Below are 113869 nucleotides of genomic sequence, written 5' to 3' on the forward strand. Positions count from 1 at the left end.
TTATTTACATATTTATACAACACATGCTGGACATACCAAGCTCCGACGCCAGCGTGATCCCCGCCCGACGCCGCTTCGCCGCGGATATATTTCTGCCAATCACGATTCACCTTTCCTGCGTCATGAAGAAGGCCGATAAGAATACAGATAGATTCCAGCCCAAGAGACTTACCTATACGAGCCATATACTCAGCCGTATTCCTCACATGGTCTTTGATATACTGCCCTTTCTTCAGTTCTGCATCCCAATGCGCCAGCAGCAAATCCCATTCAATATCCATAGCGTCCCAATCCTAAAAAATAATTAGCTATACCTATATATTCCGTTTCACTTCTATATGATTGATTATACCATACCTTCAAGATAGATACCTAATAAAAAATATCTACATATAATATTTTGATTTATTATATATAATATTTTGCTAGCCTTGAACTGACAAAACTGACAATACATCTAATGCTGTCATATGATTTCAATCCACACCCTCACGTGGAGGGTGACCCCTGCTGGTCGTCATCGGGCTGCTGATGTGGGAATTTCAATCCACACCCTCACGCAGAGGGTGACCGAGAAAGAAGCGTTGCGGCTTGTTCTCGTCAACATTTCAATCCACACCCTCACGTAGAGGGTGACGACACGGAGCCGTATCGGGTGCTGCTCGACCAAAAATTTCAATCCACACCCTCACGCAGAGGGTGCCAAACTACAGCATCGTCATGACCCCGCAATATGCAATTTCAATCCACACCCTCACGCAGAGGGTGACTGTAGTCTCTCGTGATGGTTTGGGTAAATGGATTATTTCAATCCACACCCTCACGCAGAGGGTGACTTGAATTTGCGAACGAACAGGGCTATGAAGACGTATTTCAATCCACACCCTCACGCAGAGGGTGACATACTTTGCGGATCTTATCGGCCGTGCCCACAGGATTTCAATCCACACCCTCACGCAGAGGGTGACGTATTCTGTATGCGGTACAGACTATAATACGAGTGATTTCAATCCACACCCTCACGCAGAGGGTGACTGTTTGTTAACAGGTCAAGATGTAGTAGGTATTAAATTTCAATCCACACCCTCACGCAGAGGGTGACAGTTCGAGTGCCTGCTCAGCGGACATGCCGTTGGATTTCAATCCACACCCTCACGCAGAGGGTGACCGGGGAACCTCGTCTTTTCGTCCCAGTCATAGCCATTTCAATCCACACCCTCACGCAGAGGGTGACAGCGGACCGTCAACGGCCAGCCGAAACGGTACATCATTTCAATCCACACCCTCACGCAGAGGGTGACTACTGCCGGCCATCGTCTCCAAGGAGATGTGGGAATTTCAATCCACACCCTCACGCAGAGGGTGACGGTAAAGAAATCAATAGGCTGCCAAGTCTTAATAATTTCAATCCACACCCTCACGCAGAGGGTGACATGTAAGAAATACTATGAATTGAGGTGATAAATACATTTCAATCCACACCCTCACGCAGAGGGTGACCCCGCGACCCGCACTGGGACCCACAGCAGGAAAAATTTCAATCCACACCCTCACGCAGAGGGTGACTCACGAGCCCTGCGGCATATACCGCAGCGACGAAATTTCAATCCACACCCTCACGCAGAGGGTGACTAAATACGGAAGCGTAGAAAAGATACCGGTGAAAATTTCAATCCACACCCTCACGCAGAGGGTGACTTCGGAGTTCATGTTATCGATACCGCTGAGACCACGATTTCAATCCACACCCTCACGCAGAGGGTGACTCGGCCAGCCTGCGGGCGTTGCTAAAAGACACGTTATTTCAATCCACACCCTCACGCAGAGGGTGACTTATATCCGCCAAGCACTACCATCCTGGAAAGATATTTCAATCCACACCCTCACGCAGAGGGTGACTTCTCCAGTCGGCAACCAATACACTGACCGCATGATTTCAATCCACACCCTCACGCAGAGGGTGACACTATTTGACAAAGCAGCGCCAGCCTGCAAACCAATTTCAATCCACACCCTCACGCAGAGGGTGACAATATCGCTTAAACATAGAATGTAAAACTTTATCAATTTCAATCCACACCCTCACGCAGAGGGTGACAGCTACATTTGGTATCTCTTAATCCGAAACATAGCATATATAGAAGCTGATACAATTTAATCCAGCTGATTTGCTGAAAATCGCTGTCTATTTTGACAATATATTACTTGTTTGAGTGCGAATCTCCCTGGTATCTATCTGATGCTTTCCATTCGCACCTGTTCATCGTCTAGTACCATTCGTTAATGTAGCATTTTTCTGTCGGGAAAAACGTTCCTAAGGTTTGCAAGGCTTTGTCGCTGCCGGATAGTTTTTCATTGAATGCCAGATCCGCTGGATCCATTGCGCCGAAGACCAGCAGCGCTAGGGTACCGACAGGCATGACGGCGTCCGGCTTCTCCTGCTCCGTCCGTTCTACAGAGCCGCGTCCCTGCCGAACGGTCAGGCGGAACGTACCGGTATTCCAGTCGGCTAAGGGATCTTCTGTTTGGATGACAAGGCTCCCTTCAGCCTGTTCCGGATAGGAAACTTGCTCCAGTGCGCCCTTGACGTCGACAATGCGGCAAGTCATGAAGGGCATCGTTTCATGGCCCTGCTTGCCGTCGGGATAGAAGCGATAGGACTGGTCGTGAATTCCTTCGTTCCATTGAAATTCACTGCCTTGAGAGCGGTGATTGTAGACGTATTCTAATAAGCCCCGCTTCCCCTGCAGGGTGGCGTAGACAAATTCGCCGCTCGTAATCGTCCCCTCGCCGATTTGATAAAACATATAGGCAATCGGCGTATCATCATGAAATACGACGGCAATATATCCTTCGGCCAGCTGGGCCTCGATGTGGCTGCGCCACGATGCTTCATTGCGGACGGCGTAGCCTGACAGGTGTTTCGTATACGCCTCGTACACGGATGCCAAATAGGGCCACTGGTCGGCGCTGTTGACGAAGGCAAAACGGACTGTCCGATCCGTCAGGGGCCGCAGCGATTCCAGCGGCATCGTTTCCTTCCACTGATGGCAGTACAACTCATAGCCATAGGGCTGGTAAAATCCCGCCTTGGACGGCATGAGAATATGAATATAATGGCCGCGGCGCTTCATTTCCTTCAGGGCGGCCGTCAGCAGCAGCCGGCCTACGCCGCTTCGTCTGGCAGCCGGATGGGTCGCCAGGCCGACAATATACGACGTCGGTACGTCCCCTCCCCGCAGGCGCAGCGTATAGGGGTTTAAATGGGTAAGACAGGCCATTTCGCCGTCCTTAAATCCCATGAGCACGTTTTCCGGCTGATAAAACTTCGAAAAATACCACTGAAAAAAAGGATGTTCCCGCGGCTCGAAGCAATAGGCCCATAAGCTTTCAACCAGATCTCTGTCTTCTTCTTTCGCTAATCGGAAGTCCATTTTCCCGGCTCCTTCAAGGTAACTTCAAATTTTTCAATATACCGCACAGGATTATAGGATTCTTTGGACTGGCGCAGTCCCGGCAGGCCCATGTCTTCCTCCCGGTTGATATACGTCGTATGGCTCCAGGCGTGGACGACGAATTCATGGTTAATGGCCTGGTACAAGCCGCGAATCGTCGGGTCGCTCTTTTCGTAGTGAATGATAGCCGTATCGTCGTTCAGCATTTCACCGATAGAAAAGGCTACAATTTTGTTGTACATGCGGATAGCGCCGCCTGTCGGCTGGAGAATGCCCCAGTTGTTGAATACCGTTTCAATGGCCTGGCGTTCGCCCTGGAGTTCTTCGTCGTCTTCAAATCCTTCGTGCTTATCATACCAATTTTCTTCCGCCGCGAGGCATTCGTCGAAGATTTCTTCCGTAATGGGAACGTATTCCCAGTTGCCGATATACTGATTGCGGAAGTGGTTGAGGTTATTCTTTTTCTGCCGGTATTTTTTGCCAGACAGGTTGATGAGGTTCTGCGTCAAGTAGACGTATTCGTAATTGTCCCGGTCCGGCGTGAAGTTATAGCAGTCCGGACAAAGAGCGCGGATGCGTTCCGCCGCCTCCGGCGTGACGCCCTTCATGAGGAAGGGATAGCCGTGCTGGTCGAACCATTCGTGCATGCGCAGGATGCCCTTCGTAAAGCTGCCGTCATGACGGGTAAAGGGAGGCAGCCAGAACTGCTTCTTGCCGCGGCCGGAGCGGATGTACAATACGTTGTCTTCCTCTGCCCACTGGATTTCATACGGGTACTGCCAGGCAAACAGGTTCATAAAGGACGCGTCGGCCTGTTCGTATCTTTGTTGATGAAAATAGTCATCAATAATTTGCTTGTCTTCCAATCGGAATTCTCTGAACGAAATAATAGTAATTCCCCCTATCTATCTCTTATCGCATAGAAACGTATGGATTATCTTTTATATAAAAACGCCAGGGAAATTGTTTTCCCTTGACGGCGTAGTCGATGTTGATCCGCGTCGTGCGCACGACGGCAAACCGCGGCTGCTCTGCAGGACGGGCGATATACAGCTCGGAGCCGCACAAATCCAATCGGTTTTGAGCCAGCGTAATATCCATGGCCCGGCACAGCTTGCCCGGGCCGTTGCTGACTGCCGGCTTTACGGCCTGCATGCGGCGGTTTTCCAACATATGTTCTATACCGGCTACGGGCTCGACGGCCCGTATGAGGACGGCCTGTCCCGAGCCTTCCGGTCCGGTAACGATGTTCACGCAGTGATACATGCCGTAGATAAGATATACGTAAGAAACGCCGCCGGCGCAAAACATGGGCTCGGTCCGCTTTGTCAGCCCGCGGAAGCTGTGGGCCCCGTCGTCGGCCATGCGGCGGTACGAGCCGCCGTAGGCCTCCGTCTCCACGATGCGGCCGATATAGGTCGTCTCCGCCGTGCAGTGAATCAAATACTGGCCCAGCAGTTTCGGCGCTACGACGCTGGCCCGCTCCTGATATTCTGCTTTAGTCCAAATCGTATAGGCCGTCATTTTTTCCTGTATCCTAAGGAATAGGAAATTTCATAGGCATATTGGCTCATGGTAAAGAGCATTTTCTGCCGGATAGAATCGTAAAACCGCATCGTCGGCCCGGCAATAGTCAGCGAGGCGATGACCTGCTCTTCAAAATTGAAGATCGGCACCGACAAGGCAAAGAGGCCGTGCTCGCTTTCATCCTGCGTAATGGCGTAGCCGTTGTGCCGGATAGAGGCAAACTCCTCTTCCGATAAATGGCCGTACTGGACGATCATGCGGTTGCGCTCTTCCTTAGGAGCCCAGGCCAGCAGCACCTTGCCGGCAGCGCCTTTATACAGCGGCAGAGACTCGCCTATGGGAATAACCCGGCGCAGCGAGTGGGTGCTTTCCACGTGGTCCAGACAAATGCGGCTGTCCCCTTCGGCGATGTATACGCTGGCCGTTTCGTTGAACATCTGCTGGAGCCGCCGCAAATAGGGCTTAACCAGCGTCATGACATTTTCCGTCCAGTGGGAAGAATACCCCAGCGCCAACGCTCTCGGTCCCAGCCGGTACTGCTTCGATATGTCGTCGCGCGTCAAATACTGACGGCGTTCCAGCGTATTGACGATACGAAAGGCCGTGGACGTGTTCAGATTCGTTCGGGCGGCGATATCCTTCAAATTCATCCCTGTATTGCACTCGACAAAGATATCGAGGACGTCTAAACTTTTTTCGAGCGACTTCAATAAACTATTGTGTCGTTCCATTCCTTCTTCCTTCATTGCGCCTCACCTGTTCCCCCTTAGGCTTACGAATTCACTTTCATGCCGATTTCCAACGAATCGGGCGGATCGACGATGACCTTGTCCCCTTCCTTCAGTCCGTCTAAAATGACGACGCGGCCTTCTTCTTCGTCGCCGGTCAAAACAGACCGGGCGTCGGCCAGCCCGTTTTCATTGACGATATAGACGAAATCGCCGCTGTCCTTAGTCCGCACGGCCGTCTTCGGCACGGTAATCTGCGATACTTCCTGCGGCGTCGATATGCGGATATGATAAAATTCACCGGGCAAAAATAAATCCTTGTCGTTGTTAAAGGTTATTTTCGCCGTATACGCCCCTGTCGACGGGTCTTTCTCCGTCGCCAAATAGGTCAGCTCGCCGGCCTGCGATTCGCCCGACGGCGCGATGACCGATACTTGCAGCGTACCGGCCTGTTTAGCGGCCTGCAGGGCCTGCACGTACATCTCCGGCACGGCGAAGGTCGCCACCAGCGGCGTCATCTGCTGAATCGTAGCCAGCACGTTTCCGGCGACAGCCACAGACGGGTTTTCCGCTACAGCCGTAATGCGCCCGTTAATCGGCGAATAGATCGTAGCGTTGCTCAGCATATCGCGGGCAGCCTGCAGATTTTGCTGCAGCTGGGCGATGCGCCCGCTGTCTACGGAAGGAGCGCTGGCCTGAGGGGCCGCCGTCTGCGACATCATTTGATTGTATTCGACGCGGGATAAGGCTCCCATGTCGTACCAGGCTTTCAGTTCCACCCGGCGCTGGCTGTCGCCGGCCGAGGGCGTATAGGCCGGCGCCGCAGCCGCGGCAGACGTCGCCGCAATCAGCTCCGATTCGGCCGCGCTGACGCTCTGCTCATACGGGGCCGTATCGATTTGGACGACGATTTCTCCGGATTGTATTTCCTGCCCCTTTGTCAGCGGAGCCGATACGATTTTACCGGAAAGTTTAGGAACGATCGTCGTCATATGAAGGGCCGTAATATTCGCGTCCAGCGTCAGGGCGACGGGATGTTCCGTCTTGGAAACGGTCTCCGTTTCCGTTGAAACGCTGCTGCCGCAACCCGAAAGCACGGCGGCCGTCATGGCGGCGGCAAGGGCTATGGCGATCCATTTTTTTACATTCACTGCAGGCCATCTCCATTTATATTAAAACATTGTATAATACAGCGTTACCAGCACTACGCCGGGCAGTCCGAGAATGCCGATAATAATGCCGGTCACAATCGTAATAGGCACAGCTTCCAACCCAATCATATATCCGTAAGAATTAATGAGATATAAGGCAAGCAAGCCCACGGCAATATTGACGATGAGCTTGCGGAAGGGAGCCAAAATCAGCTTATTCAGCAAAAATAAGGCTGCGACGCCTATAGCAATCCACATAAGGTCCATCAGTTCCTACCTCACATTTCCTGACGGTTCGCCACGGCGCCGGCCAGGGTCGCCTCGTCGGCGTACTCGATGTCGCCGCCCATGGGAAGGCCTCTGGCGATGCGCGTCACCTTGATTCCCGCCGTCTTCAGGAGGCGGGCCAGGTACAAGGCAGTCGCTTCGCCTTCTACGTCGGGGTCCGTCGCGATGATGATTTCCTTGACGTCCGTATCGCTCAGGCGCTGCAGCAGCTCCTTAATGCGCAAATCGTCGACGCCGACGCCGTCCAGGGGCGACAGGGCGCCGTGGAGCACGTGATACAGCCCGCGGTAATCGCCGCTGCGCTCGATAGCCATGACGTCCTGCGGCGTTTCGACGACGCAGATCGTCGAGCGGTCCCGCGTTTCGTCGCTGCAAATCGGGCAGGGGTCCTGAGAAGCTAAATTAAAACAGACGGAGCAGAAGCACATGGTTTCCTTCGCGCTGCGGACAGCGCTGATAAAGGCGTCGACCTGCTCCTGCGGCTGCTGGACCATGTAATAGGCCAGCTTGCGCGCCGTCTTGATGCCGATGCCCGGCAGACGGCGAAATTGCTCTGTCAGCCGGTCTAAGGGCGTATCCATCAGAACATCCCCGGCAAGTGCATGCCGCCGGTAATCTTGCTCATTTCCTGAGCCATCATTTCGTCGACCTTCTTATTGGCTTCGTTGACAGCTGCTACGATGAGGTCTTCCAACATTTCCGAATCTTCCGGGTCGATAATGCTCGGGTCGATATGAACACTTTCGACGTTCTTTTCGCCGTTCATGACCAAGGTCAGCACGCCGCCGCCGACCGTCGCTTCTACAGTGCGTTTTTTCAAGTCGTCCTGAAGCTTCTTCATTTCCTTCTGCATCTTCTGTACTTTCTTCATCATGCCTTGCATATTTCCACCAAACATTTGTAATTCCTCCTGATTTTGAAATTATGGTTTATCTTCTATGTATATATTACAGTCTCCTACCGTTTTGAGCAACGGTTCCAGCAAAGCCCGGTCCGCGGCGGTCATCTCTTCCGGCAGTACCGGCCGCAGGGACGGCGGTTCTGCCGAAACAGGCGGCTGCGGACGGGAAGCCTCGTCGGAAACACTGGCAGCCGCCTCAGGCTGCGCCTCCTCTTTAGGACGAGGCTGTTCTTCTGCAGGACGACTGGTTATACCTGATTCAGCATTTTTTTTTTCGTATTCGGCCACGTCGGGCGAGCCTTCCAGGAAGCCCTTCATGTGGTAAGAGCCGCCGAGAACCATTTCCAGCGCCTCGTCGACAAACCGGAAATAATCTTCCCGATTGGCCCGCTTGACGAGGAAAGGCGTCTTATACGCTACGGCGGCCTCGCCGCCGCCGATATAGAGGACCCGGCCCGTCCGGACGCAGGACTGTACGCCGGGCTTTTTCAGCTTCTTGCCCAAGATATCGCACACCTGCTGCCAGATCCGCTGGTATTCCGCCGACGGCACGACGGAAGACGCACCGGAAGGAGAAGGCGCTGCCGGCTGTGCTGCCGCCGGCGCAGGGGGCTGCGGCCGTTCCTGCCGCCGTTCCGGCTCAATAACAACATCTCTGTCGGCCAGCTTAGGCGGCAAACTCTCCTGTATCGAAGGCGCAGCCGGTTCCTGCGGCGGCGCCGTATATTCGTCGTCGGGAAAGAGCACGGATTCTTCGTCCATGACGCCGGGCATGCCGTCTTCTTCCGGCAAGGGAATATATTCCTTTTTCTTCGCCGGCTCGCCCTTTCCAGGAATAGCGCCGCCGTGAAAGACGGCCTGCTCCAGCTTCAGCAAGCGGTCCAATATCCCGTCGGGGATAACAGCGCTCGGCCCCACTGGCGAAACGGCTCCCGCCGCAGGCATAGGCCGGCTGGCCATGAGCAGCCCCATTTCCACGGCGACCCGCGGCGCCGGCGAATTCTTCGCCGTCAGCATGGCCTGCTGCAGGACGTTCAATACGGCGAAGACCTGCTCCGCCGCCACGCTCCCGGCCTGCTTTGCCAGCTGGGGCAGCGAGTCGGCGTAGGCAGCCAGCGTATCCGTATGGGGATCGGCCTGGTACAGCATGATAGCCCGCAGGTGTTCCACCAGCTCCGTCAGGATGATCTGCGGCTCCTTGCCCATGCGGATCACATCGTCCACTGCTTTGATGACGACGCTTCCCCGCCCCTGAAACACGGCGTCAGACAGGGAAAACAGCCAGTCCCTGCCGATGAGTCCCAGCAAATCCCGAACGAGGCTCTCGTCGATCTGCCCGTCGGCGTTGCCAACGCACTGGTCCAGCATGCTCAAGGCGTCGCGCATGCCGCCGTCGGCCTGGACGGCCAAGATATGGGCGGCTCCCTTCGTCAGGCCGATATGCTCCTGCTCTGCCACGTACATCAGCCGGGCGGCGATGTCGGCGCTGGTAATACGGCGGAATTCATACCGCTGGCACCGCGACAATATCGTCATGGGAATCCGTTCCGGCTCCGTCGTCGCCAAAATGAATATGACGTGGGACGGCGGCTCTTCCAGCGTTTTCAGCAGGGCGTTGAAGGCTTCCGTCGTCAGCATGTGCACTTCGTCAATAATATATATCTTTTTATGGCCTTCGGCAGGCATAAATTTGATCGTTTCCCGCAGCGTCCGGATGTCCTCAATGCTGCGGTTGGACGCGGCGTCGATTTCCACGACGTCCATCGACTCGCCGCTCAGGATATGGCGGCATATTTCGCATTCGTTGCAGGGATGAGACGTCGGGCCGTGGACGCAGTTCATGGCCCGGGCGAAGATTTTAGCCGTACTGGTCTTGCCCGTCCCCCTGGGGCCGGAAAATAAGTAGGCATGCGCCACTTTATCCGTATCGATAGCTTTTTGCAGCGTTTCCGTAATATGGGACTGGCCGACGACGTCTTCAAAGCTTTTGGGCCGCCATTTACGGTATAATGCGATATATGCCATGTCTCGTCCTCTCCAGATATGAAAAAAAGCAGCTAACCGCTGCTTCTACCAACCAAAAAGTATTCGTGTATGATAACCCGCCAGGTTTCCTCGTGGCACATGAAAATGACTACTTATTGCTGCTTCCTCTCGGACCTGACAAGGTTCATAGGTTTCCATTGCACAAGCCCCGGCGGATTACCACGCACCAATACTTTTATTAAGTTAGCTATGTTATTATAGCGTAAAACAGGCCTTTTGGCAAGAGGAAAGGCCTGTTTTACCCTATATAAGCAAGAATAATTCGCAACTTTTTTCGCAGCGTTATGTCAGAAACGCAGTCCCTTTATTCCGCCGTTTTTCCTACGTATTCCACGATGGCATCCAAAATCGCCGGCAGTTCCTTCGACACGCTGCCGATGTGGACGCGTTCCGTCCGTTCGTGCAGGTCTTTTCCCCACGGTCCCAGGAGGATGAAGGGAATCTGCATTTCCGCCATGGCCGAGAAGTCGAAGCTGTAGGCCTTGCCCCACAGGAGCAGGTTGTCTTCCAGTATATATTCGTTCAAATCGGGGGCGACGCAGCAGTAGCTGCAGTCCGATATGCCGTTGAAATAGTGCTTGAAGGTAATATCCGTCATCCCGCCGATTTCCCGCAGCAAGCCGTCGAACCGTTCGTCCTGCAGCATGGTGCTGTCCGCCGCCGGATAATAAGGCGGCACGAAGGCGATGACTACGAGGGGCTCCGTCATGCCCGTAAAATTGATAGTTTCTTCGATAAGGCGTATCGTTTCCTGGGCGTAGGTGCTTTCCCCCTTCTGCAGGGCCACAAAGCAGTTGTTCTTGACGGTCTCATAGAATACGTCGAAGCCCGGATAGACCGAGGCCCGCTTGAGCAGCTCCGCCCCGCTGATGACTTCCATAGACTGAGCAGAATCGACGCGGCTCAGCATCTTTTCCACGGCGTGGCGGGCCGCGTTCATCAGCAGGTACATAACATCTTCCGGCGTCTTCTGGTAGGTCATGAAATTAGCGCAGGCTGCAGCCCGCTGAGGCAGCGACACGTCGTAATGCTCCTTGCGGTCGCGGAGGTAAATCCACGCCGGCGGCGGCGTCGATTCTTCGCCCCACGAATCGGCCAGGGACATGTCGCCCTCCGTTTCGGCGATGATCTGGGACATGACGCCGATGGGATTGACGCCTTGCTGGTAATTTCCAATATGGACCGATTTCCCCTGTACGACGACGACGGGCAGGAGCTTGCCTACGGAACCCGTATACGACACGAGCTTGCCGTCGGCCATTTCATTCGGCTCGCTGTTGACCAGTACCCGGTACGTCAAGCCGTAAGACGCGCGCAGCTCCTTCAGGACCGTGACGGCGGCCCGCATCCCCGCCGAATAGGATTCCTCGTCAGGCAGGGAAATGTACAGCAAGCTGGCGTCGCCCGGATGAGCCGCATAGGCTTCAAAGACGGCCAGCTGGGCCGCCGCGCCGCCCTTCATGTCGCAGGAGCCGCGGCCGACGAGCCATTGGCCGCTCTGCAAATCGCAAAGGACCTCTTCGTTCGTCTCGTATTTCAGCAAATCATCCAGCAGCACGTCGGGAGAAAAGGCCTCGTCGCGCAGGATGCCGTACGGGTCTACGCCGACGACGTCGTGATGATTTAAGAAGATCACCGTGTCCTTTTTGCGTCCCTGCACAAAGCCGTACACGACGGAGCGGTCGTGCACGTCGTCGGGAATGTGAATCATGCCGCTCGTCACGTGTTCCATCTCCGACAGGGTTTTCTGCAGGTATCGTTCCATATCCCGTTCCTTGTCCGTATCGGTCTCGCTGTCGATAGCGATCATCTGCCGCAGCAGTTCCATGACTCGTTCGTTTCGTTCCATAATCCCTCGCCCCTTTTTTATGAAAATATCCACTTCTTGCGCGATACGTAGTTCCACACCGTTACAATGGCGCTGGCCATGATTTTGGAAACCATGGGAGGCAGCCCCAGGAGAGACGGCGATGTAAACAGCCACATGAGCAGCAGGTTCCATCCCAGTCCAATGGCGCTGACCAAGAACACCAGGGAAATTTCCGCCCCTTTCTTGTAGCGGCTGCCGCTGTCAAAGACGAAGCGGTTGCATAATATATAATGATATAAAGTAGACAAGGCGAAGGCCGTCGCCGTCGCCGTCAGGACAGCCTGCGTCTGATAGGCAAATACGCTCAGTCCCCTCAGCGTCTGAAACAGCACGTAAAACATAGCCCATTCAAACAAGGCCGCCGAACCGCCGACGAGCAAGTACATGAACAGCTTCACGTACTCGTTGTCGGTATAATCGAATCCAAAAATCTTTTTTTGTCTCATAGTATATCCGCTTACAATCTCCTTTACCGCGGCAAGATGTATGTTGTCCTAATTATACGTCATCTTGGAAAGAAATGCTACAAATTTACAGGCCCGACAGCAAATGGGGATAATTTTTTACTCAGCCCTTTATAGTCTGATAATTTTTTCACAAATTCCCCATTTGTTATAGTAAGGAAGCATAAAATATGGTAAACTATACATTAGTTAGGAATACGAAATAAAACACAGAAAGGAAGCGTCACCGTGGAGTATGTGAACTGCATTAATTTTCTACTTACTGTAGCCCAGCATGAAGTATTTCTCACCTTTTCCGAAAGTTTGTCCAAATACGGCATCACTCCGGGGCAATACGGAGTATTGGCCTGTCTTTGGAAGGATGAAACCTTGTCGCCGAAGGAAATCGCTACGATCCTCCGCGTAGAAAACTCTACGATTTCCGGCGTATTGGACCGGATGCAGAAGCGCGGCCTCATCGACCGCGTCCTCAATCCCAATAACCGCCGCAGCATTACAGTCAAGGCAACAAAGGAAGGCATGGCTTTAAAAGAACCGGTGATGAAAACGATAGACGAACTGAACGATTTGGTCCTTCGTGATTTTTCGCCGCAGGAACGAGAGGAATTTATCGGCTATATCAAACGCATCATCCACCAGCACGACATGTAACACGTCATATCGAATACCGTTATCTCATGGACGATTCATGGATAGCGGTATTTTTTTATTATTAATATTTCGTATTACAAATTATTTTCTATGCAATTTAGTCAAATTTCTTGACCTTCTGTTTTTCCTGTGATATTATGTGACCATAATAATTCTTATTACGAATTATTTCCACAAAGTATAATTTAATTCATCTACCAAAGGAGTGACTCCATTATGACAAAGTTTTCGTTTGAACAAAAAAACACATGCAAACTCATCCGCAAATTTACTTCTAAGAGCCTGACTCCTGTCAACACAAAAGTAAGCAAAGAAACGGAGTATGAAAAATTCCTCAGCGGCATCTTAGCCAACCAAAATGTCGTCATCTAAAAAATCTCCGCAGTAAAAGCTCCCGAACCAGGGACATAACAAATCCGCTTATATTTTAATTTTAAATATATTACCGTTACCAGAAGGAGTGGACGCACTATGAATTTCAATTTGACAGAACAACAGCAGCAAATCGTCGATCAGGTTCGCGAATTTACGGCCCAGCGCTTAGCTCCCGGCGTACTCGAACGGGATGAACAGCAGGTATTCCCCGTAGAAGCCTTTAAGGAATTCGGCGCCATGGGAATGTTCGGTCTCTGCTATCCGAAAGAATTCGGCGGCACGGACGTAGGCTACCTCCCGTATATCTTAGCCGTCGAAGAAGTTTCCAAAGTCGATTCCTCCTTCGGTATCGGTTTCTCCGTCAATACGTCCTTATACGGCGGCAGCGTCATGTATTCCTCCGCTACGGACGAACAGAAAAAACGCTTCCTCTCTCCTATCGCCAGCGGCAAAGCCATCGGCTCCTTCGGCCTCACCGAAGCCTCGGCCGGCTCCGACGCGGCAGGACAGAAGACCATCGCCACCAAGGACGGCGACGACTACATCCTCAACGGCACGAAGATTTTCAATACCAACGGCCCTCTGGCTGACTACACCGTCATCTACGCCCTGACCGACCCGTCTGTCGGCACGAAGAGCATGTGCGCCTTCGTCGTCGAAAAGGGCATGGAAGGCTTCCACGTCGGCAAGGTAGAAAATAAGATGGGCATCCGTTCCGCCCAGGTTTCTGAAATGGTCCTCTCCAACGTCCGCGTATCGGCAGACCGCATGATCGCTAAACCAGGCGAAGGTTTTAAACTGGCCATGAAAACCCTTGACGGCGGCCGCATCGGCGTCGGCGCCCAGGCTCTCGGCATCGCCGAAGGAGCCTTTGACATCGCCGTCAAATACCTCCAGGAACGGGAACAGTTCGGCAAGCCCCTGTTCAAGCAGCAGTACCTGGCATTCAAAATGGCCGAGCTCTACGCCGACATCGAAAAAGCCAAGCTCGTCCTCTACAAGGCGGCCTGCCTGAAAGAAGAAGGCAAACCCTTCACGACAGCCGCAGCCGTAGCAAAGCTCACCTGCACCGACGTCGCCATGAAGGTCACGACGGAATGCGTACAGATGCTCGGCGGCAACGGCTACATGCACGAATATCATGTAGAACGCATGATGCGCGACGCAAAAATCACCCAAATTTACGAAGGTACAAACGAAATCCAGAAACTGGTCATTTCCGGAGGCTTGTTCCGTCGTAAATAATTGATAATCCATAAACTCTCCATCTAACATTATGACACGCGGCAATCCGGCAGATTCTTCCCTCTGCCGGATTGCCGCATTTTGCATGCTTTTGTAGCGCAGCACGACAAAAAAATCGGCTGAAAACGCTTCAGCCGATTGTCTTGCCTGTATGCTTATTTCAACTTGGCGGCGACGTCGTTCGTAATGTCCTGACCCTGACCGTCTACGACGGAGCCGTTCAATACGACGTAATCCAAGCCTTTTTCCTGCTTAACAGCCTTCGTCTTTTCCAGAATATCCTTTTCCAGCGGCGTGAACAGCTCGATGCGCTGCTTGTTCAGCTGAACGTTGAATTTCTGCGCCAATTCCTGCTGAGCCTTCGGGTCTTTTTCCTTCTTTACCTGATCCTGGAAATCCTTCTGGGCTTTTTCTACGTCGCTGCGCCACTGAGCCATGGCCTTCGGGTAGTTCGGATGCTTCTGCAGCAGGGCTGCCATGTCGATAGTGCCCAAGCCGGCAGCGAAGGACGCGCCTACTGTACCTACTGTCATCATAGCGGCCATAAGGGCCGTCGCGATTGCTTTTTTCATGATTCATTCCTCCTCATAACTCATTGTATAATTATTGTTTTATTATTCTCTTACGCCGGTCAGCGCGAAGCATTCGCTGCGCACCGAGTCCTCGCAGGAGCGCATAGCTAAAATCGTCTTTTCAAATAAATCGGGAAGCTCCCATCCCAGCAGTTCCGCGCCCATCTTGATGACGTCGCGGGAGCAGCCGGCAGCGAAGCTCTTGTCCTTGAATTTTTTCTTCAGGCTCTTGACTTCCATGTCCTGGGTACTCTTAGACGGCCGCATCTTGGCGGCGGCCCAAATGAGGCCGGTCAATTCGTCGGACGCGAACAATACCTTTTCCATTTCATGCTCCGGCACGTCGTCTACGCACAGGCCGCATCCGCCGTGACATACGACGGCGTGGATGAATCTGTCGTCGGCGTCGATTTCCTTCAAGAGCTCCGGCGCTTTTTTGCAGTGCTGCTCGGGATATTTTTCAAAATCAATATCGTGCAGCAAGCCGACTAAGCCCCAAAAATCTTCTTCGTCGCCGTAGCCGAGTTCCCTGGCATACCAGCGCATGACGCCTTCCACCGTCAGGGCATGCATAATATGAAACGGCTCGCCGTTATATTTGCGCAGCAGCTGCAGCGCTTCTTGTCTGTCCATGAACGAATACCCTCCTTCGTTTTTAAATAACATCCTTATTATACCATAAATATATTTTGAGGGGATATATTCGCAACAGAATTGTCACAAAGAATTTAAAAACGGCCTTTACCGCCCTATTAGGGACTCCAGGCGGTTCATGCGGAAGTCCTCGACGAGCTGCATGAAATCGCGGCGGTGGATGGGATTGTCGTGAAAGCCGAACAAATGAGACGGACAACTGCAGTCGGTGCAGCCGAAGTCCTGTATCTGCCAATGGGAAATCGCCCCGACGGCCGCGGCCAGCTTGTGCTCCAGGTCGTCGACTGTTCGGACAGGCAGGACGGCCGTCACGCCGGCGTATCGGCGCAGGTAGTCGATATGCCAATGCATTTTCTTGCGCTTTCTCGTATGGCGGGCCAGACGGGACGCCAGATTCTTTTTGGCCGAGCCGACGTACACGTAATACCCCTGAAGAAAGGAAATGGATCCCTTTGCGCCGACCTCGATGTCCCGGCCCTCAGGCAAGTACATGACGAGCATATAATCGCCGCAGTCGTGATTTTCCCGCCGCAGCACCTCTTCGGGATACGACAAGAGCCGGACCGGCTCCGGCTGGGAAAACTCCGCCGTCCACCGCAGGGAAAAGGCCTTCCAGTCCAGCTTCGGCGCGCATTCCATAAACGTGGCGGCAAAGTCCGTATCCGTATGGTAATCGGGCAGGAACCAGCGGGCCCGGTCCCAATGGACGAGGAACAGCACGCCCGTATGATAGCCGTCGTCGTGCATGGCCGCCAATTCTGCAATATGCTTCCGGCCCCGTTCCGTCACGGCATCGGGAAACATAGCTCCCGATTTTCCAAACAAGGTGCACGACTTGACCTCTAAATAAAACAGCTCCTTCCCCTTGTGAAGGAGCAGATCGAAACGGCTGTCGCCTACGGTCACTTCCCGCCGCAGCAGGCTCCACTCTTCCCAGCCGGGAATGCGATGCTCCTGGATGAGTTTTGCCGCGATGTCGTTGTTGTACTGCGTATCCAGCAAGATGGGCACGCCGTCCCGTTCGATTCCGACGACGTCGTACGCCGTCTTGCGCTCCGTCTTGCCGACATGGCGCACGTATACGGCGGCGCCGGGAAACAGCAGCTCCCACATGCGTCCGGGATTGGGCATATGGCAGACCTCTACGGTTCCGTTGATTTCTACATAGGCGATAAAGCGGTTCGGCCGCTTCACGAAATACCCGATTTGAATGTCCTGCGTAAATTTCATGTGATTCCATACCTTTGCTATAAAAATAACGTTTGTATTTTTATATTATACCACACGATTGCGCGCGTTTCGTCCGAATTTCAAAATGCTTCGCTTCGCGGCCGGATAAAACGCCGGCACGCTCTTGTCTTTTTCTATCATCCTCTTGTATACTGTATATAAATACTCTATATCGTTTTGAAAAGGAGGCAATGCCTATGAACACATCGGATATGACGCTGCGGGACGCGGCGAAACGTCTATGGGAACAAAAATTTTCTTTTGCCGGCCGCTCGTCGCGTAGCGAATACTGGCTGTCTATCGCCGTCTTATATATCGTCGCATACGCTGCATTCTTTCTGCTGGCAGCCGTTTCAGCGGTTGCGGCCGCTCTATCTTCTACGGCGACAGCCGAAACGATATCCGCCGCCATGTCCGGTACGTTCGTCATCGTCGCGTGCTTCTTGAGCATCGCTTTTTTCGTAGCCGCGCTTACGCTCAATGCCCGCCGGCTTCACGACATCGGAAAATCCGGCTGGTGGCAGCTGCTGTCCCTCATCCCCGTCATCGGCGGATTCATTCTCTTCTTCTGGTTCGTCCGCCCATCAGACCAAGACAATCAATATGGCCCAAAAGAAATATAAATAGGCCGACAAACGCCCCGCTGCTCTCCACTGTCGAGACCAGCGGGGCTTCTCGTTATGTTAGAAAAAAACTGCCGAATTTCATGCACAAAAAATCCGCCAGACTTTCAGCGGAGAAAATCTGACGGATGTCAAAAGGGGGATATGAGTTATGCTTCTATAGGAATGGGAAATGGATTACTGAATGTCGATCGTACGAACCGATTCGGCCGGCTGCGGCGTTTCCTTCGGCAAGGTGACGGTCAATACGCCGTCAGCAAAGGAAGCCTGGATGCCGTCCTTCCGAATGCCGCTGACAGGGAAGCTGCGGCAGAAGGAGCTGCTCGACCGTTCTTTATAGATATAGTTCTTCTGGTCGTCTTGTTCGTCCTTTGTTTCTTCATGACGGGCCGACAAGGTGAGCACGTCGTCGTCATAGGTCAGGGAAATATCTTCTTTGGCGACGCCGGGCAGATCCGTCGTCAATACGTATTCGTTGCCCTTGTCTTCAATATCGACTCTCGGAATATTGTACGAGCCTTCAAACGGTTTCATGAAATCGCTGAAGAAGCGGTCGGCAAAATTCATCGGAAATAATGCGTCGTTGTTCGTTACAATCGGAAATAAACTTTTCATCGTAAAACCCTTCTTTCATACGCCTCGTTGGATCTCGTTTGACTTACAAGCGCATCACGGGGTTAAACCATCGTATTACTGAATTTCAATCGTCTTGGCGGCTTCGATCTGCTTAGCCGTTTCCTTCGGCAAGGTGACGGTCAGCACGCCGTTGGCAAAGGATGCCTGAATATGGTCTTTCTGAACGCCGCTGACCTGGAACTGGCGGCAGAAGGACTGACTCGTCCGTTCTTTGCGGATATAGTTTTTCTTTTCGTCTTTTTCATCTTTCTTTTCTTCATGACGGGCCGAAATGGTCAGGATATCCTTATCGTAGGTCAGTTTGATATCTTCCTTGGCCATGCCCGGCAAGTCCGTCGTCAAGACGTATTCGTTTTCTTTGTCTTCTACGTCGACTTTCGGAACGCTGTAGGAACTGTCGAACGGCTTCATAAAATCGCCGAAGAAATGATTGACAAAATTATCAGGAAATACTAAATCGTTATTTGTTACAATCGGGAATAAGCTTCTCATCATAAAACCCTTCTTTCTAAAATACCTAATGAGATGCAATTACTTGATTGCTCTTTTGACTTTTATATGTCTGTCTGTAACCTCTTTCCGATTACAGCTATACTATATACCTGTTTTTCCCCCTTGTCAACACTTCATTTTGACTTTTTGACTTTTTTTTATAAAACACATCACGTCACGTCTATATAAACTAAGAACTAGATAGATAATATAAGACGTTACGCGTAACGCGACGGACCTGACTCGCCCGTAAAGGGCGTTCCTAAGCCGTTCTTTGTATGGTCACAGCGTGTTATCAGGCCGTAATAGCTCTGCATTACGGTGAAAACACAGCAATACAATGACGCCGATAAAAGGAAATTGACGCCGTCTGCCTTCTGCAATCCTAAGATATAGTCTTTTTAAATAAAATAAATTTATGCATTAATTATATTATTTTATCATATCTATAGTATTATTCTCTCTTATCCAGTATAATAAGCGATATAAATAATCCAGTATTATGCCCGCCGTTCTGGCATACCAAGGGAGGCCTATTCATGACCATATACAAGATGACTTTAAAAGACGCCGCTGTAATTCTCTGGAAACGGAAGTTTTCCTTTTCCGGCCGCTCGTCCCGCAAGGAGTTCTGGCTTGGCGTCGCTGCACTGTGGCTGAGTTACTACGCCGTCTTCAGCATACTCTACGCGATCTTTCTGTTCTTCATCGCCGGCGTTTCCCGCACGGCTCTGAACGGGGCCGTCCTGGCCGACGCCTTTCTCGTCCTGTACCTCGTCACCGGCCTGACCGTATTTTTTGTATCGGCCGCCTTAAACGCCCGCCGCCTCCACGACATCGGCAAATCGGGCTGGTGGCAGCTCATCAGCCTGATTCCCCTCCTCGGCGGCCTCGTCTTGTTTATCTGGCTCCTCCACCCTTCCGACGGCGACAACAAATATGGCCCTGAGGACTATTATTCTTCTTCTATCCTGAACGAGTAGACGAAAAACATAAAAAGACCTTGCCGGGGCAAGGCCTGAACAAAGGGAAGAAGATATATTAAGAAATGCGGCATTGAAGCTGCATGAGATGTTCTTGCAAAAATTCGACGTTGCGGTAAAATACGTCCAAACCGCCCTGCGGGTCATAGCCTTCCAAAACCATGGGAAGATGGTAAGAACGCAGCGCAGGAAGTAGTTCTGTGAAATCAAAATCCCCGTCGTACAGGGGCGTATGGTATAAGCCGCCGATACGGTTGCTGATGTGAAGCTTGGACACGGTGTCGACGCGCCGCAGGATATCCAGCCCTTCGTCAGGGCTTTCGCAGTGAGCGATGTCCAGGGTATAGGTGAAGAAAGAAAAGAGGTCGCCTGTAACTTCCTTCATGGATTCTATATCAGTTACAAATTCCTTCTTCGTCTTTTCCATGATTTCCAGCGAGACGGGCATGTTCAGCCGGTACGACGCGTCGGCGATTTTCTGCAGGGACTCGTGCATGAGCAGGGCGCTTTCCCGACGCCAGCAGGGCATCGTCATATGGCCGGGGTGAACCGTCACTTCCCTGGCTTCGACGCGCTTGGCAAATTCCATCGACGCGATGACTTCCTCTACAGACGCCTGCCGTACGGCCTGGTTCATGGACGACAGGTTCAAATCCCAGCTGCAGCTGTGAACGACGGTATGCAGGGGATATTTCTGCGACAGCCGCCGGTATTCGCCTTCGTCATACTGCTGGCAGTAAAAGTGCTGGGCCCACATTTCCAAGCCGCCCAAGCCGAGTTCATAGACCTGGCGGAACATGTCGCGCAGCGAAAGATTCCATAACAAGGTAGACGAAATTAAAATCTGTTTCATCAGGTCTCCTCCTCACTAGTACGGTATTATTATACCCACGTCATTGTAAAGCTTCGGCCTGTATTATGTAAAAAAGATGTGCAATATCAGGAATATCCTTCCTGTACTGCACATCTTTCTGCGTTTTTCCCTGTATTTCGTTCAGCGAGGCCTTTATCCCAGCCATTCACCCGTAAAGGTCACGGCAGCCGGGCCGGTCATGTATACGTTGCCGTCTTCTTCGCTGTATTCGATGTGAAGCGTGCCGAGGTACAGCTGCACGTCGACGCTCCGCCCCGTAAAGCCGTTGAGGTACGAGCCGACGGCGCAGGCGCAGGAGCCGGTGCCGCAGGCCAGGGTCGCGCCGGCGCCCCGTTCCCACGTATGGACTTTAATGGTATGGTTGTCGATGACTTGGACGAAGTTCATGTTGGTCTTCCGCGGGAAGGCCTTGTACGTTTCAAACTTCGGCCCCAGTTCATGAAGGGGAACGGCGTCTACGTCGCGGACGTAGGTCATCGTGTGGGGCACGCCCATGAGCAGGCTGGTGATCTTATAGGTCTTGCCGTCGATTTCAATCGGTTCGTCGACGACGGGGCCGGCCGGCCCTTCCATGGGGATCTGGGCCCGGTCCGTAAAGGGCTTGCCCATATTGATGGTAACCAGGCTGACCTTGCCGTCTTCGCCGACAGTGACCTTCGGCTTCATGATGCCGGCCAGGGTTTCGACGGAAAATTCGTCCTTCGTAATGATGCCGTTGTCGTAGACGTATTTTGCGAAGCAGCGGATGCCGTTGCCGCACATTTCTGCTTCGCTGCCGTCGGCATTGATAATGCGCATCCGCACGTCGGCCTTATCGCTGGGCACGATGACGATGATGCCGTCGGCTCCGACGCCCGTATGGCGGTCGCACAGTTTTACGGCCAATTCAGAAAAATCCTTGTTCGCGCCATCTTTATCTTCAAAAAATACGAAATCGTTTCCCAATCCATGCATTTTAACGAATTTCATCTGTATATCCTCCTTATAGGAAATCTATCATGCGTCTTACCATAGCTATTATACAATAACTGAAAATAGCAAGTATAGTAAAATCATGCTATACTTATTGCAAATCCTGCTGTAACGATAGGAGGCAACGCGTGTGTATGAAAAAACAGGCTACCTGACGGAGCCCCTGAAGCTGTTTTACGTATCGGACAAGAGGGACTGGGCTTGTCCCGTCCATTACCATGAATTCGACAAGGTCATGCTGTTCTTTCAGGGAGACGTGACCTATGAAATCGAAGGAAAATCGTACCGGCTCCAGCCCTACGACATCGTCGTCGTGCCGGCCGGGCAGATGCACCGCCCCGTCGTCGGCGGAACCCATACGTATGAGCGCATCATCGCCTATATTTCGCCGGCGTACATCGAGTCCTACAGGCAGCGCGGCTGCGACCTGTCGGCCCTGTTCCAGACGGCGTCGCCTATTTTGCGCCAGCCTCAGGAAGCAGGCAGCCTCTACGGCGCGTCGTGCCGCCTCCGCCAGGCCTGCTGCGCCGAATCCTGCGCCCATCATGCCGTGTTGAAGGAAACTCTGTTTCTGGAGTTTCTCATTTATTTGGCCCAATCTATTCAGGAGCGGCACATCGGCTACGTCAAGACGGGACGGCAAAACGAAAAGATACAGCGCCTTCTGACCTATATCAACGAGCACCTGCAGGACGAACTGTCCGTACCGGCTTTGGCCGAGCAGCTCTGCATCAGCCCGGACTACCTCATGCACCTCTTCAAGGAAGAAACGGGCTATTCCCTGGGGCAATACATTACCATCAAGCGCCTCCTCCTGGCCCGCTCCCTCATGCAGCAGGACCGCCCCCTGACGGAGGTATGCTACGACAGCGGCTTTAAGCAGTACTCTACCTTTTACCGGGCCTGGAAAAAATATTACGGCGCGTCGCCGGCCAAGGGCATACCGCCTCAGACGAGGCTCTTCCTTGAATAACGCAGCCTATCCCGTCCGTATTTGACAAACTAAAAAGAGTATATAAAATAAAACTATACAACTCATTGTATAGTTGGGAAAGGATACCTCATGAAAGACAAAAACTTCATCATCGAACGCCAAATCCTGCGCATCGGCAATAAAATCAGCAACGGCCGCGACAAGGATTTGATCCCCTTCGATCTGACGGCCAATCAATCGGAAGCGCTGCTTTATTTTGACAATTGCCCGGGCCGTTCCATCATCGATTTAAAAGAACACTTGCGCATTACCCATCAGGCGGCGCGGAATATCGTCGAACGGATGAAGCGAAAAGAATTGCTCTACGTCGTCATCTCGGAAGAAGACGGCCGCTTCAAGCAAGTTTACCTCACGGAAAAAGGCCGGACGACGTGCGATGACCTCAAGCATCTCGGCACGAACGTAGGATGCCAGCTTTTAAAGGGATTGTCGGAAGAGGAAAAAGACCAGCTCCTTTCCTTACTCCTGAAAATAAACGACAACGTATGACGTCGTTTTTTTATTCTAATATACAACTAGTTGTATAATAAACATCAAAGGAGCAAACGTTATGAATACTTCGGCCATCTGGACCAAAGATTTTATCCTGAACTGCCTCGTCTGTTTTGTCGTAAACCAATCGTATTATATGACGATGGTCGTTATTGCCGACTACGCGGCGACGGCGCTTCACGCCTCCCTGGCAGAAGCAGGATTTGCCTGCGGCATCTTTATCTTAGGAACCTTATTTGCCCGCCTGTTTCTAGGCAGATGTATCGAACGAATCGGCCTGAAACGCTCCTTATATATCGGCCTGTTCCTCTTTTTAGCGGCCTCTCTCCTGAACATAGGAATCCACAGCCTGTATCCTCTCTACGCAGCCCGTTTCGTCCAGGGCGTCGGCTTCGGCCTGTCGTCGTCTACGACGGGGACGGTTATGGCGCACCTCGTCCCGGCAGCCCGCCGCGGCGAAGGCACGAGCTACTATGCCATGTTTGTGACGCTGGGAACGGCGGTCGGCCCCTTTGCCGGCTTGTATTTTTACAGCGACGGCGTCATCCTGTATAACCTCGTCGCCGGCAGCGCCCTCCTGATACTGGCCTTCGCGGCGACAGCCCTGCTCCATGTACCGGCAGAGGACCATGATTCGTCTGTCTCCGCAAGGCCTCACTCCTATCTGTCCCTGCAAAACTTCATAGAGCCGACGGCTATTCCCGTCGCGTTTCTCACCTTGCTTGTCAACTTGGGATTCGCCGCTATCCTGGGATTTATGGCCTCCTTTGCCAAAGAAGCGGCGCTCCTCGCCAGCAGCAAATATTTTTTCCTTGTATATGCCCTGTTCACCCTATGCTCCCGTCCCTTTACAGGACGATGGTTTGACAGCCGCGGAGCTAATTTCGTCATGTACCCGGCATTTATATTCTTTGCCCTGAGCCTGTGCTTCATCAGACTGTCGACGTCCGGCTGGATGCTGCTGGGCGCCGCCGCGCTGATGGGGCTGGGATATGGGACGTATATGTCCTGTTCTCAAGCCATCATTATCGGCTTAGCCCCTCGCGGCCGCATGGGCCTGGCGACGTCGACGTTTTTCGTCTTCATGGATCTCAGCGTCGGCGCAGGCCCGCTGGTTTTAGGCGCGCTGCTCCCCTATGCCGGCTTTCGCGCCATGTACGCGGCGCTGGCCGTGCTGCTGGCGTGCTGCGCCGTACTGTATTATGTCCTTTACGGCCAGAACGCTGCAAAAAAGAAACTTGCAAGATAGTATATGACAAACATTCCCTGCCAGCCGACAGGGATTGTTGTTATAAAGAATTTGCGCTCATACGGCCGATATTATGCATCTCCCGCTTTTGTCTCATGAAAAGCATCGGCAGATGCCGGCTTCTTAGTTTCTTCTCCATCGCGAACGGCCGTTTTAAACTCCCGCAGGCTCTTGCCCAATGCGCCGCCGACAGACGGCAGCTTTCCCGGCCCAAATACGACCAGTCCGATCACTAAAATCAACGCCAATTCCGGAAAACCTAATCCTAACATAGACTGCGCCTCCTTTGGCCTTACTGTAACAAAGTTTCATGGCCCTTTCGTAAAATCGGCCTGTTCTTTTTGTAAAATTTCACCAGGCCTTCATTCCATACAATACCTTTACCGTATGTTCACAAAGTATATACAAAAGGAAACTATACTAACGGTAAATTGAAAAGGCCTTTAAGGAGGAATCACACTATGTCAACGCCGTCATCTGAACATACCGTATCGCGCCGCAGCTTTTTAAAGCTCGCCGGCGGAGCCGCATTGGGAGCGGCCATGTTTTCCATGCCGTCCTTTTCCTTTGCCCGGGAACTCGACAACCCGAAGCGGACGCTGAAGCCCGTCGCGTTTAAAAACATTCCCAAAAACGCCGTCGCAGCCGCCCAGGCTTCGCCGCTGGTACAAAAATCCTTCGACGACATCGTAAGATTGGCTAATACGATCGAAAACGGCACTCTCCGCCAAGCCGTCGTCCGGCTTCTGAACGACCCGACGCCGACCTTTATGCAGGAATATTCGTCCGCCGCCTCCCGCAGCCGTCTTTATTCCGCATTGGCCGCCCAAAACTTAATCGACACGTCGAAAATCGACGAAACGCACATACTGCCGCCCTTTAACGGCGCAATACAGGAATTTAAAACGGCTCCCGGCAGCGGCTACGGCAGCCATCATCCCTATCCGGGCGGCCTGGCTACCCATACGAGCTGCAACATGCATATTACAGATTACATTTGCCGAACCTATGAAGAAGTCTTTTACTACGCCGTAAACAAGGACATCGCTATCGCTGCCCAGGCCCTGCACGACATTTCCAAGCCCTTCGTCTTCCAGTGGAAGGCCGACGGATCGTCCCTGACGGAATATCCCATTGCCGGTCAGGGAGCGCACCACGCCCTGGCCCTGGCGGAAGTTATCTACCGCGGCTTCCCGGCGGAAGAAGTCGTCGCCCAGGCCTGCGCCCACGGCGCGCCGACGTCGAAAAAAGAAGAAGCCGACATAGCCGGCTGGCTGAAAGCCGCCGCCATCATCGCCGGCAAAGATCCCGTCGCCTACGGCCTCGTCGGCAAAGACGGCCAGACGATTCCCCACCCCCACCGTCAGGAAGGCTACATCGTCCACCTCGGCGACCACGACTGGGTTCTGTCGTCGCCGGCAGCCCAGAAAACGGTCCTGCTCCTCAAGAAAATCGCCTATCAGGAATACGGCATGAGCCAATCTGACCTGGAAGGCCCGGCATTCAATCACTTCCGCAACTACGTCGGCGCACAGCTGTCCTACATGTACCTCAACATGCTCGAAGCCGAGCCGAACGGTTACAAGCTGGCTGCCGAACAAGTCGCCAAAGTCATCGTAAAATAAATACATCCCCCTCTTTCTTAATTTATTGCTAAAGAGGGGGATGTATTTGTCATGTTTCTATTTCGACGCCGTATTATCTATGTTTCGGCTACGTTGCTCAAATCCGTATCCGTGTACCTTTTTCGTTAAAGCTGCCGTTTATCAATACTACGTTGCTCATCGGCACACGTCCTTACAACGCATCGGCTAAGGCCGCAGCTTTTGCACAGCCATCGGTCTTTTTGATATCGCCGGGGTTCAGTACGCCAGGAACCAGTACTTCGCCGACCATATGCCATTTCAACAAGGCTGCCGACCGTTCGATTGGAATACGCACGCCGTCCAGTACAGTCATATCCTCTTCTTCACAGCAAGCAATAACGGCGCAGCCTTTTCCTGCTATCTCCTTACCGGCAACGCAGAAAGAAAACATTTTATCGATAACGCCCTTGATTTGCGCCGGAATGGAGTACCAATATACAGGCATCGTAAAGACGACGACGTCCGCCGCTAAGACAGCCGGGGCGATGACGTTGAAATCGTCGTCAAAGGAACAGGCCTTATCCGTCTTATAGCACGCAGAACAAGCATGACAGCCGCCGACATCCATCATCGCCGCGTCAAACCGCATGACCGAATACCCCTTGGCTTCTGCCGCAGCAATAAAAGCATCCGTCATGGCAAAGCTGTTGCCATCCTTTCGCGGACTTCCCGTAATGACGACTACGTTTTTGCTCATATGTCATTTCTCCTTTTTTACTAAAAATAAGACGCCAACAATCAAAATCCGCCCAAAAACGCCTTTATCTAAGCGCCGTTACGCATTCATCATAACTAGAATACGTCGTTTATACAAGTACGCACATATATGTAAGATACTAACGGATACGTAAGATATGCGTCGTCATTCCACAATTGTACGTATATTAACTATAAAATAAAAATCCGTAGTATGCCGATAGAGCGCTGTAAGCAACATGTAAATTATTTTCAGGTTATAATAGATATTAGATAACAACAGAAGTCATATAGCTACTGCCTCATTTTTTGCAAAAAGGATGGATATACGACGTATCTCCTAGTACTATTAAAGCGATAAACCCCAATAGAAAGATGTCCTATGTCCCATTCTTAATTATAAAAAATTCTTTCTTTAAAAGAGATATTTTGATAAGGTTATAGTCATGAGGAAAACACTGTATGACTAACTGAAATTAGTCTGATATATCAACATAGAGGCGTTTCAATTGTTGCAAACATCTTTTACAAACTAGATTGAGGTCATTATAAACGCCTTGCTGCTTTATTGTTCCTATGTCCCAATGGATATACAGAAGAAATATCTTGTTACTGATATAACAAGATATTTCTTCTCACTAATAAAAATTTCTATTTATCAAGTATTTTTACAATTGTGAATTTAATCTATTAAAATAATCTATTGCATTTTTATCAAATTTAACTTTTATTGGGCCAGCTGAAAATGGGCCAATAGAATAAGTTGGATAAATAATAGACAATTCTCCATTTCCCATTAAAATATAGTTAGTACTTACTGTATCAACTTCCCATTCTTTTTGTCTAAAATAATATACATTATTCTTAAAATCACAATCGTATGCTGATAAAACTCCATCTATTAAATTAGACTGTATCTGTTTAGCATCTCTTATCTTAACAAAATTATATAATGGAATTCTTTCTCCACTATTCTTATTATAAACACGACCAATGTCTCCTACTGATCCATGCGCAGCACCACGATTCCAAACTATATGCGTTTTTATCAAAATTGATACTAAATCTTTATCTTCATAGGTAACTTCATAATGCATTTGTGCTAAATAATATTTACCTGTATCATATTTGCTTTTTATATCATATATAATTTTAGCCAAATCTTTATTTATTTTAGACTGGGCCTCATGATTTTCAACATATACCAGTGGATATACTAAGTTAAGATTTTGAGCACTAAAGGTCCCAGTCTGTACATTAGCAAATATACAACTATTAATTGAAAGTATAAATCCCAATATTAATGCTACCTTTTCTATCATAATCTCTTATCTCCTAATTAAACTCCAAAAACTTTATTTTTAACATAAATTACAGATTTTTATTGACTTTTTCAATCTTCATCTATCAATCAGGCTCATAGCAATATTGCTATGAGCCCGATTTTTACCTTAATTTTCTTTTTGCCGGTTGCGGTTGAAATTAATGAGACTGCCGGCTTTGACGATTTCTTTTTCCGAGTCGGTCATATCCGCGATGTACAGGGAAATTTTCTGAAGTTCCTCGCCGACGACGTAGGCCTTGATGTCCTCCATATCGCCGTCGAGGGCCGCCTTGACGTTGGGAATATAGATGTAATCGCCGACTTCAAAGGACGGTTCGTCCTTCATCTGGAAGGGCAGCATGCCCCAGTTGATGACGTTGGAGCGGTAGCGCTTCGTCGCGTATTCCCGGCAGATATTGGCCAGGCCGCCGAGGACGCGCTGGCAGCTGGCCGCCTGTTCGCGGGCCGAGCCGTCGCCGGGCTTGACGCAGTAAATCATGCTGCCGATTTCCGTCGCCGCCATATCGGCGTCGGCAAACGTCTCTTTCAGCTTGGCAAAGACGTCTTTCAGCTCCTTGTCGACAGAGGCCGGGCATTGTCCGGCTATGCGGGCTCGTTCTGCCGCGTCGACGGCCTTGGCCCGGCCGACGTATTCCGGATCGCGGCGAGACAAGGTGAATTCGGCTAATCCCAACGGATTGGAGCGGTACGACGACGTTTCGCCCGACGGAATCAGTTCGTCTGTCGTCGTCACGGGGTCCATGATCTTCGAGCAGACCTTGACCAGAATGTTATCGGCCAGGGCTTCCATGTCCGGCCAGTCTTTGATATTCGGCCCGTATACGAGAGCCGCTTCGTCGTCGGCCTGGCCGAAGCCCTGGTATACGCGCGACGCGTAGGACGAGTTATCGTAATCGTAGGGCTGTTCTGTATAATCATCCATGTAGCCTTCAGCCGACGTGAGAACGCCGCCGTTGGCCGCCGTCGCCGCAATGGAACGAGCGTCCATGAGGGCTACGGCAGAGAACTGGCCGCTGCCCGGCTTAGAGCCTTCGCGGTTCGGGAAGTTGCGCGTCGTATGGCGGATGCTGAAGGCGTTGTTTGCCGGCGTATCGCCTGCGCCGAAGCAAGGGCCGCAGAAGGCCGTCTTGAAAATCGCCCCGGCAGCCAAAAGGTCGGCTACGGCGCCCTTGCGGACCAAGTCCATGTACACGGGCTGGGACGACGGGTAGACGTCGAGGGTAAAGACGCCGTCGCCGCAGGAAGCTTTTTTCAAAATATGAGCGACAGCCATGACGTTGCCGTAGTTGCCGCCGGCGCAGCCGGCAATGACGCCCTGCTGGACGTGGAATTTGCCGTCGACGACCTTATCCATCAGGCTGTAATGGAGGTCGGGATTGCTCATGCGACCGTTGATGCTTTCTTCCGTTTCATGAAGGATATCAGCCAGATTAGCGTTGAGCTCGTCGATCGTAAAGGCGTTGCTCGGATGCATGGGCATGGCGATCATCGGTTTTATCTTGCTCAAATCGACGTAAATGACGCCGTCGTAGTAAGCGACATCGGCCGGATTGAGTTCCTTGTAGTCCTGAGGGCGGCCGTGCTGGGTCAGGTAGGCCTTCGTATCGTCGTCAGTGCGCCATACTGACGACAGGCACGTCGTTTCCGTCGTCATGACGTCGACGCTGTTGCGGTAATCCGTATTCATCGACGCCACGCCGGGGCCGACGAATTCCATGACCTTATTCTTCACATATCCATTCTTAAAGACAGCGCCGACGATGGCGATGGCGATGTCGTGCGGACCGACAGCCGGACTGGGCTTGCCCGTCAGGTATACGGCTACGACGCCCGGATAGGCGACGTCATACGTATCGCGCAGGAGCTGCTTGACCAGCTCGCCGCCGCCTTCGCCGACGGCCATCGTCCCCAGCGCGCCGTACCGCGTATGGCTGTCCGAGCCAATGATCATTTTGCCGCAGCCGGCCATCTTTTCCCGCATGTACTGATGGATGACGGCGATGTGAGGCGGCACGAAGATGCCGCCGTATTTCTTAGCCGCCGACAATCCGAATACGTGGTCGTCTTCATTGATCGTGCCGCCGACGGCACACAGCGAATTGTGGCAGTTCGTCAGCACGTAAGGCAGCGGAAACGTTTCCATGCCCGAAGCCTTCGCCGTCTGGATGATGCCGACAAAGGTGATGTCGTGGGACGCCATGGCGTCGAATTTTATCTTTAAATGTTCCATCGAGCCGGACGTATTATGAGCCTGCAAAATCGAATAGGCAATCGTTCCCTTGCGGGCTTCGTCCTTATCAGGCGCCTTGCCCGTAAGCTGTTCTACCCGCGCCGCTTCCCGTTCCGGCACGAGCTCCGAGCCGTGCACTAAGTACGCGCCGCCTTCATATAATTGAATCATGTCCAATCCCCCTCTTCATCTGTGCGATGCTGCATTACATTTCTCATGTCGAAATTTATGTAAATAAATTTCATAATATAAAATTTTATCTTCACATACACCATATTATATCATAATTATTCTGGCCCTGACTACCCTTACCCACTGGGTATCCGCGATTATTCGTATTTATTTTTTTCTGTAATCATGCTATAATAACTTATACTTTGCAAAAATGGCTGCGTCTATTTCTACAAAGCATTTTTATAAATATTCTGGAATAATTAGTAACGAAGCTATGCACAGTTCGTTTCCGGAAAGAGAGGAATCACATGGACAATAACATCTTTTTGGCCCAATTCTATGGAAAATCACAAAATTATACACAGATTCCCCGCGAATGGTTTTCCAAGTACGGCGTAAAGCGCGGCCTGCGCAACGAAGACCATACCGGCGTCCTCGTCGGCCTGACCCGCATTGCCGACGTCGTAGGCTATAAGCGCGACGCCGAAGGAAATAAGGTAGACTGCGACGGCATCCTCTATTACCGCGGCTTAGATATCCGCGATTTGGCGAAAAAGGAACGCTACAACGGCTATTTGTACGAAGAAGCCTGCTTCCTCCTCCTGTTCGGCTACTTGCCGACGCGGGAAGAGCTGGACGCCTTCTGCAACGTCCTCCAGGAAAATTACGACCTGCCCGACGACTTTTTGGAAATGAACCTCCTGCGGCTGCCGGGAAAAAACCTGATGAACAAGCTGCAGCACTCCCTCATCACTTTGTACAACTACGACGAAGACCCGGACAACACCGACGTATACCAGACCCTGCGCAAGGGCCTCAACATCATGAGCAAGCTGCCGTCCATCGCCGTCTACGCCTACATGTCCAAGGTGCACTATTACAACCGCCAGAGCCTGGTCATCCACTATCCGCGCAAGGATTACTCGACGGCGGAAAACATCTTGTCCATGCTCCGCCTCGACAGCGCCTTCACGCCGAAGGAAGCCCAGCTCCTCGACCTCCTGCTGTTCCTCCACGCCGACCACGGCGGCGGTACGAACTCGACCTTTACGAACGTCGTCGTCTCGTCGACGAATACGGACATCTATTCCAGCATGGCCAGCTCCATCGGCGCCCTGAAGGGCCCGCGCCACGGCGGGGCCAACGTCCGCGTGTCCCTCATGATGGAAAACATCATGGACGCCGTCGGCATCAAGGCCACGGACGCCCAGATCAAGGACGTCATCGAACGCATCCTCCGCGGCCAGTTCCGCCATCAGGATAAGCTGATATACGGCTTCGGCCATGCCGTATACACCCTGTCGGACCCCCGCGCCGAAATCATGCGCCACTACTGCGGCCAGTTAGCCAAAGAAAAGGGCATGGAAGATATCTTTAATTTCTACACGCGCTTCGAACGCATCGCCAAGAAGACCTTAAGCGAAGAAAAAGGCGCGAATATGTGCAGCAACGTCGACTACTACAGCGGCTTCGCCTATCACATGCTTGGCATTCCCCGCGATTTGTACACGCCCCTGTTCGTCATCAGCCGTATGGTCGGCTGGCTGGCCCACAACATCGAGCACAAGCTGTACGACAACCGCATCGTCCGTCCGGCAGCGAAGTATGTCGGCGATTTAATGGATTATATACCTATGGAGGACAGATAACATGAAAACCATCACCGTATTTAAAGGCGACGGCATCGGCCCGGAAATCACCGACGCCGTCCTGGACATCTTAAAAGCCGCCAAGGCTCCCCTGGAATATGAAATCTTCAACGTCGGCGCCGCCGAATACGAAAAGAACGGCGCTCTCATTCCCGACGCCGCCTTCGCCTCCTTTGAAAAGACGCGGGTTCTGCTGAAATCGCCTATTACGACGCCTGTCGGCAAGGGCTTCCGCTCCCTTAACGTCACGCTGCGCAACAAATACGATTTGTACGCCAACATCCGTCCGGCCAAGTCGAATGCCGCCGTGCCGACGCCATTCCCCAACGTCGACATCGTCACCTTCCGCGAAAACACGGAAGACCTGTACATCGGCGTCGAATACAAGATGAACGACGACACGGTCCAGGCCATCAAGCTCATTACGCGCAAGGCCAGCGAACGCATCATCCGCGCCGCCTTCGACTACGCCGTCGCCAACGGCCGCAAAAAAGTCACCTGCGTCCATAAGGCCAATATCCTCAAGATGAGCGACGGCATGTTCCTCGATATTTTCAGGGAAATCGCTAAGGAATACCAGCAGATCGAAAGCGACGACAAAATCGTCGACAACACGTGCATGCAGCTCGTCATGTATCCGGAAAACTTCGACGTCATGGTCATGCCCAATCTGTACGGCGACATCGTATCGGACCTGACCAGCGGCCTCATCGGCGGCCTCGGCCTCCTGCCGTCCATGAACGTCGGCGATGACTTCGCCATGTTTGAAGCCGTCCACGGCAGCGCCCCCGACATTGCCGGCAAGCATATCGCCAACCCGACAGCCTTCCTCTGGTCGGCCTGCATGATGCTGGAATACATCGGCGAAACGGACGTCGCCGCCAATATCCGCAGCGCCGTCGACGCCGTGCTGGCGGAAAACCAATGCCTCACGCCGGACCTCGGCGGCAAGGCCACGACGGAAGCATACCGCGACGCCGTCATCGCTCACTTAAAATAAACAACACACACGCTAAAGAACAGCCCCTTGGGAATCTCTCCGAGGGGCTGTTCTGTCATCTCGATTTCGACGAGGAAAAGGACGGTATGCGGCTGAGCACATACCGGCTAAAAAGCGTGCAGATGCAGAGGGACAAGACGCACATGACGGCATATTTGGTATAGACGCCGCCGTCCCAGGGCCGCAGCAGCCAGACGACGTGCATGACGACGACCTGATGGATGTAATACACGCCATATGACAGGGACGACAGCTGCCGTCCCCAAGGCCCGTACGAATCGGCAAACCGCTGGAACAAGGCCGTCAGAGCTATAACGGCCGTCAGGCAGAACAGGCTGTGCAGGACGGCAAAGATTTCGGAATAACAGGCTAATCCATGCCACTCATAGCCATAGTCGAAGCGAAAGGCCGTATATGCGACGGACAGGACGGCAAAAGCAGCGCCCCAGGCTGCCGGCGAAGCGAACAGCCCCTGGGAAAACCAGCGGCTGCGCCAGGCGTAGGCTCCCAGCCCGAATACGACGAGGTACAAGGGAGCCCGCGTCGGCTGAAAGCACAGGACGTACAGGGGATGAATCCACACGGCGTCGTCGTAACACTGCAGCATCGCCCCCATAGAGAGGGCGCACAGGGCGGCGCAGCCGAAAAAGACTGTCAGGGAAAACCGGCCCTGTATCGGCCGCAGCCACGCCGGATACAGACGCCGGCTCAGGTACAGCAGGCCGTACAAGGCCATTAAAAATCCCAGGTACCAATACTGGGCCTGCTGATAAAAAACGCCCCAAAACCATTCTGCATAAAACTGGTAAAACGTCATGGGCACAGCCCGGCTGAGCATGTACAGATAGGCGATATACGGGGCAATAAAGACCGAGCCGAACAGCCACGGCAGGCCGACGCGCTTCCATTTCGATTTCCAAAAGCTCCCCGTTCCGGCTAAGGACGCCGCGCCGAAATAACCGGAAATAAAAAACATGACCGGCATGATGAATACGTCGGCCCAGACGACAAATACCGTTGCCGCCAGGGATCGCTCGTCGTCCAGCACGTACCACCACTCCGGCGCGTAGGCCATATAGGACATGGCGCCGTGAAACACGACGACCAGGGCGATGACCAAGGTTTTCAAGTTGTCTAAGAAGATAATGCGACGCCCGCTCATACGATGCACCTCACAGTAGATTTACCCAAAGTATAGCACATGCTCCGGAAAAGGGGAAAGGGAGAAGAAAAAGCTTCCGCTTCGTCTTCTCCCTTCGATAGAGGAATCTATATGTATTAGATGAGGTATCAGTAACGAATCGCCCTTACGGTTCTACCTTGGTAACAAAGATCTGCTTGCCGTCCTTAAAGCTCAGGACAACTGCCGATTTGACGGGATCGTGGAACTCGTTAAAGCTGATCTTGCCGCTGACCGCGTTGAATCCGCTGATCTTTTCCAGCGCTGCCTTCACTGTATCTTTATCGGTGCTGTTGGCGTCCTTGATAGCCTGGGCCAAAATCATCATGCTGTCGTATGCCACAGCTGCCGGAGCGTCCGGCTTCTGGCCATAGGCCTTCTGATAATTGGAAACGAAATTCTGAACGACTTCGGACGTATCGTCAGACGAATAGTGGTTGCTGAAGTAGCAGTCGACCAGGTTCGCCGCGCCGGCAATTTCCGCCAGCTTCGTGCTGTCCCAGCCGTCGCCGCCGACAATCGGCTGCGTCATGCCCATTTCACGGGCCTGCTTGATGATCATGCCGACTTCCTGATAATATCCGGGAACGTAGATGACGTCGGGGTTGGCCGCTTTGATCTTCGTCAGGGCCGCCTTGAAGTCTGTATCCTTCTGCAAATACGCTTCCGTCGCTACGATAGAGCCGCCTTTTTTGCCGAATTCTTCTTCAAAGAATTTCTGCAGCCCCTTCGAGTAATCGCTGGAGTTGTCGACGTATACAGCCACTTTCTTCGCCTTCAGCGTATCGGCTACAAAATCAGCCATGGCCTTGCCCTGGAAGGTATCGATAAAGGCGGCGCGGAATACGTAAGGCCGTACGTTATGCGTCGCCGGATCGACCGTAATGTCCGGATTCGTGCCGAACGGCGAAATCATCGGTATTTTTTCCTGATCTGCCGTGGCGACGCAGGCCAGGGCGCCGCTCGACGTGTCCGGGCCGACGATGAAATCGACCTGGTCATCCAACAGCTTCTGCATGGCGTTGGCCGCTTCCGTCGCTTCGCTGCGGTTGTCGGCGTAGCTGACTTCGATTTTCTTTCCCAGCAGGCCGCCGGCGTCGTTGATTTCCTTGACGGCCATTTCGATGCCGTTCTTGGCCGACGTGCCGTACGACGCGCTGTTGCCCGTCAATTCCAGGTTTGCGCCGATTTTAATCGTATCACTTGATTCTCCCGAACTGCCGCTGCAGCCCGTCAGCATGACGGCCATCGACGCAACGGCCACGGCAGCCAACACGCATCTTTTCAATGTACTCATAGTCATAAGGTATCCCTCCTAAACTGTATATATAACATACCTGTAATGGTATATCCGCCGTAACGGGCCTCAGCCGCCCAAGTAAACCTTCCGCACTTCTTCGCTTTCAGCCAGAGATTTAGCCTCTCCTTCCAGCGATATGTGCCCTGTTTCCAGGACATAGGCGTAATCGGAAATGGCCAGGGCCATGCGGGCGTTCTGTTCGACTAACAGCACCGTCGTCCCCATGTTATGGATTTCCTGCACCATGTTGAATATTTCCTTGACCAGGATCGGCGCCAGCCCCATAGACGGCTCGTCCAGGAGGAGCAGCTTCGGCTTGCTCATCAGCGCCCGGCCCATGGCCAGCATCTGCTGCTCGCCGCCGGAAAGGGTGCCGGCCATCTGGTTCATCCGTTCCTTCAGGCGGGGAAAATGGTCGTAAATCATGTCCATGGTCTGGGAAATTTCTTTCTTATCCTTACGGGTAAAGGCCCCCATTTCCAGGTTTTCCTTGACGGACATATCGGCAAAGACCCGCCGTCCTTCGGGACAATGGGAAATCCCCAGCCGCACGATGGATTCGGCGCTTTCGTGCCGCAGCTCCTTTCCCATGAAAGAAATAGATCCGGTCTTGGAGCGCAGCAGCCCAGAAATCGTCCGCAGCGTCGTCGTCTTGCCGGCGCCGTTCGCGCCGATGAGGCTGACGACCTGTCCTTCTTCGACGTTCAGGCTGATTCCCTTCAGGGCGTGAATCGCACCGTAGTAGACGTTGATATCCTTTAATTCCAACAGGCTCATGATCACACCTCCTCGCCTAAATACGCCCGGATGACGTCGGCATTCGACTTGATTTCCTGCGGTATCCCCTGGGCTAAGATTTTGCCGAATTCCAGGACGTACAAGCGTTCGCAGATCCCCATGACCAGGGACATGTCGTGTTCGATCAGTAAAATCGTCAGCTCGAAGCGCTTCCGTATTTCTTCAATCAAGTGCATGAGATCGAGCGTTTCCTGCGGATTCATGCCCGCCGCCGGTTCGTCCAGCAGGAGCAGCTTCGGCCGGGCCGCCAGGGCCCGGGCAATTTCCAGATGCCGCTGCAAGCCGTAGGGCAGGTTGGACGCCAGCTCGTCCTTTTTATCGTCGAGCTTAAACAGCCGCAGCAGCTCGATCGCTTCGCGTTCAATCCGTTCTTCTTCCTTCCCGTACCGGCCGACGCGCAGGATCGCTTCGGCCAGGCTGTAGTTGACCAGGTAATTGCAGGCAATTTTGACATTATCCAATACGGTTAAGTTTCCAAACAGGCGGATGTTCTGAAACGTGCGGGCAATGCCGTGCTGCGTAATTTTATAGGGCTTCATCCCCGTGACGTCGACGCCGTCGAATTCAATGGTCCCCGTCGTCGGCTGATATACGCCGGTCAGCAAGTTGAAGGCCGTCGTCTTCCCTGCGCCGTTCGGCCCGATGAGGCCGACGAGCTCGCCCCGGTTCAATACGATGTTAAAATCCTGGACGGCCTTGATGCCGCCGAAGGATATGGATACATTATTTGTTTTCAGCAACGGGTCCATCGCCGCGTCCCCCCTTCTTCCATTTGGACAGCATCAGCTCAGCCAGCTCCTTATTGCCGAGAATCCCATTCGGACGGTACAGCATGAGTATGATGAGCAGCAAGGCGTATACGATCATACGGTATTCGGGATAGCTCTGCATCACAGCGGCAATCAGGGTCAGGATAAAGGCGCCGATGACCGAGCCGGACAAGCTGCCCAGGCCGCCTAAGACGACCATCGTCATGATGTCGAAAGACCGCATGAAGGTAAAGCTCGACGGATGGGCGATGCCGAAGTAATGAGAGAACAGCGCGCCGGCCAACCCGGCGAACATCGACGCGATCGTAAAGGCGAATACCTTAAAGGCCGTCGTATCGATGCCCATGGCTTCGGCGGCAATGGCGTTTTCCCGTACGGCCAGGCAGGCCCTGCCCTGCTTGGAGTGGATAATATTCTTTAGGACGAACAAGGTCACGACCATGCAGAAAAACAGCCAGGGAAAGGTCGTGTCCCGCGGGATGCCCGACATCCCAGACGCGCCGCCTACTTGCTGTATATTCAAGATGCAGATGCGGATAATTTCCCCCATGCCCAGCGTAGCGATGGCTAAATAATCGCCTTGCAGCCGCAGCGTCGGCACGCCGACGAGAAAGCCCAGAAGGCCGGCGGCAGCCGCGCCGCCGATGAGGCTGACGACGAAGGGCAGGTGCAGGAATACGGTGCATACGGCCGACACGTAAGCGCCGACAGCCATAAATCCGGCGTGCCCCAGGGAAAACTGCCCCGTAACCCCGTTAATCAGGTTCAAGCTGGACGCCAGCATGACATTCAGGCAAATCAACGATATATTCAGCCGCCAGAACGACGATACGATTCGCTCGGCCATCAGAAACTGCAATACGGCAAAGACGACGACGGCGGCGAGCAAGAATACAGCGTCTTGTTTTCGCAATCGGTTTATCATATTCATCACCTACACTTTTTCTCGTTCATTCTTTCCGAACAGTCCCGTCGGCTTGATGAGCAAGATAATAATCAAAATGGCGAAGGCCGCGGCGTCGCGGAAGGTAGACGAAATAAATCCGCTGACCATGGCTTCGACGACGCCTAAAATAATGCCGCCGGTCATCGCGCCAGGAATGATGCCGATACCGCCGAGGACCGCCGCTACGAAGGCCTTCATGCCCGGCATGATGCCCATGAGTGGCTCGATGGAATTATAGTAAATCCCGACGAGGACGCCGGCCGCGCCGGCCAGGCTCGACCCGATGCAGAAGGTAAAGGAAATCGTCTTGTCTACGTTGATTCCCATGAGCTGGGCCGCGTCGGGGTCGTACGAGACGGCCCGCATGGCCTTGCCCATTTTCGTATAGTTCACGACGTAGGTCAGAATCAGCATCAGCACGACCGATATAAGGAAGATGACGATTTGCTGAAACGAAATCACTAAGCCGCCGATGTGGTACACGCTGTTGTCCAGTACGTGCGGAAAGGTCCGCGGCTGCGGCGACAAGGCGAGCATCGTCGTGTATTCCAAGAACAAGCTGACGCCGATGGCCGTCGTCAAAATGGCGATTTTCGGGCTATGGCGAAGGGGCTTATACGCCAGCCGTTCGACGACCATCCCCAAAATCCCCGTCATGACCATCGCCGCCAGGATCGCCGGCACAAAGGGCAGCCCCATGGCCGTAATCGCAAAAAATCCGACGTACGAACCGATCATGTAGATATCGCCGTGAGCGAAGTTGATCAATTTCATAATGCCGTATACCATCGTATATCCCAAGGCGATCAGGGCGTAAATACTGCCTAAGGATATGCCGTTAATGAGCTGCTGCACGAACTGCAGCCATAATGTGCCTTCCACTGTATATCTCTCCTTCCTCATGTCGGGAGCGCTCGACACGTTGCGTATCAAAGCAGCTGCTCGCTAATCGTATATCCTTCGTCCAGCCTGGTAATAAAAATTCTGCCATCGCCGGCGGTTCCTTTCGGCTGCGTCTGGCATATGGCGATAATCGTCGTAACGACAGCCGTCTTATGTTCGTCGTGGACGACGATATATACCATTTCCTTCGGAAGCTCGTCATACACAACGCCGTTTACCGTAACGCCGCGCTGTTTTCCTCGCCCCGAAACGGGCCAGTGCGTCAATCCGTAAAATCCTCGTTCGGCCAGCGCATCTTTCAGCGCCTTCAGCCGTTCCCGTCGGATAATCGCTTTAATTTCAATCATATTTTGTTCCCCCTCCCCCATACGCAAAACAACGGCGAAATTATTTTTTAATAATAACGCCGTTGTTATGGAAAATATTTTCTTTTAAGAATGAAGTTATTATAATATTTAATGTTTTAAAAATCAATTAGGCACTTGCATAAATATTTTTATGTATATGTATAACAGATTAAAAAATAAAAGGCATAGGCGTCAGGCATGTATCCAACCTATGCCTTTCTCCACTCGCCGGAGGACGTTATCCCCCAATAGCGGCGTCGACTTCGCTCAGTACGTCGTCCAAAATCTGCATCGCTTCCAGAAGCTGTTCTTTTGTAATAATAAGGGGCGGCGCGACGAGAAGCATATTTTCGTGAGAATAAGTACAAAAGCCCTTTTTCATCAGCGATTTGACGATGCCCGGCATCGTTCCCCCTTCGTCCTTTCCGTACGGCACGAGGGGCTCCTTCGTGTTCTTATCCTTTACCAGCTCGATAGCCGACCATAAGCCGATATAGCGGACGTCGCCGACACAGGCATGTTTCGCCTTCAGCTTTTCTTCTTCTTCGCCCAGCACCTTGCCGACGGCGTTTACGTTGTCTAAAATCCGCGCCTTATCGTAGTAATTCAGGCAGGCGACCCCGGCGGCGCAGGCCAGCGGATGGCCGCTGTACGTCAGGCCGCACGACAGGAGGTGATCGTCGAAATAGGCGGCGATTTTCTTCGATACGGCGACGCCGCCGAGCTGAATATAGCCGCACGTAATCCCTTTGGCAAACGTCACGATGTCGGGCTTGACGTTGAAATGCTCAAAGGCGAACATCTTGCCCGTCCGGCACCAGCCGGCCATGACTTCGTCGCAGATCATCATGATGCCGAATTCATCGCACAGCTTGCGCACGCCTTCCAGATAGCCCTTCGGCGGAATGATGACGCCGTTGGAGCCCGTAATCGTTTCCATGACGATAGCGGCGATCGTCGACGGATTTTCATAAATAATTTGTTCCCGCAGCTTGGCAATGTAAAATTTCGTCGCGTCTTCTTCGCTGGCAAAGGAAATGGCTTCGCGGTATACGTAGGGATCGAAAAATTTGATGAAGCCGGGAATCCCCGGTTCCAGCGGATAGCGCCGCGGTTCGCCCGTCAGATTGCCCGCGCCGAAGGTCGAGCCGTGATAGCTGCGGTACCGGCTCATGACCTTATAGCGCCCCGTATACATGCGGGCCATCTTAATGGCGTTTTCGTTGGCGTCGGCGCCGCCGTTGGTAAAAAATACCTTCCCCATGTTGTCGGGCATGCGGTCGATGACCATTTTAGCCAATTTAGCCCGCGGTTCTACAGCCAGACTCGGAGATATGAAGCAATATTTGTCGGCTTGTTCCTTAATCGCTTCGATAATGTCTTTGTTTCCGTGCCCCACGTTGGAATTCACCTGTCCCGACGACATATCCATATATCGCTTGCCGTCGCTGTCCCACAAGTAAATTCCTTCAGCCTTCGTAATGACTACGGGGTTCAGCCCCTTCTGCTTCGACCACGAATGCAGATTATACGTCAAATCCATGTCGCGAATTTCCTGTCCTGTCATGAGATCATCCCCCTGCGTTATAATACTAAAAAAGCAGCGGCGTCCTTTCGGAAAAGCGCCGTTGCTTTTTCTTGTGCTTATTATGTCATAGGCAATACGATAAAACAATATGACAAAACCATAAACTTTATTGTATATGTGCACAATAATCACATATGTTAAATTTTTAACATTGTATTTTTTTATTTACCGGCGTTCATTTTAAAGTGAAGGTGCCGCCGTCCCTTCGCACAATACGAACGCGGCGGTCCCTAAAGCAGACGCGTTACGTTTGAAACAAATATTCAGTCCGGCCGACGCAACGGCCCTTTTCGAAATATACACGGGGGACGCGGCGGCCGATATTGCAGAAAACTTCATGAGGTATTGTCCCTATGATGCGTGCCAGTTCATCTGCCCCGATATATTCGTTTCCCTGACGGCCAAACAGCACGCATTCTTCGCCTACGCGCACGTCAGGAATATCGGTAACGTCTATCATGCACTGATCCATGCATATATTGCCGATTTGAGGGACGCGCCGCCCCCGTACCAATACGTCGGCCCGATTGGACAGTAGGCGGGTATATCCGTCGGCATAGCCTAACGGCAAGGTGGCGACCAAGGTAGGACGACGCGCTCTGAACCTGCGGCCGTATCCTACAGTCTCGCCTTCTTCCAGGCGCTTCACATGGGTAATACAGCAGCGCAGGGACATGACGGGATGGGGTACAAACTCCGGATGACGCGCCGCACCGAAGGGATTATAGCCGTACTGAATAATACCGGGACGCACCATGTTACAGAAAAACGCCGGATACGCCAGGACGCCGGCGCTGTTATCGCAATGACGGAAGCGGAATGACACGCCTTCTTCCCACAGCCAGCGGTACATCTGTGTAAACTGAAAGAATTGCTCCTTCGTGTACGCGCAGGCGTCGTCTGCCGCGTCGTCGGCCACGGCAAAATGCGTAAATATCCCTTCCATCATCACACAGGGCAGAGCCCTGATGCGCTTTATCTCTTCGACGCTTCGTTCCGACAGCTTGTAGCCGATACGTCCCATACCGCTGTCTACGGCAATATGGAATCGCACGGTCTGCTGCGTCCGTTCGGCTTCCTGCGAAAAAAGCACTGCGTCGTCGTAATGAAACACGGCCACATCGATATGATAGCCCACGACTTCTGCTGCGCGCCGCCCATCTGTATGTCCCAACACCAAGATAGGGGCCGTAATACCGGCGCGGCGCAGCTCGACGGCTTCGTCCAGACAGGCCACGGCCAGCTGGTCCGCTCCGTTCTGCAAAAACACGCGGGCCATCGCCACGGCGCCGCATCCGTACGCGTCGGCTTTGACGACGGCCATAATCAGCGTATGGGCGCCGACAAAACGCCGAATATGCTGCATATTATACGCCGCCGCATCCAAATCGACCTGCGCCCACATAGGACGCCTTGAAAATGATTCTGTACTCTGCAATACATCTGCGTTCATCGTTTCGCACATATCCATTGTCCTTCCCCCTCACGCCGGCAGCCCCGGCCGTGCAAACGCCGTCAGGCCGTCATTTAGATATATGAGCGTATATACGGGCTACGACGCCTGCCGTCACATCGTACGACGTCGCCTTGACGGAAGCCGTCTTCATGACCATCGTCGTAAATTTCTCAATTTCTTCTTCAGACAGCGTGACCGTATCGGGCATGAGATCTTTCATAAATGCTTCGAAGTCATCGGAGCCGGCAAATCCCAGCAATTCCCATACACGCTGGGCTTTATCGGCCATGGATTCTTCCATGAGCTTCATGTACTGAGGCAGCAGCAAGCCGTTGGCCCGGCCATGCGAAAAACCCTTGTAATACGTCAGGCAATATCCCATGCCGTGTACCAGCGTCGTACCAGCCTGGGAAATGACGATGCCCGCCAAGGTCGAAGCATACATGAGGTCTTCGCGGACGGCATAGGACAGCGTGCCGCGCAGCTGCGTCAGATGAAGGCCGAAAAAGCGCAGGGCTTCTTCAGCCCATACGTCGCTGACAGGCGTCGCATCCTTCGCCATATAGCCTTCTATCGCATGAGACAAGGCGTCGATAGCCGTGTCGATCGTCACGTGTTCCGGTACGCCCATCGTAAAGGACGGATCGGCCAAAGACAGCTTCGGATACAGCATCGGCGATTTGACGCCCTGCTTCGTGCCGGCCTTATGATTGGTCAGGATGCTGATTTTCGTCACTTCGCTGCCCGTGCCAGACGTCGTAGGAACGGTGACAATAGGCAGGGGCGGCGCTCCGTACGGCCCTGTAAACAGTATCTCGTCGTCCAAATCGTTCGTGCATAATAAGGCGATCACTTTAGCTGCGTCCATAGGCGAACCGCCGCCAATGCCGATGACAAAGTCAACCTGTTCCTTCCGCCCTAGCTCCGCGCCGTTCCGCACGATTTCGACAGACGGGTTCGCTTCTACTTCGTCGAACAGGACCCAGCCGAGGCCTGCCGATTCCAGTACGGCGACGACGGCGTCCTGCGATCCGTTTCGCTTCGCCGAACTGCGTCCCGTAACGATCAGGGCTTTCTTGCCCAGCGCCGCCATATCTGCCACGGATTGGGCAACGCATCCTTTCCCGAAATACAATTTCGTCGGCATTTCATACGTAAACATACCAAACTCCCCCTGCCTATAATTGATGATGTATACTATCACGCGCCGATTCATCCGTCTTTCTGTACGGAAAACAGCTTCTTGATTTTCAGCGCGATGAGAATATCCAGCTTATCTTCTTCTTCGTTTAGTTTCTTCCCCGTAATAGTTTCTATCTTATTCAGTTTATACAGCACCGTATTGCGGTGAACCACTTCGTGAACTGCCGTATCCTTAATACTGCAGCGATGAGACAGGTAATATTCCAGAGTCTCCACCAGCGACGAATGATGAGCGGCGTCGTATTCGTCCAGCCCTTTCATCGTATCGTCGTAAAATTGCCGCAGCGTGCCTGGTGAAGGACCGTCCAGCAGCAGCTTGTACACGCCGACGCGCTCATATTGTACGACAGGCCGCGTTTCCGAAACGAGAGCCGTCATAGCTGACGCCCGCGTATAGCTTTCAGACAACCGTTCGACAGAAGGTACGGCCGAGCCGACGCAAACCGTAACGGAAAGGTCTCGGCCCAGAAAGTATTCACGCCATTCCCAGGCCCTGCTCCATGCGTTTGATTCGCCTTCGTCCGGCGCTACGCATACCAGAGCGTCGCCGTACGTCAAAACGTGGACGTCGGGCTCGCAAGCGCTCATCTGCGCCGCTGCCTCGTCGAGACGGCGGCGTTCTGCCGGACGGACGACGAAAACACGGAAGGCCTTATCGATATCTATGCCGTATGTCCGCAGGGCTCGGCAAGCATTGCCGCACTGGCCCGGATGCATGAGAATAAACAGGAAATATTGGAGAAATTGTTGTTCTCTAGTTTCCTCTTCAATGATAAACTGGCATAAGTAGCGTGTAATATCGACTAACCGCACGCTCCACGGAATAAGGAACAGGGGAAATCCGCGTTGTTCGCAAAAGGCCGCGACGGATTTCGGAACGCTGCGTATAAAAGGGCCGATGTTGATCACCAATCCGCTAGCTCTGCTTTTCTGTAACTTCTTGATATAATCCAGCAGCCACTCTTCGCCGTTATAGATACTCCCCGTGCAAAACACCAGTTCCCCGCCGTGTAAAAACAAAGCGGATTCCTTGTTTTCTATAATGTGTATCCACGAAACACGGCTGTCAAAGCCCTGCGTTCCTGTCAGGCACTGCATCTTGTATACTTTCTGACTTTTAGCATATAAAAATCCTACTGTGACAACCACATGTTTCGCCCCCTTAAACGAAAACGAGCACGATGAACAGTGTACACTTCATCGTGCTCGCGTTAAACGCTTTTATGCTTTTGTATAACCTTACTACATTTTCGTAATTTAGTAAATATCATCACCAGATTTTCCTAATATATTTTATGTATATGCGTTATAATCTGTAAACATAAAACATTTACCCCACTCCACGCTGTAACGCCTATGTAAGTATGGTATAATGGAAAAAAATCTATCAGGAGGACACTCATGAATATTACCGTCTTAGGCTGCGGCCGCTGGGGCGCTTTCCACGCCTGGTACGCCGACCGCATCGGCCACACCGTCACCTTATGGGGCCGCCCGTCGTCCCGCAATCTGGAAACCCTTCGCTGTACGGGAAAAAACGAATACCTGACCCTGCCCTCGTCCATCGCCCTGACCGACGATTTGGCCGACGCCCTGCATAATGCCGACGTCTGCATCATTTCCATCAGCGCCCAGCAGCTCCGCGCCTTCGCCGGACAGCTTCGGGAAACGGGATTTTCCCCGTCCCTGCCCTTCATCCTGGCCATGAAGGGGCTGGAAATCGGCAGCGGCAAGCGCCTCACGACGGTCATGGAGGAAGAGCTGGAGCCCGACGTGCAGACTGCCGTCTGGGTCGGCCCGGGCCACGTGCAGGACTTCGTCGCCGGTATGCCGAACTGCATGGTCATGGCCTCCCGCGACATGGACCTGACGCGCCGCCTCGTCGACGTCTTTACCAGCCCCCTCATCCGCTTCTACTACGGACAAGACCTCCTGGGCATTGAAATCGGCGCGGCTGCCAAAAACGTCATGGGCATCGCCGCCGGCATGCTCGACGGCGCAGGCCTCACGAGCCTCAAGGGAGCCCTCATGGCCAGAGGCACTCACGAGCTGTCCGTCCTGATTGAAACGCTGGGCGGCAACGCCATGACTGTCTACGGCCTGAGCCACTTAGGAGATTACGAAGCGACGCTCTTTTCGGCCCACAGCAACAACCGCCGCTTCGGCGAAGACTTCATCCAGGGCAAGCCCTTCCACAAACTGGCCGAAGGCGTATACACGACGGAAGCTCTCGTCGACCTGTCCCGCCGCGTCGGCGTCGAACTGCCCATTACGCAAGTCCTGTACAGCATCGTCAAGCTCGGCAAGGACCCCCACGCCATGCTGGAGCAGCTCTTCCTGCGCTCCACCAAGGCCGAATGAGCCTACTCCATAAATCCCTTCCCCTGGTGAATACAGTCGATGGCCTGCTGCAGCCGCTCCAAGCCTTCCTGTAGTTCCGGCAAATTCCAGGAGTAAAACCGCGGCAGCATCCATTGGGACGTCCACATGATGTAGTGTATATACGTCAGGATATCCTTGATTTCCTCCCGGTTATGCCGGGCCGCAAATGTCACGTTGTTATGCAGTAGCTGGCTGCATTTCGAGTCGATTTTCGAAAGGCTGCGGTTGAATTGGACGATATCCGGCGAGACGCTGCCTTGTATGAGCTGATTAAAGTCCCCCAGTACGTAATACCGCGTCAGGCGGTTGCAGCGGGAAATCTCCCATCGCTCCATGAACTGCCGCTTATACGAGGCGGACTTCCGGCGCAGCGCCGCCCCTTCCCGGCTGTCGCCGGCCGTATAGGCTTCCATAGCGTTGGACTCGAAGTTCAAATACCACAAATACCATTCATAGGTCCGTCCCTTGGCGCATAAATTCGCCAGGTCGGCGTATTTCTCCAGGGAAGACCGCAAAATACAATACAAGGGCCGCAAATCAAAATAATCGATATCGGACATGCACTTGGCCAAAAAAGAGATCGTCGAATAATCGGCAAATATGGCATGATACAGCCAAAAGGGATAATCCTGCAGCATCAGCGTGCCGTTGACCGACAGGGAACGGGCCTCATGGGCAATCCTCCTTATCTTTGCCGCCGCTTCGTCCATATAGTGATTCAACACATAACTGGTCCGCATAGCCAGCCTCCTCATCTCGTAATTCGTATCTCTATTGTATCACACACAAAAAACGACACGAAACACAGCAGGGGAAGATCCCCCAGTCCCTGTGTATCGTGCCGTTTCCTCTATGCCGCGCTACCGCAGTTCATTCTTATCTTCGCCGATGCGCGTGCCGTCCATAAACTTCATCGCCGTCGGCTCCCAGGTGACCTTGAGGTCGCTGAGAGGAGAATCATAAGCTTTGACTTCTTTTTCGTTCGTGTCGTTTATATCAGTGTAAATCGTATCGGTCCGCGTCACGCCGGCCATGACGGGCATCGTGTCCAGATAATCGGCGCGGAACAATTCATTGCCCGACGCATCGGAAACGACGAACCGCCCTTTGAAGGTCTGAATATCGTTTTGCGATATGTTGGCGATGGAAATATCGAACTGTATCTGAGGATGCATGCGTCCGGCCGAGGCGTTCTGGTCGAGGCTCACCTTATCGACGACGGATATCTGCAGCGTTTGGTTCATCTGCTCCCGGTCCTTTTCAACCTGAGCCTTCCACTTGGCGTACACGTCGAGTATTTCGCCGACGGTCTTTCCTTCATAGGCCTTCTGATCTCGCGATTTAGCGAGGGATTGGAAAAATTCCTGCTGATCCTTCGTCAGCGACGTATCGGACTGAATCTGTTTGACGATTTTCGACGATTCGCTGGAATGCCATACGATGGATTTCGTATCCTTCGAGCCGCATCCCGATGTCAGCATGACCGCAATCAGTGCCGCCGCCAGCCATTTTTTGTTCTTCATACCGCTTCATCCTTTCCCTTATAATAATTCAAACACAGACAGCGGATCGGCTTTGATCATCGGTATGATATACAAGACCGATATGCCCGTCATAAACGATATAAGGCCGACGATACAAAAGCCCAATCCTAAGACAACATAAAAAATACGCATTCCCGTCGTTCCGCCTGTACGTCCGGCAACATTGCGGGCCCGGCTGTTATTGACAAACCATGACCACTGCTTGACGGCCCCTCCTATGGAATACAGGCCGAGGGCCAGAAATAGTATGTCGCCGTAATCATGAAAAAATGCAATGATGGCGTTGTCCATTCCCCCACCTCCTGCCTACGGCATCTTCACGAAGCAAATTTCCTCATCTCTTAATATTATTCTTTTTTTTTTGAGATACCTTCTTTTTTATGTAAAATCTATGTATATGATAAAATATTATACAAGGGAGGCCCTCCTATGCTGTCCGAACAAGCCCAAACCGTACTATCCGTATTACAAACTGCCCATATAGAATACCATGTGAAAGAACACATTCCCGTCTACACCATAGACGAAATGTCCGCCCTGCACCTCCCCGACGGCGAGGCCGTAGCCAAAAACCTGTTTATCCGCGACGATAAGAAGAGGACCTACTACATTGTCGTCATCCGTCAGGAAAAGACGGCCAACCTCAAGGCCCTGCGGCAGACCCTGGGCTCGCGCCCTCTGAGCTTCGCCTCTGAAGACGACCTGTGGAAGTACCTGAAGCTGACCAAAGGGGCCGTCACGCCCTTAGGCGCCCTGAACGACGAAACACAGTCGGTCGTCGTCGTCTTCGACAAAGACTTTATGGGAAACCAAATCGCCGTCCATCCCAACGACAACAGGGCCTCGGTCTGGATGCAAACCGACGACCTAATCCGCCTCATCCAAGAACACGGCAACCCTGTCGTCGTCGCCGAGATATGACGGAGAACGTAAGATAGCATACGAGACGACAAGAGAGGCAGGAGATCGACTCTCCTGCCTCTCGTTTTATATGCGTATGCTATTCTTCCGTATCTTCTTCTTTTTCTTCCGGTTCCTGCCGCGTGACGAGGATTTTATCGACGCGGAGGTTGTCCATATCCATGACTTCAAAGGTAAATTCGTTCCAGACGTACGTATCTGTTTCCTTAGGAATGCGGCCTACGCCGTAGGTGACGAAGCCGGCCAGGGTCTTGTACAGGTCGTCTTCTTCGCCGGGCAGGTCATCTTCCAACTCGAAGAAATCCTTGAATTCTTCGATGGTCAGCAGGCCCTCCATGAGCCATTCGTTGGGGCCGCGCTGGATGATGCGGTTGTCATTTTCCTTCTTTTCCTTTTCGCCTGACGGCATGCTGCCTACGAGCTCTTCCAGGATGTCGTGGAGGGTCAGCAGGCCGCTGAAATTGCCGTATTCGTCGAGGACGGCCGCTTCGTGGACGCTGTGCTCGCGGAAGACCGGCACGACCTTCATGATATCCATCGATTCGGGCACGAAGACTGGCTTCTGGACGCTCGATTCGACGAGGGATTTCATGGTCACGTTTTTCCCGGAATGGACGGCGTCGTAATATTTTTGGAAGACCATGTTGACCGAAACCATGCCGAGAAATTCGTCGAGCGAGCCCCTGCCTACGGGCAGGTGGATGTGATTGAAAGCGATCATTTCATTCATAATCGTCTCGTCGGGATCTTCTACGTCAATCCAGTCAACCTGGGTGCGGTTGGTCATAATATCGCTGACGTTCATATCGGCCAGGCGGAATACGCGGTCTACCAGCTCGGGCTCTTCCTTTTCAAAGGCCCCCAATTCCGCGCCCTGCTCCAGAAGGATTTTGATTTCCTCTTCCGTTACGGGCTGCACCTCCGGCTTGCCCATGCCGATGACCTTCGTCACCAAGGCCGTCGAAGCCGACAGAAACCAAATGAGGGGCGTACTGACCGTGCAGAAATACAGCATCGGCCGGGCCAGAAAGCAGGCGATGGCTTCAGGCTTGTTGATGGCGATGCGCTTCGGCACGATTTCCCCTAAAATGATGGTCAAATAGGTGATGACGGCGACGATAGTCGTCAGGCTGACGCTGTAGGCATAAGGCTCCAGGCCGGGAATCATGGCCACGTACTGCGACATGGGGCCGGCCATTTCCGTACCGCCGTATACGCCCGTCAGCAGGCCCATCAGGGTGATGCCGAACTGTACGGCCGAAAACATCTTATTCGGGTTTTCCCGCAGCTTCAGGACGATTTTCGCCGACTTGCTGCCCTCTTCGGCCATGGCCTCCAGCCGCGGCTGATGGCAGCTGACGATGGACATTTCCAGCAGCGAAAATACGCCGTTGCCAAAAATCAGCAATAATATGACGATGCACTCTTTCCCTAGGGAAACTTCCAAAACAAATCACGTCTCCTTTAATACGCAAAAAATAATTTTTTAGTTTATATTATATCGTGTTTTTCCCATTCCTACAAGCGCAGCACAGCATGGGACACAAGGAAGGCCTCATGCCGAAATATTCCGCTGAAATGCTGCCGAATAACGGCCCGATACCTTGCCCGGCCGTCATCGTGACTTGCAAAGTACGCAGACATAGGCCGACTTTATTCACGTATCAATTCGTTGTCGCACGATCCGGTCTGGGCATACTGGCGCAGATTCTGAATCGTCGTTTCGCATAAATTATAATCAGCCTGATCCGTATAGAAAGCCGTATGAGCCGTAAATATGACGTTTTCGTAAGACAGCAGTTTTCTAATATCGGAAGCGACGTCTTTTTGAGATCCCGACGATTTTCGCAGCGCTCCTTCTCCTTCGATCACGTCGATTCCTAACGCGCCAATCTTACCGCTGTGAAAGCCCCGCAGTACGGACTGCGTGTCAAATAAAGGGCCTCGGGCGCTGTTGACAAGGACGACGCCGTCTTTCATAGCCTGAATGGCCTCGTCGTTTACCATATGGTAATTCTCTTTCGTATAGGCGCAATGGAAAATGATCACGTCGGCCTTAGCGTATAATTCGTCCAGCGTCACATAGGATGCATACTGGCGTACGTCATTGTTCTCGTAAATATCGTAAGCCAGGATAGCTTTAGGATGAAACCCGCTCAAACACTGTATCGTCGTATATCCGATACGGCCGGCGCCGACGATGCCTACGACCATATTGCGAAGTTCCCGCCCTTGCAATCCCGTCGTAGTAAAATTGCCATGTTCTACACGCAGTATCTGCGTCCGCAGCTTGCGAAGAAGGGCCAGCACGATCATCACCGTGTGTTCTGATATGGCGTTGGGCGAATATCTCGGCACATTGGCCCCTTTGATGCCGTACCTTTTCATCGCCTCTATATTGAGATGATCGTAACCGGCGCTGCATGTCACGACGTATTTGACGCCGCTCTCGGCCAGAGCCTTATAAAAGGGTTCATCTTCCTTATGATCGCTGTAATAAATAAGGCCTTCGCACTTCGCCTTCTTAACCGTTTCTATCGTATCCAACGCCGCTTCGCAAGGCAGGCCGATTAACTCTATATCGTCGCATCCAAGGCGTACATACGGCGCAAATCTGGCTGCGCCGCCTCTGACATTGCTGAAAATTCCAACTCTCATCGCATTCTCATCCTTTCTGCAAAACGGCGCATGAAAATACGATATGCCAATATATTTCATACGCCGTCGTATTCAATGATATTTGATTAAATAGCCTCCTTTTGGTTATATCACAAGAAACGCATCGTTTCAATTTATCATACGTATTTCCATTCTCTTTACCACTATATAGAAATCGTATGGAAATGTATTCAATATTGTCTTTTTGTTATACGAAATTGGGTGCATTACGCTATCCATGCTATACTGGAAGACAGCTTTGATGTTGAACACTCAGCTTTCATTACTCGTTGCGGCCCGCTGGAGGACAGCCTTGTCATACGTCGCATACAAAATCATGACGCGCCGCCAGTCCGTCGTATTGACGTCGACCCAAACGGTCTCAGACAAACGCTAATTGACAAAGGATTTTTTGAACACCTGAATCATTCGCTACTGCGCATCTCCGGAATACCTTCTCATTCCCTGATACGATCACAACAGGATACCCCCCTTTTAGAGAACTATCATCTGAAGATGCGCCAACTTGTTTTTCTTATATAGAGGAGCTGCCGCGCTTTTGCACGCGGCAGCTCCTCTTATAGTATTGAAAAAACAGAGCGGAATACAATGGGTATTCCGCTCTGTGCCTATGCATATGATATAACTCTTACCACCAGGGGCCTACACCGATTCCGATGCCGCCGCCATGATGCCAGCCGCTGCCCCATCCTACGCCGATACCAATGCCGACGGAGGGGCTCATGCCTCTGTCGCGGCCGTCGTCGGCCGTATCGATAATGGAGACGGTTTCCGTAAAAGTGCGCGTCGCCGAGCCGATCTTCAAGTCGACGACGATGTCCGTCTTGCCGGCGCTGACGGGGACGATATTCATCTTATCGGAGATTTGCGCCACGTTGGCGTTCAAGCTGGTCAGCTTGATGTCGTAGGGGAGCATGCCCGGCACGTGAACCCGGATGATGCCGTAGCTGCCCAAGGCGATTTTCTTGGGATAGACGACGATTTCCGTCTTTTTCAGCAGATTTTCTGCGCTGCCGTAAATCATCACCGCGTCGCCTGTCGGGTCGAGACGCCATACGCAGCTTTCATCCTTGGCGAAGAAATAATTTCCCTTCTGAACGTGCGTATTCGTATCGTAGGCTTTGACGTGATAAAAATAGTCGTGAGTCAGCTTCTTTTCAATTCGGAAATAATAGTCTCCCGAAAGGCCCGACGCCTCGGAAGGAAGATTTTGCAGAAGGGCTGTAATTTTATCATACGTACTGCCCTTCGTAATGTAGTAGTCGTCCAATGTTTCCATACGGACCGACGGGTCGATCTGTACGGCTGCCCCTGCCGGCGCAGCGGCAAAGGCGGAGAAGCTGCCTAAGCAGCACAATACGCTGAGTACTAACGCAGGCCATTTCATACAAAATCCCTCCTTTAACGAAGCATAGAATTACCGTTTCATGCAATGAATACCTTCCAGACGGTTCAGCGCTTCATAGAGCGTTTCGTCCTTGACGGCAAATTGAAGGCGGACAAGGTTGTGTACGTCTTCGTGGAAAAAGGTCGAGCCGGGCACGAGGGCTACGCCCAGTTTCCGGATCAAGTCCTCGCAGAAGGCCGTATCGTCGTCGTAGCCGTATTCCGAAATATCCATCAGCATGTAAAAGGCCCCCTGAGGCACGTTGTGGGGAATGCCGATGGCGTCGAGGCCCTTCATGACGATGTCGCGCTTCTTCGTATATACTTCCCGCAGCCCTTCGTAATAGGACCGGTCGAAGCCGAGGCTGGTCACAGCCGCTTCCTGGAGCGGGCTCGGCGCGCTGATGGTCATGAACATGTGGAGCTGCCGCAGCGCTGCGGCCAGATGAGGCGGCGCGAAGATGTAGCCGACGCGCCATCCCGTAATCGAATAGGTCTTCGACAAGGAACCGCAAGATATGGTCCGTTCGTACATGCCCGGCAAATTGGAAAAGTACGTATATTCCGTCGGCTTGTACACGATGTGCTCGTATACTTCGTCGACGATGGCGAAGGCGTCGTATTTCTGCACCAGGCCGGCTATGATTTCCAGCTCGGCCTTAGAAAATACCTTGCCGCAGGGATTGGACGGATTGCAGAGGATGATCGCCTTCGGATGCTGCCGGAAGGCGTCTTCCAACACGTCGGCGTCGAAGGTGAAGTCCGGCTGGCCGAGAGGCACGTAAAGGGGCTCGCCGCCGGCCAGCAGCACGTCCGTGCCGTAGGCTTCGTAAAAGGGCGAAAATACGACGACCTTATCGCCTGGGTCGACGAGGGCCATCATCGTCGTCATCAGGGCCTCCGTGCCGCCGCAGGTGACGATGACTTCCTGTTCCGGGTCCAGCGTCTGGCCGGCGAAGGTCTGACGGTAGTTCGCCAAAGCCTGCCGCAGGTTCTGCGCGCCGCTGTCAATACTGTATTGGTGCGGCCCCTGGGAGGCTATGTCCTTCAGGCGGTTCCGCAGGGCTTCCGGCGGGGGAAAATCGGGAAAGCCTTCCGATAAGTTAATCGCCTCGTACGTTTCGGCCATGTGGGAGATTCTGGCAATGGCCGATTCGGAAAACAAGGAAATTCGTTTCGATATATTCGGCATAGACACATCCTCCTATAAGTCCAGATTCCGCACCTTCTTGGCGTTTTCCTGAATGAATTGACGGCGCGGTTCGACCTTGTCGCCCATGAGGACCGAGAAAATGCGGTCCGCTTCTACGGCGTCTTCGAGGTGGACCTGGAGCATCGTGCGGTTCTGGGGATCCATCGTTGTTTCCCAGAGCTGCTCCGGATTCATTTCGCCGAGGCCCTTATAGCGCTGAACGACGACGCTGTTGTCGCGGCCCAGCTCGTCGAGCTTGGCGTTCATCGCTTCGTCTGTGTAGTAATACCAGACCTGCTTGCCCTTGCGCACCTGATACAGGGGCGGCTGGGCGATGTAGATGTGGCCTTCCGTAATGAGAGGCTTCATAAACCGGTAGAAGAACGTCAGCAGGAGCGTACGGATATGGGCTCCGTCGACGTCGGCATCGGTCATGATGATGATCTTGTCGTATCGCCGCTTGCTGATGTCGAATTCTTCGCCGATACCCGTGCCGAAGGCCGTAATCATGGAGCGGATTTCTTCATTGGCCAGGATCTTGTCCAGACGGGCCTTTTCGACGTTGATGATCTTGCCGCGGAGTGGTAAGATGGCCTGGAATTTCCGGTCCCGGCCCTGTTTGGCCGAGCCGCCGGCCGAATCGCCTTCGACCAGGTAGATTTCCGTCATAGCGGCGTTCTTTTCCGAGCAGTCGGCCAGTTTGCCTGGCAGGCTGCTGATTTCCAGGGCGTTTTTGCGGCGCGTCAGGTCGCGGGCGTGGCGCGCTGCCTGGCGGGCTCTGGCGGCGGAAATCGCCTTGTTGACAATGGACTTGGCTTCGCCGGGATGCTCTTCGAAGAATTCCTTCAATCCGTCGGACACGATATTGTCGACGATCCCCTTGACTTCGCTGTTGCCCAGCTTCGTCTTCGTCTGCCCTTCGAACTGCGGTTCCCGTACCTTGACGCTGACGATAGCCGTCAGGCCTTCGCGCACGTCTTCGCCGGATAAGTTTTCTTCCTTGTCCTTCAGCAGTCCCGCCGTACGGCCGTAGTCATTGATCGTGCGGGTCAGGCCGGAACGGAAGCCGCTCAGGTGAGTGCCCCCTTCTTCCGTAAAGATGTCGTTGACGAAGGTCAGGATATTTTCGCTGTAGCCGTCGTTGTACTGCATGGCGATGTCCACGAGGACCTTGTTCTTTTCGCCTTCCAGCGTAATGACCGTCGGGTTGACGGCTTCCTTGTTTTCATTCAGAAATTCCACAAAGGACGTGAGGCCCCCTTCGTAGCAGTAGACTTCGCTGCGCCCTTCGCCGCGCTTATCCGTCAGGGTAATATGCAGGCCCTTGTTCAGGAAGGCCAGCTCGCGGAGACGCGTCTTCAGCGTGTCAAAATCATAGGTCGTGTCGGGGAAAATGTCCGCGTCGGGCTTAAAGCTTACCTTGGTGCCCGTTTCTTCGCCCCGTTCCATGGGACGAATTTTTTTCAGCGGTTCCGCCGTCAGGCCCCGGGCAAAGGAGATGTTCCACAAATACCCGTCGCGCTTGACTTCGACCTTCGTCCACAGGCTCAGGGCGTTGACGACGGATATGCCGACGCCGTGCAGGCCGCCGGAAATAGGATAGCCGTCGCCGCCGAATTTGCCGCCGGCGTGAAGCACCGTCAGTACGACTTCGACGGCAGGCTTGCCGATCTTATGCATGGCTACGGGAATGCCGCGGCCGTTGTCGACGACGGTAATGCTGTTATCAGCTTCAATCGTCACTTCAATGTGCGTGCAGTATCCTGCCAGCGCTTCGTCGATACTGTTGTCGACGACTTCATATACTAAATGATGGAGACCGCGCAGAGACGTGCTCCCTATATACATACCAGGACGCTTGCGAACGGCTTCCAGGCCTTCCAGGACCTGAATCTGTTCCGCGCCATAATTTACTTTTTTATCTTGCGGCATGCAGCAATTCCTCCTCTTCAAACATACTTAACATCTTATTATACAGCAAATCCCCCTGGGATAGCTAGTTTACAATCGCTGCACGGGCCCCTTTGACGAAAACAGCCGCTTGTACCGCCCGATAATCGTTTCCAGCGTAATGGGCGAAGCGTAAATGCATTCCTCCGTTACGATGTAGCAGCGAATCTGCCCTTCGTCCATGCCGTCGAGCAGCACGAGGGGGCGGTAATACTGCCGCAGCGGGTTCGACTTGTTCATCTTTCGCGGATGGGCCTTGAACATCGCGACAATGCGGCGTATATCAATCATTTTCTGTCCGCCTATGTGAAGATACATCGCTTTTTCTCCTGTATTTTTCCGTTAAATTGCGAATAAACGCGTCGGTCATCTCCGTCGGGTTCCGCCGCGTAATCAGCAGGGCCAGCATCATATCGTCTTCCGGCGTGTCGCAGCCGTGGTAAATGCGCTCCATGTATTTATAAATGCACTCGCGCCGCACCTCGTTGTACAATTCCTCGTACAGCCGTTCCTCGTCTCCGATCATGCCGTAAGCCTTCAATTCGTCCAGCGTCAGCCAGGGCATGTCCATAACCGTGGCATAGACGGCTTTTTTCTTTTCCTGACGGGCCCGGAGCCGGCAGATAAAGCACAGCTCCTCGCCCTTTTCCAGCCACCGCCCGCACGACGGGCACTGCCGGACTCCTGCTGCCTGGTACGCCGTCTGCCGTTTCGCCTGGGCGAAGCGCAGCTGGGCCATTTTTTCCTGGATGGCCTCGGGAAGGGCCGCCGTCTCCTGCCGGATGCGCCGCACCGTTTCTTCCGAAAGCCGCGCGTTCCCCACGCGTACAGCAAAGCCTTCCTCTTCTTCCCCTGCAGTATTGGCGTACGTAACGGCTGGGGGCTTTCGGCCGCTCCGCACGAAACGGATGTCCGTGACGAAGGGTTCCTTGATATACTCGTTGATGGCCTCAATGATCTTTTTCTTGTACATGAACAGCTGGTTCATCCATACGGAATTCAGCACGGCTACCTGTACGACGGACTCGTCGAAGCCCTGAATATAGGAGTATTTGGCAATTTGAGGGCCGACGATGGTCTTCCAGTCCAGCTTCGCCTGATACAGCTTATAGGGGACGAGAAGCCGGTTCCGTTCCAATATTTTGGGAATGGAAAGGCCAGCCTTCTCCATCTTATGATTCCGTTCCTCCATGGGATATTACCTTTCCCTGCGCGATGCAGATATGACAGCAGCCGGCCATGGATTCGAAAATCAGCGGCTCTGTCGTCGTAATAAAGGTCTGTATCCGGCCGCGCACAAAATCCAGCAGGGCCTGACGGCGGCCGGCGTCGAGCTCGCTCATCACGTCGTCCAGCAGCAGGACGGGATACTCGCCCGTTTCGGACTTCATATATTCCAGCTCCGACAGCTTGAGGGCCAGCACGGCCGTCCGCTGCTGCCCCTGGGAGCCGTATTTTTTTAAATCGGCTCCGCCTACAGCCAGGGCCAGGTCGTCCCGATGAGGTCCTATCGACGTGGACATGCGGTATATGTCGTCCTGCCGGTGCTCCTGCAGCAGGTCGTAGTACCGCTGAGCGTCGGTAATGCCTCCCGCCCCGTCGCCGTAGGGCTGCACGTAATCCATCGTCAGCAGCTCTGATCCGCCCGTCAGGCGGCGGTGAATGACGCCGGCCAGAAAGCTCATCTTCCGCAGGGCGTTGAGGCGCCTCCGCACGATTGCGGCGGCGAAGGAAGCAATCTGCCGGTCCCATTCCTCCAGCGACGCCCCGCCTTCGTACTTCAACTGCTTCAGCAGCAGGTTCCGCTGCGATACGGCCCGGTTATACTGCAGCAGCAGGCGGTAGTAGGCCGGATTGACCTGGGATATTTCCATATCCATAAACCGCCGCCGCAGGGACGGGCTGCCCTTGATCAGCTGCAGGTCTTCCGGTGAAAACAAGACTTCGTTCAGCGTCCCTACCAATTCTTTCTGGGGGACCTTCGTCTCGTTGACCCATAATTCCTTTTTGCTCGTCTTCGATAAGATAACCTTGATCTGCTGGGCGACGCCGCTGCGGACAAAATCCAGGATGACGCTGCCTTCGCCGCAGTCCCATTGAATCAAGTCCATGTCGGCTATCCCTTTATAGGATTTCCCTATACCTCCCAGGTACAAGGCTTCCAGCAAATTCGTCTTACCTTGTCCATTCTGGCCGTACAACAAGATAATAGACTTGGGAAAGGTTATCGTTTCCTGTGTATAATTTCTGAATTGATGAAGCCGTACAGACTGTATATTCATACTTATGCACCAACGATTTCATACGTCCCGATGCCCTTGATTTCTACGATGTCGCCGACATGAAGCTTTTTCCGCTTTGCCGAGCACAGTTCGCCGTTGACAAAAATCCGCTGTTCGTCCAGCAAAAAGCGGATTTCGCCGCCGCTCTGCAAGATGCTGGCCCACTTTAAAAACTGGTCCAGCTGTATCATTTCCGTTTCAATTTTTACTTTTTCCATTATTTTGTCCTCATCGGCGTCACGACGAATACGCTCGCTTCGTTCCCTTTATCCTGTACCAGCATGGGGCTGTTTTGCCGCGTATTTAACACGACTTCGTCGTCGTGGCAGTGTTTTAAAATATCTAAAATAAACTTGCCGTTAAAGGAAATTTCCAACGGCTCCCCGGTCATTTGGCAGGCTACGTAGTCTTCGATGGTGCCGTAATCGGGGTTCTGGCTCATGAGATGGATTTCCCCGTCACCGAATACGAAGTTGATGACGTTGTACTGAGCGTCTTTGGCAACGATGGAAGCTCGTTCAACGGCTCCCGTAAATTCGCTGCGGCCGACGGTGATGCTGCACTGGAAGTCCGTCGGGATGACGCGGCGGTAGTTGGGGAATTCCCCTTCGATCAGGCGGGTGCGGATGTAGACGTTGCCGAACTTAATGGCCAAATAGCTGCGGACCGCCGTAATTTCCACCGGTTCGGGAATGTCCGTCGGCAGCTGGCGGGAAATTTCCGTGAGAAGCCTGCTGGGAATGACTGCCTGGAGGGGATTTTCAATCGGCGTATCCAGAGGCGCCGTCTTCAGCGCCAGCCGGTGGGTGTCCGTAGCGACCATGGAAATCGTATCGCCCTGCACATCCAAATAGGTGCCCATAAAGATGGGACGGGCTACGTCTGTCGCGCAGGCGTAAGACGTATTGTCGATCAAATCCTTTAAGACGACGCTGGTCGTCGTAAAGTGGGAATAGCCGTTTTCCAGGATTTCCACTTCGTTGAAGTCGTTGGGATTCATGGTCAGGCATTCGAATTTCAGCTTGCCGCCTTTGATGATCATCTGAGTGTCGGCGTCTTTTTTGGTGATTTCAATTTCATCGCTGGGAAGCTTGCGCGTCAGCTCCATCAAGTAGGGATTGGCCACAAAGGCTTCGCCTTTTTCTTCGATGATGCCGGGAACGATGGTTTTTATTCCCATGTCGTAGTCGTTGGCCTGAAATTCGATTACGTCGTTCATGGCCTTGATAAGCAGGCCGTTTTCTGAGGTCAGGTTGTTGTTTTTATTCTGGGCGACCTTTTGGACGGTCTGAAGGCCTTTATTTAAATCTTCCTTTTTTAAGATAAGTTTCATGGGTGTATCCCCTTTTCTGCGTTTAGTTTTTTAATTGAAGTAAGTTAAAAGAGTAGAAGAAGTAGTAGTAGAGGGTGTGGATAGTGTGGAAAACTGGGGAAAACTCTGAATTTTCAGCTATGCACAGCTGTGTATAACCTGTGTATAACTCATGCCTGCCTATCCACAAATTCACTTTTCTTCCGCAAATTTTCGCTGTCCACAAACTATCTACAGACTATGCACTTACTTGTCCACGTCTAAAATCTTCTCTTTCAGCCGCTCGATCATTTCCTTGAAGGTGTCGCTGTCGTTCATCATCTTGGTAATTTTTTCGCAGGCGTGCATGACCGTCGTATGATCGCGGCCGCTGAAGGCCGTGCCGATGTGAGGGTACGTGTTCCCTGTCAGCTCGCGGCATAAGTACATAGCTACCTGCCGGGCCAAAGCGATATTTTTCGTCCGCTTCTTGCCCATGAGCTCGTTGTAGTTTACGCTGTAAAACCGGCAGACCGAACTGGTGATTTCGTCGATGGTGATGTACTTCTTTTCTTCCTTTTCCGCAACCAGGTATTTCAGGGCCCGCTGCGTCAGCGACAAGGTCACGTCGTTTTTTTCAATGGAAGCCATAGACAGGACGTTGTTGTACGCGCCGTACAGGTCGCGGATATTGTCGCTGACGTTGGCGGCGATGTAGTTGATGGCGTCCTTGTCGATGTTGATTTTTTCCTTTTGGGCCCAGGTCCGCAGAATCGCCGTCCGCGTTTCCAGATCCGGCGGCTCGATGCCCGTCACCGTGCCGCTCTGGAAGCGCGAGCGCAGGCGGTCTTCCAGGCTTTTAATATCCAGGGGCGGCCGGTCGCTGGTAAATACCATCTGCTTTTGACCCTGATAGAGCTTGTTGAAGGTGTGGAAAAACTCTTCCTTCGAGCTGTCCTTGTCGCCCTGTCCTAAGAACTGGATATCGTCGACGAGGAGGACGTCGATGTTGCGGTACTGCTGGCGGAAGTTTTCCGTGTTTTTATCCTGTATGGCCTGGATGAAATCGTTGACGAAGTCTTCGCTCGTAATGCAGCGCAGGCGCATGTGGGGGAAGTTTTTCAGAATCTGGTGGCCGATGGCGTGCATGAGGTGGGTCTTGCCCAGGCCGCTGCCGCCGTATATATATAAGGGATTATATTTCTTGGCCGGCGCTTCCGCCACGCTGGCGGCGATGGAATAGGCGATGCGGTTGCTGTTGCCGACGATGAAATTGTCGAAGGTATAATTGGGAATGAGGTTGTCTTCCGTCGTCGGTTCTTCCGGCGGCGGCGAGATCGATTCGTTCGCTTCCTTGACCATGACGGCCTTCGGCTCGGGCTCCGCCTTTTTCTTTGGCGGCGCTTTCGGCAAGTCTTCGTCGGAAAACAGAGTGTCCTTATATAAATCGTCCGTTTCCGCTGGCTTTGCCGGTTCCGCGGCGGGGGCGTTCATATCTTCCAACTTGACCGTCGTAGGCCTCCCCGTGACGGCTTCGGCGGCTTCGTTGAGCTGATCGGCATAATTCTTATTGACGAAATTGCATACGAATTTCTGCGCCGCCGCCAGTACGAGGACGTCGTTTTCGTAGGACGTCGGGATGAGGGACGAGACGAACCACGTTTCGTAAATCGGTTTTGGCAGAACCTTTTTCAGCTGTTCCAGCATTCCCGCCCATAATGTAGCTAGATCCATTGATTCCATAATAGCAAAGTCCTTCCCGCATAATATTGTGGATATGTGCGTTGCAGCACAATGTGGATAAGTGCGCATTTAGAGGCTGAAAAAAGCGGAAACGCGATAAATATCGAATTTCCGGCCTGATTTTGATTTATCCACACATTGTGAACAACCTGTTGATAACTGAACTTTTTATCCACACATCTGATTACATTGTACAACAAAATCCTCGAAAAATACATAGAAGCAGCTGAATTTGTCAAAAAATTCATAATGCCATTCTCTCTCGTCCTCTGTTCATACCGTAAACAGAATCCTTCTTCGCAAGGATGATTGGGGATATGTTTACGGCCATATTGTGGATATAGTGCATAACTCGATTTGAAAGAAGGGAGAAACGCTAGTATACACCTGGGCTTATAGGTATTTTCTACTTGTCCACATTTTGTGAACAACGTGTTGATAACTTGCCATGCTGTCCACAATGCATGTGGAAACATCTTTCCATGAGAATTTCCTCCCTCTGACAGCTTCAGTATAGCAAAGGGCGGCGACACCCTGTGCCGCCATGTACAAACGGTATACGTTCACGACGCTGTCCCTATGACAAATGCGGCATCATCGCCGCGATTCCGGAAAAAACGATTGACAGCCCTATCCTTTTTGAATATAATTATGCTGTTATGGTGTAAGTTCATCTACTGTTGATTGAGACAAAGGAGGTGCCTATCGTGAAACAGACATATCAGCCGAATACGCTGTGGAGAAAAAGAACGCACGGCTTCCGTGAAAGAATGAAAACCAAAGGCGGCCGCATGGTTTTGAAAAGACGCCGTTTGAAAGGCAGAAAGAGACTCTCCGCGTAATTATTACAAGATGAACAGAAAAGTTCCGCTAAGGAATTTTTCTGTTCTTCTGGCATTTTCGGGACAATAACGTATGTATGAGTTAAAAAAAGAAAAAAGGCTGTGCAAAAATCGGGAATATCAGGTTGTGTACCGACGGGGAAAATCCTATGTGAACCGCTTGGCCGTCTTGTACGTCTTGAAGCGGTCGCCTAAGCAGCCGGCCCGCATCGGCTTCGTAACGGGCAAGAAAATCGGCTGCGCCGTAGAGCGGAACCGCTGCCGGCGCCTGATGAAAGAGGTATACCGCCTTCATCAGTTCGAGCTGGCAAACGGCGTCGACTTGGTGCTTATCGGACGCAGCAGCCTGAAATACGCCGGATACGCCCAGGCGGAACGAAGCATCCTGCAGCTGTTCCGACAGGCCGGGATATTGCGAAAGAACGAGATGCCATGAAAAGATGTTTCATCATTCTAATACGGTTTTATCAGCTTTGTATATCACCATTAAAACCGCCGTGCTGCCGGTTTTACCCTACTTGTTCTGCTTACGCTATCGAGGCGCTGCAGAAATACGGCGCTGTGAAGGGGAGTTATTTAGCAGTCAGGCGCATTTTGAAATGCCATCCCTTTCATAAAGGCGGATATGATCCTGTGCCGTAAGTATCAGGCAGATGAAATAGAGGCTGCCTGCTGGTATTTTATCCTTGACTGGAGTTGAGAATATTGGATTTTTTTAGTGGAATAATGGATTTTCTCAGTGGCATCATGACCACGTTTATGGATTATTGCTATGCCTTTACGCAGAGCATCGGATATCCCAGCTACGGTTTGGCCATCATCATCCTGACGCTGGTAATCAAGCTGGCCCTCTCGCCTCTTACGGCCAAGCAGATTCGTTCCATGGAAGGCATGCAGACCCTGCAGCCGAAGATTAAAGAATTACAGCAGAAATATAAAGGCAATCAGAAAAAGCTTCAGGAAGAAATGGCGAAGCTGTACAAGCAGACCGGCGTCAATCCCCTGTCCGGCTGCCTGCCGATCCTGATTCAGATGCCTTTCCTCATCGCTATTTTTTACGCCCTTCGTTCCTACCCTTACGATCCGGCGTACGAAAGCTTTTTATGGCTGCCCAGCTTAGGCGCGGCCGACCCGACGTATATCATGCCGATTTTATCCGCTGCGTCTACCTACGTCATCCAGAAACAGATGTCGGGCACGCAGGTAGCGGCTTCGGAAGCGCAGGAAAAGCAGCAGAAAATCATGCGCGTCATCATGCCGCTGTTTATCGGCTGGATCAGCTTGAGCTTCCCCAGCGGCCTGGTTATTTACTGGTTCCTTTCCAACGTGTTCCAGTGGGCCCAGCAGATGATTATGTTCCGTAATAAGGGAAAGGGTGCAAAAGCATGAGAACCATTGAAGCGACAGGAAAAACGATAGAAGACGCAGTCCGTTCCGGCCTGGTCCGCCTCGGATTGATGGAAGAAGAAGTGACGATCGAAGTACTGGCCGAACCGAAAAGCGGCTTTCTTGGCTTCGGCAGCAAGCCGGCCAAGGTGCGCCTGACGGAAAAGGCCAGAAAGAATGCTCCGATTTATGATATTGAAGAAGAAGAGCGGAAAGCAGCTCCTCCGGCAGAGCCCAAGGCGGCGGAAGCTGCGCCGGCCGAAGACGTGACGGCGGAAACGCCGGAAGAACCGGTCGAAGAACCGGCTGCCGTCGAAGCCGAACCGGCAGAGGAAACCTTTACGGCTGAAGAAGCGGCCGCCAAGGCCAAGGCCTTCCTGCAGGACGTGCTGCGCAACATGGGCATCGAAGTGATGATCGAAAAGATGATCAAATCCGATAAAATCATCCTTCACCTGCACGGCAAGAACCTGGGCATCCTCATCGGCAAGCATGGCCAGACGCTGGACGCCCTTCAGTATTTGACGAATTTGACGACGAACCAGGGCGAAGAAACGCGCCATTTCATCATGCTGGACGTAGAAAATTACCGCCAGCGCCGCGAAGAAACGCTGAAGCAGCTGGCCGTACGGCTGGCCGGGCGGGTGAAGCGCAGCGGCGAAAAGGTCGTCCTCGAGCCGATGAACGGCTACGAACGCAAGATTATCCACGTCGCGCTTCAGAACGAAGCCCATGTGCGGACGGAAAGCGAAGGCCAGGACCCGTATCGCCACGTGGTTATTTATTACGAAAAATAAGCTTGAATATGACACGGCAGTGAGTCGGCAGCTATGAGCGGACGAGTCACTGGTACAATAAAAACCGGCGCCGCAGCGCCGGTTTTTTTGAAAGGAGCGTTCACTGTGTACGATACAACCGATACGATAGCCGCCATCGCCACGCCGCTGGGCGAAAGCGGCATCGGCGTCATCCGAATCAGCGGAAGCAAGGCCTACGACGTAGGCGACGCGATTTTTCAGAGCAAATCTTCCCTTCCCTTAGCGCAGCGGCGCGATCGGTCCATACAGTACGGCCTTATCGTGGACGACGACGGCAAAGCGGTGGACGAAGTCATTCTTCTCATCATGAAGGGCCCCCGTTCTTATACGGCGGAGGACGTGCTGGAAATACAATGCCACGGCGGCCGCCAGTCCCTGAGCGAAATCCTGGGGCTGGTCCTGCGCCACGGCGCGCGGCTGGCCAATCCCGGCGAATTTACCCAGCGGGCCTTCGTCAACGGCCGCATCGACCTGGCTCAGGCCGAAGCCGTCATGGACGTCATTCAGGCCAAGAGCGCCCAGGGCCTGACCAGCGCCGTCAGCCAGCTTGAAGGCCGCCTGTCCCGGGTCGTCGGCGACATGCGCCTCCACCTGACCGACTTTATCACGCGGCTGGAAGTGACTGTCGATTATCCCGAAGAAGACCTGGAAGAAATAGAGGTGCCCGATATTGCCGGCGCTATTCGGGACATGGAGCGGCGTCTGGACGATATGCTGGCCGAGTCCAAAAGCGGCCGCATGATGCGGGACGGCGTCATGGCGGCTATCGCCGGCACGCCTAACGCCGGAAAGTCGAGTCTGCTCAACCGCTTTTTGGAAACGGAACGGGCCATTGTCACCGACGTGCCGGGCACGACGCGCGATGTCATCGAAGAGTGGATTTCCATACAGGGCGTGCCGATCTGCCTTGTCGATACGGCGGGCATCCGCAGCACCGACGATACGGTCGAGCAAATCGGCGTGCGCCGGGCGAAGGAATACATGGATCGGGCCGATATTATCCTCGTCGTCGTCGACCAGTCCCGGCCTTTGCAGGAAGAAGACCGGCAGATTTTGGAAACGGCCAAAGGCCGGCAGGCCCTGATCGTATTGAATAAGGAAGACTTGCAGCCGGCCTTTAAAACGGAAGAACTGCAGTCCTACGGGCTGCCCATCCTTTCGATTTCCGCCAGTACGGGAGCCGGCATGGGAGCATTGAAGGACGCCATGCTGTCGCTGGCCCTGAAGCAGGGGCTGACGGCGGCCCAGAGCGCCCTGCTGGCCAATACGCGCCATATCGAGCTGGTCCGGCAAAGCCGCGAAGCCCTGCAGCGGGCCCTGGACACGATAGAAGCAGGCATGCCCGTCGACTGTGCTATCGTCGATATCCGCGAAGCCTGGGAGCTCCTGGGTTCTATTACGGGCGATACGGTCCACGACGACATCATAGAAGAAATATTCAGCAGATTTTGTTTAGGTAAGTAGAAAAAGGGTGAAATCATGTTTGTAGTCGATACATACGACGTCATCGTCGTCGGCGCAGGCCATGCAGGCTGCGAAGCGGCCCTGGCCAGCGCGCGGTTAGGCGCGCGGACCCTCGTCGCGACGCTTAATTTAGATAATATCGCCCTCATGCCCTGCAATCCCGCCGTAGGCGGCCCCGGCAAGAGCCACCTCGTACGGGAAATCGATGCGCTGGGCGGCGAAATGGGCATCAATACGGATAAGACGTGCATCCAAATGCGCATGCTCAACACGGGCAAGGGGCCGGCCGTCTATTCCCTGCGGGCCCAGTCCGATAAGAAGATGTACCAGATGACCATGACCCAGGTGCTGGAAAATCAGGACAATCTGGACGTCAAGCAGCTCATGATCACGGATATTCAGATAGAAAACGGCGCCGTTACGGGCGTCGTCACGGAAATGGGCGAAGTGTACAAGGCGAAATGCGTCATCCTGGCGACGGGGACCTATTTAAAGGGAAAGATCATTACAGGCGAATGCGTCTATTCCGGCGGCCCCATGGGACAGCGGTCTGCAGAAGACCTGTCTGATTCCCTGCTGGCAGCGGGCATCAAGCTTATGCGCTTTAAGACGGGCACGCCGGCCCGCGTCGACCGCCGCACCTTGCGGACGGAAGAAATGCAGAAGCAGGAAGGCGACGAGCAGGGCCACGCCTTTTCCTTTTTGTCGGAACGGAAGAACCGCAACAAGGAATGCTGCTGGCTGACCTTTACGAACGAGGAAACGCACCGCATCATTCGGGAAAACCTCGACAGGGCGCCCATGTGCAACGGCGTCATCCAGGGCGTTGGCCCGCGCTACTGCCCGTCTATCGAATCGAAAATCGTCCGCTTTGCCGATAAGAAGCGCCATCAGCTCTTCGTTGAGCCCGAAGGCGAAATGACTGAAGAAATGTACGTCCAAGGGATGAGCACCAGCCTTCCCGTCGACGTGCAGTACGCCTTCCTGCGGACGATTCCCGGCCTGGAAGACGTGCGGATCATGCGCCCCGGCTACGCTATCGAATACGACTGCCTGGACCCGACGCAGCTGACGCCGTCACTGGAAACGAAGGCCATCAGCGGCCTCTTTTCGGCAGGCCAGTCCAACGGCACCAGCGGCTACGAGGAAGCGGCGGCCCAGGGCCTTATGGCCGGCATCAACGCGGCCCGTAAGGTGCAGGGCAAGGAGCCTTTTATCCTCACCCGCTCGGAAGCCTACATCGGCGTCCTCATCGACGATTTGGTCACCAAGGGAACGGAAGAACCGTACCGCATGATGACCAGCCGCTCGGAATACCGACTCATCCTGCGGCAGGACAACGCCGACCTGCGCCTGACCCAGAAGGGCTACGACATCGGCCTGGTCACGCAGGAACGGTACGACGCCTTTATAGAGAAGAAAGAAGCCGTCGAAGCGGGACTGGAGGCGCTGAAGGCCCTGCCCGTCACGCCGACAAAGGAAAATCAGGAAAAGCTGGCTTCTATCGGCACGGCTCCCGTCCGCACCGGCCTCAAGGCTTACGATTTGCTGCGGCGCAACGAAGTGACCTATCATACGCTGAGCCAGGTATTTCCCCTGCCGCAGCTGGCCGACGACGTGTGCGAGGAAATCGAAATCATGGTCAAGTACGAAGGCTATATCAACCGCCAGCTGGAACAGGTGGAAAAGATGAACCGCCTGGAACAGAAGCTGATGCCGGAAGATATCGTATACGCCGACATCGATACCCTGTCGGGCGAAGCGCGGCAGAAGCTGGACGCTATACGGCCCCGTTCCTTAGGGCAGGCCAGCCGCATTTCCGGCGTATCGCCGGCGGATATTACGGCCCTGCTCATCGTGTTAGAACAGCGCCAGCGGGAGGAAAAACATGTTTAGAGATGAACTCATCGCGGCGGCGAAGGACTTCGGCCTGGTTTTGACGACGGAGCAAATCGACCGATTCTGTTTGTTTGCAGAGCGCCTGGTCGAGACGAATAAGGTCATGAACCTGACGGCCCTTACGGAGCCAGCCGACGTAGCCGTAAAACACATGATAGACAGCCTGTCGTGCTACGACGCGGCGTGGTTTCCCGAAGGGGCCTCCGTCCTGGATCTCGGCACGGGAGCCGGATTTCCCGGCCTGCCCCTGCTCATCTACCGGCCCGATTTGAAGGTGACCTTTTTCGATTCCCTGCAGAAGCGGCTGACGTTTTTACAGGGCGTGACGGCGGAGCTGGGCCTGACGGCTTCCTTCCTGCACGGCCGGGCCGAGGAAATGGCCCACAAAGAGGAATACAGGGAACGCTTCGATATCGTGACCAGCCGGGCTGTAGCCCGCCTGCAGATATTGGCCGAATGGGCCCTTCCCTATACAGCTCGCCAGGGCGTATTTATCTCCTTAAAAGGCGCCCAGTACGAGGAAGAGCTGGCCGAAGCCCAAAAGGCCCTGTCCATCCTCGGCGGCGCGGTGGCGGAAGTCCGCCCCGTCCATTTGCCGGGGCTGGATGACAAGCGGGCCGTCCTGTATATCAAAAAGACGAAGAAATGTCCGGCCAAATACCCGCGCAAGCCGAAAATGGCCGCTAAAAATCCGTTGTAATCATCTATAAGTTTATGCTCAAGGGAGGCATGTATCATGTCTTTAAAGAAAACAATCTTAGCTGCGCTGACTGCCTGCGTAGCCCTATCTTCCATAGCCTTCGCCGAAAATCCGGAATCGCCGGCAGTAGCGGCTCAGGCCGCCTACGTCATGGACGCCGATACGGGCGACGAGCTGTACGCCAAACAGCCTGACCTGAGAGGATATCCCGGCAGTACGACGAAGATGATGACCTGTATCGTCGCCTTGGAAAACGGACAAGGCATCATGGATAAGACGATTCGCATTACCGATAAGGCCCTGAGCGTCGAAAGCGATGCCTCTGTCCTCGGCCTGCAGCAGGGCGACCAGATTACCCTGCGCAACGCCCTGACGGGCATGATGCTCGTGTCGGGCTGCGATGCCGCCGTGGCCATTGCGGAAACGGTTGAGCCGACGGAAGATGCCTTCGTCGCAAAAATGAACGCGAAGGCGGCGGCTCTCGGTGCGACCCATACGCATTTCGTCAATCCCCACGGCCTTCCTGACGCCAATCACTATTCGACGGCCCGGGATCTGGCCAAAATTGGGGCTTACGGCATGAAGCTGCCGGCCTTCCGGGATATCGTCAAGCGCAGTACCTTTGACATGCCCTACGTCGACGGCAGCTATAAGCATTGCGTTTCGACGAACGAATTCCTGACTAGCGGGTTCCCCGGAGCAAACGGCATTAAAACCGGCACGACGAATGCCGGCGGGCCGTGCCTCGTCGTTTCGGCGACTCAGAACGGGCGGACGGTCATCGCGGCTATCATGAATTCGGAAGACCGCTACGGCGATGCCCAGGCCCTGATGAAATACGGCTTTTCCGTATTGAAGCCCCTGGAAAACGTCTACATCATCCGCAAGGCCCCGGCAGGTCAGACGCTGACCGAATTGGGCCGGCAGCAGATGGAGCAGGCCAAGGCTGCGGCAGACGCCAAGGCTAAGGGTCAAGCCGCGCAGGAAACAGCTTACGGAACGGACGCCGATACGGCCGACATGGCTGCGGCAGCTGTGAAAAAATCTGCATAATTCTTGACAGGTATGCTCTAAATCCGTATAATCATATCATAACAACGTACCTATACAGTGCAGGACTGACGGAATGAAGTGGAATAACCACGTGGACTGCACGGTGACATACACGCCGACCGTCTGGGCAAGAGTACATCTATTCTTTGTCCAGCCGGCCGGCTTTTTATTGCCCCGGTGGGACAAGTCAAAGGAGACGATATCATGAAAAGAAATCGCTGGCTCATTGCCCTGTCCGCCATGGGAATTCATATCTGCATCGGCAGCGTCTACGCTTGGAGCGTATTGACCAAGCCCATTATGGAATCGATGGGCTTTACGCTGCAGCAGACGACGTGGACCTTTTCTCTGGCTATCTTATTTTTAGGTTTATCTGCCGGATGCCTGGGCAGCTTCGTCCAAAAGGCCGGCCCCCGCAAGTCGGGCCTCGTGTCGACTTTATTTTTCGTTTCGGCTATGTTCGGCACGGCGGCGGCCATGGAGTTCCGCAGCCTGCCGATGCTGTATCTGTTTTACGGCGTCATCGGCGGCATCGGCCTGGGGACGGGATATATTACGCCTGTCTCGACTTTGGTCAAATGGTTTCCTGACAACCGCGGCTTTGCCACGGGCCTGGCCATCATGGGCTTCGGCTTTGCCAGCATGATCGCCGGTCCGGCGATGCAGCTTCTCGTCGCTAATTTTGGCTTGGCGACAAACTTCCTCATCCTGGGCGCAGTGTATCTCGTCGTCATGACAGCTTCGTCCCTGTACTTAGCGCCACCGAAGGACGACGAAATACCCCGTCCCGATGCAGAGCTGGCGAAGCCATCCGGCCCGGTTTATGCCGATGCCATGCCGCAGTTTTCCTTGAAAGAGGCCATGAAGACCTGGCAGCTCTATACGATTTGGTGGCTCTTTTTCGTCAATATCACCTGCGGCATCGCCCTCTTAGCCGTCGCCTCGCCGATGGCCCAGGAAGTCGTCGGCATGTCGCCCATGGCTGCCGCGTCCATGGTCGGCCTCATCGGCTTTTTGAACGGCGCCGGCCGCATTGCCTGGGCGACTGTATCGGATTATATCGGCCGGGCTAATACGTACGTCCTCTTTTTCTTCATCGAGGCCCTGGCCTTCTTCAAGCTGTCGACGGAAACGAACGCTTTCAGCTTTCAAATCGTCGTGCTGCTCATCATTACCTGCTACGGCGGCGGTTTTTCCTGTATGCCGGCCTACCTCAGCGACCTGTTCGGCACCAAGGCCCTGAGCGCTATCCACGGCCGCATCCTCACAGCCTGGGGGGCCGCCGGCGTGGCCGGCCCCCTGCTCCTGTCGTGGATCAAGGAGACGACGAACAGCTACTCCCTCACCCTGCAGGTCTTCTCGGCCCTCTTCGTCACGTCCCTGCTGGTTATGGCCGTCCTGAAATACAAGACGCGCCACGGCATCGCCGGTCAGGACGCCTATTGGTCGGCAAGGAAAGCGTCTGTCAAATAGATTTCAGTAATAAAAAATCAGGGTCTTCCTTCATGGTGGAAGATCCTGATTTTTTGTTGTCTATTCAACGATTCAATTTATAACCGCTGGGGAATACCCGGGCCGACGGGCCAGCCTGTGAGATACCAGAAGATGAACAAGGCGTACCACATGACCAGGAAAGCCATGGCGTAGGGCATCATGAGGGATAAATAGGTGCCGATGCCGCTGTCTTTTTTGTAACGGCGGATGATTTCCAAGAACAGGGGCAGGAACGGGTTGACTAAGGCGACGGTATTCAGAGCGCCGTCGCCGGCCCGGAAGGCGGCCTGTATGAAGGCCGGATGATATCCCAGAAGCATGAACATGGGGACGAAGACTGTCGACAGCAGGGCCCATACGGCGGAGCCGCTGGATGTAAAGAGGCCCAGGAGCTGGCCGAAGAGCATGAAGCAGATGAGGGCCGGCAGGCCGGTCATGCCTACGTCTTTCAGGAACAGGGCCCCCTTCATGGCGATCATCGTCGACATGTTGGTCCAGGCGAAGGCTGCGATAAACTGGGCGATGAAAAAGGCCATGACCAAAAAGCCCGACAGGCCTTTGACGGCGTTGGTCATACAATGTATCATGTCGTCGGCGTTTTTGATTTTACGGATCGACACGCCATAGGTCAGGCCGACGGTCAGGAGAAAGCCGCACAGCAGCGGGATGACGCCGCGCAGCAGAGGCGACCCCAGGAGCGAATGGGTCTGGGAATTGCGGAGCAGGCCGTTGTCGGGAAAGGCCATGAGGAAGACGACGGCCAAATACAGGACGGCGGCGATGAGGGTGTGGCGCAGGGCCTTTTTTTCCTCCGGCGATACGTCGGGAATAGTCAGATTTTCCTGGGCGTGGGCCGGGTCATATACGCCCATGCGCGGTTCGACGAATTTTTCCGTAATGAAGGTCGTCACGGCCGTCAGGTAGAATACGGCGAAGGACATGAAATACCAGTTATCGATCGGCGTGACGGTCATCGTCGCGTCGATAGTACGGATGGCCTGGGTCGTAATACCCGACAAGAGGACGTCCGTCGTGACGATGAGGATGTTGGCCGTAAATCCCGAATAGATGGCGGCCAGGGAACAGGCGAAGCCGACTAAGGGATGGCGTCCCATGGAATAAAACAGCATGGCCGCTAAGGGCGGCATAATGACGATGGCCGCGTCAGAGGCGATATGGCTCATGAGGCTGATGAAGACGACGGCCAGGGTCACGTACTTCCGCGGGATATTGTGCATGGAGTGATGGATGAGCGTCTGGAGCAGCCCCGTTTCCGACGCCACGCCCAGGCCGAAGGTCAGGACGATGATCATGCCCAGGGGCGGGAAATTAATGTAGTTTTTGATGAGGTTCGTCAGGAGCCAGTCCAAGCCTTCAGCGCTGATGAGGCTGCGGATATGGATGATTTCATTGGTCTTGAGATTGACGGCCGTTACGCCGGCCAGCTGCAGGACGTAAGAGCAAAGGGCCAGCACCATGAAGAAAATCAAAAAAAGAATAGCTGGATTGGGAAGCTTGTTGCCTACCCGTTCCAACCATTTGAGAAAAGAGCCGCGCGTGTCGTCGCTTACGGCGACGGCGGCAGCGGTGTGTTTCATACGGATCCCCTCCTATGTAATTATGCTGTAAAGGTATACGTTATCATTCCCCTATTGATATAAAGTAATACTTTACTATAGTAGCGTATTACTTTACACGCAGCATGTCAAGAAAAAGTATTTAATCTATCCATAGGAAATTCGTATGGTTTTAATGTAATGGGGATATAATCGAAAAAATCCCCTGCTTTACCGGCAGGGGACGTCAAATTGTTATTTCCAGATTTCTTTCATAATGTTCTTATACGATTCGTTCAGGTGCTCGATGACGGTCTGGAACAAGGCGTATACGAGGTCGCCGTTCAGCGATTCGTCGGCGCTGACGATGGAAATATCCAGGATCAGGGAGCCCTTGTTGTCAACGTAATACTTAAAGGCCTTGAAGGTCTGGTTGTACGTGTTGAGCAATTTAGCGAGGCCTTCGCTTCCTTCGGGGACCTTCGGGGCGACTAAGATGCGGATCATGCTGTAAATGCTGTCGTCGGCGATGACGATGGTTGGCAGGTTATTGCCGTCGATATTGAGCTGCGAGCGGAAGACGACGGTATGGAAGGGGTCGTCCTTGATTTCGTCGACTGTAAAGGCGGACAGATTTTTTTCTTTTAAATATGCCTGGAAGCTTTCGGCTTTTTTATTCATGACAATCACTCCTAATGTAGTAAAATCAGTAAGCTTATACGTTATTATATCATAAATTGCGCCTTCTGGCTTCCGTATTTGCGTCCACCCTGGCGGTTGTTCTGTGATATAAATCACAATGTATGATTCGTGCGCATAATTGACTGTTAATGATTGAAAAATACGCAATTATGATAGAAAATGATTGAAAAAGAAAGAATTTGATTGTATAATGCAGGTGTAAAGGAACTTAGCAGAAAGGATGAGGGTCATGCTGACCGAAGAAAGACAAGCTGAAATCATGCGCATCGTCAACGTGCACGGCGCCGTGTCGGTTCAGGAGCTGGTCAATTACCTGGATATTTCCGAATCGACAGTCCGGCGGGATTTGGCCGCCTTAGATGAAGAAGGGCTGCTGCGGCGCGTTCACGGCGGGGCGACGTCCTTGAAGGAAGGAGCCTACGACGCGGCCATGGAAGATTTGCAGGACAAGTACTCCCTGCACATCGGGGAAAAGCGGCGCATCGCCCAGTTTGCCGCCTCTCTGGTCCGTCCGGACGACTTCGTGTATCTCGACGGCGGCTCGACGGTCGAGCAGATGGCCGATTTTCTCGTCGGCTCCGAGGCGTCCTTTGTGACCAGCGGCCTGCCGACGGCCCAGAAGCTGGCCCGCAGCGGCGTAAAGGTGTACGTCCTGCCCGGCCTGGTCAAGGGAAAGACCGAATCGGTCATCGGCAGCGAAATGCGGGACATGCTGAGCCGCTACCACTTTACGAAGGGCTTTTTCGGCACGAACGGCCTGACGCCTCAGGAGGGCTGCACGACGCCCGACGTGGAGGAAGCAGCCTGCAAGGGCGCAGCCGTGCGGCAGTGCCGGCAAGCCTACGTATTGGCCGACGTCAGCAAGTTCGGCCAGTCGGCGCACATTACCTTTGCAGACCTGGCCCAGGTCACGGTCGTCACGGCCAAGGGCGAAGAAGACATGGACTATAGTTCTTACGAATCTTTGACGGAGGTGCATATCCTTTGATTTATACGGTTACGTTCAATCCCTCGCTGGATTATGTAGTGCAGATGAAGGAATTTAAGGCCGGCGACATCAACCGGGCCGAAGCGGAAACGATTTATCCCGGCGGAAAAGGCGTCAACGTGGCGCTGGTACTGGGAAATCTTCACATTCCGGCGAAAATGCTCGGCTTCATCGCCGGCTTTACGGGACGGGAAATAGAACGGCTGGCTTTGGAATGCGGCAGCGACTGTGATTTCATCGTGCTGGACGAAGGCTATTCGCGCATCAACCTGAAGATCAGCGCAGATGACGAAACGGCGGTCAACGGCATGGGGCCGGTTATCCCCGACGACAAGCTGCAGGCCCTGATGGCCCAGATCGACGGGATGGCCGACGGCGATACCCTCGTATTGGCCGGCAGCATCCCGGCCGCCCTTCCCGACGACATATACGAACGGATCCTGCGCCGCCTCGAAGGCCGCTCCGTACGGGTCGTCGTCGACGCGACGGGCGATTTGCTGAAAAACGTCATGAAATATAAGCCCTTTTTAGTCAAGCCGAATAACTTCGAGCTGGGCGAATTGTTCGATACCGTCCTCAAGACGGACGAAGAAATCGCCGAATGCGCAAGAAAGCTTCAGGATATGGGCGCGCGAAACGTCCTCGTATCCCTCGGCGGCGACGGCGCCCTGCTCCTCGGCGAAGACGGCCGGGTATACCGCATGCAGTCGCCTAAGGGCAAGCTGGTCAATTCCGTCGGCGCCGGCGACAGCATGGTAGCCGGGTTCTTAGCCGGCTTCGAATCGTCGGGCGGCGACCTGCAGGAGGCCCTCAAGATGGGCATCAGCGCCGGCAGCGCTTCGGCCTTCCACGATTGGCTGGCGACGGAAGACGATATTAAAGAAGTATACGGCCAGCTGCCGTAACGCAGGTTTGTAGGTAAAAGGAGATTGTAAATTCATGCGGATTGTAGATTTATTGAAAAAAGAAAGTATCGACTTACAAGCCGTCGTCGCCGACAAGGGCGCGGCGATCGACCATCTCGTATCCCTGATGGATAAAGGCGGCAACGTGACGGATCTGGAAGGATACCGCAAGGCCGTGCTGGCCCGCGAAGCCGAAGGCAGCACGGGCATCGGCGAAGGCATCGCCATCCCCCACGCCAAGACGGACGCCGTGTCGGCTCCGGGGCTGGCGTCGATGATCGTCCGTTCGGGCGTAGAATATGAAAGCCTGGACGACGAACCGGCCTTCCTGTTCTTCCTCATCGCCGCCCCGGCCGGCGGAGCCAACGTCCACCTGGAAGTGCTGAGCCGCCTGAGCCGTATGCTCATGGACGACGAATTCCGGGAAAAATTGATGAACGCCAAGACGGCCGACGAATACCTGGCCGTCATCGACGAGACGGAAACGGCCCAGCTGGCGGCGGAAGCGGAAGAAGAAGCTGCCGAAGCAGAAACGGCTCCGGCTGACGAACCGGCCTCCCCCGCTCCGTCGGACCGGCCCTTCGTCATCGGCGTCACGGCCTGCCCGACGGGCATCGCCCACACCTACATGGCGGCGGAAGCTCTGGAAAGCAAGGGAGCCGCTATGGGCGTCGACATTAAAATCGAAACGAACGGTTCCGGCGGCGTCAAAAACCATCTGACTGCCGAGGATATCGAGCGGGCCGTCGGCGTCATCGTCGCCTGCGACAAGGACGTGCCGACGCAGCGCTTTGCCGGCAAGCCCGTCGTCTTTACGAAGGTCGCCAACGGCATCAAGATTCCGGAAGAACTGATCCAGACTGTCCTCGACGGCAAGGCCCCCATTTTCCACGGCGAAAGCTCGTCGTCCGAGGCCGTATCGCTGGATGCGGCGGAAAAGGAAAGCGCCGGCCGTCAAATCTATAAGCACCTCATGAACGGCGTATCCCACATGCTGCCCTTCGTCATCGGCGGCGGCATCCTCATCGCCCTGGCCTTCCTCTTCGACATGGAACACGCCGGCACGGCCCAATTCGGCACGGGCACGCCTCTGGCGGCCTTCCTGAAAAACATCGGCGGCCTGGCCTTCAGCATGATGATGCCTATCCTGGCCGGCTACATCGCCATGAGCATCGGCGAACGGCCCGCCCTCATGCCGGGCATCGTCGGCGGCTTTTTGGCCACGACAGGCGGCTCGGGCTTTTTCGGGGCCCTCTTTGCCGGGTTCATCGCCGGGTACCTCATCATCCTGCTCAAGAAGGTATTTTCCAACCTGCCCCAGGCCCTGGACGGCACGAAGCCCATCCTGATTTATCCCGTCTTGGGACTCGTCCTCATCGGGGTCATCATGACCTATATCATCAACCCGCCGACGGCCCTGTTCAACACGTGGCTCTTTGACGTCCTGAACAGCATGACTACGACGAGCCGCATCGTCCTCGGCTTTATCCTGGGCGGCATGATGTCCATCGACTTCGGCGGCCCCATCAATAAAGCGGCCTACGTCTTCGGCACGGCCTCCCTCATGAGCGCCTCCGGCGAAGCGATTTCTTCGGGTATCATGGCTTCGGTCATGATCGGCGGCATGGTGCCTCCCATTGCCATTGCCCTGGCTATGCTGCTGTTCAAGCAGAAATTCACGGCGAAGGAACGGCAGTCTACGGTGACGAACTTCATCATGGGATTGTCTTTCATTACGGAAGGGGCTATCCCCTTTGCCGCATCCGACCCGGTGCACATCATTCCGCCCTGCGCCGTCGGCGCGGCCGTCGCCGGGGCCCTGTCCATGCTCTTTCACTGCGCCGTTCCGGCTCCTCACGGCGGCATCTTCGTCTTCGGCGTCGTGACCAATCCGCTCATGTACGTCGCGGCTTTGGCGGCAGGCGTCGTCGTCGCGGCCGTGCTGATGGGAATTGTTCGTAAAAAACAGTCGGCTGATTAATTGCATTCGGCTGTAAAATCAGATACACTTATAGTATGTAATATATTTTCACATAATATAATATTGGGCGCACGCGCCTGCGAAGGAGGAACTACACATGAAAGAATTTACGTTTACTGTCACCGATCCTATGGGTATCCACGCTCGTCCGGCCGGACTCTTGGTCAAGGAAGCCAAAAAATATGAATCGGCTATTACGATGCTCAAAGGCTCCCGCAAGGGCGATTTGAAAAAGATTTTTACCATTATGGCTCTCGGCGTTAAACAGGGCGAAACCGTTACGGTCCAGGTAGAAGGCGCCGACGAAGAAGCAGCCGCCGCGATGGTTGAAACTTTCCTCAAGGAAAACTTCTAATATCTACGACATAAGGGGGATGTATCCATGCTGACGTTAAAAGGGAAAAGCGTCTTTCCCGGCATTACGATCGGGCCGCTGGCGCTGTTCCACCGCAACACGATTTCGACGGCCCAGCGTCCGATTCAGGATGCCGAAGCCGAAGTAGCCCGCTTTCAGGATGCTCGCAAGGTAGCCATTGAACAGCTGAAGGACTTGTATGAAAAAGCCCTGGAAAAAGTAGGCGAAGAACAGGCCGCCGTGTTTGAAGTACACCAGATGATGCTGGACGACGACGATTATATCGACTCTATCGAAGGGCAGATCCGCGATGAAATGCTCAACGCCGAAGCGGCCGTCGACCGGACGGCCCAGCAGTTTGCCGAAATGTTCCGCTCTATGGACGACGCCTACATGCAGGCCCGCGCCGCCGACGTCCTCGACATATCGCGCCGCGTGGAACAGCAGCTGTGCGGCGGACCGGGCGTCGATTTCAGCAAATACGACCACGTCATCATCGCCGCCGACGACCTGGCTCCCAGCGAAACGCTGCAGCTCGACACGGACAAGATCCTGGGCTTCGTGACGTCGGCAGGCAGCACGAATTCCCACACGGCGATTTTGGCCCGTACCCTGGGCATCGCCGCCGTCGTCAGCACGGATACGCCCCTGCATACGGATGTAGACGGCATGATGGCCATTATAGACGGCCTGACCGGCACGGTATACATCAATCCCGACGAAGAAACGCTGCAGGCTATGGAAGCAAAGCAGCGCGAAGAAGCGGACCGCAAGCGCCGTCTGGAAGAAGTGCGGGGCGCGGCGTCGGAAACGAAAGACGGCCGTTCCGTCAAGATCTTCGCCAACATCGGAAATCCCGGCAATATTCCCCAGGTCCTCGACAACGACGCCGAAGGCATCGGCTTGTTCCGCAGCGAATTCCTCTATCTGGAAAACAGCGACTATCCGACGGAAGACCAGCAGTTTGAAGCCTATAAGAAGACGGCCGAAGCGCTGGGCGGCAAGACCGTCGTCATCCGTACCCTCGATATCGGCGCGGACAAGCAGGTCGACTACTTCCAGCTGGATAAGGAAGAAAACCCGGCTATGGGCATGCGGGCCATCCGCATCTGCCTGACCCGTCCGGAACTGTTCAAGACGCAGCTGCGGGCCCTGCTGCGGGCTTCGGCCTTCGGCAAGATTGCCATCATGTTCCCCATGATCATCTCCGTAGACGAAGTGAAGCAGTGCAAGGCTATCCTGGCCGGCGTCCGGGCCGAGCTGGACGCCGAAGGCGTCGCCTACGATAAGGACATGGAAGTCGGCATCATGGTAGAAACGCCGGCGGCGGCTATCATGAGCGACGAGCTGGCGAAGGAAGTAGACTTCTTCAGCATCGGCTCCAACGACCTGACGCAGTACACCCTGGCGATTGACCGCCAGCAGACGAAGCTGGACGCCTTCTTCGACGCTCACCATCCGGCGGTGCTCCGCCTCATTCAGCAGACCGTCGAAAACGGCCATAAGGCCGGCATCTGGGTCGGTATCTGCGGTGAGCTCGGCGCGGATCTGACGCTGACCGAAGCGTTCCTGCGCATGGGCGTCGACGAATTATCCGTCAGCCCTCCCCTGGTGCTTCCCCTGCGGGAAAAGGTACGCTCCCTTGATTTGAGGAAATAACTTGCAGATAATAAAAAGGTAATTCCCAAGTATGCGATTTGGGAATTACTTTTTTTATGCTATCTATTGCATTTTTACTAATAAATGTTGTATAATTTTGCTTAATTAATTCATATGTATTTGAGATTACTAAGGGGATGAACGATATGAAATTTACAAAATACGTTGTTACAGCCTTGGCCGGCATGATGGCCGCGTCGATGATTGCCGGCTGCGGCGGCCAGGACAAGGCGGCTGCCGAAAAGAAGGAACCGCTCCGCGTCGCGACCAACGCCACCTTTGTGCCCTTTGAGTTTAAGGACGACGCCAATCCCGAAGATTACAAGGGCTTTGAAATGGATTTGATCAAGGCCGTCGGCAAGGAACTGGGCCGGGAAGTCCAGATTAACAACCTTCCCTTCTCCGGCATCATTCCGGTCATCCAGCAGGGCGATATGGATATTGCCGCCGCCGGTATGACGATGACCCAGGAACGGGCTAAGAACGTCCTCTTCGCCGCTCCCTTCTACGAATCGAAGCTGGTTATCCTCGCTCCCAACGGCAGCGGCATCACGTCTATCGACGACTTGCAGGGCAAGACCGTAGCCGTGCAGATGGGCACGACCGGCGCAGGCTATGCCGAACAGAAGGGCTTGAACATCAAGCAGTTTGACCACAACTCCGAGCTCATCATGGATTTGCAGGTCGGCGGCGCCCAGGCCGGCATTCTGGATAAGCCCGTAGCCGATTACTTCCTGGCTCAGGACGGCAAGGGCAAGTATGAAATCATCGACATTCCCGATACGAAATCGGAATACTTAGCCTTCGCCCTCAATAAGAACAACACGGAGCTGCAGAAGGAAGTCAACGCGGCCCTGGCGAAGCTGAAGGAAACGGGAGAATTCCAGAAATTGTATAAACAGTGGTTCAATACGGACGCTCCTAATCTGCCGGCTACGGCTGAAGAAGCGTTAAAATAATATTGTCTGTGCAAACAGGCTGACTCGCGCATATTACGGCGAGCCAGCCTGTTTTTTTTGCCATAGGATGTACGGGACGTAGCATATCAGCATGACGATCCACTGCAGCCCTTCGGCGTGGGCGATGGCCATGTTGCCGAGATATGGGGCCAGGGCGTAGGATAAGGCGATGCGGGCCAGCAGGGACGCGATGCCGACGATGCTGGAATACAGGACCAGGCCCATCCCCTCTACGGTGCCGCGGAGGGCTGAGGCGATGCCGAAGCACAGGTAGTAGACGGCGATTTGCCGGAAGAATTCGCTGCCGATGGACGCCGCTTCGGCTCCAACGCCGAACAGGGCTACCAGCTTGCCGCCGAAGGCCGCCATGACGACCATGAGCAGGAAGGAAATGACTGCGTTCAGGGCGACGCCGTACCGGCAGAACGATTGAGCCTTGGTTAAATTGCCGGCCCCCTTGCTCTGAGCGACCATCGTCGAGACGGCCGAGCCGAGGTTGATGATGGGAAGAAGCATGATGAGGTCGATGCGGTAAGCCGTCGTAACGGCGGCTACGGTAGCAGAGCCAAAGCCGTTCATAAACTGCTGGAGGGCCATATTACCCAGGGCCATGACGCTGCTCTGGACGGCCGGCGGCAGGGCGAACCGCCATCCCTGGGCGACGATATGGGGCTGGACGAGTTTTTCTTTCAGGGACAGGTGCAGCAGGGGCCGCTTCGTTTCTGCGTACCAGACGATGAAGATGGCCATGGCGATTTGCGATATACTCGTAGCCCAGGCCGCCCCGCTTACGCCCCAGCGGCAGACGGCGACGAAGACGAGGTCGAGGACGACGTTGACGACAGACGACAGGACGATGGCGAAAAAGGGCGTCCTGCTGTCGCCGATGGCCCGCAGCAGGGCCGAGTAGAGATTATAGACAGCCAGAAAGGGCATGCCGAGCAGGATGACGCGCAGGTACTGGCCCGTAAACTCGGCGATGTCCGCCGGCGTGCGGAGGGCGTCGAGAAGGGCTTTCTCCCAGATACAGCCGGCGGCGGCACAGAGGGCGCAGGCCGGGACGAGGAGGACGAGAAAGGCCGACAAGATGCGGGGCAGCGTCTCGTATTCTTTTTTGCCGTATTTCTGGGCGGCTAAGATGGACAGGCCCAGGGTAAAGCCCGTCATGGACATAGTAAACAAATTGCTCACAGCCGTCGTCATGCCGACGGCGGCCAGGGCCTCTTCGCCGACGACGTGGCCGACGATATAGGCGTCGGCCCAGCTGTACAGCTGCTGCAGCATCCCGCTCAGGATCAAGGGCAGGCTGAAGACGAGCAGGACGGCGGCAGGATGGTCTTTGGAATACAGGGTCATGGCTTGGACTCCCCTCTCCTCTGATATAGAAAAAAACAGCCAGACTTTTCAGCCTGACTGTCGGTAGGTGCTCACCCGTACGTTTACTATATCGTATATTTTTTCACCGGTCAAGATTCGCCCCGTCTTCGGCGATACAAAAAGCAGCCAGGCCCGCAGGCCTGACTGCTTGTACGAGGCGTATGCAATTAGTTCGCCGTTTTGACCGAGCCCGAAGGGAGCACGCGCTGCACCGGCTTCGTTTCTTCGGCGTATTCCGCCTTGACGGTAGGCAGCGTAATCGGCGTCTTGTCGACGACGCGGACGACGAGGAGCGTGATGATGCAGATGAGCCATTCGAAGTAGATGACGTGCGGCAGTACGCGGACTTCCGGGAACAGCTGCCAGGCCACGAGGCCGACGATGCCGACGAGAGTCGTCCAGAAGGCTGTGTTTTTACGGCATAGGGACGGGCAGAACATGGTGCACAGGAAGACCAGCGTGAAGGCCGTCGTCAGGCTCAAACCGATGAGCATGACCTTGACGATGCCGACGGCGTTGAAGGCCAGCCACAGCGTGCCTAAGCCGATGATCAGGATGATCAGCCGGTTGGCCTTGACGTAATTGGCCTGGGAAATATCGGGCTTGAAGAAGCGCTTGAAAATATCCTGGGCGACGAGGGTGCCGGCTCCGAGGAGAATCGTGCAGGCCGTCGATACGTCAGCCGCCCAAAGCGCTGCCAGGGTCATGCCCGACGAGAAGGGATCGAGACTCATGATGATCTGCGGCAGGGCCATCGTCGGGTTCAGTTCGGGGAACTGGGCTTTAGCCGCCAGTCCCAGTACGGCGCAGAGGAAGCCGACGGGGAAAATCAGGATGCCGCCTAAGATATAGCCTTTGCGGGCGGCGTTGACGTCTTTGGCGCCGCAGGCGATCTGCACGGGGCCCTGGGCCGTAATGGCCTGGGTCGTCATGACGATGATCCAGCCGATGAGGACGGCGAAGGACAGGCCGCCCATCGGCGTAAACCAGCCGAAATCAGCCTGGGGCAAGGCGGCGTTGATGCCGCTGATGCCGCCGTCGCGGATGAGGATGCGCACCATCGAGTAGATGATGCCGAGGTAAATGACCGTAACGCTCAGAATATTGGACAGTCCCGACGACCAGAGGCCGCCGATGGCCGTAATGCCGATGAAGACGACGGCGCTGGTAATCATGCCGGCGTGCATGGAAAAGATATCGGGCATGAGGGCGTGCAGGATAGACCCGCCGGCGACGTACTGCAGCGACGTAATGCAGATCATGATGAGAGATAAGCCGATGACGCTGATGACCCGGGCCTTTTTATCGTAGCTCCGTTCAAAGAGCTCGGGAATGGTCGTACAATTCAGGGCCCTGTACTTGCCGGCGGCGACGAAGCCCATGATGACGGCGCCGATGGCCCAGGCGGCGTTGTACCAGCCGGCAGCCAGGCCGATGGTCGTGGCGCTTTCGGCTACGCCGACTGTCGATGCGGCGCCGACGGCCATGCCGGTGATGCTGACGGCGACGAGGCCCGTAGAGAAGCGCCGTCCGGCAAACAAGTATTCCGTCGGGTTTTTGCTGGCCCGCCGTTTGACGTAAAATGAAATGGCGAATAATAAGACGATATATAAAATGACAATACACAACTGAATAGACATTTTCCATTCATCCCCTTCAGAAAAGCTGTTTATCGCAACTGTAGTTCCGTACAATGCAACAACAGTAACATAAGATGTTATTATTGTATTCCAAAACGGAGAAAAATACAAGGTAGTTTATTGAAAAAAGAAGAAAATATCCGCAGTTTTCCAATAAATTTTACATAGCCTTTGTCCTTTATCTCAATATTTAATATTTTTTCTAAGAAGTTAAACGTTTGTCTCAAAAGATGCGTTCATACTTGAATAGATAAATCTATTTTTTGGCAAATAAAATCGGGCCCCTGCGGAAACGCCTGCAGGAGCCCGGGCTCGTTACTGGAAGATAAAGAAATATAAGGAGGCTACGGCGGCCAGGATAATCCGGTACCAGCCGAAGACCTTGAAGTCGTTGGTCTTGATGAAGGACATGAGGAAGCGGATGGCCAGCACGGATACGATGAAGGCCACGATCATGCCGGTCAGGAGGACGGCTCCCTCCGTAGCCGTGAAATGGAGGCCGAAGTCCAGCAGCTTGACGGCGCTGGCTCCTATCATAATCGGCACGGCCAGCAGAAAGGTGAACTCCGCCGCGGCGACGCGGGATACGCCGATCATGAGGGCGCCGATAATCGTCGAGCCCGAACGGGACGTCCCGGGAAATACGGCGGCGATGAGCTGGAAAAAGCCGATCCACAGGGCGGCCTTGTAGGTCAGGTCGGCTGTTGTTTTGATAACCGGCTCTTTTCCCTTGTTCCTGTTTTCCACGACGATAAACAGGACGCCGAACAAGGCCAGCATGACGATGACTACGGGATAGGTAAAAAACAGGGAGTTCAGCTCGTTGCCCCACAGCAGGCCGACGACGCCGGCGGGAATGCTGGCTGCGACGATCTTCGGCCATAAGGCCAGGGCTTCGGCCTTGAGGCGGAAGCCGCCGCGAAGGGAAAAGGGCAGGAGCTTGTCGCCGAACAGGACGAGCACTGCCAATATGGCGCCGAGCTGGACGACGACGAAAAACATTTCCATGAATTTTTCCGACATGTTCATGGTCACGAATTCGTTCAACAGGATCATATGGCCTGTGCTGCTAATGGGTAGCCATTCCGTAATGCCCTGGACGATGCCGAACAATACGGCTTTTGCGATTTCAATAAGCATAGGGGGGTCTCCTCTTTTGTGAACCCTGACGGCAGCGAAACCGGCCCGTCCCCTGCCCTGGCAGTGAGAACGGCCCGCGGAATCGTCGCGCATCGGCGTTTAATTTATACAACATATGTGCATACAGATAAAGAAAGTATTGCCGCCGGTAGTGGTAATACATGTCAACTTGCTGCGGCAAATAATAGTTTATTTTAACAGCATGGGGATAATCTTGTCAATTCGTTTTTTTGATAAGACAACACGTATTGTTGTATATGCTGCTGCGGTATGGCCAGTGAAGAGGCGTTGCTCTTTTCGCCTTGGGAAAAGTTTGTGAAATTTTGCTCTTGTTTCTTTCAGCCCGATGTGGTAAGATACGGGCAAGGCAAAAGATGACATCACCTTTGTGAGTTATACTTTTTCGGATCATTATATTTGCGCGATGTACGTGCATCTGCTTGGATCGTAACGGACCGAGACAGAAAGGGTCACTCATCATAATCAGGCGTGCAGGGAATTGCTGCGTTCGTGTCTCTGCGCGCTGGTTGCAGCACTTGTGTATGTGCGCCTTTCGGTCTACGCCGGAAGGCGTTTTTCTTTTGCCCCAACTATTTTATTAGGAGGTTGATACCTTGAAAAAATGTTGCGGCTTTTTAGTGAACAACATGGCTCTCTTCGTCCTTCTCATAGGCGTCGTCGGGGCCGTGCGGCCTCAGACCCTGACCTGGGTCGGCCCCTACGTGGGCTGGCTGCTGGGCGTCGTCATGTTCGGCATGGGCATGACTCTCACCTTTCAGGATTTTAAGCGGGTTCTGCAGCGGCCCTGGGAGGTCCTGCTGGGCGTCGCAGCCCAGTTTCTCATCATGCCCCTGGCGGCCTGGTTTCTGGTCTGGCTCTTCGCCCTGCCGCCGGAGCTGGCTATCGGCGTCGTCTTAGTGGGAACCTGCCCGGGCGGCACGGCGTCCAACGTCATTTCCTACCTGGCTAAGGGCGACGTAGCCTTGTCCGTTTCCATGACCATGGCGACGACCCTACTGGCGCCGGTCGTTACGCCGACCCTGACCTGGCTCCTGGCCGGCTCGTGGATAGAAGTATCCTTTACGGCCATGATGATTTCCATCGCCCAGATGGTCCTCCTGCCCTTGCTGCTGGGGCTGACGGCGCACCATTTCTTTGAAAGGACTGTAGAAAAGATACTGCCTGTCATGCCCGTCGTATCGGTCGTCACCATCGTCCTGCTCGTCGGCGGCGTCGTGGCCCTGGGGGCTGAAAGCCTGCTGGACGTTGGCCTGCTCATGGCGGCTATCGTCGTGCTGCACAACGCCTTCGGCCTGGTCCTGGGATACGGCATGGCCCGCCTGTTCCGCCTGGATTCCAAAAAGGCCCGCACCGTGTCCATCGAAGTGGGCATGCAGAATTCCGGCATGGCCGCCTCGCTGGCCGTCCTGTACTTTAGCCCGGCCGCGGCCATTCCCGGCGCGATTTTCAGCGTATGGCACAATATTTCCGGCTCTATCGTAGCGAACTACTTTGCCCGCCGCGATGAACGGAAGCGCGTAGACGTAAAGAATGTAGAATCAATTCACTTGGCATAAAGGAGCATTTCTATCATGAAAATTTTTACAACTGTAGCAGATATGCAGGCCTTTTCGGCTGCCTTAAAAAAAGAAGGAAAATGCATCGGCCTCGTCCCGACGATGGGAGCCCTGCACGAAGGCCACCTGACCCTCATGCGGGCGGCGAAGGAAAAGTGTGACGTCGTCATCGCCTCGGTCTTCGTCAACCCGACCCAGTTCGGGCCGAACGAGGATTTCGACGCCTATCCGCGCCGCTTTGAAGAAGACTGCCGCAAGCTGGAAAGCGTCGGCGTCGACGCCGTGTTCCATCCCGAACCGGCTGAAATGTATCCTGAAGGATACTGCACCTACGTCAACGTAGACGGCGACATTACCCATAAGCTGTGCGGAGCCCAGCGGCCTATCCACTTCCGCGGCGTGGCGACGGTCGTCACGAAGCTCATGAATATTACCCGGGCTGACGAAGCCTTTTTCGGCCAGAAAGACGCCCAGCAGGTCGTCGTCGTCCGCCGCTTCGTCGATGATTTGAACATTCCCGTTCACATCAACATGGTGCCCATCGTCCGCGAAGACAGCGGCCTGGCCCGCAGCTCCCGCAACGCCTACCTCTCGCCGGCGGAAAAGGAAGCGGCCCTGGTCTTGTCGCGCAGCCTGAGAAAGGCTAAAGCCGCTTACGACGGCGGCGAAACGAATGCCGAAGCCCTGAAAGCCATCGTCACGGAAGAAATCCAGAGCGAGCCCATGGCCGTCATCGACTACGTAGACCTGTTTTCCTTCCCAGCCCTCCTGCCTGTGGAAACAGTGAATGAACCGTGCCTGCTGGCCATCGCCGTCCGCATCGGCAAGACCCGCTTAATCGACAACATTATTTTAGGAGATGCCGCAAAATGATACTGAATTTACTGAAATCTAAAATCCACTGCGCTACCGTTACGGAAGCCAACCTGCAATACATGGGAAGCATTACCATCGACGAAGCCCTGATGGAAGCGGCCCATATCCTGCCGAACGAACGAGTCCAGGTCGTCGACAACAACAACGGCGCCCGCCTGGAAACGTACGTCATTCCCGGGCCGAAGAACTCCGGCGTCATCTGCCTAAACGGCGCGGCGGCCCGCTGCGTCCAGCCCGGCGACGTGGTCATCATTATGGCCTACGCCTTTATGACCGAGGACGAAGCCCGGTCCTACGTGCCGACTGTCGTCATGGTCGACGGACAGAACGCCGTCCGCGAAGTGCGCCAGGCAGAACATCACGGCCAGACCCATTAAGGCCGGCCCATGTTTCACGTGAAACGCCTCTTTCCTGTCTTCACATTTTCTTAACAATTTCTTCATGACTTTTTCATAGGCAGGCAGTATACTATAGATGTACTGAAGAACAGATATACTTTCTTTTACATAACTCACGTATTGCAAGGAGGCGTACCTATGAAACTCTTTTTGGCTAAAAAGCTGCGCGTCGCCCTGGCCGTCATGGCCTTCGCCGGCTGCACGGCGGCCTTTGCCGCTGACGGACAGGCTGCTTCCGTTCAGGTCAGCCCCGACGCCTATTCCTATTGCCACGACGGCTCCGGCCACGGCCATCATCACGGCTGCGGCTGGTAGCGCTGGCGCAGGAGCGTAAAAAGCTTTCTCTCCTTATCCATTGCAGATGAGGAGAGAAAGCTTTTTTTGTCTATTCTTGCCCGCCCTTTCGGATGATGAAAATCTTCATACTTTCTTCATAACTTCTCCATTCTTTGTTCACAGGCCTCTTATATACTGTACTTGTAATCAGGAACACATCATACAATGGATTTCAGCATAGGAGGTATAGTATGAAAACGATCATTATGGCTAAAAAATTCCGGTATATCTTGGCAGTCGTCGCCTTAGTCGGCTGTACGGCAGCCTTTGCCGCCGACGGAACGGCGGATACGGCTCTGACGAATCAGAGCCAGAGCCAGTATACCTGCCCTTATCATCAGGACTGCCCTTACGGCGACGGCCGGGGACGCGGCCAGGGACGAGGGCATCACCACCACCGCGGCTACTGCCATCAGAACGACGCCCAGACAGTGACACAGAAATAACGGACAAGCTCCCTTCAGCGGATATCCCTCCGGAGGGAGCTTGTTTTTTCTGCCGCTCATAAATTTATGAGCGACTTATAAATTTGCTAATATATTGTTCGGTTAATTGTAAAATGAATTTGAACAGGTAATCAAAAAAAACAAAAATCCATAGTGAAGCTTCATGTTAAAATGGTTTTGCGAGAAATCATCAACAAAGGAGCAATCACTATGGATCACATCCATTCTAACACAATTGAGGACGTACGTACACCCGGCCGCCATCTTTCGACAGTGTCAAGTTGTTGTGGGTATATATTTGACAGAAACATCTTGGCATGTAAATCCGGCCTTTTAGTATCTAATGTATATGGTGATATCCACTGTTTTGGATATCTTTCATCCATCTTCCGTGTAATGCGCCTTCGCTCCCCGGCATACGGCAGCTGTGCTCTGCATCATACACGCAGTACGGCAGCCGCCGGCGTCGGCATTGCCTCGTCAATTCCTGTTCATTCAGGTCTGGTACTGTATCGGAGTGTTTCTTCGTCAGGCAATCTAAGGCATAGCGCCACACGTCGCCGCCGTTTTCTGCCAGCGTCCGCAATCGGGCAATCCGTTCCGCCCCGTCTTTGCTCCAGCCCATTCCACGTGAGCTCAGCCGGGCCGACAGGATATGGCTGACATGACCTTCCGTACTGCTGGCGAATGTCTCCCGGTTCTGCAGCCAGTCCCGAATCCCTTCCCAATGGTTCAGGATATATTGCTGACCTCTTCGAATCGCCTTTCTCCGATACGGACGGTGCCGTATCTTCTGTTCAGCTTCCCAGCAGAATTGCTCCCGGTCATTGGCCAGCAAGGCGTCATACAGAGGTTGGATCGTTTCCGTCCCCGCTATCTGCCGCAAGTATTTGACAACATGAAATCCGTCCGTGACGCAGCGGCTCTTTTCCAGGTACGACGTCGCGCTCTGTATCCACGCCGCCCCGTCTCCCAGAATCGTAATCTCTGGACTGTCGTATACGGTTTGGATATATTCCTTGATTTCCTTCCAAGGCATCCCATATCCCGTAAACACCCGTTTGGCTGTCAGTGTTCTCCGTTTTTTTCCCTCCGCTACTTTCCCTTCATATACATAGGCCAGCCGCAGCTGCCGGCTGTTTCCCTGCTGCATAGCCACATGGTCTTCGTCGGCTTCGATGAACAGTTCGGATACCTTCGGCCTCCGTTCCGGCAGGGGAGCCGCCGTATTGGGGATCGTCCCCAACCGGCATAAGACGTTCCGCACGCTCTGTTTGCTTACCGGGACCGGAGTGGCTACTTGGGCTGCTTTCGCATAACTCATATCCTTGGCATGTTCTGCCATTCGGGCCTGACAGGAAGCCTCGATCCGGCTGTACGCCGGTAGCTGGCACCATTCGTCCAGCAGATAGGTGTAGCGGCCCGTGTCTTTCTGTCGGTAATACCGGCGGTGAAAGGTGATTTCTCCAAACGTGGTTACCAAGGTACGCGAACGGGCTGTTTCTTTGATCTGATAGGTACGTTGCGGCTTCACCGTTTCATAGATGGCTTCATCGGCCTGTTCTAACATTGCCGACAACACCTCCCGCCCCAGGTTCTGCACAAACTCTTGTACAGCCAGCGTCACGTCGGTCAGGGACGCCTGGCCCGTTACTAACGATTCCATGTTTGTATTAAAAAAGTCTGTACTGAGAGAAAGAATCTGTTGTATAATGTTCATGAGAAGGACTCCTTTGCGTGAGATTGTGGTGATTTCATTATACCAAAGAAGTTCCTTCTCTTTTTATATGTTCTTCACTTTTGTGCAGTAAAGTTTTCCCACAATTATTTTACACTAACCCATCTTTCTTTGGAGGAACGTGGCATGATTCAGGCCCTGCATCGCCAGGGGCTTTCCCTTCGCAACATCGCTGCCGCAGTAGGATGTGCTCATACGACTGTTTTCTATGAACTTCGGCGTGGAACGCCGGATCGGAAAAGCAAGCACGGTCGTGCCCCTCAGTATATGGCAAAGCGCGGTCAGAAGGCTTATGCAGAGAATCGCAAGAGCTCCAGGAAGCCTTGTAAAATCGATCATGACGACTGCGAGCTGTTTATCCAATGGATGGTGGAACGAGTCCGCCAGGAACGCTGGTCACTGGATGCCTGCGTTGGCTATGCCAGACAAAATAAGCTATTTACGCCGGAACAGATTCCCTGTACCAAGACGCTCTACAACATGCTTTGGGCTAACAAACTTCCACTGTCACTCTTCGAGGTACCGCAGGTCTTGAAGCACAAACGCCGCCGCAAATGGGTGCGTAAGAACAAACGTATGAAGGGCCGCTCCATTGAGGAACGTCCTGCCGTCGTCGATGATGGTACCGAGATGGGCCACTGGGAAGTGGATACGGTCGTTGGTCGGCGCGCAGGCCGTGAGGCAGTAGTCTTCACCGCTGTTGAAAAGGTTACGCGCAACTACATCGCTATCCGAATTCCTGGACGTACCTGCGCCGGCGTTGAAGCTGCTCTTGCACAGTTGCAGGAGCGATATGGCGCAGAGTACTTCAGCCAGATCTTTAAGACGATGACGGCCGATAACGGTCCAGAGTTTGAGAACTTATCGCAGTTCGAGAGCCTCGGTACTAAGATATACTTTACACATCCGTACAGCTCATGGGAGCGGGCTCAGAACGAACGCCACAATGGCCTGCTGAGGGATTTCATCCCAAAGGGCATGTCCATGGAGCGGTTCTCTGATGAGGATATCCTGAACATGGCAGATACGCTGAACCAGCGCCCACGGCGTGTTTTGGGCTACCATACGCCGTCAGAGCTATTTGATGCATTCCTCGATGAAGTTTATGCTAGTGAGTGTGTTTCCTGATTATGGTTGTTCAAATTCAACTTGCAATTTACCTAATATATTGTTCGCCGCGAGTTAATTTTTTATAATGAGTTCAGACAAAATCAATTAAGAGGCATTGCATGGGAGGTATGCATCATGATGAATGAACAGGTTATAGCGTTATTGAAGTCGGGCATTTGGGATTTGGCTACCTGCGCGGACGGCGAACCGAACGTCGTGCCCGTCGCCTTTAAAGACATGACGGAAGATGGCAAATTGGTCGTCGGCGACGTATTTTTAGAAACGACGCTGCGCAATATCAAGGCCAACGGCGGCAAAATCGCGATTTCCGTATATGACGGGCAAAGCCTGGAAGGGTATCAGATTAAAGGCGTCGCCGAATACGTGACGGAAGGCCCTGTCGTCGATACGTTTAAGAACATGGTCGAAGCGATGTTCAACGGCGCGGCGACAGCTAAAGGCGCTTTAATTATTTCTACGGAACAGGTTATCGTGACGACGCCCGGCGCAGACAATAAGAAAGTATTATAAACTAAAGGAAAAATAACGGTACGCGGCGATACCTTTAGCTGCATGAGTATGATACGGCGGCGAGCCTGAAGACATGTCTTTGTTTTCGGGCTCCTTTTATAAGGAAGAGCGGCGTAAGGAGAGATGAAGATGTATACGGCGTATATTGACCAAACAGTCTGCGTCGGCTGCGGAGCCTGCATAGGCCTATGTCCCGTCGGGGCAATTCGCATGATGCCGGGATGGATTTGCGCAGTACGGCAGGATGCCTGCATCGGATGCGGCGCGTGCGCCGCCGTGTGCCATAAGAAGGCTGTCCGGCTGCAAGAAAAAGGCTCGTACATTTCATAGCTGCTTAACCATAATGAACCGGCATGGTACAATAAAAGAAAAAAGGAAGTGTCGCCTATGTATCAGAAAAAATTACAGCCCGATATCCGCTGCCCCCTGGAATACGGTTTGGACGTATTCGGCGGCAAGTGGAAATCGCGGATCATCTGCGTGCTGGCGGCTATGGAAACGCTGCGGTACGGCGAGCTGCGCAAGGAAATGAGCAATATTACCGACGCCGTGCTGGCTTCGACGTTGAAGGAGCTCATAGCCGACGAGATGGTACTCCGTAAATCCTATGATGAAATTCCGCCCAGAGTCGAATATTCGCTGACAGAGAAAGGCCGGTCCGTCGTCCCTATTTTGCAGAGTATCTGCCATTGGGCCGGCGTCTTTTACAAAGAAGATACGGAGCATAAAATGACGCAATGTCAACGATGCGATTATCTGTAATGCGATGGAAGGCGTTGTGTTTCACGTGAAACATGACGTAGTTTTCCCTGCGACGATACAACGCTCTCCGTCCGCAAATACGACGATGCGGAGGGAGATCTTTTTATGGCGCAATGAAGGGATACGCTCCTGCCTGGGGGCAGTCTAGCGCAGCAGGGGCATCTGTCCCGTCAATTTGTTTATTTTCTTTTTTACTCCGCACATGGCGATTCCAAAGTAGTTCAGGTCCCTTTCAGGCGCGTCCTTCATCTTCTCTATAAATTCGTCGTAGGTCTTGCAGCCCTGGGCCAAATCGGAAAAGTCGACGACGGTCACGTCAGAAAATTCCGGCTCATACAGCCTTTCGCGGAGGACCTTTATGCTTTCCGTATCGCCCTTTAAAATGGGGACGGGAAATTGGATAATGCCGGCGTGCTCCCGGCCTGTTTTGTCGGTGACGTCGGCGCCGACGACTTCCGGCATGGCCTTTCCTAAGGTAATCCCCAGAATTGCCGCCGTATTCGCGATGATCCCAAAGGGCAATCGTTCGTCGAGTACTATGACACATTTTTCATTTTGCACGTTCATTGGTTTCAACCTCATTTCTCTTATTTTTATTGGAACGCTGTGTTGCTGCGAGTCCTATGGGCTATGGGAAAAGGGCCTGCTTCTATGGAGCATCCTGCCCTTCCCTGCTCGCCTCGTCGCTTTTTAGAAAGATGTCCCTATAAGCGCCGGGCGTTAAGCCGATGAAGCGGGTAAAGTAATTGGTGAAGTGGCTTTGGTCGGAAAATCCCGTCTGCAGCGCCGCTTCCATAGGAGACGCGCCTTGTTCCAGTAATTTTTTCGCCCTGCCAATGCGGAGGCTTTCCAAATAGCAGTACGGCGTGACGCCCTTTGATTTGGTGAAGGCCCGCAGTAAGGTGGATTTGCTCAAGCCAGCCTGACGGCATATCTGGTCTAGGGAAATGCGTTCGGCAGCGTGTTCCTCCATAAACGCGCAGGCCTGCTCGATTTCTTCCCGGCATTCGGGAATACAGTCTTCAAAGGGCTGTCCGCAGCGCCGCATGAGCAGGGACAGCATGAAGAGGAGGCTTTCTTCTTTTCCAAATTCCAGGGAGCCGTTTAGGACGAGGTCATGGAGGGGCCGTAAATAGCAGGACACGTCTTCGTCGCGCAGTACGGCCGGCGAAAATCCCGGCAGCGCCCTTTTCCCCGTGATTTCTTCGGCCAAATCTAACATGATTTCCGTTGCGATGTTAAATCCCCGAATCTAAGGTGCCGCCGTCTGTCTGAACGCAGGCGTGGGTGTCGCCGGGATTGAACAGCAGGACGCAGCCTGGCCCGATTGCGTATTCCCGGTTTCTGTACCATAAGCGGCGCTTCCCTTGTTCTATGAACCCGATGACGTAGTAGTCGTGGAAATGGTTGGGAAAGGGCCGGCCAATGCCCTCAAACCGATAGGCTTCCAGGCGGAGCTCCTCGTCGTAGACCAGGGTCTTAATTTCTTTCCTCATAGGTGATTCCCCCTCATGGCTTATTGTATCACTTGGCCTTGCCGGCGGCTTGTAATATATCTTCAACGAAGAGAATTTCGAGGCCCTTCTCTTTGCCTATACGCCAATGTGTTTCACGTGAAACATTTTCTCTATAATGATACAAAGCTCTCTGTCCGCAGATGCATTACTGCGGGCAGAGAGCTTTTTGCGATGTCTTTCAAACGAGCTGTCGCCGGGATCGGTGACGACGCCGCAGGCCGACACGGCGATTTCGATTTCGCCGGGATGAATTTCCGGTACGGCGACTTCTTTGACGACGATCTGACGGGGCCCGGCGAGGACGGCTGCTTTCATCATACGAGATTTCATCATCATGCACTCTCCTTCATCGTACAGTATATAAATTGGCGGAATGTCTTGACGTTTGGTCAGCCTTACTATATTATTAAAGTTAGCTTTAAAGTCAATCTTGTCTTTCAAAAAATTTGAAAAAATTTTACTCAGGCTTCTCTAAGGAGGTTTTCCTATGTATACGATTCAGCAGGTGGCGAAGATGACCCATATCCCGGCGACGACGCTGCGCTACTACGATAAGGAAGGGCTGCTCCCCTTTTTGGAACGGCGCGAGTCGGGCTATCGGGCCTTTTCCGACGTCGATTTAGCTATGCTGCAGGTGCTGCAGTGCCTGAAAGCGACGGGCATGTCTATCAGCGAGATGAAGCAGTTTTCCCAATGGGTGCAGGAAGGCGACAGCTCTTTGAAGGAGCGGTACGACTTATTTGTCCGCCGCAAGGAAGCTGTAGAGCAGCAGATCGCCGAGCTGCAGAAATCGCTGGAAGTCATCAATCACAAGTGCGACTACTATCGCCGGGCCGTCGAGGCCGGGACGGAAAAGCACATGATGGGCAAGGACACCCTGCCCTACGCCGACGAATTTCTCCACGGCGGCGGAAAATAGTATCGTTGTTTCACGTGAAACATAGTTGACTGCATAGACACATTACGGAGGTGTATCCTATGGTCCCCTACTCTATCCTCATCGTCGACGACGACGAGAAATTGTGCGCCCTGCTGCGCTCCTACTTCGAGCAAGAGCAATGCCTGGTATATATTGCCAATGACGGCATGACGGCCGTCTCGATGGTACGGCGGCACGAGCCGCAGATTATGGTGCTGGATTTGATGCTGCCCGTCATGGACGGCTTTGAAGTCTGCCGCCGCGTCCGCCAGTTCAGCGACGTCCCCATCATCTTCTTGACGGCCAAGGACGACGAGCTGGACCGCCTCGTGGGGCTGAATATCGGCGCCGACGATTACGTGACGAAGCCCTTCAACGTCAAGGAACTCATCGCCCGCGTCCACAGCCTGCTGCGCCGGGCCCGGGGCGAAGTCATTCAGAGCTCGTCTTGCTACGCTGTCAGGGATTTGCTCATCGACAGGGACAAGTTCACCGTGTTCCGCAGCGGCGAGCCCATCGTGCTGACGCCGACGGAGTTCAACATCCTCGACGCCCTGGCCTCTTCGCCGGACCGGGTGTTCAGCCGCATGCAGATCATGGAAAAGGCCCAGGGCGGCTACGGCTTTGAAGGCTATGAGCGGACCATCGATACGCACGTCCGCAACCTGCGCAAAAAAATAGAGCCGGAGCCGGCCAAGCCGACGTATATTCTGACCGTATACGGCATCGGCTATAAGTTTTCCGGAGGCGGCCTATGAAACGGACAGACAGCTTAGTATTCCGCCTGACGGCGATGGTCTTCATCCTGCTGGCCGTGACGATTGCCGTCATCCTCTTTTTGGTAAACAGCCAGATGGATACGCATTTCACCCAATACCTGCAGATGGCTCCCCGCCGGGGAATGGGCATGGGGCATCACATGATGCGCGGCGCAGCGGAGCTGCAGTACGTCGAGTCCATCCATCGCTCCCTCCTGTGGGTCGGCCTGGGCATGACGGTCATCAGCGTCGGCGTCAGCTACATCGTCGTGCAGAAGCTCGTCCGTCCCCTTCTCTCCCTGACTGAGGCCGTGCGTTCCGTACAGGAAGGGAAATTCGGGCAGACCGTACCTGTAGAACGGATGGACGAAGTGGGCATCCTGGCCAAGACCTTCAACGACATGTCGACGGAGCTGGAGCAAAACGAAACCATGCGCCGCCACCTCTTTGCCAGCGTAGCCCACGAGCTGCGGACGCCCTTGGCGATTATCCAGGGAAACTTGGAAGGCATGATCGACGACGTCATTCCGGCCAACAAAAAGATGTTTTTGTCCATGGAAGACGAAGTCCTGCGGCTGGGGCGATTGGTACAGGATTTGAACGATTTGTCTTTAGCGGAAATCGACAAGCTCGTCCTCCATAAGGAACGGGCCGATATAAACATACTGCTGGAACGGGCCGTCAGCATGCTCCAGCCCTTGTGCGACGAAAAGGAGCTGACCGTCCGGCTGCACCTATGCCCTGAGCTGCCGAATGTCTCCATCGACGTGGACCGGATCAACCAAGTCGTCTACAATATTTTGAACAACGCTATCCGCTATATCAACCGGGGCGATACGATAGCCGTAACTACGGAGCGGGCCGTCAAGGAAGGAAAAGAGTACGTTCTAGTCTCTATTGCCGATACGGGAAATGGCATTTCTCCTGAAGACTTGCCCCATATTTTCCAATATTTCTACCGCGGCGAAAAATCGCGGAGCCGTAAGAGCGGCGGCAGCGGCATCGGGCTGGCCCTGGCGAAGCAGTTCGTCGTCAGCCACGGCGGCCTGCTTGACGTGGAAAGCGAAGTCGGCAAGGGCACGACCTTTTACATATACCTTCCCCTGGGCTGAGACGGCAGTATACGGGAGGGATGGACGTATATGACAACGCGGCAGGAGGCAGTTTTATGATACAGATTCGCAGAGCCGGCACAGCGGAATTTGCGGCAGTGCGGGAGTTTTATTGCGCTGTGATCGACGAAATGAAGGACGCCGAATTTAAACCGGGATGGGAACAGGATGTATACCCGTCGCAGGACTTTCTGCGGGCGTCGCTGGACAGGGGCGAGCTCTACGTCGGCGAAATAGGAGGCCATCTTGTAGCGGCGATGGTCGTCAATCACGAATACAACGAAAGCTATGACGGCGCGCCGTGGTCTGTCGACGCGGCGGACGAAGAACTTCTCGTCGTCCACGCCTTAGGCGTGCGCCCGTCCTTTGCCGGCCAGGGCATAGCCCAGGCGATGACGGAGTACGCCATCCGCTTGGGACGGGAGGCCGGAATGAAGACAATTCGCCTCGATGTGCTGAAGGGTAATATTCCGGCAGAGCGGGCCTATCGAAAGGTTGGATTTGCCTACTGCCGGACGGCCTGTATGTTTTATGAAGATACGGGATGGACCGAATTCGATCTGTTTGAGTATATTCTGTAAGGGCCCTTCTCTTCTGAGAGTGTCGGGCCGTCTGGCCTTCAGCATAAAATCTATTGATATATATAAACAGGGACATACTGTTTCACGTGAAACATATGCCCCTGTTTTGCAGTATATGATTTGAAAGACAATAGCAGCATATTTCTGCATTCAGCGCTCTTGCGATACACTTTGGTTTTGCAGCGTTTCTTCATAAGATGGCAAGGTTTATGGTTATTGCCTGTAGATGCGCAGCGCGTTGGATATGACATATAAAAACGGGACTGGCGATGAAGGATTGCTTTTCTTCATCAGCGGTCCCGTTTTGCTTGCTGCCTCTTATTTTACCAGCTCGTATCCGGCGTCGGTAATGACCTTGGCGAATTCGTCCGTCGTAATGTCCTTCGTCGCCGTGACGTCGGCCGTCTTGCCTTCCAGGTCGACGGTTACGTCCGTTACGCCGTCCATGGCGGCTAAGGCGTCGTGAACGTGTTTCTGGCAGTGCTGGCACATCATGCCTTCGATGTGTAATGTTGTTTTCATAGCAGGTTCTCCTTCCTTCTGTTCAGATATAGGTGTATTTGGAGTTTCATGTGATGTTTCACGTGAAACAGTTCCAGCAGAATGGTTGGGCTTAAAGAAGCGCAGGCGCAGGGCGTTTAGGACGACGCAGACGCTGCTCAGGCTCATGGCCGCCGCCCCGATCATGGGGTTCAGCTTGAGGCCGTAGGCCGGGTAAAACAGGCCAGCCGCCAACGGAATGGCGATGACGTTGTAGAAGAAGGCCCAGAACAGGTTTTCTTTGATGTTTTTGATGACGGCCTTGCTGAGGCGGACGGCGCTGACGGCGTCGAGGAGGTCGCTGCGCATGAGGACGGCGTCGGCGCTTTCGATGGCGACGTCGGTCCCGGCGCCGATGGCGATGCCTACGTCGGCTTTAGCCAGGGCCGGCGCGTCGTTGACGCCGTCGCCGATCATAGCGACGGTGCGCCCCTGGGCCTGCAGCTCGGCGATGTGCCGTTCCTTATCCTGAGGCAGGACGCCGGCGATGACCTTGGGAATGCCCAAGCGCTTGCGGATGGCTTCGGCCGTGCGAGCGTTGTCGCCAGTCAGCATGACCACGTCGATGCCCATAGCGGCAAAGCGGGAAATGGCTTCGGCGCTGGTGGCTTTTTCTACGTCGGCGACGGCGATGATGCCGATGACGCCGCTGTTATCGGCGAATATGAGGGGCGTCTTGCCCTGATCGGCTAAGGCGTCGAGACGGTCTGTATAGCTGCCGATGGCGATGCCCTGCTCTGCCATGAGGGCGGCGTTGCCGGCGTAATAGGTTTTCCCATCGGCGGAGGCGATGACGCCCTTTCCAAAGACGGCACGGAAATCAGATACGGCCTTCGGCGCGATGCCCCTTTCTTTTCCGCAGGCTACGATGGCTTCGGCCAGGGGATGTTCGCTCCCCTGCTCCATGCCGGCAGCCAGGGCGAGGAGCTCTGTTTCGCTGCAGGTCAGGGCCTGTACATCGGTGACGCGGGGCTTGCCTTCCGTAATGGTGCCGGTCTTGTCCATGACGACGGTGTCGATGGCGTGAGCCCGTTCCAGGGCTTCGCCGGACTTGATGAGGATGCCGTTTTCCGCGCCCTTCCCCGTGCCGACCATAATGGCGACAGGCGTCGCCAGCCCTAAGGCGCAGGGGCAGGAAATGACCAGGATGGAAATGCCGATGGAAAAGGCGAATTCCAAGTCGGCTCCCATGGCGAAGTACCACAGGGCTGTAACGGCGACGGCCAAGGTAATGACAGCCGGGACGAAGATGCCGGCGACGGCGTCGGCGATTTTGGCGATAGGCGCTTTGCTGGCGCTGGCTTCATCGACGAGGCGGATGATCTGGCTGATCGTCGTATCGTCGCCGACCCGTTGGGCCGTGACGTGAATGTAGCCTGACGTATTGATCGTCGCCGATGTGACCTTGTCGCCGACCTGTTTTTCGACGGGAATGCTTTCGCCCGTAATGGCCGATTCGTCAATGCTCGTCGTGCCCTGAGACACGATGCCGTCGGCAGGAATGCGCTCGCCCGGGCGGACGACGATTTCATCGCCGACGGCTAAGTCTTCGACGAGAATGACCGTTTCGACGCCGCCGCGCAGGACCGTCGCCTCCTTAGGCGCTAACTTCATGAGCTTTTCAATGGCCGCGCTGGTCTTGCCCTTGGCCCTCGTTTCCAGATACTTGCCTACGGTGATGAGGGTGACGATCATGCCGGCCGACTCGAAGTACAGGTTGGCGCTATAGGTCTGTACCAAGGCCCAGTCGCCGTGGCCCATGCCCCAGCCCATGCGGAAGATGGCGAAGGCCCCGAAGGCCGCCGAGGCCATGGAGCCCATGCCGACGAGGCTGTCCATGTTGGGCGCGCCGCGAAGCAGGTTGGAAAAGCCGTTGATGTAGTACTTGCGGTTCAAATACATGATCGGCAGGATGAGCAGGAACTGTGCGAAGGCGAAGGAAATGGCATTTTCCGGGCCGTCGAATACTGCTGATATAGCTGACGGGACGGGAATTCCCAGATGAGAGGCCAGCATATGATGCATGGCGATGTAGACTGTAGGAATGAGAAAGACGATGGACCACAGGAGGCGCCGCTTCATCTGCCTGACTTCCTGCTCGGCCGTATTGGCCGGACTTGCCTGCGGCGAAGCGCCCTTTGTTCCGGCTTGCCCGCCGGCCAGGGACGCGCCGTATCCGGCCTTGACGACGGCGTCTATAATCGCCTGGCTCGTAAGGATCGTTTCGTCGTAATCGACCTGCATGCTGTTGGTCAGCAAATTGACGCTGGCCTTTTCTATGCCCTCCAGCTTGGAGACGGCTTTTTCGACGCGGGACGAGCAGGCCGAGCAGGACATGCCCGTTACCTGATATGTTTCATGCTTCATGCAATCACTCCCTTACTTCATCAATTTTTGCAGGGTACAGACGAGCTCATCGACGACGTCGTCCTTCCCCTCGCGGATATCGTGGACGACACAGCTCTTGATGTGCTGGCCGAGGAGCTCCTTGTTGAAGGAATTCAGGGCCGACTGGATGGCCGTGACCTGCATCAGGATATCGATGCAATAGCGGTCCGTCTCCACCATGCGCTTGATGCCCCGTACCTGCCCTTCAATCCGGTTTAACCGGGAAATCAGTCGTTTATATTCCTTCTCGTCGCGGTGCTTCAGCTTCACGCCTCCGCAGCAGCTCGTATCGTTCATAGAATCCATATGTATCCCTCCTGACATAGGTGCAGAGATGATATACCCCATACCGGTATATAAACATAATATACCCAGTAAGGGTATATGTCAAGATGCCGAAGAGAGATTGGACGGACGTACGGAAGGAGCTGAGAAATAAAAAACGGTACGGGACGACAGCTGCTATAAGCTGGCTGCCGTTCCATACCGTTTTGTCGTTTTATACGTTATATACTGTTATTCCATGACGCCGATTTCGTCGGGGACGATGAAATCCGCTTCGGTGCAGGCCTTGATGTCATCTACGGTGTAGCCTGCGGCCAGTTCCCGCAGGACTAAGCCTTCCGGCGTGACTTCAAAGTAGCACCGTTCGGTGACGATGTCGGTGACGCATTTCGCGCCCGTCAGGGGCAGGGTGCATTTTTTCAGGATCTTCGATTTGCCGCTCTTTTCGCAGTGGTCCGTCGCTACGATGATCTTCTTGACGCCAGCGCACAGATCCATGGCGCCGCCCATGCCGGGGACGAGCTTGCCCGGGATAGTCCAGTTGGCCAGGTTGCCTTCCTGGTCGACCTGCAGGGTGCCCAGTACGGTAGCGTCGATGTGTCCGCCGCGGATGAAGGCGAAGGACATTTCATGGTCGTATACGCTGCCGCCGGTGATGATGGAGGCCGGCTGGCCGCCTGCGTCGATGACGTCGATGTCGACGCTGTCCCAGGGCGGCGTCGCGCCGCTGCCGACGGTGCCGATTTCCGCTTCCAGCCAGAGGTTGACGCCTTCAGGCAGATAGTTGACGCACAAGAGAGGAACGCCGATGCCCAGATTGACAAAGTCGCCGTTTTTGAAGAATTTAGCGCACCGCGATGCGATGAGCGCCCGTCCAGTTAATGCCGCCATTATTTTCCGCCTCCTTCCGCAGCCTTAGCCTTTGCTTCGGCCTTGGCCTTCGCCCGCTGCCACATGGGGCACATCGGCCGTTTTTCGCCGGTCCGCACGTATACCATGTCGACGATGGGTGCCGGCACGTCGATTTCTTCAGGGCCCAATTCGCCGACTTCAACCAGCTCTTCGACTTCGGCGATGACGAAATCCGCCGCCAGGGCGATGGTGCTGTTCGTCGCCCGCGAGTTCAGGCGGAAGGAAATGTTGCCGGCCTTGTCGGCCTTCGTCGCCTTGACCAGGGCGACGTCAGCCCGCAGGGGCAGCTCCAGGAGATAGTCCTTGCCGTTGATGGTCAATACCTGCTTGCCTTCAGCCACTTCCGTGCCGAGGCCCGTCGGGGTCAGGCAGCCGCCGAGGCCTGCGCCGCCGCAGCGGATGCGTTCGGCCCAGGTGCCCTGGGGGCTGAATTCGACGTCCAGCTCGCCGGCCAGCATCTGGTCCTTCGCTACGGGATTCAGGCCGATATGGGTCGTAATAATGCTCTTGACCCGTTTGGCTACGATCAGCTTGCCGACGCCTTGGTCGGGCATGCCGGCCGAAACGGCGATGGCGTGGATGTCCGTAACGCCCTTTTCCAGCATGCCGTCGATGATTTCATCGGCGGCGAATTCGCCGTGCCAGTCGCCGAACATAATCGTCTGGCCGTCGTGAATCTTGCTCAGCGCTTCTTCTTTGGTCACTACTTTGTTTGCAAACACAAAATGACCTCCTTTCCTCCTATAACACTGCGTCTATACGCTTATTTCCCTTGGAATATGGCTTTGCGTTTTTCCATAAAGGCCTTGCAGCCTTCCTGGAAGTCCATGGACGCCGAGCATTCGCGCTGCGTCGGCACTTCCGTTTCGTCGAGCCATTTCTTGTAGTCGACATACATGGCGTCGTATATCTGCTTTTTGATGTTCTTGTACGACAGGAGAGGTCCTGCGGCGATCTTCTTGGCAAAGGCCATGGTCACGCTGTCCAGCTCTTCCACCGTCGTGACCTTATAGGCCAGGCCCAGGGCTTTGGCTTCTTCCGCGCCGACGGGGCGGCCCGTAGCGGCCAGTTCCATCGTGCGGTTCGGGCCGATGAGGCGGGTCAGGAGATACGTCGCGCCCGTGTCGGGGACGAGGCCCAGGTTGACGAAGGCCAGGATGAATTTCGCGTTGTCGGCGCAGATCATGAAGTCGCCGCCGATGGCCAGGCTCACGCCGGCTCCGGCCGCCGCGCCGCTGACCGAGGTGATGACGATCTTGCTCATCTTCTTCAAGCCGTCGGCGACGCTGCCGACCTTGCTGATCAGGCCGTCCATGTTGACTTCGCCGCCGGCCTGGATGAGCTTGTAGAAATAGCCGATGTCGCCGCCGGCGGAGAAGGCCTTTTCCGCCCCTTTAATGACCAGGACGCGCACGTCCGGGTCGTGTTCCGCCTTGTCGACGACGTACATGAGCTCGTCGGCCATCTGCTCGTCAATGGCGTTGAGGTTCTTCATGTAATTCATCGTAACGACGGCGATGCCGTCTTCTACCGTGTAAATCAACTTCTGCAATTCCATACCAGTTCCTCCTTTACAGGTCTTCTCTATCACCAAAACTGCCTTGGGCAGCCTTTAGTCGGGGGAATATAAAAATTAACCGTTTATACGAAGGGCGGGCCATGCTCCTGTCTGCGGCGCGGCAAACCTTCTTACTGACGCCTGTTGCGGCGTCTCTGCTGGTTTCTCTATATTTAATTTCCATGTACACGTTCGGTTTCTTATAAGTAAATAATATATGGATTATGCTAAATTGTCAATAATGAGTCGTTTTAGAATGGACATTAGTTCTATATTTCATGGATTTGCCATGCAAATAGAGACGGTACCCAAACTGTACGATATCAAAACTGCAAGAACGCCCTGCACCGTCGCAGCCGTGCAGGGCGTCGTCCATGGTCCGTATGAAATTGCGGGGCTTACCGCTTGTTGCTCCGCCGCCAGATGCGCTGCTTTTCCGCGGCCTTGATCAGGGCGTCGCGGAAATCGGGATGGGCGATGCTGATAAGGGCCTCGGCACGCTGCCACGTCGCCAGGCCCGACAGGTTGACGGCGCCGTATTCCGTCGCCACGTAGGGCGTCTGGGTCCGCGGCGTCGTGATGATGTCGCCGTCCGTGAACTTCGGCAGGATATTGGAGCGGCCGACGCCGTAGGCGTCGAAGTACATGGAGGGCATGGCCAGGAAGGCCTTGCCGTGAGAGGCCATATAGGTGCCCGTCACGAAGTCCAGCTGGCCGCCGGTGCCGCTGATCTGCCGCGTCCCGACCGATTCGGCGCAGACCTGGCCGTACAAATCGACGGCGATGCAGCTGTTGATGGAGATGAAGTCGTCGAGCTGGCGGATGGTTTCGGCGGCGTTGACATAGTACATGGGGGCCGAGAGAATTCCCTGATTGCAGTGCAGAAATTCGTACAGCTCCTTCGAGCCGAGGCAGACGGAGAATACGCCCTTTCCCCGCTGGAGGGGCTTCTTTTTATTAGTAATTTTTCCCGACTGATAGAGCTTTAAATAGCCGTCGCTCATGATTTCGGCATGCATGCCTAAGTCTTTCAGATCCGATTCGGCAATGAGCTCGCCTAAGGCGTTGGGCATGCCGCCAATGCCCAGCTGCAGGGTCATGCCGTCGTGGAGATAGGGGAAAATCTGGGCGGCGATTTTCTTATCCAATTCGCTGGCCGGCCGTCCCGGCGCGGCGCTGATCGGCTCGTCGCTTTCGACGACCCAGTCCACGTCGGAAATATGGATATGGTCATTGGCTACGCCGTACACGACGGGCATGTCCCGATTGACTTCCAGAATGATGTGGTCCGCCGCGTCGAGGACCTCCTGCTGGCAGCAGTTCGTCAGGCCGAAGGAGAAATTTCCCTGCCGATCCATAGGCGCAACGGTAATCATGGCCACGTCGACGGGGGCGAATCCCCTCTCGTAGTAGGAACCGCAGTTGCGGAACAGCATGGGCTGATGATAGGCTCGTCCTTGGTCCAGGTACTTCCTGTCGATGGCCGAGCAGTGCCATACGTTGTACGTAAAGGTCTCGTTATCTGGGTCCTGCTCCAGCACCTGTACGGGCCGGCAGGTCACGCTGCCCCGTACATTTACGTTCTTCAATTCGTCCCGCCGCCCTGCCAGGGCCTTGTCCAAGGCCGCCGGGAAGGAGCAGCAATGGCTGTAATCTACCCAGTCGCCGTCTTTGACAATCTGCACGGCCTGCTCCGGACTGCGGAGCTTGGCCTGATACTCGCGGTATACGTCCATAGTATCACCTCGTATATAGCCAATTTTTAGGAAAACAGTTCACGTCGGTATGTATGTGTTTATTATATACGAATTAACATAAAAAGTCATGGCAAAAGAGCCTTCTGCGGAGCTGAAATACCGTCCTGCCCGTGAAACCTCCTATGGGAAGCTGACAGCACGGCGTGAGAGCTGAGGGCGAAAATCCCTTGTGCGGCTGAACCGATACGGGCAAGGACTATCGATGGTATTGACAAGCTGCGGCATAAAGCCTATACTAATCACATCAAAATAATTTGATGTGAGGTAACGCTATGAAAACGGAATACCAAGAACAAGCGAAAGTCTTTAAGGCACTATGTGATCCTAAGCGCCTGGCTATTCTGGAGCAGCTGCGGGGCGGCGAAAAATGCGCCTGCGTGCTGCAGGAGCCGTTGGATTTGACCCAGTCGGGCTTATCGTACCATATGAAGATCCTTTGCGATTCCGGCATCGTAGTCAGCCGGCAGGAAGGAAAATGGACGCACTACCGGTTGAGCTCTTCCGGCAGAGACCGGGCCGTGCAATTACTGAAAAAGCTCACGACGCCTACTATTGAACAAGAAACGCCCGTTCCTCCGTGCAGATAGAAAAGACATCGGACTCTGGACGGCGTTTCTTTTAACCCAACACATCAAAAAATATTGATGTATTATGGAAATAGAAAGGAAGCGGTTGACATGCATATCTGGGAATTTATTCAATATCAGCTGCTCGGCATGAAATGGCTTGAGCACCTGGTCGGGACGGGGCTATCGTCGCTCGGCCTGGACCTGAACGGACGTATAGGAGGCAGTATCCATTTTTTTGTATATGACGCATTGAAAATCACGCTGTTGCTTTGCCTGTTGATTTTTATGATTTCGTACGTTCAAAGCTACTTTCCGCCAGAACGGAGCAAACGCATTTTAAGTCGTTTTCATGGATTTTCAGCCCATATCCTTTCGGCCCTGCTGGGAACCGTCACTCCCTTTTGCTCCTGCTCGTCGATTCCCTTGTTTATCGGCTTTACAAGGGCAGGACTGCCGCTGGGCGTCACATTTTCCTTTTTAATTTCCTCTCCCATGGTCGATTTAGGAAGCTTGGTGCTGCTCATGAGTATTTTCGGCGCCCAGGTAGCCATTATCTATGTGGCCCTCGGTCTTGTCATTGCCGTCACCGGCGGCGCTATTATCGGACAGCTGGGTATGGAAAAACATGTAGAACCTTTTGTCCGCGCAGCGGACAGCGCCGATATAGATGAGCCGGTTCCGACAAGGCGAGAACGTCTGACGTACGCAAAGGAGCAAACGCTGGACACGTTCAAAAAGGTCTTTCCGTATATTCTGGCAGGCGTCGGCATCGGCGCAGTCATTCACAACTGGATTCCTGAAAGCTGGATAGAAACAGCTCTTGGCAGGGACAACCCCTTTGGCGTTCTTGCGGCAACGATTGTGGGCATTCCTATGTATGCCGATATTTTCGGGACCATCCCTGTAGCGGAGGCCTTATTTGCCAAAGGCGCGCAGCTTGGAACGGTCCTGTCCTTCATGATGGCCGTTACGACCTTATCCCTGCCTTCACTCATTATGCTCCGCAAGGCCGTTAAGCCGGCGCTGTTGGCCCTGTTTATCGGCGTTTGCGCAGCCGGTATTATCCTCGTCGGCTGCGTATTTAACGCATTTCAATATATGTTGATAAAAGGAGTGTGGTAAGTATGAATTTATTTAACAAGAAAAAAGAAACCTCAAAAAACGACGGTAGCGAAGCCAGCTGCTTGCCGAAAATCGGAGGGCAAGGCACCGGCGGATCTGTCCGAATCAAAATATTAGGCTCGGGCTGCGCTAAGTGCCATGCACTGGAAAAATCTGTCCGCGCCGCTTTGGAAGAACTGCACCTGGAGGCGGCAATCGACGACGTGACAGATTTTTCACAAATTGCCGCCTACGGCGTCATGACTACTCCTGCCCTCGTCGTAGACAACGTCGTCGTATCGTATGGGAAGGTATTAAAAACAGAAGAAGCCAAAGGGCTTATTGCGGCGGCCCGAAAAAAATCGGAATAACATTTAAAGGCAGCGTGTCATGGATTTCTGGCAGGCTGCCTTTTATCTCTATAAAGTATAGTTTCCCCATATGCAAACCAGCAGGGAGTCAATCCCTGCCGGTTTGCTGTTTTTTACCTTCTTATCTTGTCAGTAAAGCGTTTTTAGCTGTCAGCGTGCGCGGATGACACGAAGCCGTACATAAATCTGTACTTCGTCTAAAGGAAGGGCCTATTACAATACGTTGAACATCAAGTAGGACACGATGGTCATCGTTCCCAGGCAGGCTACCGTCGTTAGGAGGACCATGCTCAGGGCGTAGTCGCCGTGATTGCGGTTGGACTGGGCGAACATGGCCACGGCGGCCATCGTCGGCAGGGCCGCGATGAGCGTCGCCGCCTGCACCATTTCCAAATCATCGCACAGGCTGCGGGCGATGAGGAAGAAGCCGATGGGAAAGAGCAGCATCTTCGTCGCAATGCCTGCGTACAGGTCCTTCGTCCTGGCTCCGACGCTCCAGTCCGTATAGTAGATGAGGCCGCCCAGGTAGAGGAGCGACAAGGGCGTCGCTGCCCGCCCGACTGTCAGCAGGGATGTTTCCAGCACGTTGGGAAGGCCTATGCCGGCCAGGATCAGGACGATAGCCAAGACGATGGCGCATAAGGCTGGATTAAAAAATTTTTTCAGCGAAAAGGCGGCCTTTTTTTCGCCCGGCGTCGTGAGGTACATGCCGTAGGTCCACAAGACGAGCTGGTCGATAATGCTGAACAAGGCGATGTACAGGCCGCCCCGTTCGGGGAAGGCTGCCGACAATAAGGGGATGCCGAGAAAGCCTACGTTGCCGTAAATCATCGTGGCCTGGTATATGCGGCCCAGGTTTCCCCTGCGGCCCAGCAGCCGGGCCATCACGGCCTGCACGATGATCAGGCCGCCGTATATGCCGGCAGATAGGAGGATCATGGCGTAGCAGTCGAACAGGACCTGCCGCGTCGTGCCGTTCATGGCGTTGGCGAAGATGAGGATGGGCAGCAGGATGCCGATGATGACCTTGGACAACACGTCCAGCGAGGGCTGGGACAAGATTCCCCGGCGGGCGGCGATATACCCGCAGACCATCATGACGAAGAATTGAAACAGCTGATTGGAAATGATATAAAATAAATCCATAGTACACGCACCTTTTGTTTAGAATATAGGCTGGCAAGAGCCAGTATCATACGTCTATGACCCTGCCCCTTGGCGGATAAAAAAATACTCCCTGAACGGGAGTATTTGTAAGGGACTGGGTTTCCTTATTTTTTCAGGATATTGACGACTTCCTGCGTTTCGTCTGTCGCGTTTTCGAAGCCGGCGATGATGGAGCCCTGAACGACGATGGCGTCTAAGCCCTTGTTCTTGCGAACCTGGTCGACGGCCTGTACGACGTCTTTTTCCATGGGAACGACCAGTTTATTTTCCAATTCGGCGATGTTCTGGTTCAGCTGTCTTGCCAGATCGCGTTTTTCCTGGTCCGTCTTCATGTTGGCAGCTTTTTTCGTAAATTCTGCGTCGGCTTTTTTGATGGCTTCCTGCATCTGAGCGCTGACTTTCGGATAATCTTTATGAGAAGAAATCAAGGTATCGAAGTTGACGTAACCGACGCCGGCTGCAAAGGCGGACGTAGCGGCCACTACGCTCATCATACCGATTACTGCGAGAGAAGCTATCTGCTTTTTCAATTTCATTCTAACAATCCTCCTGCGTTGAATAGATTTAACTTTATTCGTTTTTTTATTATATCAGACTCATTGAAAAACTACAACGGGCCCCGTAAAACTGAGACAATTTTGTAACCTTGGAAATTACTTTTCTTTGTCTGCTGCCGGTGCTTCCTCGTCTTCGTCTTTGATGTAAATATATTTATCCTTTTTCATCTTGTCGATGATTTCCGGAGCCATGGCGATGAGCTTTTCAAAGGCCGAGGCCTGATAGCCGTCCTTTTTGATGGAAAACATTTCCACCCTGTCGCCCTTGATGACCAATACGGCCGCCGGTTCCAGCTTCGCGCCTCCGCCTCCGCCGGCGCGGCTGCCCTGACCGTCTGTTGAGCCGGAGCCGAAGCCGAAGGTGACGTCGACGAAGGGAATGATCGTCGCGCCGCCGATTTGGACGGCCTGTCCTACGACGGTTTCTACCTTGATCATTTCCCTGAAATTATTAAAGATCGTTTCCAGATTGTTTTTTATCGTGTTGTCCATGATGCTCTCCCCTTTTCGATGCATGCCAGCCGGCGATGAGACGGCGAACGGGACGGGACGCTATAAAGAGCGCCGAATACCACAGCAGCGCCGCCGGATACAGGGTCCCGCTGCCGCGTATCGTGCTGTCGTACCGTTCTTCCAGGTAGTCGAAGCGCAGGCCGCCGATAGCGTCCGGGACGACGGCGTACAGCGCGCCGGCCAGAAGGCCCGTTTCGTGAGGCTGTCCCAAGCCGATGACGCCGCGGATGTCCAGCGAGCGGACCCGCGAATGATGCAGGATGCGTCCCAGCCAGCAGAAGAAGGCTGCGGCGAAGTCCCTGTTAAAGACCAGGGGCTTCCAGTGAAAGCCTGCCGCCTTCGGCGCATTGCCGTCGTCTTCCCGTTTCAGCGATTCATAGGTGACGGCGCTGTCCGTCTCCGCCTGCTGCCGGACGGCCTCGGCGGCCTGGTCAGCCCCTTTTTCCGATGTATCTTCCGATAGGTCCGGCGGCGGTCCGGCCTGCCGCTTCCAGCCTATGTATACCGACGAAACGGGCCGCTGACCCCAGGTATAATCCCAGGTGGCGGCCAGGGCCCGTCCGAACCAGCCGGCCCGGACGCAGAGGCGGAACGGCCGGCCCGTGCGGATACTGACATGATAGGTAAAGGGTATGAACAGCACGGCCGCCGCGCATAATACGGCGGCTGCCGTTATGACGACGATGCCCATACGCGCTGCCCTCCCTTTCAGGCGGAAATTCCCGCCTGTACATAGTATTCGAGGCTAAGGGGGCAAAATCCTTTTATCGGTCAGGCCTTTTCTTGTTTATTGAAAATGCAGTCCACGTCTTCGGCGCCGAAGCAGCGGGAGCAGGAAATGCACGTCGAAGGCTCCGTGCTGCCTTCCCGCCACAGCTTGGGCAGGTCGGGCTGGCGCAGGAGGGGCCGGGACAGGGAGACGAAGGCGATGTCCGTATTTGCCAGGCAGCTTTCGATTTCGCCGACCTGGCGGAAGCCGCCGATGACGCCGACGTCGGTCCGGCCCTTTAATTTCGCCGCAGCCTTTTCAGCGTAAGGGACGAAATACATGGGCTCCTTCGTGCGGCGGATGGCCCGGATGGGGCCCTTGCGCGGCAGGGACGACATGTTGCCGCCGCTCACTTCGATGGCGCTGACCTTGGCGTCGGCCAGCCATTCCATGACCTGCAGGCTTTCGTCGAAGGTCATGCCCCCCTCTTTCATGAAGTCTTCGCTGTTGATCTTTACCCATACGGGGTATTCCGGGCCGACGTGTTTGCGGATCGAGGCGATGCATTCCAGGAGGAAGCGGGCCCGGTTTTCCAGGCTGCCGCCGTACTCGTCGTCGCGGCGGTTGAAATAGGGCGATAAGAACTTGCTGGCCAAATAGCCGTGGGCGCTGTGGAACTGCACGCCGTCGAAGCCGGCTTCCTTGGCCCGCAGGGCGGCGCGGCCGGCGTCTTCCGTGAGGCGGGCGATTTCGTCCGTCGTCAGGGCGTGGGATTCCTGTTCGATTTTGCCTAATTTTTCCGTGACGCCGCTGGGGCTGACGATGACCCGCCCCTCCCCTTCAGGCATCATGATGGACGAGCCCATGACGACGATCTGGGCGACGATCTTGCCGCCGTGGCCGTGGACGCGCCGTACCATGTCTGCCAGCGGGGCGACGCAGCTGTCGTCGTCGATGCGGATTTGGCGGTGCTGCCGCGGTTCCAGCGTGCTGACGGCCATCATTCCCGTAATCATGACGCCGACGCCGCCGTCGGCGAGGCGTTCGTACATTTGAGCTAATTTATCCGTAGGGTATCCTTGGGCGTCGGCCATCCCTTCAAAGGTAGCCGAGCGGACGATGGGACACGCCGCGTCAATACCGCCGATACGGCATCTATCAAATAACATGGGCAATCTCTCCTTGGTAATCAAAAAAGGTTTTAAGTTTTATTCATCATTATAAACTAGAACGAGTTATTTCTCAATACCAATTTTTTTAAATGCAATGAATATGCAGATTCGTTCTGTATCAAAAATTTCATTCTCAAAACGTGTAACCTAAAGGTGTAACCATACATTATGTTTTACACTTTATGTAGTTACATTTGGTAGAAAACCTCCTGTCTTTGTGTACGTATTTTAATGAGAACAGTAAATCATTTAACCGATTCGATGTATTTCCGTCGGCGGCGAAGCGATGTCTTCCATGTCCTGCGTGAAGATGCCGCTCGTAGCCGTTCCGGTCAGTACGGCGTCGATAAACGCCCGTTTCCGCGCCATTTTTATGACGGTATTGATGGAAGAATAGAAATCGCCGCGGGAAAATTTCCGTTCCTTGCTGTTGGCGGCGCCTAACCCTTCGGAAACGACTGCGCCGGCTTGGTTATACAGCGTGACCTTAATTTCGTAGGACACAAATTGGTTTGGTATATCTTCCGTCCGGTGCAGTACGGATACCTCACTGCGAAGTTGGTAATGGGCGGCTAATTTTTCCGCGCCGGATTTAAACAGGGACGGTTTGCGGCAGCCCTGAATGAGTCCGTAATCGGCGTCGGGCTGCAATAAGCGGCTGACGAGCTGCTGCTGTGTCATATCGACGACGGCCGATGCAGGTTGCCGGGCAAACGTCGTTTCGGAGTTGGCGGAAGAAGACGCAGGTTGCGTCTGATGCGTTTTAGCTGTTGATGCCTGTGCTTCCAGTAGTTCATTAATTTTTTGGATATTCATGAGAGAGGCCTCCTTTCATGGGTTGGGTTATATGTACCCCTGTTCGGCTAAGCTGATCCAATCCGGGGTATTCGTCCCGATAACGATATGATCCAGCAGGGAAACGCCGAGGATTTCTCCCGCTTTTGCCAGACGTTGGGTGATACAAAGGTCGTCCTGTGAAGGTTCCGGATCTCCTGAGGGATGGTTATGGGCGACGATAACGCCGTTTGCGCCGGTCAGGAGGGCTATCTTATATACGTCGGCAGGAGAAACGAGAGAGCAGTCAATCAGGCCGATTGTCAGCGTATGGACGGCGACCAGCTGTTTTTTATTGTTTACGTAAATTGCTGCGAACCGTTCTACGTCCGATTCGTTCAGATGAAGCACGTCGTTAAAGACCTGTACCGCTTTGTCAGGCGAGCAGATATCGCGGTCGAACTGGTATCGTTTTCCGTATTCTTTGATAAGCGCTACGCGCTGAAACGTAATGCGGCACATATTAGGATTCTCCTTTCGTGGCGGCTGCGGGTTTTACGGCAAATTTTCTGGATTGCGTAGTTCGGGTGTATTGGCCGACTAATTCCGGATGGTCTTGTTTCAGCCGCGTGCTGTCGAGACGGGTCGTCGATACGTTTTTCCATGAGACAGCATATCCTGTCGGTGTCAGGGCGCATTCCGATTCGCCGAGCAGGGCTTTCAGCTTGTTTTCAGTAGCCGTCTTTTGCGATTTTATGTCCTTTTCTTGTGTTTGCAGCCGCAGGTAGTGTTCGGCCAATGCGTCTGCCTCTGCTGGTAGGATACGGTCTGTCTGGTTTCCTTTGGGATAAAGGGTGGCAATCGCAGCAGCGGTAGATTCGGTTCCATCGACAGGCGGTGCGATGTGTTTCAGCACATGTTCTGTCCAAAAGACGGCTTCCAGCGCAATGATATGTTCAATCGCTGCATCGTCGCGCTGGACTTCTAATATCCGGAAGTCATTTCCGCCAATCAGTACGGCAACATAGGCATGATGTAGTTCGGTGACAGATAAATAATGCTGGATTTGGATATAGTATTCCGGCGGCAGTCCATCGCTCCAATCTTTAGCGGCATAGAGTCCGGCTGTCTTGATTTCCAGCAGGGATACTGTGCCATCTTTGTCTTTTGCGATGCCGTCGATATTGGCTAGCATCCACGGGTATTCGGCGGAATAAAACATGTAGGGCACGGCGACTGTTTCCAGCTGTGTCCACTTGGCGAATTCTTCCCGCAGAATGGGTTCCATGACGGTACCCCAGTAGGCTGCCTCTCCGGCTTCTTTTTTAGGGCATGCGCCTGTTTTTTCCATGAACAGTGCATAAGGCGATACAAACCGGGATAATCCGCAGGCGGCGGCAGCGTCGGAGCCGCCGATTCCCCGACGGCGTAATGCAAGCCAGTCCTGTTTGGATAGGCTCGTTGTTTTTGTTAATACTTTTTTCATAGAAATTGTCTCCTTTCAGGCAATAAAAAAAGCGCCGTACAGGCGCAGACAAACGATGCTAATGGGTCAGTATATATGAAGCAGCATGCTGTATTACCAGCAGTGCATTGATTGCCGTCAACGCGGCGACGAGCAGGCGTAAGGCGGCGTTATCGCTGCGAAGCCTTCGGTTTTGGTTCCGCAGCCTGCGGCGTGTATAAGTTCTATTCATGCTGTATCCCTCCTATGTTTGTTTCCGACATGCGAAGAACCGCAGTTACCACGGCTTCGATATCTTTAATGACCGCAGCAATATGGCGCAATACCTGTTCCGGCGAATCGCCGTCGGCATAGCGGGCAATGTATTGGTAGGCGTTTCCTTCATACCCCGTGAGACCGGCGATACGCGCTAATACGGCGGCAGAGAATTCGGCGACGATTTCTTTTTGCTGGCTATCGGCTACGGCGGCCAGTCCCAGATAATCATGCATGGCGTGCGCTAATTCATGGAAGAATACGCCGTCCGTATGACTGCATAAATGGATTCGTTTCTCTGCCGGGGCATAGTATCCCAGAAAATTAGCGTATACCGGGCCGTAATCGATTTGGACGCCGATGTTCTTTGCGACCTCAATAAATGCCGGCGCATGAACGGGCTTATACGATTCCTTTACGGGAAGCGGCTTGCCGTCCGTATCTTCATAACGGAATACGGGAACGGCTTTAAATCCGTATACCCGTTGTTTTACTTCGGGAGCGTCGTCTGTATCCGTATCCGGCGCAGGTTCCGGCGTATACCGCTTCAGAAGCGGTACGAGAATATGAAAGGCCCGCGCTCCTTTGACGACATGCCGGTTTAGTGCGCGCCATTGGCGAAATCCCATAGCCGTGTCTGTCTGGTTGGATACCATAATCATCGTATTGAGAAACGACCAGCGGCGGCAGGGAAAGAGACGCAGTTCGTCAGGAGAACGCCGGATGAGGGCATAGGCTACTTTCTCCGGGAATTCCTGGGTCTGGAAGGCTTGCAGTAACTGTTGAATGGTTTTTGTTGTAATTTCGGATTTCATCTGTATCAAACTCCTTTTCTGTCATATTAAAAAAGCTTCCCGAAAAATCGGGAAGGCTGATGGGCGGTATGTCCTGTTTTCTTGGCATAACTGATATATAAGCGTTCTTGGGCGCGCGTGACCGCGACGTAAGCTAACCGTCGCTCTTCTTCCAGATCTGCCGTATCATGGCTGGTATCGGGCAATATGCCGTCTGCCGCGCCGATCAGGAAGACGACGCGGAATTCCATCCCTTTGGCGCTGTGAATAGAGAGAGCCGATACGTAGTCGGCATCAGGCGTCGCGGCAAGCTGTTCCATGTGCCGACGC

At 53.9% G+C, this 113869-nt stretch carries 120 protein-coding genes, 1 other RNA gene, 1 CRISPR repeat array and 1 riboswitch (2 of these 123 running past the window's edge); of the genes, 45 read left to right on the forward strand and 76 right to left on the reverse strand.

Annotation, left to right across the window (positions count from 1 at the left end; all coding sequences use genetic code 11):
- From DKB62_RS06430 to DKB62_RS06490, 13 genes are all read right to left on the reverse strand, one after another.
- On the reverse strand, positions 1-281 hold the beginning of the coding sequence (locus DKB62_RS06430) for a CRISPR-associated endonuclease Cas3'' (protein WP_107196257.1). The gene continues 2269 nt to the left of window position 1, outside the view; 281 of the gene's 2550 nt are visible here — the first part of the coding sequence; the start codon lies at positions 279-281; its stop codon lies off the left edge, out of view.
- A gap of 192 nt (positions 282-473) precedes the next feature.
- Positions 474-2098: direct repeats of the CRISPR family, unit length 32 nt; unit sequence ATTTCAATCCACACCCTCACGCAGAGGGTGAC.
- Between the two features lie 169 nt (positions 2099-2267).
- A complete protein-coding gene (locus DKB62_RS06435) occupies positions 2268-3434 on the reverse strand; it encodes a GNAT family N-acetyltransferase (protein ID WP_107196258.1) in 1167 nt (388 codons plus the stop codon).
- A complete protein-coding gene (locus DKB62_RS06440) occupies positions 3419-4321 on the reverse strand; it encodes a DUF2156 domain-containing protein (protein ID WP_255376408.1) in 903 nt (300 codons plus the stop codon). The genes DKB62_RS06435 and DKB62_RS06440 overlap by 16 nt, the downstream gene beginning before the upstream one ends.
- Positions 4322-4367: 46 nt before the next feature.
- Positions 4368-4979 (reverse strand): DNA-3-methyladenine glycosylase, encoded by a 612-nt coding sequence (locus tag DKB62_RS06445; protein WP_107196259.1) that lies wholly within the window; start codon positions 4977-4979, stop codon positions 4368-4370.
- Entirely contained in the window at positions 4976-5728 is a 753-nt protein-coding gene (locus DKB62_RS06450) for an IclR family transcriptional regulator (RefSeq protein WP_095628954.1), read from the reverse strand. The genes DKB62_RS06445 and DKB62_RS06450 overlap by 4 nt, the downstream gene beginning before the upstream one ends.
- Before the next feature lie 26 nt (positions 5729-5754).
- Positions 5755-6861 (reverse strand): efflux RND transporter periplasmic adaptor subunit, encoded by a 1107-nt coding sequence (locus DKB62_RS06455; protein ID WP_107196260.1) that lies wholly within the window; start codon positions 6859-6861, stop codon positions 5755-5757.
- Positions 6862-6882: 21 nt separating this feature from the next.
- Positions 6883-7119 carry a pro-sigmaK processing inhibitor BofA family protein gene (locus DKB62_RS06460; RefSeq protein ID WP_232818810.1) on the reverse strand — a complete coding sequence of 79 codons (237 nt, stop codon included), beginning with the start codon at positions 7117-7119 and terminating at the stop codon, positions 6883-6885.
- Positions 7120-7139: 20 nt separating this feature from the next.
- On the reverse strand, positions 7140-7730 hold the full coding sequence (recR, locus tag DKB62_RS06465; protein ID WP_107196262.1) for a recombination mediator RecR: 591 nt from the start codon (positions 7728-7730) through the stop codon (positions 7140-7142).
- Complete coding sequence (locus tag DKB62_RS06470) at positions 7730-8047, reverse strand: YbaB/EbfC family nucleoid-associated protein (protein WP_087477809.1); 318 nt, start codon at positions 8045-8047, stop codon at positions 7730-7732. The genes recR and DKB62_RS06470 overlap by 1 nt, the downstream gene beginning before the upstream one ends.
- A gap of 24 nt (positions 8048-8071) precedes the next feature.
- A complete protein-coding gene (dnaX, locus tag DKB62_RS06475; protein ID WP_107196263.1) occupies positions 8072-10075 on the reverse strand; it encodes a DNA polymerase III subunit gamma/tau in 2004 nt (667 codons plus the stop codon).
- A gap of 40 nt (positions 10076-10115) precedes the next feature.
- Positions 10116-10350, reverse strand: an RNA gene (ffs, locus tag DKB62_RS06480) — signal recognition particle sRNA large type.
- A gap of 50 nt (positions 10351-10400) precedes the next feature.
- On the reverse strand, positions 10401-11945 hold the full coding sequence (locus DKB62_RS06485) for a M20/M25/M40 family metallo-hydrolase (protein ID WP_095628957.1): 1545 nt from the start codon (positions 11943-11945) through the stop codon (positions 10401-10403).
- 17 nt (positions 11946-11962) lie between these two features.
- A complete protein-coding gene (locus DKB62_RS06490) occupies positions 11963-12412 on the reverse strand; it encodes a GtrA family protein (protein WP_087477805.1) in 450 nt (149 codons plus the stop codon).
- Positions 12413-12658: 246 nt separating this feature from the next.
- On the opposite strand from DKB62_RS06490, the gene DKB62_RS06495 reads away from it, so the two are divergent.
- The 3 genes from DKB62_RS06495 (at position 12659) to DKB62_RS06500 (ending at position 14701) form a co-directional block, all read left to right on the forward strand.
- Complete coding sequence (locus tag DKB62_RS06495; protein WP_087477804.1) at positions 12659-13081, forward strand: MarR family winged helix-turn-helix transcriptional regulator; 423 nt, start codon at positions 12659-12661, stop codon at positions 13079-13081.
- Positions 13082-13297: 216 nt separating this feature from the next.
- A complete protein-coding gene (locus DKB62_RS12555) occupies positions 13298-13453 on the forward strand; it encodes a hypothetical protein (protein ID WP_157949722.1) in 156 nt (51 codons plus the stop codon).
- A gap of 99 nt (positions 13454-13552) precedes the next feature.
- Positions 13553-14701 carry an acyl-CoA dehydrogenase family protein gene (locus tag DKB62_RS06500; protein ID WP_087477803.1) on the forward strand — a complete coding sequence of 383 codons (1149 nt, stop codon included), beginning with the start codon at positions 13553-13555 and terminating at the stop codon, positions 14699-14701.
- Positions 14702-14856: 155 nt separating this feature from the next.
- Here DKB62_RS06500 and DKB62_RS06505 read toward each other — a convergent pair whose 3' ends face one another.
- The 3 genes from DKB62_RS06505 to sfsA form a co-directional block, all read right to left on the reverse strand.
- On the reverse strand, positions 14857-15273 hold the full coding sequence (locus DKB62_RS06505; protein WP_087477802.1) for an OmpH/Skp family outer membrane protein: 417 nt from the start codon (positions 15271-15273) through the stop codon (positions 14857-14859).
- Positions 15274-15315: 42 nt separating this feature from the next.
- Positions 15316-15906, reverse strand: coding sequence for a hydrolase (locus tag DKB62_RS06510; protein WP_087477801.1), 591 nt, complete (start codon positions 15904-15906; stop codon positions 15316-15318).
- 108 nt (positions 15907-16014) lie between these two features.
- On the reverse strand, positions 16015-17157 hold the full coding sequence (sfsA, locus tag DKB62_RS06515) for a DNA/RNA nuclease SfsA (RefSeq protein WP_107196264.1): 1143 nt from the start codon (positions 17155-17157) through the stop codon (positions 16015-16017).
- Positions 17158-17354: 197 nt separating this feature from the next.
- Here sfsA and DKB62_RS06520 point away from each other — a divergent pair, with 197 nt between their 5' ends.
- Positions 17355-17780: a DUF805 domain-containing protein gene (locus DKB62_RS06520; protein WP_157949723.1), complete on the forward strand. Its 426-nt coding sequence runs from the start codon at positions 17355-17357 to the stop codon at positions 17778-17780.
- 177 nt (positions 17781-17957) lie between these two features.
- Here the strand turns inward: DKB62_RS06520 and DKB62_RS06525 are convergent, their stop codons facing one another.
- Together DKB62_RS06525 and DKB62_RS06530 are read right to left on the reverse strand one after the other, a co-directional pair.
- Positions 17958-18395: an Hsp20 family protein gene (locus DKB62_RS06525; RefSeq protein WP_107196265.1), complete on the reverse strand. Its 438-nt coding sequence runs from the start codon at positions 18393-18395 to the stop codon at positions 17958-17960.
- A gap of 75 nt (positions 18396-18470) precedes the next feature.
- A complete protein-coding gene (locus tag DKB62_RS06530) occupies positions 18471-18911 on the reverse strand; it encodes an Hsp20/alpha crystallin family protein (protein ID WP_107196266.1) in 441 nt (146 codons plus the stop codon).
- A 536-nt stretch (positions 18912-19447) separates the two neighbouring features.
- On the opposite strand from DKB62_RS06530, the gene DKB62_RS06535 reads away from it, so the two are divergent.
- The gene (locus DKB62_RS06535) at positions 19448-19891 is read left to right on the forward strand and encodes a DUF805 domain-containing protein (protein WP_115759889.1); all 444 of its coding nucleotides are present in this window, start codon (positions 19448-19450) and stop codon (positions 19889-19891) included.
- 58 nt (positions 19892-19949) lie between these two features.
- Here DKB62_RS06535 and DKB62_RS06540 read toward each other — a convergent pair whose 3' ends face one another.
- Together DKB62_RS06540 and dapF are read right to left on the reverse strand one after the other, a co-directional pair.
- On the reverse strand, positions 19950-20744 hold the full coding sequence (locus DKB62_RS06540) for a sugar phosphate isomerase/epimerase family protein (RefSeq protein WP_107196267.1): 795 nt from the start codon (positions 20742-20744) through the stop codon (positions 19950-19952).
- Between the two features lie 153 nt (positions 20745-20897).
- Positions 20898-21734: a diaminopimelate epimerase gene (dapF, locus tag DKB62_RS06545; RefSeq protein WP_095628963.1), complete on the reverse strand. Its 837-nt coding sequence runs from the start codon at positions 21732-21734 to the stop codon at positions 20898-20900.
- 133 nt (positions 21735-21867) lie between these two features.
- Here dapF and DKB62_RS06550 point away from each other — a divergent pair, with 133 nt between their 5' ends.
- The 3 genes from DKB62_RS06550 to DKB62_RS06560 all read left to right on the forward strand — a co-directional run bounded on the left by DKB62_RS06550 (position 21868) and on the right by DKB62_RS06560 (position 24472).
- Positions 21868-22710, forward strand: coding sequence for an AraC family transcriptional regulator (locus tag DKB62_RS06550; protein ID WP_107196268.1), 843 nt, complete (start codon positions 21868-21870; stop codon positions 22708-22710).
- A 90-nt stretch (positions 22711-22800) separates the two neighbouring features.
- Entirely contained in the window at positions 22801-23220 is a 420-nt protein-coding gene (locus tag DKB62_RS06555; protein ID WP_107196269.1) for a MarR family winged helix-turn-helix transcriptional regulator, read from the forward strand.
- Between the two features lie 61 nt (positions 23221-23281).
- A complete protein-coding gene (locus DKB62_RS06560; RefSeq protein WP_107196270.1) occupies positions 23282-24472 on the forward strand; it encodes an MFS transporter in 1191 nt (396 codons plus the stop codon).
- Positions 24473-24543: 71 nt separating this feature from the next.
- On the opposite strand, the gene DKB62_RS06565 is transcribed toward DKB62_RS06560, so the two are convergent.
- Positions 24544-24744 carry a twin-arginine translocase TatA/TatE family subunit gene (locus tag DKB62_RS06565; RefSeq protein WP_107196271.1) on the reverse strand — a complete coding sequence of 67 codons (201 nt, stop codon included), beginning with the start codon at positions 24742-24744 and terminating at the stop codon, positions 24544-24546.
- Positions 24745-24933: 189 nt separating this feature from the next.
- Here DKB62_RS06565 and DKB62_RS06570 point away from each other — a divergent pair, with 189 nt between their 5' ends.
- The gene (locus DKB62_RS06570) at positions 24934-26097 is read left to right on the forward strand and encodes a twin-arginine translocation signal domain-containing protein (protein ID WP_107196272.1); all 1164 of its coding nucleotides are present in this window, start codon (positions 24934-24936) and stop codon (positions 26095-26097) included.
- Between the two features lie 172 nt (positions 26098-26269).
- Here the strand turns inward: DKB62_RS06570 and DKB62_RS06575 are convergent, their stop codons facing one another.
- The 3 genes from DKB62_RS06575 to DKB62_RS06585 all read right to left on the reverse strand — a co-directional run bounded on the left by DKB62_RS06575 (position 26270) and on the right by DKB62_RS06585 (position 30560).
- Positions 26270-26815, reverse strand: a complete 546-nt coding sequence (locus DKB62_RS06575) for a flavodoxin family protein (RefSeq protein ID WP_107196273.1) — start codon at positions 26813-26815, stop codon at positions 26270-26272.
- Positions 26816-27482: 667 nt separating this feature from the next.
- Positions 27483-28136, reverse strand: a complete 654-nt coding sequence (locus DKB62_RS06580; RefSeq protein ID WP_107196274.1) for a hypothetical protein — start codon at positions 28134-28136, stop codon at positions 27483-27485.
- Positions 28137-28265: 129 nt separating this feature from the next.
- On the reverse strand, positions 28266-30560 hold the full coding sequence (locus DKB62_RS06585; protein ID WP_107196275.1) for a hydratase: 2295 nt from the start codon (positions 30558-30560) through the stop codon (positions 28266-28268).
- Between the two features lie 311 nt (positions 30561-30871).
- Here DKB62_RS06585 and DKB62_RS06590 point away from each other — a divergent pair, with 311 nt between their 5' ends.
- The gene (locus DKB62_RS06590) at positions 30872-32212 is read left to right on the forward strand and encodes a citrate synthase (protein ID WP_087477788.1); all 1341 of its coding nucleotides are present in this window, start codon (positions 30872-30874) and stop codon (positions 32210-32212) included.
- Position 32213: 1 nt separating this feature from the next.
- Positions 32214-33212, forward strand: coding sequence for an isocitrate/isopropylmalate dehydrogenase family protein (locus tag DKB62_RS06595; protein WP_087477787.1), 999 nt, complete (start codon positions 32214-32216; stop codon positions 33210-33212).
- A 55-nt stretch (positions 33213-33267) separates the two neighbouring features.
- Here DKB62_RS06595 and DKB62_RS06600 read toward each other — a convergent pair whose 3' ends face one another.
- From DKB62_RS06600 to DKB62_RS06650, 11 genes are all read right to left on the reverse strand, one after another.
- Positions 33268-34374, reverse strand: a complete 1107-nt coding sequence (locus tag DKB62_RS06600; protein WP_095628971.1) for an acyltransferase family protein — start codon at positions 34372-34374, stop codon at positions 33268-33270.
- Between the two features lie 145 nt (positions 34375-34519).
- Complete coding sequence (locus DKB62_RS06605) at positions 34520-35695, reverse strand: ABC transporter substrate-binding protein (protein WP_095628972.1); 1176 nt, start codon at positions 35693-35695, stop codon at positions 34520-34522.
- 63 nt (positions 35696-35758) lie between these two features.
- Positions 35759-36463: an ABC transporter ATP-binding protein gene (locus DKB62_RS06610; protein WP_205410347.1), complete on the reverse strand. Its 705-nt coding sequence runs from the start codon at positions 36461-36463 to the stop codon at positions 35759-35761.
- Positions 36464-36471: 8 nt separating this feature from the next.
- Positions 36472-37239 (reverse strand): ABC transporter ATP-binding protein, encoded by a 768-nt coding sequence (locus tag DKB62_RS06615; RefSeq protein WP_107196277.1) that lies wholly within the window; start codon positions 37237-37239, stop codon positions 36472-36474.
- The gene (locus DKB62_RS06620) at positions 37214-38185 is read right to left on the reverse strand and encodes a branched-chain amino acid ABC transporter permease (protein WP_232818811.1); all 972 of its coding nucleotides are present in this window, start codon (positions 38183-38185) and stop codon (positions 37214-37216) included. The genes DKB62_RS06615 and DKB62_RS06620 overlap by 26 nt, the downstream gene beginning before the upstream one ends.
- A gap of 9 nt (positions 38186-38194) precedes the next feature.
- Positions 38195-39088, reverse strand: a complete 894-nt coding sequence (locus DKB62_RS06625; protein WP_087477782.1) for a branched-chain amino acid ABC transporter permease — start codon at positions 39086-39088, stop codon at positions 38195-38197.
- Between the two features lie 47 nt (positions 39089-39135).
- Complete coding sequence (locus tag DKB62_RS06630) at positions 39136-39456, reverse strand: P-II family nitrogen regulator (RefSeq protein ID WP_087477781.1); 321 nt, start codon at positions 39454-39456, stop codon at positions 39136-39138.
- Between the two features lie 238 nt (positions 39457-39694).
- Positions 39695-41023: an aminotransferase class III-fold pyridoxal phosphate-dependent enzyme gene (locus DKB62_RS06635; protein WP_107196278.1), complete on the reverse strand. Its 1329-nt coding sequence runs from the start codon at positions 41021-41023 to the stop codon at positions 39695-39697.
- A 265-nt stretch (positions 41024-41288) separates the two neighbouring features.
- Positions 41289-42515 carry an alanine racemase gene (alr, locus tag DKB62_RS06640; RefSeq protein ID WP_232818812.1) on the reverse strand — a complete coding sequence of 409 codons (1227 nt, stop codon included), beginning with the start codon at positions 42513-42515 and terminating at the stop codon, positions 41289-41291.
- A 52-nt stretch (positions 42516-42567) separates the two neighbouring features.
- Complete coding sequence (locus tag DKB62_RS06645) at positions 42568-43662, reverse strand: iron-containing alcohol dehydrogenase family protein (RefSeq protein ID WP_107196279.1); 1095 nt, start codon at positions 43660-43662, stop codon at positions 42568-42570.
- Between the two features lie 50 nt (positions 43663-43712).
- On the reverse strand, positions 43713-44852 hold the full coding sequence (locus DKB62_RS06650) for a PucR family transcriptional regulator (protein WP_095628977.1): 1140 nt from the start codon (positions 44850-44852) through the stop codon (positions 43713-43715).
- 252 nt (positions 44853-45104) lie between these two features.
- Between DKB62_RS06650 and DKB62_RS06655 the strand changes: the two genes are divergently transcribed.
- Positions 45105-46064, forward strand: coding sequence for an NAD(P)H-dependent glycerol-3-phosphate dehydrogenase (locus DKB62_RS06655; RefSeq protein ID WP_107196280.1), 960 nt, complete (start codon positions 45105-45107; stop codon positions 46062-46064).
- Between the two features lie 2 nt (positions 46065-46066).
- Here DKB62_RS06655 and DKB62_RS06660 read toward each other — a convergent pair whose 3' ends face one another.
- The 3 genes from DKB62_RS06660 to DKB62_RS06670 all read right to left on the reverse strand — a co-directional run bounded on the left by DKB62_RS06660 (position 46067) and on the right by DKB62_RS06670 (position 47920).
- Positions 46067-46825, reverse strand: coding sequence for a hypothetical protein (locus DKB62_RS06660; protein WP_107196281.1), 759 nt, complete (start codon positions 46823-46825; stop codon positions 46067-46069).
- Between the two features lie 120 nt (positions 46826-46945).
- Complete coding sequence (locus DKB62_RS06665) at positions 46946-47608, reverse strand: hypothetical protein (protein ID WP_107196282.1); 663 nt, start codon at positions 47606-47608, stop codon at positions 46946-46948.
- An 18-nt stretch (positions 47609-47626) separates the two neighbouring features.
- Positions 47627-47920 carry an Imm17 family immunity protein gene (locus tag DKB62_RS06670; RefSeq protein WP_095628980.1) on the reverse strand — a complete coding sequence of 98 codons (294 nt, stop codon included), beginning with the start codon at positions 47918-47920 and terminating at the stop codon, positions 47627-47629.
- Positions 47921-48058: 138 nt separating this feature from the next.
- On the opposite strand from DKB62_RS06670, the gene DKB62_RS06675 reads away from it, so the two are divergent.
- A complete protein-coding gene (locus DKB62_RS06675) occupies positions 48059-48550 on the forward strand; it encodes a prolyl-tRNA synthetase associated domain-containing protein (RefSeq protein WP_107196283.1) in 492 nt (163 codons plus the stop codon).
- A 79-nt stretch (positions 48551-48629) separates the two neighbouring features.
- Here DKB62_RS06675 and DKB62_RS06680 read toward each other — a convergent pair whose 3' ends face one another.
- The 11 genes from DKB62_RS06680 to dnaA form a co-directional block, all read right to left on the reverse strand.
- Positions 48630-49997 carry a hemolysin family protein gene (locus DKB62_RS06680; protein ID WP_107196284.1) on the reverse strand — a complete coding sequence of 456 codons (1368 nt, stop codon included), beginning with the start codon at positions 49995-49997 and terminating at the stop codon, positions 48630-48632.
- A 206-nt stretch (positions 49998-50203) separates the two neighbouring features.
- The gene (locus DKB62_RS06685; RefSeq protein ID WP_157949724.1) at positions 50204-51208 is read right to left on the reverse strand and encodes an NAD(P)-dependent oxidoreductase; all 1005 of its coding nucleotides are present in this window, start codon (positions 51206-51208) and stop codon (positions 50204-50206) included.
- A 649-nt stretch (positions 51209-51857) separates the two neighbouring features.
- Positions 51858-52616 carry a hypothetical protein gene (locus DKB62_RS06690; RefSeq protein WP_087477770.1) on the reverse strand — a complete coding sequence of 253 codons (759 nt, stop codon included), beginning with the start codon at positions 52614-52616 and terminating at the stop codon, positions 51858-51860.
- A 30-nt stretch (positions 52617-52646) separates the two neighbouring features.
- Positions 52647-53807 carry a pyridoxal phosphate-dependent aminotransferase gene (locus DKB62_RS06695; RefSeq protein WP_107196286.1) on the reverse strand — a complete coding sequence of 387 codons (1161 nt, stop codon included), beginning with the start codon at positions 53805-53807 and terminating at the stop codon, positions 52647-52649.
- Positions 53808-53819: 12 nt separating this feature from the next.
- On the reverse strand, positions 53820-55739 hold the full coding sequence (gyrB, locus tag DKB62_RS06700) for a DNA topoisomerase (ATP-hydrolyzing) subunit B (protein WP_107196287.1): 1920 nt from the start codon (positions 55737-55739) through the stop codon (positions 53820-53822).
- Positions 55740-55808: 69 nt separating this feature from the next.
- On the reverse strand, positions 55809-56048 hold the full coding sequence (locus DKB62_RS06705; RefSeq protein ID WP_232818813.1) for a DUF370 domain-containing protein: 240 nt from the start codon (positions 56046-56048) through the stop codon (positions 55809-55811).
- A complete protein-coding gene (locus DKB62_RS06710) occupies positions 56041-56949 on the reverse strand; it encodes a DciA family protein (protein ID WP_107196289.1) in 909 nt (302 codons plus the stop codon). The genes DKB62_RS06705 and DKB62_RS06710 overlap by 8 nt, the downstream gene beginning before the upstream one ends.
- Complete coding sequence (gene recF, locus DKB62_RS06715; RefSeq protein WP_107196290.1) at positions 56930-58039, reverse strand: DNA replication/repair protein RecF; 1110 nt, start codon at positions 58037-58039, stop codon at positions 56930-56932. Before recF ends, DKB62_RS06710 begins: the two co-directional genes overlap by 20 nt.
- A gap of 2 nt (positions 58040-58041) precedes the next feature.
- Positions 58042-58257, reverse strand: a complete 216-nt coding sequence (locus DKB62_RS06720; protein ID WP_107196291.1) for an RNA-binding S4 domain-containing protein — start codon at positions 58255-58257, stop codon at positions 58042-58044.
- Entirely contained in the window at positions 58257-59372 is a 1116-nt protein-coding gene (gene dnaN / locus DKB62_RS06725; RefSeq protein ID WP_107196292.1) for a DNA polymerase III subunit beta, read from the reverse strand. Before dnaN ends, DKB62_RS06720 begins: the two co-directional genes overlap by 1 nt.
- Before the next feature lie 225 nt (positions 59373-59597).
- A complete protein-coding gene (gene dnaA / locus DKB62_RS06730; RefSeq protein WP_317239260.1) occupies positions 59598-61073 on the reverse strand; it encodes a chromosomal replication initiator protein DnaA in 1476 nt (491 codons plus the stop codon).
- Positions 61074-61780: 707 nt separating this feature from the next.
- On the opposite strand from dnaA, the gene rpmH reads away from it, so the two are divergent.
- The 10 genes from rpmH to DKB62_RS06780 all read left to right on the forward strand — a co-directional run bounded on the left by rpmH (position 61781) and on the right by DKB62_RS06780 (position 70708).
- Positions 61781-61915, forward strand: coding sequence for a 50S ribosomal protein L34 (gene rpmH / locus DKB62_RS06735; protein ID WP_087477762.1), 135 nt, complete (start codon positions 61781-61783; stop codon positions 61913-61915).
- Between the two features lie 73 nt (positions 61916-61988).
- Positions 61989-62351 (forward strand): ribonuclease P protein component, encoded by a 363-nt coding sequence (gene rnpA, locus DKB62_RS06740; RefSeq protein WP_087477761.1) that lies wholly within the window; start codon positions 61989-61991, stop codon positions 62349-62351.
- Complete coding sequence (gene yidD / locus DKB62_RS06745) at positions 62348-62557, forward strand: membrane protein insertion efficiency factor YidD (protein WP_095628990.1); 210 nt, start codon at positions 62348-62350, stop codon at positions 62555-62557. Before rnpA ends, yidD begins: the two co-directional genes overlap by 4 nt.
- Before the next feature lie 84 nt (positions 62558-62641).
- Entirely contained in the window at positions 62642-63304 is a 663-nt protein-coding gene (locus DKB62_RS06750; RefSeq protein ID WP_095628991.1) for a YidC/Oxa1 family membrane protein insertase, read from the forward strand.
- Entirely contained in the window at positions 63301-64098 is a 798-nt protein-coding gene (jag, locus tag DKB62_RS06755) for an RNA-binding cell elongation regulator Jag/EloR (protein ID WP_087477758.1), read from the forward strand. The genes DKB62_RS06750 and jag overlap by 4 nt, the downstream gene beginning before the upstream one ends.
- Before the next feature lie 105 nt (positions 64099-64203).
- Entirely contained in the window at positions 64204-65583 is a 1380-nt protein-coding gene (mnmE, locus tag DKB62_RS06760) for a tRNA uridine-5-carboxymethylaminomethyl(34) synthesis GTPase MnmE (RefSeq protein ID WP_107196293.1), read from the forward strand.
- A gap of 15 nt (positions 65584-65598) precedes the next feature.
- Positions 65599-67479, forward strand: a complete 1881-nt coding sequence (gene mnmG, locus DKB62_RS06765; protein WP_107196294.1) for a tRNA uridine-5-carboxymethylaminomethyl(34) synthesis enzyme MnmG — start codon at positions 65599-65601, stop codon at positions 67477-67479.
- Positions 67472-68182 (forward strand): 16S rRNA (guanine(527)-N(7))-methyltransferase RsmG, encoded by a 711-nt coding sequence (rsmG, locus tag DKB62_RS06770; RefSeq protein ID WP_107196295.1) that lies wholly within the window; start codon positions 67472-67474, stop codon positions 68180-68182. The genes mnmG and rsmG overlap by 8 nt, the downstream gene beginning before the upstream one ends.
- A gap of 36 nt (positions 68183-68218) precedes the next feature.
- Entirely contained in the window at positions 68219-69235 is a 1017-nt protein-coding gene (locus tag DKB62_RS06775) for a D-alanyl-D-alanine carboxypeptidase family protein (protein WP_095628995.1), read from the forward strand.
- A gap of 51 nt (positions 69236-69286) precedes the next feature.
- A riboswitch (ZMP/ZTP riboswitch) is annotated at positions 69287-69371 on the forward strand.
- Between the two features lie 68 nt (positions 69372-69439).
- Positions 69440-70708, forward strand: a complete 1269-nt coding sequence (locus DKB62_RS06780; protein WP_107196296.1) for an L-lactate MFS transporter — start codon at positions 69440-69442, stop codon at positions 70706-70708.
- A 77-nt stretch (positions 70709-70785) separates the two neighbouring features.
- Here the strand turns inward: DKB62_RS06780 and DKB62_RS06785 are convergent, their stop codons facing one another.
- Positions 70786-72327 carry an AbgT family transporter gene (locus DKB62_RS06785; protein WP_107196297.1) on the reverse strand — a complete coding sequence of 514 codons (1542 nt, stop codon included), beginning with the start codon at positions 72325-72327 and terminating at the stop codon, positions 70786-70788.
- Positions 72328-72540: 213 nt separating this feature from the next.
- A complete protein-coding gene (locus DKB62_RS06790) occupies positions 72541-72966 on the reverse strand; it encodes a YbjN domain-containing protein (protein ID WP_107196298.1) in 426 nt (141 codons plus the stop codon).
- Between the two features lie 250 nt (positions 72967-73216).
- Here DKB62_RS06790 and DKB62_RS06795 point away from each other — a divergent pair, with 250 nt between their 5' ends.
- From DKB62_RS06795 to DKB62_RS06820, 6 genes are all read left to right on the forward strand, one after another.
- Positions 73217-73975, forward strand: a complete 759-nt coding sequence (locus DKB62_RS06795; RefSeq protein WP_095629001.1) for a DeoR/GlpR family DNA-binding transcription regulator — start codon at positions 73217-73219, stop codon at positions 73973-73975.
- Positions 73972-74880, forward strand: a complete 909-nt coding sequence (gene pfkB / locus DKB62_RS06800; RefSeq protein ID WP_107196299.1) for a 1-phosphofructokinase — start codon at positions 73972-73974, stop codon at positions 74878-74880. Before DKB62_RS06795 ends, pfkB begins: the two co-directional genes overlap by 4 nt.
- 34 nt (positions 74881-74914) lie before the next feature.
- Positions 74915-76861: a PTS fructose transporter subunit IIABC gene (locus tag DKB62_RS06805; protein ID WP_107196300.1), complete on the forward strand. Its 1947-nt coding sequence runs from the start codon at positions 74915-74917 to the stop codon at positions 76859-76861.
- Positions 76862-76958: 97 nt separating this feature from the next.
- The gene (locus tag DKB62_RS06810; RefSeq protein ID WP_087477747.1) at positions 76959-77216 is read left to right on the forward strand and encodes an HPr family phosphocarrier protein; all 258 of its coding nucleotides are present in this window, start codon (positions 76959-76961) and stop codon (positions 77214-77216) included.
- 27 nt (positions 77217-77243) lie between these two features.
- A complete protein-coding gene (gene ptsP / locus DKB62_RS06815) occupies positions 77244-78875 on the forward strand; it encodes a phosphoenolpyruvate--protein phosphotransferase (RefSeq protein WP_107196301.1) in 1632 nt (543 codons plus the stop codon).
- Positions 78876-79021: 146 nt separating this feature from the next.
- Positions 79022-79834 (forward strand): basic amino acid ABC transporter substrate-binding protein, encoded by an 813-nt coding sequence (locus DKB62_RS06820; protein WP_107196302.1) that lies wholly within the window; start codon positions 79022-79024, stop codon positions 79832-79834.
- 33 nt (positions 79835-79867) lie between these two features.
- Here DKB62_RS06820 and DKB62_RS06825 read toward each other — a convergent pair whose 3' ends face one another.
- From DKB62_RS06825 to DKB62_RS06835, 3 genes are all read right to left on the reverse strand, one after another.
- Positions 79868-81190 carry an MATE family efflux transporter gene (locus tag DKB62_RS06825; RefSeq protein WP_107196303.1) on the reverse strand — a complete coding sequence of 441 codons (1323 nt, stop codon included), beginning with the start codon at positions 81188-81190 and terminating at the stop codon, positions 79868-79870.
- A gap of 188 nt (positions 81191-81378) precedes the next feature.
- Positions 81379-82851 carry a sodium:solute symporter family protein gene (locus tag DKB62_RS06830; RefSeq protein WP_232818815.1) on the reverse strand — a complete coding sequence of 491 codons (1473 nt, stop codon included), beginning with the start codon at positions 82849-82851 and terminating at the stop codon, positions 81379-81381.
- A gap of 315 nt (positions 82852-83166) precedes the next feature.
- Positions 83167-83991, reverse strand: coding sequence for an undecaprenyl-diphosphate phosphatase (locus tag DKB62_RS06835; protein WP_107196304.1), 825 nt, complete (start codon positions 83989-83991; stop codon positions 83167-83169).
- A 614-nt stretch (positions 83992-84605) separates the two neighbouring features.
- Between DKB62_RS06835 and DKB62_RS06840 the strand changes: the two genes are divergently transcribed.
- The 5 genes from DKB62_RS06840 to DKB62_RS06855 all read left to right on the forward strand — a co-directional run bounded on the left by DKB62_RS06840 (position 84606) and on the right by DKB62_RS06855 (position 87624).
- Positions 84606-85568 (forward strand): bile acid:sodium symporter family protein, encoded by a 963-nt coding sequence (locus DKB62_RS06840; RefSeq protein WP_107196305.1) that lies wholly within the window; start codon positions 84606-84608, stop codon positions 85566-85568.
- A gap of 15 nt (positions 85569-85583) precedes the next feature.
- Positions 85584-86441 (forward strand): pantoate--beta-alanine ligase, encoded by an 858-nt coding sequence (gene panC, locus DKB62_RS06845; RefSeq protein WP_107196306.1) that lies wholly within the window; start codon positions 85584-85586, stop codon positions 86439-86441.
- Positions 86438-86821: an aspartate 1-decarboxylase gene (panD, locus tag DKB62_RS06850; RefSeq protein WP_087478858.1), complete on the forward strand. Its 384-nt coding sequence runs from the start codon at positions 86438-86440 to the stop codon at positions 86819-86821. Before panC ends, panD begins: the two co-directional genes overlap by 4 nt.
- Before the next feature lie 159 nt (positions 86822-86980).
- On the forward strand, positions 86981-87157 hold the full coding sequence (locus DKB62_RS12560) for a hypothetical protein (RefSeq protein WP_157949725.1): 177 nt from the start codon (positions 86981-86983) through the stop codon (positions 87155-87157).
- Between the two features lie 212 nt (positions 87158-87369).
- Entirely contained in the window at positions 87370-87624 is a 255-nt protein-coding gene (locus DKB62_RS06855) for a hypothetical protein (protein WP_107196307.1), read from the forward strand.
- 340 nt (positions 87625-87964) lie between these two features.
- Here DKB62_RS06855 and DKB62_RS06860 read toward each other — a convergent pair whose 3' ends face one another.
- Complete coding sequence (locus tag DKB62_RS06860) at positions 87965-89290, reverse strand: ISLre2 family transposase (protein WP_240320081.1); 1326 nt, start codon at positions 89288-89290, stop codon at positions 87965-87967.
- 183 nt (positions 89291-89473) lie between these two features.
- Between DKB62_RS06860 and DKB62_RS06865 the strand changes: the two genes are divergently transcribed.
- The 4 genes from DKB62_RS06865 (at position 89474) to DKB62_RS06880 (ending at position 91765) form a co-directional block, all read left to right on the forward strand.
- Complete coding sequence (locus tag DKB62_RS06865; protein WP_115759891.1) at positions 89474-90490, forward strand: IS30 family transposase; 1017 nt, start codon at positions 89474-89476, stop codon at positions 90488-90490.
- Positions 90491-90607: 117 nt separating this feature from the next.
- Positions 90608-91003, forward strand: a complete 396-nt coding sequence (locus tag DKB62_RS06870) for a pyridoxamine 5'-phosphate oxidase family protein (protein ID WP_198643489.1) — start codon at positions 90608-90610, stop codon at positions 91001-91003.
- A gap of 123 nt (positions 91004-91126) precedes the next feature.
- Positions 91127-91333: an ATP-binding protein gene (locus DKB62_RS06875; RefSeq protein ID WP_240320083.1), complete on the forward strand. Its 207-nt coding sequence runs from the start codon at positions 91127-91129 to the stop codon at positions 91331-91333.
- Between the two features lie 57 nt (positions 91334-91390).
- Positions 91391-91765, forward strand: a complete 375-nt coding sequence (locus DKB62_RS06880; protein WP_107196012.1) for a winged helix-turn-helix transcriptional regulator — start codon at positions 91391-91393, stop codon at positions 91763-91765.
- Positions 91766-91909: 144 nt separating this feature from the next.
- Here DKB62_RS06880 and DKB62_RS06885 read toward each other — a convergent pair whose 3' ends face one another.
- The 4 genes from DKB62_RS06885 to DKB62_RS06895 form a co-directional block, all read right to left on the reverse strand.
- Positions 91910-92332, reverse strand: a complete 423-nt coding sequence (locus DKB62_RS06885) for a DUF2000 domain-containing protein (RefSeq protein WP_087478410.1) — start codon at positions 92330-92332, stop codon at positions 91910-91912.
- 82 nt (positions 92333-92414) lie between these two features.
- A complete protein-coding gene (locus DKB62_RS06890; RefSeq protein WP_198643490.1) occupies positions 92415-92987 on the reverse strand; it encodes a helix-turn-helix domain-containing protein in 573 nt (190 codons plus the stop codon).
- A 16-nt stretch (positions 92988-93003) separates the two neighbouring features.
- Entirely contained in the window at positions 93004-93261 is a 258-nt protein-coding gene (locus DKB62_RS12685) for an AraC family ligand binding domain-containing protein (protein ID WP_198643491.1), read from the reverse strand.
- 96 nt (positions 93262-93357) lie between these two features.
- The gene (locus DKB62_RS06895; protein ID WP_162860294.1) at positions 93358-93618 is read right to left on the reverse strand and encodes a hypothetical protein; all 261 of its coding nucleotides are present in this window, start codon (positions 93616-93618) and stop codon (positions 93358-93360) included.
- Between the two features lie 151 nt (positions 93619-93769).
- On the opposite strand from DKB62_RS06895, the gene DKB62_RS06900 reads away from it, so the two are divergent.
- The 4 genes from DKB62_RS06900 to DKB62_RS06915 are packed head-to-tail and all read left to right on the forward strand — an operon-like array spanning position 93770 to position 96652.
- The gene (locus DKB62_RS06900) at positions 93770-94201 is read left to right on the forward strand and encodes a MerR family transcriptional regulator (RefSeq protein ID WP_087478413.1); all 432 of its coding nucleotides are present in this window, start codon (positions 93770-93772) and stop codon (positions 94199-94201) included.
- A gap of 59 nt (positions 94202-94260) precedes the next feature.
- Positions 94261-94959: a response regulator transcription factor gene (locus DKB62_RS06905; protein ID WP_107196014.1), complete on the forward strand. Its 699-nt coding sequence runs from the start codon at positions 94261-94263 to the stop codon at positions 94957-94959.
- The gene (locus DKB62_RS06910) at positions 94956-96071 is read left to right on the forward strand and encodes a sensor histidine kinase (protein WP_107196015.1); all 1116 of its coding nucleotides are present in this window, start codon (positions 94956-94958) and stop codon (positions 96069-96071) included. The genes DKB62_RS06905 and DKB62_RS06910 overlap by 4 nt, the downstream gene beginning before the upstream one ends.
- 56 nt (positions 96072-96127) lie before the next feature.
- Positions 96128-96652: a GNAT family N-acetyltransferase gene (locus DKB62_RS06915; protein WP_157949695.1), complete on the forward strand. Its 525-nt coding sequence runs from the start codon at positions 96128-96130 to the stop codon at positions 96650-96652.
- A gap of 318 nt (positions 96653-96970) precedes the next feature.
- Here DKB62_RS06915 and DKB62_RS06920 read toward each other — a convergent pair whose 3' ends face one another.
- The 6 genes from DKB62_RS06920 to DKB62_RS06945 form a co-directional block, all read right to left on the reverse strand.
- Entirely contained in the window at positions 96971-99559 is a 2589-nt protein-coding gene (locus DKB62_RS06920) for a heavy metal translocating P-type ATPase (RefSeq protein WP_107196017.1), read from the reverse strand.
- Between the two features lie 12 nt (positions 99560-99571).
- Entirely contained in the window at positions 99572-99877 is a 306-nt protein-coding gene (locus DKB62_RS06925; protein ID WP_095629119.1) for a metal-sensing transcriptional repressor, read from the reverse strand.
- A gap of 219 nt (positions 99878-100096) precedes the next feature.
- The gene (locus tag DKB62_RS06930) at positions 100097-100756 is read right to left on the reverse strand and encodes a 3-oxoacid CoA-transferase subunit B (protein ID WP_087478419.1); all 660 of its coding nucleotides are present in this window, start codon (positions 100754-100756) and stop codon (positions 100097-100099) included.
- Positions 100756-101499: a 3-oxoacid CoA-transferase subunit A gene (locus DKB62_RS06935; protein WP_087478420.1), complete on the reverse strand. Its 744-nt coding sequence runs from the start codon at positions 101497-101499 to the stop codon at positions 100756-100758. The genes DKB62_RS06930 and DKB62_RS06935 overlap by 1 nt, the downstream gene beginning before the upstream one ends.
- A gap of 41 nt (positions 101500-101540) precedes the next feature.
- Entirely contained in the window at positions 101541-102335 is a 795-nt protein-coding gene (locus DKB62_RS06940; protein ID WP_087478421.1) for an enoyl-CoA hydratase/isomerase family protein, read from the reverse strand.
- Positions 102336-102733: 398 nt separating this feature from the next.
- On the reverse strand, positions 102734-104071 hold the full coding sequence (locus tag DKB62_RS06945) for an acetyl-CoA hydrolase/transferase family protein (protein ID WP_107196018.1): 1338 nt from the start codon (positions 104069-104071) through the stop codon (positions 102734-102736).
- 293 nt (positions 104072-104364) lie between these two features.
- On the opposite strand from DKB62_RS06945, the gene DKB62_RS06950 reads away from it, so the two are divergent.
- The 3 genes from DKB62_RS06950 to DKB62_RS06960 all read left to right on the forward strand — a co-directional run bounded on the left by DKB62_RS06950 (position 104365) and on the right by DKB62_RS06960 (position 106133).
- A complete protein-coding gene (locus tag DKB62_RS06950; protein ID WP_087478423.1) occupies positions 104365-104679 on the forward strand; it encodes an ArsR/SmtB family transcription factor in 315 nt (104 codons plus the stop codon).
- Positions 104680-104769: 90 nt separating this feature from the next.
- Positions 104770-105783 (forward strand): permease, encoded by a 1014-nt coding sequence (locus DKB62_RS06955; protein WP_087478424.1) that lies wholly within the window; start codon positions 104770-104772, stop codon positions 105781-105783.
- A 2-nt stretch (positions 105784-105785) separates the two neighbouring features.
- Entirely contained in the window at positions 105786-106133 is a 348-nt protein-coding gene (locus tag DKB62_RS06960; RefSeq protein ID WP_087478425.1) for a thioredoxin family protein, read from the forward strand.
- Positions 106134-106346: 213 nt separating this feature from the next.
- Here the strand turns inward: DKB62_RS06960 and DKB62_RS06965 are convergent, their stop codons facing one another.
- From DKB62_RS06965 to DKB62_RS07010, 11 genes are all read right to left on the reverse strand, one after another.
- Positions 106347-107279, reverse strand: a complete 933-nt coding sequence (locus DKB62_RS06965) for an AEC family transporter (protein WP_107196019.1) — start codon at positions 107277-107279, stop codon at positions 106347-106349.
- 125 nt (positions 107280-107404) lie between these two features.
- Positions 107405-107836, reverse strand: coding sequence for an OmpH/Skp family outer membrane protein (locus DKB62_RS06970; RefSeq protein WP_087478427.1), 432 nt, complete (start codon positions 107834-107836; stop codon positions 107405-107407).
- A 117-nt stretch (positions 107837-107953) separates the two neighbouring features.
- Positions 107954-108349, reverse strand: coding sequence for a GerW family sporulation protein (locus DKB62_RS06975; RefSeq protein ID WP_095629022.1), 396 nt, complete (start codon positions 108347-108349; stop codon positions 107954-107956).
- Positions 108309-109061: a hypothetical protein gene (locus tag DKB62_RS06980; protein ID WP_107196020.1), complete on the reverse strand. Its 753-nt coding sequence runs from the start codon at positions 109059-109061 to the stop codon at positions 108309-108311. Before DKB62_RS06980 ends, DKB62_RS06975 begins: the two co-directional genes overlap by 41 nt.
- 80 nt (positions 109062-109141) lie before the next feature.
- A complete protein-coding gene (locus DKB62_RS06985; RefSeq protein WP_107196021.1) occupies positions 109142-110248 on the reverse strand; it encodes an NADH:flavin oxidoreductase in 1107 nt (368 codons plus the stop codon).
- 252 nt (positions 110249-110500) lie between these two features.
- On the reverse strand, positions 110501-111067 hold the full coding sequence (locus DKB62_RS06990; protein ID WP_107196022.1) for a hypothetical protein: 567 nt from the start codon (positions 111065-111067) through the stop codon (positions 110501-110503).
- Between the two features lie 27 nt (positions 111068-111094).
- Positions 111095-111547 (reverse strand): JAB domain-containing protein, encoded by a 453-nt coding sequence (locus DKB62_RS06995; protein ID WP_107196023.1) that lies wholly within the window; start codon positions 111545-111547, stop codon positions 111095-111097.
- Between the two features lies 1 nt (position 111548).
- Positions 111549-112511: a YqaJ viral recombinase family nuclease gene (locus DKB62_RS07000; protein WP_107196024.1), complete on the reverse strand. Its 963-nt coding sequence runs from the start codon at positions 112509-112511 to the stop codon at positions 111549-111551.
- A gap of 58 nt (positions 112512-112569) precedes the next feature.
- On the reverse strand, positions 112570-112722 hold the full coding sequence (locus tag DKB62_RS12565) for a hypothetical protein (protein WP_157949696.1): 153 nt from the start codon (positions 112720-112722) through the stop codon (positions 112570-112572).
- Positions 112715-113560 (reverse strand): ArdC-like ssDNA-binding domain-containing protein, encoded by an 846-nt coding sequence (locus DKB62_RS07005; RefSeq protein ID WP_107196025.1) that lies wholly within the window; start codon positions 113558-113560, stop codon positions 112715-112717. Before DKB62_RS07005 ends, DKB62_RS12565 begins: the two co-directional genes overlap by 8 nt.
- 26 nt (positions 113561-113586) lie before the next feature.
- On the reverse strand, positions 113587-113869 hold the 3' portion of the coding sequence (locus tag DKB62_RS07010) for an ATP-dependent helicase (protein WP_162860295.1). 1526 nt of this gene lie beyond the right edge of the window; only the last 283 of its 1809 coding nucleotides appear in the window; the start codon falls outside the window, past its right edge; the stop codon is at positions 113587-113589.

Source organism: Megasphaera stantonii, assembly GCF_003367905.1.
Classification (GTDB): Bacteria; Bacillota; Negativicutes; order Veillonellales; family Megasphaeraceae; genus Megasphaera; species Megasphaera stantonii.

Coding starts and splice junctions, on each gene's coding strand:
- DKB62_RS06435 (WP_107196258.1), bottom strand. CDS start 3,434: ATGGACTTCCGATTAGCGAAAGAAGAAGACAGAGATCTGGTTGAAAGC.
- DKB62_RS06445 (WP_107196259.1), bottom strand. CDS start 4,979: ATGACGGCCTATACGATTTGGACTAAAGCAGAATATCAGGAGCGGGCC.
- DKB62_RS06450 (WP_095628954.1), bottom strand. CDS start 5,728: ATGAAGGAAGAAGGAATGGAACGACACAATAGTTTATTGAAGTCGCTC.
- DKB62_RS06460 (WP_232818810.1), bottom strand. CDS start 7,119: ATGTGGATTGCTATAGGCGTCGCAGCCTTATTTTTGCTGAATAAGCTG.
- recR (WP_107196262.1), bottom strand. CDS start 7,730: ATGGATACGCCCTTAGACCGGCTGACAGAGCAATTTCGCCGTCTGCCG.
- DKB62_RS06470 (WP_087477809.1), bottom strand. CDS start 8,047: ATGTTTGGTGGAAATATGCAAGGCATGATGAAGAAAGTACAGAAGATG.
- dnaX (WP_107196263.1), bottom strand. CDS start 10,075: ATGGCATATATCGCATTATACCGTAAATGGCGGCCCAAAAGCTTTGAA.
- DKB62_RS06485 (WP_095628957.1), bottom strand. CDS start 11,945: ATGGAACGAAACGAACGAGTCATGGAACTGCTGCGGCAGATGATCGCT.
- DKB62_RS06490 (WP_087477805.1), bottom strand. CDS start 12,412: ATGAGACAAAAAAAGATTTTTGGATTCGATTATACCGACAACGAGTAC.
- DKB62_RS12555 (WP_157949722.1), top strand. CDS start 13,298: ATGACAAAGTTTTCGTTTGAACAAAAAAACACATGCAAACTCATCCGC.
- DKB62_RS06500 (WP_087477803.1), top strand. CDS start 13,553: ATGAATTTCAATTTGACAGAACAACAGCAGCAAATCGTCGATCAGGTT.
- DKB62_RS06505 (WP_087477802.1), bottom strand. CDS start 15,273: ATGAAAAAAGCAATCGCGACGGCCCTTATGGCCGCTATGATGACAGTA.
- DKB62_RS06510 (WP_087477801.1), bottom strand. CDS start 15,906: ATGGACAGACAAGAAGCGCTGCAGCTGCTGCGCAAATATAACGGCGAG.
- sfsA (WP_107196264.1), bottom strand. CDS start 17,157: ATGAAATTTACGCAGGACATTCAAATCGGGTATTTCGTGAAGCGGCCG.
- DKB62_RS06520 (WP_157949723.1), top strand. CDS start 17,355: ATGAACACATCGGATATGACGCTGCGGGACGCGGCGAAACGTCTATGG.
- DKB62_RS06525 (WP_107196265.1), bottom strand. CDS start 18,395: ATGAAAAGTTTATTTCCGATTGTAACGAACAACGACGCATTATTTCCG.
- DKB62_RS06530 (WP_107196266.1), bottom strand. CDS start 18,911: ATGATGAGAAGCTTATTCCCGATTGTAACAAATAACGATTTAGTATTT.
- DKB62_RS06535 (WP_115759889.1), top strand. CDS start 19,448: ATGACCATATACAAGATGACTTTAAAAGACGCCGCTGTAATTCTCTGG.
- DKB62_RS06540 (WP_107196267.1), bottom strand. CDS start 20,744: ATGAAACAGATTTTAATTTCGTCTACCTTGTTATGGAATCTTTCGCTG.
- dapF (WP_095628963.1), bottom strand. CDS start 21,734: ATGAAATTCGTTAAAATGCATGGATTGGGAAACGATTTCGTATTTTTT.
- DKB62_RS06555 (WP_107196269.1), top strand. CDS start 22,801: ATGAAAGACAAAAACTTCATCATCGAACGCCAAATCCTGCGCATCGGC.
- DKB62_RS06560 (WP_107196270.1), top strand. CDS start 23,282: ATGAATACTTCGGCCATCTGGACCAAAGATTTTATCCTGAACTGCCTC.
- DKB62_RS06565 (WP_107196271.1), bottom strand. CDS start 24,744: ATGTTAGGATTAGGTTTTCCGGAATTGGCGTTGATTTTAGTGATCGGA.
- DKB62_RS06570 (WP_107196272.1), top strand. CDS start 24,934: ATGTCAACGCCGTCATCTGAACATACCGTATCGCGCCGCAGCTTTTTA.
- DKB62_RS06575 (WP_107196273.1), bottom strand. CDS start 26,815: ATGAGCAAAAACGTAGTCGTCATTACGGGAAGTCCGCGAAAGGATGGC.
- DKB62_RS06580 (WP_107196274.1), bottom strand. CDS start 28,136: ATGATAGAAAAGGTAGCATTAATATTGGGATTTATACTTTCAATTAAT.
- DKB62_RS06585 (WP_107196275.1), bottom strand. CDS start 30,560: ATGATTCAATTATATGAAGGCGGCGCGTACTTAGTGCACGGCTCGGAG.
- DKB62_RS06590 (WP_087477788.1), top strand. CDS start 30,872: ATGGACAATAACATCTTTTTGGCCCAATTCTATGGAAAATCACAAAAT.
- DKB62_RS06595 (WP_087477787.1), top strand. CDS start 32,214: ATGAAAACCATCACCGTATTTAAAGGCGACGGCATCGGCCCGGAAATC.
- DKB62_RS06600 (WP_095628971.1), bottom strand. CDS start 34,374: ATGAGCGGGCGTCGCATTATCTTCTTAGACAACTTGAAAACCTTGGTC.
- DKB62_RS06605 (WP_095628972.1), bottom strand. CDS start 35,695: ATGACTATGAGTACATTGAAAAGATGCGTGTTGGCTGCCGTGGCCGTT.
- DKB62_RS06615 (WP_107196277.1), bottom strand. CDS start 37,239: ATGGACCCGTTGCTGAAAACAAATAATGTATCCATATCCTTCGGCGGC.
- DKB62_RS06620 (WP_232818811.1), bottom strand. CDS start 38,185: ATGATAAACCGATTGCGAAAACAAGACGCTGTATTCTTGCTCGCCGCC.
- DKB62_RS06630 (WP_087477781.1), bottom strand. CDS start 39,456: ATGATTGAAATTAAAGCGATTATCCGACGGGAACGGCTGAAGGCGCTG.
- DKB62_RS06635 (WP_107196278.1), bottom strand. CDS start 41,023: ATGACAGGACAGGAAATTCGCGACATGGATTTGACGTATAATCTGCAT.
- alr (WP_232818812.1), bottom strand. CDS start 42,515: ATGGATATGTGCGAAACGATGAACGCAGATGTATTGCAGAGTACAGAA.
- DKB62_RS06645 (WP_107196279.1), bottom strand. CDS start 43,662: ATGTTTACGTATGAAATGCCGACGAAATTGTATTTCGGGAAAGGATGC.
- DKB62_RS06655 (WP_107196280.1), top strand. CDS start 45,105: ATGAATATTACCGTCTTAGGCTGCGGCCGCTGGGGCGCTTTCCACGCC.
- DKB62_RS06660 (WP_107196281.1), bottom strand. CDS start 46,825: ATGCGGACCAGTTATGTGTTGAATCACTATATGGACGAAGCGGCGGCA.
- DKB62_RS06665 (WP_107196282.1), bottom strand. CDS start 47,608: ATGAAGAACAAAAAATGGCTGGCGGCGGCACTGATTGCGGTCATGCTG.
- DKB62_RS06670 (WP_095628980.1), bottom strand. CDS start 47,920: ATGGACAACGCCATCATTGCATTTTTTCATGATTACGGCGACATACTA.
- DKB62_RS06675 (WP_107196283.1), top strand. CDS start 48,059: ATGCTGTCCGAACAAGCCCAAACCGTACTATCCGTATTACAAACTGCC.
- DKB62_RS06685 (WP_157949724.1), bottom strand. CDS start 51,208: ATGAGAGTTGGAATTTTCAGCAATGTCAGAGGCGGCGCAGCCAGATTT.
- DKB62_RS06690 (WP_087477770.1), bottom strand. CDS start 52,616: ATGAAATGGCCTGCGTTAGTACTCAGCGTATTGTGCTGCTTAGGCAGC.
- DKB62_RS06695 (WP_107196286.1), bottom strand. CDS start 53,807: ATGCCGAATATATCGAAACGAATTTCCTTGTTTTCCGAATCGGCCATT.
- gyrB (WP_107196287.1), bottom strand. CDS start 55,739: ATGCCGCAAGATAAAAAAGTAAATTATGGCGCGGAACAGATTCAGGTC.
- DKB62_RS06705 (WP_232818813.1), bottom strand. CDS start 56,048: ATGATTGATATACGCCGCATTGTCGCGATGTTCAAGGCCCATCCGCGA.
- DKB62_RS06710 (WP_107196289.1), bottom strand. CDS start 56,949: ATGGAGGAACGGAATCATAAGATGGAGAAGGCTGGCCTTTCCATTCCC.
- recF (WP_107196290.1), bottom strand. CDS start 58,039: ATGAATATACAGTCTGTACGGCTTCATCAATTCAGAAATTATACACAG.
- DKB62_RS06720 (WP_107196291.1), bottom strand. CDS start 58,257: ATGGAAAAAGTAAAAATTGAAACGGAAATGATACAGCTGGACCAGTTT.
- dnaN (WP_107196292.1), bottom strand. CDS start 59,372: ATGAAACTTATCTTAAAAAAGGAAGATTTAAATAAAGGCCTTCAGACC.
- dnaA (WP_317239260.1), bottom strand. CDS start 61,073: ATGGAATCAATGGATCTAGCTACATTATGGGCGGGAATGCTGGAACAG.
- rnpA (WP_087477761.1), top strand. CDS start 61,989: ATGTATGAGTTAAAAAAAGAAAAAAGGCTGTGCAAAAATCGGGAATAT.
- yidD (WP_095628990.1), top strand. CDS start 62,348: ATGAAAAGATGTTTCATCATTCTAATACGGTTTTATCAGCTTTGTATA.
- DKB62_RS06750 (WP_095628991.1), top strand. CDS start 62,642: ATGGATTTTCTCAGTGGCATCATGACCACGTTTATGGATTATTGCTAT.
- jag (WP_087477758.1), top strand. CDS start 63,301: ATGAGAACCATTGAAGCGACAGGAAAAACGATAGAAGACGCAGTCCGT.
- mnmG (WP_107196294.1), top strand. CDS start 65,599: ATGTTTGTAGTCGATACATACGACGTCATCGTCGTCGGCGCAGGCCAT.
- rsmG (WP_107196295.1), top strand. CDS start 67,472: ATGTTTAGAGATGAACTCATCGCGGCGGCGAAGGACTTCGGCCTGGTT.
- DKB62_RS06775 (WP_095628995.1), top strand. CDS start 68,219: ATGTCTTTAAAGAAAACAATCTTAGCTGCGCTGACTGCCTGCGTAGCC.
- DKB62_RS06780 (WP_107196296.1), top strand. CDS start 69,440: ATGAAAAGAAATCGCTGGCTCATTGCCCTGTCCGCCATGGGAATTCAT.
- DKB62_RS06785 (WP_107196297.1), bottom strand. CDS start 72,327: ATGAAACACACCGCTGCCGCCGTCGCCGTAAGCGACGACACGCGCGGC.
- DKB62_RS06790 (WP_107196298.1), bottom strand. CDS start 72,966: ATGAATAAAAAAGCCGAAAGCTTCCAGGCATATTTAAAAGAAAAAAAT.
- DKB62_RS06795 (WP_095629001.1), top strand. CDS start 73,217: ATGCTGACCGAAGAAAGACAAGCTGAAATCATGCGCATCGTCAACGTG.
- DKB62_RS06805 (WP_107196300.1), top strand. CDS start 74,915: ATGCGGATTGTAGATTTATTGAAAAAAGAAAGTATCGACTTACAAGCC.
- DKB62_RS06810 (WP_087477747.1), top strand. CDS start 76,959: ATGAAAGAATTTACGTTTACTGTCACCGATCCTATGGGTATCCACGCT.
- ptsP (WP_107196301.1), top strand. CDS start 77,244: ATGCTGACGTTAAAAGGGAAAAGCGTCTTTCCCGGCATTACGATCGGG.
- DKB62_RS06820 (WP_107196302.1), top strand. CDS start 79,022: ATGAAATTTACAAAATACGTTGTTACAGCCTTGGCCGGCATGATGGCC.
- DKB62_RS06825 (WP_107196303.1), bottom strand. CDS start 81,190: ATGACCCTGTATTCCAAAGACCATCCTGCCGCCGTCCTGCTCGTCTTC.
- DKB62_RS06830 (WP_232818815.1), bottom strand. CDS start 82,851: ATGTCTATTCAGTTGTGTATTGTCATTTTATATATCGTCTTATTATTC.
- DKB62_RS06835 (WP_107196304.1), bottom strand. CDS start 83,991: ATGCTTATTGAAATCGCAAAAGCCGTATTGTTCGGCATCGTCCAGGGC.
- panC (WP_107196306.1), top strand. CDS start 85,584: ATGAAAATTTTTACAACTGTAGCAGATATGCAGGCCTTTTCGGCTGCC.
- panD (WP_087478858.1), top strand. CDS start 86,438: ATGATACTGAATTTACTGAAATCTAAAATCCACTGCGCTACCGTTACG.
- DKB62_RS12560 (WP_157949725.1), top strand. CDS start 86,981: ATGAAACTCTTTTTGGCTAAAAAGCTGCGCGTCGCCCTGGCCGTCATG.
- DKB62_RS06855 (WP_107196307.1), top strand. CDS start 87,370: ATGAAAACGATCATTATGGCTAAAAAATTCCGGTATATCTTGGCAGTC.
- DKB62_RS06860 (WP_240320081.1), bottom strand. CDS start 89,290: ATGGAATCGTTAGTAACGGGCCAGGCGTCCCTGACCGACGTGACGCTG.
- DKB62_RS06870 (WP_198643489.1), top strand. CDS start 90,608: ATGATGAATGAACAGGTTATAGCGTTATTGAAGTCGGGCATTTGGGAT.
- DKB62_RS06875 (WP_240320083.1), top strand. CDS start 91,127: ATGAAGATGTATACGGCGTATATTGACCAAACAGTCTGCGTCGGCTGC.
- DKB62_RS06880 (WP_107196012.1), top strand. CDS start 91,391: ATGTATCAGAAAAAATTACAGCCCGATATCCGCTGCCCCCTGGAATAC.
- DKB62_RS06885 (WP_087478410.1), bottom strand. CDS start 92,332: ATGAACGTGCAAAATGAAAAATGTGTCATAGTACTCGACGAACGATTG.
- DKB62_RS06890 (WP_198643490.1), bottom strand. CDS start 92,987: ATGTTAGATTTGGCCGAAGAAATCACGGGGAAAAGGGCGCTGCCGGGA.
- DKB62_RS12685 (WP_198643491.1), bottom strand. CDS start 93,261: ATGAGGAAAGAAATTAAGACCCTGGTCTACGACGAGGAGCTCCGCCTG.
- DKB62_RS06895 (WP_162860294.1), bottom strand. CDS start 93,618: ATGATGATGAAATCTCGTATGATGAAAGCAGCCGTCCTCGCCGGGCCC.
- DKB62_RS06900 (WP_087478413.1), top strand. CDS start 93,770: ATGTATACGATTCAGCAGGTGGCGAAGATGACCCATATCCCGGCGACG.
- DKB62_RS06905 (WP_107196014.1), top strand. CDS start 94,261: ATGGTCCCCTACTCTATCCTCATCGTCGACGACGACGAGAAATTGTGC.
- DKB62_RS06910 (WP_107196015.1), top strand. CDS start 94,956: ATGAAACGGACAGACAGCTTAGTATTCCGCCTGACGGCGATGGTCTTC.
- DKB62_RS06915 (WP_157949695.1), top strand. CDS start 96,128: ATGATACAGATTCGCAGAGCCGGCACAGCGGAATTTGCGGCAGTGCGG.
- DKB62_RS06920 (WP_107196017.1), bottom strand. CDS start 99,559: ATGAAGCATGAAACATATCAGGTAACGGGCATGTCCTGCTCGGCCTGC.
- DKB62_RS06925 (WP_095629119.1), bottom strand. CDS start 99,877: ATGAACGATACGAGCTGCTGCGGAGGCGTGAAGCTGAAGCACCGCGAC.
- DKB62_RS06930 (WP_087478419.1), bottom strand. CDS start 100,756: ATGGCGGCATTAACTGGACGGGCGCTCATCGCATCGCGGTGCGCTAAA.
- DKB62_RS06940 (WP_087478421.1), bottom strand. CDS start 102,335: ATGGAATTGCAGAAGTTGATTTACACGGTAGAAGACGGCATCGCCGTC.
- DKB62_RS06945 (WP_107196018.1), bottom strand. CDS start 104,071: ATGGACGTATACCGCGAGTATCAGGCCAAGCTCCGCAGTCCGGAGCAG.
- DKB62_RS06950 (WP_087478423.1), top strand. CDS start 104,365: ATGAAAACGGAATACCAAGAACAAGCGAAAGTCTTTAAGGCACTATGT.
- DKB62_RS06955 (WP_087478424.1), top strand. CDS start 104,770: ATGCATATCTGGGAATTTATTCAATATCAGCTGCTCGGCATGAAATGG.
- DKB62_RS06960 (WP_087478425.1), top strand. CDS start 105,786: ATGAATTTATTTAACAAGAAAAAAGAAACCTCAAAAAACGACGGTAGC.
- DKB62_RS06965 (WP_107196019.1), bottom strand. CDS start 107,279: ATGGATTTATTTTATATCATTTCCAATCAGCTGTTTCAATTCTTCGTC.
- DKB62_RS06970 (WP_087478427.1), bottom strand. CDS start 107,836: ATGAAATTGAAAAAGCAGATAGCTTCTCTCGCAGTAATCGGTATGATG.
- DKB62_RS06975 (WP_095629022.1), bottom strand. CDS start 108,349: ATGGACAACACGATAAAAAACAATCTGGAAACGATCTTTAATAATTTC.
- DKB62_RS06980 (WP_107196020.1), bottom strand. CDS start 109,061: ATGGGCATCGTCGTCATAACGGCAGCCGCCGTATTATGCGCGGCGGCC.
- DKB62_RS06985 (WP_107196021.1), bottom strand. CDS start 110,248: ATGTTATTTGATAGATGCCGTATCGGCGGTATTGACGCGGCGTGTCCC.
- DKB62_RS06990 (WP_107196022.1), bottom strand. CDS start 111,067: ATGAATATCCAAAAAATTAATGAACTACTGGAAGCACAGGCATCAACA.
- DKB62_RS06995 (WP_107196023.1), bottom strand. CDS start 111,547: ATGTGCCGCATTACGTTTCAGCGCGTAGCGCTTATCAAAGAATACGGA.
- DKB62_RS07000 (WP_107196024.1), bottom strand. CDS start 112,511: ATGAAAAAAGTATTAACAAAAACAACGAGCCTATCCAAACAGGACTGG.
- DKB62_RS12565 (WP_157949696.1), bottom strand. CDS start 112,722: ATGAATAGAACTTATACACGCCGCAGGCTGCGGAACCAAAACCGAAGG.
- DKB62_RS07005 (WP_107196025.1), bottom strand. CDS start 113,560: ATGAAATCCGAAATTACAACAAAAACCATTCAACAGTTACTGCAAGCC.